Genomic DNA, 115,343 nt, shown 5'->3' with positions numbered 1-115,343 from the left:
CTCCCGGCGCGGCCTGTACGGCGGCTGCGTCGGCTACCTCGACTTCGCGGGCGACTCCGACACCGCCATCGCCATCCGCACGGCGCTGCTGCGCGACGGCACCGCATACGTCCAGGCGGGCGCCGGCGTCGTCGCCGACTCGGACCCCGTCGCCGAGGACACCGAGTGCCGCAACAAGGCGGCGGCGGTGCTGCGCGCCGTACACACCGCCAACCGGCTCGCGCAATAGGGCCAACCGGCCTCGGCGGTGGGGCGATTCTCACGCCCGCCAATCCGAGCCCCGGGTGACGGTTCGCCCGGGGTTCGGGTGATAGTGGAGTACGTGACAGCCGTTCCTCACCCCCGTACCCCAGCCGCAGCACCCGCCCGGGCCGGCCGGCGCAGCCTCGCCGTCGCCCTGCTGTGCGGTGCGCTCGGCGCCGCCGTCACCCTGCTCGCCACCCGGCAGGAGTGGGCGGAGGGCACCGCGACGGTGGCCGGCGGCGCGTTCCCCCTGACCGCCAACGGCAGCGACGTCACGGGCGTCCCCGCGGCGCTCGCCATAGTGGGCCTCGCCGCGCTCGTCGCCGTGTTCGCCGTGCGCCGCGCCGGGCGCCTCGCCGTCTCCGCCCTGCTCGCCCTGAGCGGCGCGGGGACCGTGGCCGCCGCCCTGGCCGGCGCCTCCGACGGCTCGGCCCTGGACGACCAGGCCGCCAAGGCCGCCGGCGACACCTCGGCCACCGTGGACGTCCTCTCCCACACCGCCTGGCCGTACGTCGCGGCCGTGGGTGGTGCCCTGCTGCTGCTCGCCGGGCTCCTCGCGCTGCGCTACGGCCGTCAGTGGCCCGCGATGTCCGGCCGCTACGAGCGCGACGGCACCCCGCGCCCGCGCCGCAGGCCGCAGACCGTGGACCCGGACCGCCCCGAGGACCTGTGGAAGGCCATCGACCGCGGCGAGGACCCCACCAGCGCCTGACAGCGCCCGGCCCCCGCGGGAGCACCCCCGATCACGGCGCGTGCGACCGTGCGGGACAATGGGGACGAGCGTCCTGCTCAGACATGGCACACAGCAACGAGGAGCAAGCAATGGCGGGCAGCAGCCACGGTCACACCCCGGCCGCCTGGACCGGTGTCATCATCTCCTTCATCGGTTTCTGCATCGCGGGCCTGTTCATGGTGGCGGCCCAGCCGGCGGGCTTCTGGGCCGGCCTCGGCGTCGTCGCCCTCGGTGGTGTGGTGGGCTACATCATGCGGATGATGGGCCTCGGCCAGCCGAAGCACAGCCACCCCGTGCACCAGGTCGCCGGCGAGCAGGCTCCGGCCGGCGCCAAGGGCTGACCCGCACGGCGGTCACGGACCCACCCGGGGGGCGGAGCGGCACGAGGGTGCCGGAACCGCCCCTCACGTGCGGGTGGGGACCGGCGGGGGCAGAATGCGGTGCGTGGACGCCGAGACCGCACAGCCGACCCCGACCAGCGCCGCGCCCCGGGGCCGGGCCGCCCGCCTCGCCGTCCCGGCCGGGCTGCTCGCGGCCGTCGCGGGCGCCTTCGCGTACGTCGGGCGCGTGGACCCGAACGAACCCGGGCACTACCCCGTCTGCCCGCTGCTGCGCTTCACCGGGGTCCTCTGCCCCGGCTGCGGCGGCCTGCGCAGCGCCCACGCCTTCGTCCACGGCGACCTGGCGGCCGCGCTGCACGCCAACGCGCTCGCGGTCCTCGGCTATCTGGGTCTCGCCGTCCTGTGGACCGTCTGGGTGATCCGCGCGGCGCGCGGCCGCCCGCTGCGGGTGGAGCTGGGGCCGGTCCACCTGTGGACCTTCGGCACGTTGCTGCTGGTCTTCACCATTGTCCGGAACCTGCCGTTCGGTGGCTGGCTCCGACCTTGATCATCCGATGAATGTCCAGGTAATGGGACCGGGGGCGGCCGGATGCGGGCCCGGCGCCCCGCTGCGGATACCATCACAGTGACCACTGGTTTCGCCGTCTGAAAGGGGGCCGCTCGCGTGAGTGTGCTCGACGAGATCATCGACGGAGTCCGTGCCGACCTCGCGGAGCGGCAGGCGCGCGTCAGCCTCGACGAGCTCAAGGAGCGCGCGGCCAAGGCACGCCCCGCCAAGGACGGCGTGTCCGCCCTGCGCGGCGACGGCGTCAAGGTCATCTGCGAGGTCAAGCGCTCCAGCCCGTCCAAGGGCGCGCTGGCGGCCATCGCCGACCCCGCCGGACTCGCCGCCGACTACGAGGCGGGCGGCGCCGCCGTCATCTCCGTCCTCACCGAGGAGCGCCGCTTCGGCGGCTCCCTGGCCGACCTCGACTCGGTCCGCGCCCGGGTGGACATCCCCGTGCTGCGCAAGGACTTCGTCGTCACCTCGTACCAGCTGTGGGAGGCCCGCGCGCACGGCGCCGACCTCGTGCTGCTGATCGTCGCGGCGCTCGACCAGCCGGCTCTGGAGTCCCTGATCGAGCGCGCCGAGTCCATCGGCCTCACCCCGCTCGTCGAGGTGCACGACGAGGACGAGGTCGAGCGCGCCGTCGACGCGGGCGCCAGGGTCATCGGCGTCAACGCGCGCAACCTGAAGACCCTGGAGGTCGACCGCGGCACCTTCGAGCGGGTCGCCCCGGAGATCCCCGCGCACATCGTCAAGGTCGCCGAGTCCGGCGTCCGCGGCCCGCACGACCTCATCGCCTACGCCAACGAGGGCGCCGACGCCGTCCTGGTCGGCGAGTCCCTGGTCACCGGCCGCGACCCGAAGACCGCCGTCTCCGACCTGGTGGCCGCCGGCGAACACCCGGCACTGCGCCACGGCCGCGGCTGACCCACGGTAGGCTGACCGGCGATGACTCTCCCGCTCACCCTGGCCACCAGGGATCCGTACGCGCGCCTGGCGCGAGGCTGCCGTCCCCGCGGCTGCCGCGCCCCCGCGCGCCGGATCCACGGCCGCCGGGTGCGCTACGTCATCGGAGACGAGCCGGGCCAGGTCAACGGCATGCGATGGCAGCAGCGCCCCGTCAGGGGCGCGGGGCTGTAGTGAATCTGCGACTCCGTCGCGTGGGCGCGAGCGACCACCGACGGCCCGCGGCGGTCTGACAACCCCGCCCCCACGGCGAAAGTGCCCACACCAGACACTCACCGTGAGGCTTCCGCATGCCCAGCAACTTCTTCATTCCCGACCCCGAGGGTCAAGTCCCCTCCGCCGAGGGCTACTTCGGCGCGTTCGGCGGCAAGTTCATCCCCGAGGCCCTCGTCGCGGCGGTCGACGAGGTCGCCGTCGAGTACGACAAGGCCAAGTCCGACCCGGAGTTCGCCCGCGAACTGGACGACCTCCTCGTCCACTACACCGGCCGCCCCAGCTCCCTCACCGAGGTGCCCCGCTTCGCCGAGCACGCCGGCGGAGCCCGGGTCTTCCTCAAGCGCGAGGACCTGAACCACACCGGCTCGCACAAGATCAACAACGTGCTCGGCCAGGCGCTGCTCACCAAGCGCATGGGCAAGACCCGGGTGATCGCCGAGACCGGCGCCGGACAGCACGGCGTCGCCACGGCCACGGCCTGCGCCCTCTTCGGTCTCGACTGCACCATCTACATGGGCGAGATCGACACCGAGCGCCAGGCGCTGAACGTGGCCCGGATGCGCATGCTCGGCGCCGAGGTCATCGCCGTGAAGTCCGGCAGCCGCACCCTCAAGGACGCCATCAACGAGGCGTTCCGCGACTGGGTCGCCAACGTCGACCGCACCCACTACCTGTTCGGCACCGTCGCCGGACCGCACCCCTTCCCGGCGATGGTGCGCGACTTCCACCGCGTCATCGGCGTCGAGGCCCGCCGCCAGCTCCTGGAGCAGGCCGGACGCCTCCCCGACGCCGCGATCGCCTGCGTCGGCGGCGGCTCCAACGCCATCGGCCTCTTCCACGCCTTCATCCCCGACGCGGACGTCCGCCTCATCGGCTGCGAGCCCGCCGGGCACGGCGTGGAGACCGGCGAGCACGCGGCCACCCTGACCGCGGGCGAGCCCGGCATCCTGCACGGCTCCCGCTCCTACGTCCTCCAGGACGACGAGGGCCAGATCACCGAGCCGTACTCGATCTCGGCCGGTCTGGACTACCCGGGCATCGGCCCCGAGCACTCGTACCTCAAGGACTCCGGCCGCGGCGAGTACCGCGCGGTGACCGACGACGCCGCCATGCAGGCCCTGCGCCTGCTGTCGCGCACCGAGGGCATCATCCCGGCCATCGAGAGCGCGCACGCGCTGGCCGGCGCCCTGGAGGTCGGCGGGGAACTGGGCAGGGACGGGCTGATCGTCGTCAACCTGTCCGGCCGCGGCGACAAGGACATGGACACCGCCGCCCGCTACTTCGGGCTGTACGACACGGACGCCGAGGTCGCCGCCGACGAGGCCGGCGCCGGTGCGGAGATCGAGGGGGACGCCAAGTGAGCGGGAACGTGCAGCTGCTGAACGACACCCTCGCCGCGGCGAGGTCCGAGGGCCGCTCCGCCCTCATCGCCTACCTCCCGGCCGGCTTCCCGAGCGTCGACGGCGGCATCGAGGCGGTCAAGGCCGCCCTCGACGGCGGCGCCGACGTCGTCGAGGTGGGCCTGCCGCACAGCGACCCGGTCCTGGACGGCCCGGTCATCCAGACCGCCGACGACATCGCCCTCAAGGGCGGTGTCCGCATCGCCGACGTGATGCGCACGGTCCGCGAGGCCCACGCCGCCACCGGCAAGCCGATCCTCGTCATGACGTACTGGAACCCCATCGACCGCTACGGCGTCGAGCGGTTCACCGCCGAGCTGGCCGACGCGGGCGGCGCCGGGTGCATCCTGCCCGACCTGCCGGTCCAGGAGTCGGCGCCGTGGCGGGAGCACGCGGACAAGCACGGCCTCGCCACCGTCTTCGTGGTCGCGCCCAGCAGCAAGGACGCGCGCCTCGCCGAGATCACCGCGGCCGGCAGTGGCTTCGTCTACGCCGCCTCCCTCATGGGCGTCACCGGCACCCGCGAGTCGGTCGGCGCGCAGGCCGAGGACCTGGTGCGGCGCACCCGCGCCACCACGGACCTCCCGGTCTGCGTCGGCCTCGGCGTCTCCAACGCCGCGCAGGCCGCCGAGGTGGCCGGCTTCGCCGACGGTGTGATCGTCGGCTCGGCCTTCGTCAAGCGCATGCTGGACGCCCCCGACGAGACGGCCGGCCTGGAGGGCGTCCGCGCCCTCGCCGCCGACCTCGCGAAGGGCGTACGCGGAAAGGCGTGACGACGGGCACGTGACCAGGGTCCCTCGTACGGGTGGACCTCGGACCGGGGAGGCGCGCTGCGCCTCCCCGGTTCGTTCTGCGGGGTGTGAGCGAGAAGAACCGACAGGGAAAGCGCACCGCCCGGGAGAAGCTGGCGGCCGAGCGCGAGAAGCACAGGTCCAGGGACAGGCGCCGGCGCGCGCTGATCGTCGGCGCGAGCGTGGTCTGCGTCCTGGGGCTCGCGGCGGTGATCGGCGTGGTCGCCGCGAACGCGGGCAAGGACGACGGCAGCGAGTCGGCCGGGCCGGTCGTGGCGCCCTCGGGAGCGCAGGGCAAGGACGGCCTCGCGATCCCCGTCGGCGAGGACGGCGCCAAGTCGACGCTCACCATCTGGGAGGACTTCCGCTGCCCGGCCTGCAAGGCCTTCGAGCTGGCGTACCGCGACACGATCCACGAGCTGACCGAGGCCGGACAGCTCAAGGTCGAGTACCACCTGGCGACCATCATCGACGGCAACATGGGCGGCACCGGCTCCCGCAAGGCCGCCAACGCCGCGGCCTGCGCCCAGGACGCCGGGAAGTTCACCCCGTACCACGACGTGCTGTTCACCAACCAGCCGCCGGAGACCGACGACGCCTTCGCCGACGAGGACCGGCTGATCGACCTGGCCGGCAAGGTCGACGGCCTCGACACCACCCTGTTCCAGGAGTGCGTGAAGAACGGGCGGCACAACAGCTGGGTGGAGAAGTCCAACAAGGCCTTCCAGAACGGCGGCTTCAGCGGCACCCCGACGGTGCTCCTGGACGGGAAGAACATCTACCAGGACCAGTCGATGACCCCGGCGAAGCTCAAGCAGCTGGTGGAGGACGCCGACCAGTAGGACGGGCCGCGGCGGGGCGGGCGAGGGCGCCGGGATCCGCGCGCTCGTTACGGACCCGTAGCCGGGCTGCCCGCCGCGCCTCCCGTCCGACACGGTAGCGTCGACCCTGCCATGGAACTTGCCTTCATTCCCAGCCCGTCGCGCGGGGTGCTGCACCTCGGTCCCATCCCGCTGCGCGGCTACGCGTTCTGCATCATCATCGGCGTCTTCGTGGCCGTCTGGCTCGGCAACCGCCGCTGGATCGCCCGGGGCGGGCGGCCGGGCACGGTGGCCGACATCGCGGTCTGGGCGGTGCCCTTCGGCCTGATCGGCGGCCGGCTCTACCACGTGATCACGGACTACCAGCTGTACTTCAGCGAGGGCCGTGACTGGGTCGACGCCTTCAAGATCTGGGAGGGCGGGCTCGGCATCTGGGGCGCGATCGCGTTCGGCGCGCTGGGCGCCTGGATCGGCGCCCGTCGCCGGGGCATCCCGCTGCCCGCGTACGCCGACGCCGTCGCCCCGGGCATCGCTCTCGCGCAGGCCATCGGCCGCTGGGGCAACTGGTTCAACCAGGAGCTGTACGGCAAGGCCACCGACCTGCCGTGGGCCGTGGAGATCACCTCGACGACCGACGGACGGGTGCCGGGCACCTACCACCCGACGTTCCTGTACGAGTCGCTGTGGTGCATCGGCGTCGCCCTGCTCGTCATCTGGGCGGACCGCCGCTTCAAGCTGGGCCACGGCCGGGCGTTCGCCCTGTACGTCGCCGCCTACTGCGCGGGCCGGTTCTGGATCGAGTACATGCGCGTCGACGACGCCCACCACATCCTCGGCCTGCGGCTCAACAACTGGACGGCGCTGCTCGTCTTCCTGCTCGCCGTGGTCTACATGGTGCTCTCGGCGCGGTCGCGGCCGGGCCGCGAGGCCGTCGTCGAGCCGGGCACCGAGCCCTCCGACGGCGCCGGCGCCCCGGAGGAGTCCGACGGTTCCGCCGCCGACGGGGAGAAGGCCGACGCGGACGCCGCCGACGAGGACGCCCCGCCCGCCGCCACCGCGGACGACACCGAGCGGCCGGACGAGACGGCCGACGGCGCGGACCGGGCGCGGGACGTGAAGGACGGCGCCGACTCCGCCAAGAAGGGCTGACGGCCCGCCGTACGACACCCCGAGGGCGCCCGGTGCACACCGGGCGCCCTCGGCGCGTCTCAGGACAGGACGGGACGCCGGGCCAGCGACAGGGTGCGCCGGGCCGTCGCCACCACCGCCGCGTCGACGAACCGGCCGTCCGGCAGCGCCTGCGCCCCCGGCTGGACACTGGCCGCCTTCACGATGGTCTCCGCCTCCTCCAGCTCCCGCTCGGTCGGCAGATACGCCCGCTCGATGATCGGCAGCTGGCGCGGGTGGATCGCCGCCCGGCCGAGGAAGCCCAGGGCGCGGCCGTGCGCGCAGGACGCCGCCAGGCCCTCCAGGTCCCGGGTGTCCGGGTGCACCGTCTGCGACGGCGGCGCCAGGCCCGCCGCCCGCGCCGCCACGACCACCCGCGAGCGCGACCAGTCGAGGCCGGCGTCGCCGTGCACGCCCAGGTCGGCGCGCAGGTCCGCCTCGCCGAGCGCGATGCCGCGCAGCGCCGGGTGGGCGGCGGCGATCGGATAGGCCCGTTCCACTCCCAGCGCCGTCTCCAGCAGGGCGTACAGCGGCGGACCGCCGGTGGCCGCCGCGACGGCGGTGACCTGCTCGGGGGAGGTCACCTTGGGCAGCCGCAGGCCGGACAGCCCCGGCAGCGCGGCCAGCGCCCCGAGGTCCGCGGCGGCCAGCGGGCCGTCCAGGGCGTTGACGCGGACGTGCACCGGCACCGGCTGCGGGTCGGCGAGCAGCTCGGCGGTGGCCTCCCGGGCGTAGTCCTTGCGGTCCGGGGCGACCGCGTCCTCCAGGTCGACCACCACGACGTCGGCTCCGGCGGCCAGCGCCTTGGCGACCACCCGGGGCCGGTCCCCGGGCGCGTACAGCCAGGTCAGCGGGGGTGCGGTCATACGACGCCCTCCTCACGCAGCTCTTTCACGTCCGCCGGGGTGAGCCCCAGCTCGGTCAGCACCTCCTCCGTGTCCGCGCCGTGCGGACGGCCCGCCCAGCGGATGGCGCCCGGCGTCGCGGAGAGCCGGAAGAGGACGTTCTGCATGCGCAGCGGGCCCAGCTCGGGATCGTCGACGGTGGTGACGGTGTCGAGCGCCCGGTACTGGGGGTCGGTCATCACGTCCCGCACGTCCTGGATCGGCGCGACGGCCGCCTCGGCCTTCTCGAAGGCGGCGAGGACGTCGGCGCGGGTGTGCCGGGCGATCCAGTCGCCGACCGCCGCGTCCAGGACGTCGGCGTGGCGGGCCCGGTCGGCGCCGGACGCGAACCAGGGCTCGTCGACCAGCTCCGGGCGGCCCACCAGGCGCATCACCCGCTCGGCGACCGACTGCGCGGAGGTGGACACGGCGACCCAGGTGCCGTCGGCGGTGCGGTAGGTGTTGCGCGGGGCGTTGTTCTGCGAGCGGTTGCCGGTGCGCGGCTGGACGTGCCCGAGTTGGTCGTACCAGGTGGGCTGCGGGCCCAGCACGGTCAGGATCGGCTCGATGATCGCCATGTCGACGACCTGGCCCTCGCCGGTGCGCTCCCGGGCGGCCAGCGCGGTCATCACGGCGTACGCGGTGGCCAGCGCGGCGATCGAGTCGGCCAGCCCGAACGGCGGCAGCGTCGGGGGCGCGTCCGGCTCCCCGGTCATCGCGGCGAAGCCGCTCATGGCCTCGGCGAGGGTGCCGAAGCCGGGGCGGCGCGCGTACGGGCCGAACTGGCCGAAGCCGGTGACCCGGGTGAGGACCAGGCGGGGGTTGACGGCGGACAGCTCGTCCCAGCCCAGGTCCCACTTCTCCAGGGTGCCGGGGCGGAAGTTCTCGACGACGACGTCCGCGGTGGAGGCGAGGCGCAGCAGCGTGGTGCGGCCGGCGGGCTTCGAGAGGTCCAGGGTGATCGTGCGTTTGTTGCGGCCCAGGATCTTCCACCACAGGCCGATGCCGTCCTTGGAGGGGCCGTGGCCCCGGGACGGGTCGGGCCGGGTGGGGTGCTCGACCTTCACGACCTCGGCGCCGAAGTCGCCGAGCATGGTGGCGGCGAGCGGGCCGGCGAAGAGGGTGGCGAGGTCGAGGACCCGCAGGCCGGTGAGCGGGGCGGCGGAGGAGGGGGCTGCGGTCACGTCGGGCTGGGACATGGGCGGGTGGCCTCCCGGTGGGTGAGGTGGGCGAGGGTGTCGAAGCCGGTGCCGTCGAAGTCGCCGACCGAGGTGGCCAGGCGGTTCTTCAGCGGGCCCGTCCAGTGCTCGGGCAGCGCGGCGGGGGAGCCGGCGAGGAGTCCGGCGACGCTGCCGGCGGTGGCGCCGTTGGAGTCGGTGTCCCAGCCCCCGGAGACCACGCGGGAGACCGAGCCGGTGAAGTCGCCGTCGGCGTGGGTGAGGGCGGCGGCGATCAGGGCGGTGTTGGGCACGGCGTGGACCCAGTGGTGGGCGGGGGAGTGGCGGGCGTGCAGCGCGTCGACGACGGTGTCGAAGTCGGTGTGCGTCGCGGCCAGCCGCACGGCGTGGCGGACGGCCGCGGCCAGGCGGGAGCCGGGCGGTACGACCGCCAGGCCGGTCCGCAGGCAGGCGTGGACGTCGTGGGCGCCCCCCGCGGCGGCGGCGATGACGGCCGCGGCGAACATGGCCGCGTGGACGCCGCTGCCGGTGTGGGTGAGGGTGGCGTCGCGGTGTGCCTGCGCGGCGGCCGCGGCCGGGTCGCCGGGGTTGGTCCAGCCGTGGACGTCGGCGCGGATCAGGGCGCCGATCCACTCGCGGAAGGGGTTGCGGTGGCGGGCGGTGAGGGGTGGTTCCAGACCGGAGAGCAGGTTGCGGCAGGCGACGCGCTCGGCGGTGAAGGTGCGGCCGACGGGGAGTTCGTCGAGCCACACGCGGGCCACGTCGGCGGTGGTGAAGCTCCTGCCGTGGCGCTGGAGGAGCAGCAGGTTGAGCAGGGGGTAGTTGAGGTCGTCGTCCTCGGGCATCCCGTCGATGTTCTCGGCGAGGGAGGTGGTGGCGGAGCGGCGGTTCCAGGGGTGGGCGGCCAGCAGCTCGCCGGGGACGCCGCGGGCGGTGAAGTAGCGGACCGGCGGCCAGTTGCCGGTGGCGCGGGCGAGGGCGCGGACGCCGGCCAGCGGGAGCTTCTCGACCGGCTTGCCGAGCAGGCAGCCGGCGGCCCGGCCCAGCCAGGCGGCCTCCAGGCGGGCGGGGGACACGGACGCGGACGCCGCGGTGGCGGGCGCCGGCCAGTCGGGGCACAGGGCCCTGATCCGGTCCAGGTCCGTCGGTTCCGCGGCGGCGGTCGGGTCCGCCAGCGCGGCCAGGTCGTCCAGCAGCTCCGTCGCCAGCAGCCGCAGGTGGCGGGGGGCGGGCCGAGGGGATGCGCCGGCCCGGTCCGGGGCCGGGTGGCCGCCCGCCGCCTCCCAGCGGGCCGCGACCGCCGAGGCGTCCCGGCCGTCCAGGGCGGCCTGGCGCAGCTCGTGGCCGACCAGGTCCTCGGGCTGCACCCAGGTGAGCCGGAGCATCACGGGCCCCCGATCGCGCCGAAGGTCCGCTCGTGCTCGCGGCGCCGGGCGAGGTCCCGTCCGAAGACCTCCCGGGCGACGGCGGTGAGGGTCGCGGCCGGCTCCCACAGGTCCAGCCGGCTGGCCTCGGCGACCCGCTTCGCCCACTCCTCGGGGACCGGCGAGCCGAGCGCCCCCGCCAGGGCGCCCGCCATCGTGGCGATGGAGTCGCAGTCGCGGCCGTAGTTGACCGAGCCGAGCACCGCGTGCCGGAAGTCGCCGCCGGAGACGAGGAGCATGCCGAGCGCGACGGGCAGTTCCTCGATCGCGTGCAGCCGGGAGGGGCGGCGGGCGCCCAGCGACGGCGCCCGGTAGTCGGGGCCCACGGTGTCGTACGGGGCGACCGCCTCCCGGAGCGGGGTCAGCGCCGACTCGAAGTCCGAGTGGCGCGCGGCCACTTCGCAGACCGCCTCGATCGCGGCCCGCGTGCCGTCCTTGGCCAGCGACAGGCAGGCGGTCACCACCGAGTCCGGCGTCGCCCCCGGCACGCACGCCGCGGCCACCGCCGCCGCGAAGACACCGGCCGCCTCCCTGCCGTACGACGACTGGTGCGCGCCCGCGACGTCCAGGGCCTCGGCGTAGGCGCCCGCCGGATGGGCGGCGTTGACCAGGCCGACCGGGGCCATGTACATCGCGGCGCCGCAGTTGACGATGTTGCCGGTGCCCGCCTCGCGCGGGTCCACGTGGCCGTAGTGGATGCGCGCCACCAGCCACTTCTCCGCGAGGAAGATCCGCTGCAGCGGCAGCGCCTCGGCCTCCAGCTCGGGGATCCAGCGGGGGTGCGTCATCAGGTCCGGGACCAAGTGCTCGGCGACCGCGTAGGCGTCCAGGTGGTCGCGGACCGCGGCGTACACCCGCACCAGCGCGTGGGTCATCAGGGTGTCGTCGGTGACGTGCCCGTCGCCCTTGTGGTATGGGGCGAGGGGGCGGGCGGTGCGCCAGTCGTCGCCGTTCCAGGGGCCGACGACGCCGTGGATCCGGCCGCCGTGCCGTTCGAGGATCTGCTCGGGGGAGTAGCCCTCGACCGGGCCGCCGAGCGCGTCGCCCACGGCCGCGCCGACGAGGGCGCCGGTGACGCGTTCCTCCAGGGTTGCCGGGCCGGGGTGCGGGATGCGGGCTGTCATGACGTGCGTCCTCCTTCTGGACGGGACGGCTGTGGGGTGTGCGGGCGGACCCCGTCGGGATGGGACGGCTGTGTGGTGTGCGGGCGGACCACGTCCGGACGGGGCGGCTGTGGGGTGTGCGGGACGACCCCGTCCGGACCGGGCGGCCGCGCGGCGTGCGGGGCCTCGTCCGGAGCGGGCGCCGGCGTGGCGTACGGGATCCCTTCCCATTCCGGGCCGGAGGGCCGTGTGGCGTGCAGGAGACCGGCGAGTTCGACCAGGTCGGTGCCGGTCAGCCGGGGCAGGACGCAGCCGGGGAGGGTGCGGCAGGTGTCCCGCCAGGACGCCGGCACCGAGGCGCCGCCGCCCAGCGCGCCGGTGAGGGCGCCCGCCAGCGCGGGGGCGGAGTCCGCGACCCTGGACAGGCAGGCCGCCGCCGGCACCGCGGCCGCGAGGGCGCCCCGGGCCGCGGTCGCCAGGGCGAGGGCCACAGGGACGGTCTCCGCGGCGGCGATGCCGTAGCTGTAGACGTGGTCGACGATGCGGTGCTCCAGGAGCGGGACGAGGGCGAAGGCGCTCTCGGCGTCCGCCGCCAGGGCCAGCGCCTCCCGGGCGTTGCGGCCGATCTCCGTCCCCGTGGGCAGCTCGGCCAGCGCGGCCGCCACGCACTCGTCCACGCCGGCGCCGTCGAGGGCGCGGGCCAGCGCCGCCGCCATCGCCCGCGCGCCGTGCACGCCGTCGCCGTCCTGGGTGTAGCGGGCGTCGAACTCGGCGAGGTCGGCGGCGAGGCGCGGGGCGCCCGGGTGGGCGACGGCGAGGACGCAGGCCCGGACGCAGGCGGCGTCGTCGAAGTGGTGCGGGTTGTCGTGGCCGGCGGCGGGCGGGCGCAGTCCGGCGGCCAGATTGCCGAGCCCCGCCCGCACCGAGATCCGGGCGCGCAGCGGCAGTACGGCGGACTCGGCCTCCGGGGCGCGTTCCGTCGCCGCGGCGACCTCGCTGGCGACCGCGTTCCAGGTCAGGTCGATCGCCGCGCGGATCCGGCGGTCCCGGCTCAGGTCGCCGAGCACGCTGTCGTCGCCGGCCCGCAGCAGCGCCTCCGCCGCGAACGCCGCCCACTCGGCGTCGTCCGAGGGGCCGAGGAGCAGGGGCTCGGGGGGCTGGTTCAGGGCGATGGGGACCGGGAGGGTGGTGGTCGCGTTCTGCTCGGCGAAGGTGTCCAGCTCGCGGGTGAGCCGGCGGGTCCACTCCGGCATCCGCGCGGCCCGGTGCCGGGCGGCGGGCCAGCCGGCCGCGTCCCCGGCGGCGAGCCCGAGGAGCAGCCCCTCGACCCGGTCACCGGGCGGCACCATCGGGCGGGTGCCGACCTCGGGCGCGGGACGCCGCCCCGTTCCGGCGGGTGCGGGCTCGCCGGGCGCGGCGACGTACGCGGTGGTGGCCGTCGTCTCCACGACGGGGCGGCCCCCCGTCACGGCCGCACCTCCGCCACCGCGGGGTGCTCGCCCGGCACGATCACGCCTACGCTCCGGCCGGGGGCGGCCCGGTCCCCGGGGAGTACCGGGCCGGGACCGCGGGCGCCCGCCGCCCCGGCCGGCCGGGCATCCGCGTCGGGCGCTCCGGCCGCGTCCCGTGCGGTGTGGGGTGCTCCGGCCGCGTCCCATGCGGTGTCGGGTGCTCCGGCCACGACCCGTACCGCGTCGGGCGTCCCCGCCGCGCCCCGTGCCGCGTCGGTCAGCAGGTCCGCCACCTCCAGGACGTGGTGCCCGGCGATGGCCGGCAGGCAGGTGCCGCGGGCGGGGCCGATGGCGGCGGCCCAGGCGGCCGGGATCGCGGCGACGCCGTGGGTGGCGCCGGCCAGCGCGCCGGCCACCGCGGCCGTGGTGTCGGCGTCGCGCCCCATGTTGACGGCCGTCAGCACGGCGTCCGTGAAGTCGCCGTCGGCCGCCGCGTACGCGCCGAAGGCGAGGGCGACGGCCTCGGGGGCCAGGTCGGTCCACGGGTAGCCGCCGATGACCACCGCGGAGCGGACCGCGCGTTCGCCCCGGTGGGCCGCGGTCATCGCCCGGCGCAGGCAGCGGGCGGTCCAGGAGTCGTCCGGCACCACGGCCAGCGCGGAGGCCACGACCGCGACCGGCGCCGCCCCCGCCATCGCCGCCGCGACCCCGGCCGCGACCGCCTGGCCGCCGTAGATGCCCTCGCCGTCGTGGCTCACCGAGCCGTCGACCGCCGCCAGCCGGGCCGCCTCGGCGGGGCGGCCGGCGGCGAACACGCCGTGCGGGGCGGCGCGCATGGCGAGGCCGTCGCTCCAGGCGTGCCGGTGCTGGGCGGAGATCGGGGCCGCCAGTCCCCGGCGCAGGTTCTCCAGGGTGCCGCGTTCGCTGAAGCCCGCGCCCCGGAAGGGGCCCTCCTCGCGGTCCGCGATCCACTCGTGCCAGGCGGCCTCCACGTGGACCGGGGTGAGCGCGGCGCCGTACCGGGCCAGCAGCAGGCCCGAGAAGATCGCGTACTCGGTGTCGTCGGTGCCGGCCGGCCGGTCGGCCACGTATCCCGTGATGCGGCCCCACCGGGCGCGGATCTCCGAGGGCTTCATGTTCTCGGCCGGCGCCCCGAGGGCGTCCCCGACGGCCAGTCCGAGCAGCGCGCCCCGGGCCCGTTCGCGGAGCCCGGCGGCGTCGCCGGGCGGGGGGACCGGGGGATTGCAGGCGGCGGATGCCATGCGGCGTCTCCTCTCCCTTTGCGCATCTGTCCCCGGTGCGGCCCGCGCCGCAGCCTCCGCGGGCTCAGCGTCACCCGGTCGACATCTGTGCGGTCAAGATCACGAATGAGCGCCGAACGGTAAAACCGCAGGTAAGCCCAGCCTTTCCTTGCTGGCGGCCAGGAAATGACGGGCGTAGATTGGGTGTTGTCAAAAGGTAGAACGAGTCCAAAGTAACGATTCCGGGGGATCCCCATGGCCATCATCGAGACCGAGGCGCCGCTCCACGAGGCGCACCGCGACAACCACACCCACCGCGACGTCAACGGCGGCTGGCTCCGCCCCGCCGTCTTCGGCGCCATGGACGGCCTGGTCTCCAACCTCGCCCTCATGACCGGCGTCGCCGGCGGCGCGGCGAGCCAGCAGACCATCGTCCTGAGCGGCATGGCGGGCCTCGCCGCCGGCGCCTTCTCCATGGCCGCGGGCGAGTACACCTCCGTCGCCTCCCAGCGCGAGCTGGTGGAGGCCGAGCTGGACGTGGAGCGCCGGGAGCTGAGAAAGCACCCGAAGGACGAGGAGGCCGAGCTGGCCGCGCTCTACGAGGCCCGCGGCGTCGAACCGCGGCTCGCGCGGGAGGTCGCCCGGCAGCTGTCCCGCGACCCCGAGCAGGCCCTGGAGATACACGCCCGCGAGGAACTGGGCATCGACCCCGGCGACCTGCCCTCGCCCACCGTCGCCGCCGTGTCGTCCTTCGGCTCCTTCGCGCTCGGCGCCCTGCTGCCCGTGCTCCCGTTCCTGCTCGGCGCCGCGGCGCTGTGGCCCGCGGTGCTGCTGGCGCTCGCCGGACTGTTCCTGTGCGGGGCGGTGGTGGCCAAGGTGACGGCACGCAGCTGGTGGTACAGCGGCCTGCGGCAGCTCGCGCTCGGCGGTGCGGCGGCCGGTGTGACGTACGCCCTGGGCACCCTGTTCGGGACGGCCGTAGGATAGCCCGGCTCGAACTTATGCGATGGGCCGCATAAGTAGCCGTTACTCGCTGGTTTCGAGGACGTAATCTCCGGGCATGAGCCGTAAGCGCTGTGGGCAATGAGGCCGGCCGCGCACCGTGGAGTGAGCGACGGCGCTCTCCCCACGCCTTCGGGCCGACGGACACCGATCTGTGCGCTTCGGTCTCGCGCAGCTTCCACCGCCGGGTGCGGGACGACGGCCGCACCCCCCGGTGTCCGCATGTTGGAATGGATTGTCCCGTTTACCGAGAACCACTCCATCATGTAACCTGCACCAAATTTTGCACCGAACCGCAGAGGGCCAGCGTCGTCCCTCGGCACTTTGCACATGCCAGATGACGACGACGGGAGAGCCGATGCGTACGCCGCGCCAGCCGTCCCAGCATTCCGCGAGTGGCCAGAACTGGTCCTTCATGGATGCTCGCCCTGCTGCGCAGGGTATGTACGACCCCCGCAACGAGCACGACGCCTGCGGCGTCGGTTTCGTCGCCACTCTCACCGGCGAGGCATCGCACAACCTGGTCGACCAGGCACTCACCGTGCTGCGGAACCTGGAGCACCGCGGCGCCACCGGCTCCGAGCCCGACTCGGGCGACGGCGCGGGCATCCTCTCCCAGGTGCCCGACGCGTTCTTCCGCGAAGTGGCCGGATTCGAACTGCCCGAGGCCGGATCGTACGCCGTCGGCATCGCCTTCCTGCCGGAGGACGGCACCCAGGACGCCGTCTCGCGGATCGAGACGATCGCGGGCGAGGAGGGCCTCACCGTCCTCGGCTGGCGCGAGGTCCCGGTCGCCCCGCAGATGCTCGGCGCCACCGCCCGCTCGACCATGCCGGTCTTCCGCCAGATCTTCGTGACCGACGGCGTCTCGCAGGGCATCGCCCTCGACCGCCACGCCTTCGCGCTGCGCAAGCGCGCCGAGCGCGAGGCCGGCGTCTACTTCCCGTCGCTGTCGGCGCGGACCATCGTCTACAAGGGCATGCTGACCACCGGCCAGCTGGAGCCGTTCTTCCCGGACCTGTCCGACCGCCGCTTCGCCTCCGCGATCGCGCTCGTGCACTCCCGCTTCTCCACCAACACCTTCCCGAGCTGGCCGCTCGCCCACCCGTACCGCTTCGTCGCGCACAACGGCGAGATCAACACGGTCAAGGGCAACCGCAACTGGATGCGCGCCCGCGAGTCCCAGCTCGCCTCGGACCTGTTCGGCTCGTCCCCGGACCTGGAGCGGATCTTCCCGGTCTGCACGCCGGACGCCTCCGACTCCGCCTCCTTCGACGAGGTGCTGGAGCTGCTGCACCTCGGCGGACGCTCGCTGCCGCACTCCGTGCTGATGATGATCCCGGAGGCGTGGGAGAACCACGACTCCATGGACCCGGACCGGCGCGCCTTCTACCAGTTCCACTCCACGATGATGGAGCCCTGGGACGGCCCCGCCTGCGTCACCTTCACCGACGGAACCCAGGTCGGCGCCGTGCTCGACCGCAACGGCCTGCGCCCCGGCCGCTACTGGGTCACCGACGACGGCCTCGTCGTCCTCGGCTCCGAGGTCGGCGTCCTCGACATCGACCCGGCCAAGGTCGTCCGCAAGGGCCGCCTCCAGCCCGGCCGCATGTTCCTCGTGGACACCGCCGAGCACCGCATCATCGAGGACGACGAGATCAAGGCCCAGCTCGCGGCGGAGAAGCCGTACGCCGAGTGGATCGAGGCCGGCGAGATCGAGCTGTCCGACCTGCCCGAGCGCGAGCACATCGTGCACACCCACGCCTCGGTCACCCGCCGCCAGCAGACCTTCGGGTACACCGAGGAGGAGCTGCGCGTCCTCGTCGCGCCGATGGCCAGGACCGGCGCCGAGCCCATCGGCTCCATGGGCACCGACTCGCCCATCGCCGCGCTGTCCGAGCGCCCCCGGCTGCTCTTCGACTACTTCACCCAGCTCTTCGCGCAGGTCACCAACCCGCCGCTGGACGCCATCCGCGAGGAACTGGTCACCTCGCTGCGCTCCTCGCTCGGCCCCCAGGGCAACCTCCTGGACCCGACGGCGGCCTCCTGCCGCAGCGTCCTGCTGCCCTTCCCGGTGATCGACAACGACGAGCTGGCCAAGCTCATCCACATCAACGCCGACGGCGACATGCCGGGCTTCAAGGCCGCCACCCTCTCCGGTCTCTACCGGGTGCACGGCGGCGGCGACGCGCTGGCCGCCCGCATAGAGGAGATCTGCGCCGAGACCGACGCCGCGATCGAGAACGGCGCCCGCCTGATCGTCCTCTCCGACCGCCACTCGGACGCCGAGCACGCGCCGATCCCGTCGCTGCTGCTCACCGCGGCCGTCCACCACCACCTCATCCGCACCAAGCAGCGCACCGAGGTGGGCCTGCTGGTCGAGGCCGGCGACGTCCGCGAGGTCCACCACGTCGCCCTGCTCATCGGCTTCGGCGCCGCCGCCGTCAACCCGTACCTGGCGATGGAGTCCGTCGAGGACCTGGTCCGCGCCGGCACCTTCCTCCAGGCCGACGGCGGCGAGCCCGAGCCCGCCATCCGGAACCTGATCCACGCCCTCGGCAAGGGCGTCCTCAAGGTCATGTCCAAGATGGGCATCTCCACCGTCGCCTCCTACCGCGGCGCCCAGGTCTTCGAGGCCGTCGGGCTCGACGAGGAGTTCGTCGCCAAGTACTTCAACGGCACCGCCACCAAGATCGGCGGCGTCGGCATCGACGTCGTCGCCAAGGAGGTCGCCGCCCGCCACGCCAAGGCCTACCCGGCCAGCGGCATCGCGCCGGCCCACCGCGCCCTGGAGATCGGCGGCGAGTACCAGTGGCGCCGCGAGGGCGAGCCGCACCTGTTCGACCCGGAGACGGTCTTCCGCCTCCAGCACGCCACCCGCTCCGGCAAGTACGACATCTTCAAGCAGTACACCGGGCGCGTGAACGAGCAGTCCGAGCGCCTGATGACGCTGCGCGGCCTGTTCGGCTTCACCAGCGACCGCGAGCCGATCCCCGTGGACGAGGTCGAGCCCGTCTCCGAGATCGTCAAGCGCTTCTCCACCGGCGCCATGTCGTACGGCTCCATCTCCCAGGAGGCGCACGAGACCCTCGCCATCGCCATGAACCAGCTGGGCGGCAAGTCCAACACCGGTGAGGGCGGCGAGGACCCGGAGCGCCTGTACGACCCCGCGCGCCGCTCCTCCATCAAGCAGGTCGCCTCCGGCCGCTTCGGCGTCACCTCCGAGTACCTGGTCAACGCGGACGACATCCAGATCAAGATGGCCCAGGGCGCCAAGCCCGGCGAGGGCGGCCAGCTGCCCGGCCACAAGGTGTACCCCTGGGTCGCCAAGACCCGGCACAGCACCCCCGGCGTCGGCCTGATCTCGCCGCCCCCGCACCACGACATCTACTCCATCGAGGACCTGGCCCAGCTGATCCACGACCTCAAGAACGCGAATCCGCAGGCGCGGATCCACGTCAAGCTGGTCTCCGAGGTCGGTGTCGGCACGGTCGCGGCCGGCGTGTCCAAGGCGCACGCGGACGTCGTCCTCATCTCCGGCCACGACGGCGGCACGGGCGCCTCGCCGCTCACCTCGCTCAAGCACGCGGGCGGCCCCTGGGAGCTGGGCCTCGCCGAGACCCAGCAGACGCTGCTGCTCAACGGCCTGCGCGACCGCATCGTCGTGCAGACCGACGGCCAGCTCAAGACCGGCCGGGACGTCGTCATCGCGGCGCTGCTCGGCGCCGAGGAGTTCGGTTTCGCTACCGCGCCGCTCGTCGTCTCCGGCTGCGTCATGATGCGGGTCTGCCACCTGGACACCTGCCCGGTCGGCATCGCCACCCAGAACCCGGTGCTGCGCGACCGGTTCTCCGGCAAGGCCGAGTACGTGGTGAACTTCTTCCAGTTCATCGCCGAGGAGGTCCGCGAGATCCTCGCCGAGCTGGGCTTCCGCTCCATCCAGGAGGCCGTCGGACACGCCGAGAACCTCGACGTCACCCGCGCCGTCGACCACTGGAAGGCGCAGGGCCTCGACCTGGAGCCGCTCTTCCACGTGCCCGAACTGGCCGAGGGCGCCGTGCGCCACCAGGCCGTCGTCCAGGACCACGGCCTGGAGAAGGCGCTCGACAACCAGCTGATCAAGCTGGCCTCCGACGCGCTGTCCGCCTCGGACGCCACCCAGGCCGCCCCGGTGCGCGCCCAGGTCGCGATCCGCAACATCAACCGCACCGTCGGCACCATGCTCGGCCACGAGGTGACCAAGAAGTTCGGCGGCGGCGGCCTGCCCGACGACACCGTCGACATCACCTTCACCGGCTCCGCCGGCCAGTCCTTCGGCGCCTTCGTCCCGCGCGGCATCACGCTGCGCCTGGAGGGCGACGCCAACGACTACGTCGGCAAGGGCCTCTCCGGCGGCCGGGTGATCGTCCGTCCCGACCGGGGCGCCGACCATCTCGCCGAGTACTCCACCATCGCCGGCAACACCATCGGCTACGGCGCCACCGGCGGCGAGATGTTCCTGCGCGGCAAGGTCGGCGAGCGCTTCTGCGTCCGCAACTCCGGCGCGCTGGTCGTCTCCGAGGGCGTCGGCGACCACGGCTGCGAGTACATGACCGGCGGTCACGCGGTCGTCCTCGGCGAGACCGGGCGCAACTTCGCGGCCGGCATGTCCGGCGGCATCGCCTACGTCGTCGACCTCGACCCGGACAACGTCAACGCCGGCAACGTCGGCGCCGTACAGGCTCTCGACGACGCCGACCGGGACTGGCTGCACGACGTGGTGCGCCGGCACGCCGAGGAGACCGGGTCCACGGTCGCCGAGAAGCTGCTGGCCGACTGGTCCGCCGCCGCGGAGCGGTTCAGCAAGATCATCCCCAGCACGTACCAGGCAGTGCTCGCCGCCAAGGACGCCGCCGAGCGAGCCGGTCTCTCCGAGACCGAGATCACCGAGAAGATGATGGAGGCGGCGACCAATGGCTGACCCCAAGGGCTTTCTCAACCACGGCCGCGAAGTCGCCAAGTCCCGGCCGGTGGAGGAGCGCGTCAAGGACTGGAACGAGGTCTACGTCCCCGGCTCCCTGCTGCCGATCATCAGCAAGCAGGCCAGCCGCTGCATGGACTGCGGCATCCCGTTCTGCCACAACGGCTGCCCGCTCGGGAACCTGATCCCCGAGTGGAACGACTACGCCTACCGCGAGGACTGGTCGGCGGCGCAGGAGCGCCTGCACGCCACCAACAACTTCCCGGAGTTCACCGGCCGCCTGTGCCCGGCGCCGTGCGAGTCGGCGTGCGTGCTCGGCATCAACCAGCCGGCGGTCACCATCAAGAACGTCGAGGTCTCCATCATCGACAAGGCGTGGGAGACCGGGGACGTCGCCCCGCAGATCCCCGAGCGCCTGTCCGGCAAGACCGTCGCCGTCATCGGCTCGGGCCCGGCCGGCCTGGCCGCTGCCCAGCAGCTCACCCGGGCCGGCCACACGGTCGCCGTCTACGAGCGCGCGGACCGCGTCGGCGGCCTCCTCCGGTACGGCATCCCCGAGTTCAAGATGGAGAAGCGGCACATCAACCGCCGCATAGAGCAGATGCGCGCGGAGGGCACCCGCTTCCGCACCGGCGTCGAGATCGGCCGCGACCTGAAGGCCGGCGACCTGAAGAAGCGGTACGACGCCGTCGTCATCGCGGCCGGCTCCACCACCGCCCGCGACCTGCCGGTCCCCGGCCGCGAGCTGAACGGCATCCACCAGGCCATGGAGTACCTGCCGCTGGCCAACAAGGTCCAGGAGGGCGACTACGTCGCCCCGCCGATCTCGGCCGAGGGCAAGCACGTCGTGGTCATCGGCGGCGGCGACACCGGCGCCGACTGCGTGGGCACCGCCCACCGCCAGGGCGCGGCCTCCGTCACCCAGCTGGAGATCATGCCCCGGCCGGGCGAGGAGCGGGACGCGGTGCGCCAGCCGTGGCCGACCTTCCCGATGCTGTACAAGGTCACCAGCGCCCACGAGGAGGGCGGCGAGCGGGTCTACGCCGTCTCCACCACCCACTTCGAGGGCGACGAGGACGGCAACGTCCAGTGGCTGCACATGAGCGAGGTCGAGTTCGTCGACGGCAAGCTCACCCCGAAGCCGGGCACCGAGCGCAAGATCCCGGCCCAGCTGGTGACCCTCGCCATGGGCTTCACCGGCACCGACCGGGAGAACGGTCTGGTCGACCAGTTCGGCCTCGACCTGGACGAGCGCGGTAACATCGCCCGGGACGCGGACTTCCAGACCAACGTGCCGGGTGTGTTCGTCGCCGGTGACGCCGGCCGCGGGCAGTCCCTCATCGTCTGGGCGATCGCCGAGGGCCGCTCCGCCGCCCGCGGTGCCGACCGCTTCCTGACCGGGGCCAGCGACCTGCCGGCCCCGATCCGCCCGACGGACCGCGCCCTCGTGGTCTGACGGACGGAACAGCCGTCCTGACGGACGGAACAACCGAAGAACGTCCCGCACAAAGGCGTGCGGAACACTGATGGCGCCTGCCCCGTCCCCGACCGGATGGGCAGGCGCCGTCGCATGTGTCAGGGCGCCCGGTAGGCGTCCCCGTACACCTCCCACTCCAGCGGCGTCTCCAGCTTCAGGTTCCCGGCCGCCAGGAACCGGCGCTGGGCCGTGTCGACGCGGGAGGTGTCGATGCCCGGGCGCTTGGCCTCCATGGCCTGGCGGCGGACGTCGAGGAAGGCCGCCAGATAGGCCTTCTCGGAGCCGTCCCTGGCGGGTGTCCGCGCCTGCGCCATGGCCCGCTCGCGCAGCCCGTAGAAGCCCTCGGCGTCCGTGTCCGGGCCGTGGAAGACCATCGCGTCGTAGTACACGAACTGGCCCAGCGTGCCGAGGCCGTCCAGCTTGGCGAGGCGGACCGCCGGGTCGAAGTAGACCCGGTCCCGCTCCTCCTCCTGTGCCTCGCGGAACGCGGGGACCTCCGCCTCCGCCCGCCAGGCCGCCGTGAACCCCGGGTCCAGGCCCTCGTGGGAGTCGGTGCCGTCGACCTCGCGCAACGCCGGCAGGTAGGCGGCGAGGCCGTTGTCCGGGTCGGCCTCGGTGTAGCGCTCGACCAGGGTGAGCAGGTCGTGGGTGCCGGTGCAGAAACCGATGATGCCCGCGGTGTACCCGTCCCCGTCCCCGAGGTCCTCGATCGTGCCGTACGCGGTGCGCCACTCGGTGGTCGAGTTCTCGGCGCTGGACACCAGCCGCTGGGCCAGCTCCTTCTTGGCCGGCGCGGCGAGCCCCGGCGGCAGCCCGGCGATCAGCGCGTCGTCCGCCGCCCGCTCCCGCTCGGCCCGGCCCTTGGCGTCCTCGCGCGAGGTGGGGGCGGGCGCCGCGGCCGCGGGTTCCGCGCCGCCGCCGGATTCCCCGGGGTCCGCCGGCACCACGAAGTACACCCCCGCGGCGATCAGGGGAACGGCCCCCAGAAGCAGCACACCGGCACGTCTCATCGCGGGAAACCTCCGCCTGTAGGTACGGCGCTCCGCGCGCCGGGATCATGGCCGTCACCGCCGGTGGGGACGGCGGCGAACAAAATAGCGAACGCCGGTGGACGGCCCGGTCGGCGGGGTGCGCGGTGCCGTAGTCTCGGCAGCCGGAAGCCGTGTGCCGGGGACGACGGGGGAGTACGGATGGCCGCGATCAGCCTGACCAAGGTGCGCGAGTCGGCGCCCGCGCTGGTGGACCCGTACCTGAGCGCCGGGGTGTCGCTCGCCAAGCACGGGCTGGAGGGGACGCGGGCCGCGGTCTACCTCGTCGTCGACTACTCCGGTTCCATGAAGCCGTACTACAAGGACGGCAGCGTGCAGGCCCTCGCCGACCGGGTGCTCGGACTCTCCGCGCACCTCGACGACGACGGCACCGTGCCGGTGGTGTTCTTCTCCACGGACGTCGACGCGGTCACCGAGATCGCGCTCGCCGACCACGAAGGGCGGATCGAGCGGATCGTGGCCGGACTCGGGCACATGGGGAAGACCAGCTACCACCTGGCCATGGACGCCGTCATCGACCACTACCTCGACAGCGGCGCCCGCCACCCCGCCCTGGTCGTCTTCCAGACCGACGGCGGACCGGTCAACCGGCTCGCGGCGGAGCGCTACCTGTGCAAGGCGGCCCCGCTGCCGCTGTTCTGGCAGTTCGTCGGCTTCGGCGACCCGGGCAGCCGGCAGTTCGAGTACCTGCGGCGGCTCGACGAACTGGGCGTGCCGCACAAGCGGGTCGTCGACAACGCCGGCTTCTTCCACGCCGGCCCCGACCCGCGGCGGACCACCGACGCCGAGCTGTACGACCGGCTGGTGGGCGAGTTCCCCGCGTGGCTGGCGGCCGCACGCGCGCAGGGCATCGTACGGCCGTAGCGGACGGGGCGAGGCGGGGTCAGTGGCGCAGCGAGAAGCCCAGCACCACCTCCGCCGACACCTCGACCGCGCCCGGCGCCAGGGCGCCCGCCCCGCCGCCGCCGGCCTTGGCGGCGCGGAAGTGCGCGAAGGGCTCCGCCTCCACGTCCTGGATGTGCAGCACCGGGCCCAGCCGCACGTCCGCCGCCTCCGCGTACACCTGCGCCTTGCGCCGGGCGACGGCCACCGCGCGGCGCCGCGCCTCGTCCCGCAGCGCCTGCTCGTCGAGCACGTCGAACTCGACGCCGTCGATCCGGTGGGCGCCCGCGTCGACGATGTCCGTGATCAGCCGCTCCAGGTCGTCCAGCGCCCGCGTCTCGACCGAGTACGAGGCCTGGCACCGGTAGCCGAGGAGCCTGCGCTCACTTCCGTGGCCGTCGTACTCCGAGCTGAGCCCCAGCCGGGAGCCGGAGACCGCCGCGTCCGGCACACCGTGCCGCCGCAGGACCTCCCGCAGCCGCGCGACGGCCGCTCCCGCCTGCTGGAACGCCCGCTCCGGCGAGGACTCCAGCACGTCCACGGCCGGCTGCACCCGCGCCAGTCCCGGCTCGGCCCGCACCGTGCCGGTGCCGGACACACTGACGCCCCAGGGCTCTTCGATGGCCTTTGTCATACCGGCATTGAAGCAGGGACGGCCCTGTCAGGTGTCGCACTCCAGCACCGTCCGGCACAGCCCGCACCGCGCCCGCACCCGTCCGCGCACCGGCACCCTGATCCGCTGGTGGCAGGTCGGGCAGGGGAACGACACCCGCAGCGGTCCGCGCTCCTGCGGCGCGAAGCGGTAGGGCACGTCCGCCGCCTGCCCCGCGGCGGGCGCGTCCTGCGCGTGCCGGCGCTCGCGCGCGTACCGGCGGCGGCCCGCCCAGCCGGCCGCGGTCAGCGGCGGCTGCTGCTCGTCCTGGCGGGCCCGCCGCATCCCCTTGCCGTACGCCGTGTAGGCCTGCGGACTGGTGAACCACACCGACGGGTCCTCGCCGAACGCCAGCGCCCGCTTGGCCAGCACGTACCCGAACTCCTCCGGGGTCAGATACCCCAGCTTCTGCGAGGACGCCGCGTCCTGACGGTAGGCGTCCAGGAGCAGCCAGCCGGCGCCCAGGTAGGTCGTCGCGGTGTCGGTGAGGATCTCGTTGTCCCGGGTGCCGGGGAAGGACAGGTCGAGGCGGTGCAGGTAGACGTGCATCACCTCGTGCGCGAGGGCCGCGCCGATGTCCCGGCGATGAGTGCGGAACCGGTCGTTCAGCTCGATGAAGTACTCGGGGCCCGCCGTGAGTTCCACGTTCGCCGCGTGCGTCATCTCGCGAAACGAGACGATCATGCGGGCGTCGGGCAGCCGGTAGTGCCGCACCAGCTCGTGGGCCACCCGCTGCGTGCCCAGGTACAGGTCGTCCGTGTCGCAGAAGGCCACGTCCGCCGGGGCCACGCTCGCGGAGAAGGTCCGCACGGTGTCGTACGACAGCCGCCGGTACAGCGCGGTGACCGCCTCCCGCACCGTCTCCAGGTGCGGGAAGCCGTGCTCGACCGGTCCGCCGTTCGCCACGCCCGACCCCCAAGACGCGTGGACGCCGTGTCCACTCCGAGAGGACTCCCACCACGACTGTACGGCGTTCAGCGCCTGAGACGGTCTGCGCCCGCGGCGGCCGCGCCCTTAGGGTTGGCGCCCATGACCACCAGCAGCACCGGTACCGATGGAGTCGACCCCGCCGTCCGCGAGGAGCTGACCCGGCTGCGGGACAGCATCGACAACATCGACGCGGCCGTCGTCCACATGCTCGCCGAGCGCTTCAAGTGCACCCAGCAGGTCGGCCACCTCAAGGCCCGCCACCAGCTGCCCCCCGGAGATCCGGCCCGGGAGGCGAAGCAGATCGCCCGGCTGCGCGCCCTCGCCGAGAGCGCCAAGCTGGACCCGGCGTTCGCCGAGAAGTTCCTGAACTTCATCATCGCCGAGGTGATCCACCACCACGAGCGCATCGCGGAGAGCTCGGCCTCCGGCTGACCCGGCGACCGCGCCCCCGCCCGCCGGGGGCGCGCGCCGGACATTCTCCGCGTAGCGAACCGCCCCTGTGCCCTGCCGACGGCATCAGGCAGCATGTCGTGCATGTCCGTACTGACGCGCGACGAAGCGCAGACCCGTTCCCGGCTCCTCGACGTCCACCACTACGCGATCGACCTCGATCTGACGGGTGGGGACGAGACCTTCGAGTCCCGTACCGCCATCCGCTTCACGGTCCGCGGCGACACGGACAGTACGGACACCTTCGTCGAGGTCAAGCCCGCCGAGCTGCGCGGCGTCACCCTGGACGGACAGCCGCTGGACCCCGCGGCCCTCGACGACAACCGGCTGACGCTGAAGGGCCTGGCCCCCGGCGAGCACGAGCTGCGCGTCGAGGCGGCCATGCGCTACTCCAGCACCGGCGAGGGCATGCACCGCTTCACCGACCCCGCCGACGGTGAGACCTACCTCTACACCCAGCTGTTCCTCGACGACGTGCAGCGCGTCTTCGCCGCCTTCGACCAGCCCGACCTCAAGGCCGTCTTCGACCTCGCCGTCACCGCCCCCGAGGGCTGGACCGTGCTGGCCAACGGCGTCACCGAGCACACCGGCGACGGGCGCTGGACGGCGGCCACCACCCCGCTGATCTCCACCTACCTGGTCGCCGTCGCCGCCGGCCCCTGGCACTCCGTGCGCACCGAGCACCGCGGCCTGCCCTTCGGCATCCACTGCCGCCGCTCGCTCGCCCGCCACCTCGACGCGGACGCCGGAGAACTCCTCGACGTCACCCGCGCCTGCTTCGACCGGTACCACGAGAAGTTCACCGAGCCCTACCCCTTCGACTCCTACGACCAGGCCTTCGTCCCCGAGTTCAACGCCGGCGCCATGGAGAACCCCGGGCTGGTCACCTTCCGCGACGAGTTCGTCTTCCGGTCCGCCGTCACCGACACCCAGCGGCAGACCCGGGCCATGGTCATCGCCCACGAGATGGCCCACATGTGGTTCGGTGACCTCGTCACCCTCCGGTGGTGGGACGACATCTGGCTCAACGAGTCCTTCGCCGAGTACATGGGCTACCAGACCACCGCCGAGGCCACCCGCTTCACCGACACCTGGACCGACTTCGGCGTCACCCGCAAGGCCTGGGGCTACGACGCCGACCAGCGCCCCTCCACCCACCCCGTCGCCCCGGAGAACGTCGGGGACACCGCCTCCGCCCTGCTCAACTTCGACGGCATCTCCTACGCCAAGGGCGCCTCCGCCCTGCGCCAGCTCGTCTCCTGGCTCGGCGAGAAGGACTTCCTGGCGGGCATCAACATCCACTTCGAACGGCACAGGTTCGGCAACGCCTCCCTCGGCGACTTCATCGACTCCCTCGCCGCCGCCACCGACCGCGACGTCCACGCCTGGGCGGACGCCTGGCTGCGCACCACCGGCGTCGACACCCTCACCCCGCGCGTCACCGGGGACAACGGCGGCCGCCTGCTCGACGTCGACCGGGCCGGCCGCCGCCCGCACCGCGTCGCCGTCGGCCTCTACGACCGCGACCTCACCGACGAGGGCCGCCTCACGCTGCGCGAACGCCTCGACGTCGACCTGCCCCAGGCCGGGCCCCGGCCCATCGGCAAGCTCCCGGCCCTGGTCGTCCTCAACGACGGCGACCTCACCTACGCCAAGGTCCGCTTCGACGCCGAGTCCTTCCGGACCCTGCGCGAGGGCCTGTCCGGGCTGCCCGACCCGCTCACCCGGGCCGTCGTCTGGAACGCCCTGCGGGACGCCGTGCGCGACGGCGAGCTGCCCGCCGGCACCTACCTGGACATCGCCCGCGCCCACCTGCCGCACGAGACCGACCTCGCCCTCGTCGACGGCGTCCTCGCCTTCGCCGCCGGCCAGGTCGCCGACCGGTATGTCGACCCCGGGCGACGGCCCGCCGCGCTGTCCACCCTCACCGAGCTGTGCCGCGACCTCATCCGCCGCACCGAGGACGGCGACCACCCCGGGCTGCGCCTCATCGCCGTGCGCCACCGCATCGCCACCGCCGCCCACCCCGACACCATCGCGGCCTGGCTCGCCGACGGCACCGTGCCCGGCGGCCCGGAGCTGGACCCCGAGCTGCGCTGGCGCATCCTCACCCGCCTCGCCGTCCTCGGCGCCACCGACGAGGCGGCCATCGCCGCCGAATTCGCCCGCGACCCCAGCGCCACCGGCCAGGAGGGCGCCGCCCGCTGCCGCGCCGCGCTGCCCGACGCCGAGGCCAAGAGCCGGGCCTGGGAGGCCATGTTCGCCACCGACGACCTCTCCAACTACCTGTTCACCGCCACCGCCCAGGGCTTCTGGCAGCCCGAACAGGCCGACCTGGTGCGGGACTACGTACCCCGCTACTACGCCGAGGCCGTCGCGGTCGCCGCCCGCCGCGGCCCCGCCATCGCCGACGCGGCCGGCCGGTGGGCCTTCCCCGGCCACGCCGTCGACGAGACCAACCTCCGCCTCGGGCGCGAGTGCCTCGCCGACGCCGGGCCGATCCCCGCCCTGCGCCGCAAGCTCGCCGACCAGCTGGACGACCTGGCGCGGGCGCTGCGGGTGCGGGAGGCGGACCCGCGCTGATCCCCTGCGCGGCCGGTCCCACCCGGAGGGGGACCGGCCGCGGGCGTACACCCTTTCGGGTGTGATCGTTGGGCTGTCCGGGCGTACTCACGCGTTCGCGTCCAAGCTGGAGCTCCCAGCCCCCGCGCCCCCGTGGACAGCTCCCTGGAAGGACCCGCCCCGCGATGAACGCCACCGCGCCCGACGACGCCCCCCGCGACCTCGTGGGCATCGGCATCGGCCCCTTCAACCTCTCCCTCGCGGCCCTCGCCGACCCCTTGGCCGGCCTCGACGCCGTCTTCTACGACCAGCGCCCCGCCTTCCACTGGCACCCCGGCCTGCTCATCGAGGGCGCGCGCGTGCAGGTGCCCTTCCTCGCCGACCTGGTCACCCTCGCCGACCCATCGAGCCCCTACAGCTTCCTCAGCCACCTCAGGGCCAGAGACCGCCTCTTCCCCTTCTACTTCGCCGAGCAGTTCCACATCCGGCGCGCCGAGTACGACGCCTACTGCCGCTGGGTCGCCGAGAGCCTGCCCTCGCTGCGCTTCCACCACCAGGTCGACGCCGTCCGCTGGAACCCCGAACGCGGCCTGTTCGAGGTCGACTACACCCAGCTCGGCGCGGAGGGCGAGGCCGAGGCCCTCGGCCGCACCCACGCCCGCAACGTCGTCCTCGGCGTCGGCACCGAACCCGACGTCCCGGACCCGCTGCGCCCCCTCGTGGACGCTCCCGGCGCGCCCGTCCTGCACGCCGCCGACTACCTCGACCACCGCGAGGCGCTGCTCGCCGCCGGGCACGTCACCGTGATCGGCACCGGCCAGTCCGGCGCCGAGATCTTCCTGGACCTGCTCCGCCACCGGCCCGCCGGCCGCGAACGGCTGCACTGGCTGGGCCGCAGCGAGGCGTTCGCCCCCATGGAGTACTCCAAGCTGGGCCTGGAGCACTTCACCCCCGACTACACCCGGTACTTCCACGGCCTGGCCGAACCCGTCCGCGACCGCCTCGTCGCCGCCCAGTGGCAGCTGCACAAGGGCATCGACGCCGCCACGGCCGCCGACATCCACGACGAGCTGTACCGCCGCACCCTCGGCGGCGGCTGGCCCGACACCGTCCTCACCCCCGGCGTGCACGTCCGCACCGCCGGCCGCGTCGCCACCACCCGGGTCGAACTCCACCTGGAGCACGCCGAGCAGAAGACCCGCTCCCGCCTCACCACCGACGCGGTCGTCCTCGCCACCGGCTACCGCGAGCGCCCCCTCGGCCGCGTCCTGGCCGGCCTCGACCCCTACATGCGGCGCGACAGCCGCGAGCGCCCCCGCGTCGACGACCGCTTCCGCCTCCTGCTCGACCCCTGCGTGAGCGGCTCCGTCTACGTCCAGAACGCCGAGACGCACACCCACGGCGTGGGCGCCCCCGACCTCGGCCTCGCCGCCTGGCGCAGCGCGACCATCCTCAACGACCTCACCGGGCAGGAGCCCTACCCCCTGCCCGGCCGCACCGCCTTCACCACCTTCGGGCTGGAGCAGGGCCGGCCGCAGATCCCGTCCGCGCGCCGGCCCGTCGCGCTCACCCCCCTGGTGGACGGAGTCTGAGGCCCGCCCGGCACCCCGGGATCAGAACACCGGCACGCCGTCCCGCGTCAGCGACCAGTCCACGGACGCGAAGTCCTTCGGGTCCAGCACGCCCTTCGCCGTCACCCACTCGGCGATGCGCGTGCGGATCTCCGTCGACTCCGCCCACAGCTCCGGGGCCGACGCCACGTGCGGGAAGGCGCCGCCCCCGTTGGCCCGGTAGTTGTTCACCGCCAGCACGAACCGCTGTTCGTCGGCGAGCGGAGCGCCCGCGTGGGCGAGGTTCCGGATCCGCGACCCGGGCGCCTGCGCGATGTCGATCTCGTACGTCAGCCCCGACACGTAGTCGTAGTTGTAGTCCGGGCGGCCGCCGGCGTTGGTCAGCTTGTCCACGTCCACCGCCGCCCCGGCGGCCGTGCGGACGTAGTACTCCGCCGAGTACTCCAGGTACGCCCGCACCTGCGCGCCGGTCAGCACCTTCGCGACCAGCGTGTTGTCGTACACGTACAGGCCCGACAGGTCCCGGATGGTCACGTCGCCGGCCGGGATCTGCGAGGTCCGGGAGAAGGGCGAGGCCTGTGCCAGCACCGGCAGCTCCGCGTACTCCGTGCCCTTCAGGGCCTCCCGGACCACGTCCTCCTGCACCTTGGTGATCAGGTCGATGATCGGGGCGTCCTTGTACCGCGCCTCCACCGTCGTCAGCACCTCGGTGGCGGTGCCGACGACCTGGTTGACGTACGCCACGACCTTCTCGTGCTCGTCCGTCAGCAGCCGGGTGATCCTCGGGTCGTCGGCGACCGTGTTCGTGTTGCGCAGCGACGCCTGCACCGACTCGACGCGCCACCGGCCCCGCTCGAAGGCCAGCTCGAAGTCGAACAGGGTGAGCCGCTCGGCGTAGCACAGCGGCTCCGACAGGACGACGGTCCTCCCGGTCTCCTCGTTGACGACCCTCAGCTCCGCGATCTCCTCGTGCGCGTGCCCGACGAGGATCGCGTCGATGCCCGGCACCCGCTTCGCCACGTCGGCCGCCGCGTTCTCGACGTACGGCAGCTGGTCGCCGTAGGAGGAGGTGCCCGAGGAGCCGGAGTGCGCCGAGACGACGACCACGTCGGCGCCCATCGAGCGCAGCTTCGGCACCCACTTCGCCGCCTGCTCCTCCAGCCCCGGGAAGGCGAGCTTCCCCTGCACGTACGCCTTGTCCCAGATGGCGATGCCGGGGTTGGTCAGGCCCAGCACGGCCACCTTGACCGGCGGGGCGCCCTTCACCCGGAAGGTCTTCATGAAGTACGGCGGGAAGGCGGGCCGCAGCGTCTTCGCGTCGACCGCGTTCGCCCCGAGCAGCGGGAAGTCGCACTGCTCCTCGAACCTGCGCAGCGTCTCGATGCCGTAGTTGAACTCGTGGTTGCCGAGCGCCACCGCGTCGTACCCGATCGCGTTCATCGCCCGGGCCATCGGATGCACCGGGCCGCCCTTGGCGGTGATCGGGTCCACCTTCGCGTAGTAGTACGTCAGCGGCGTGCCCTGGATGGTGTCGCCCGCGTCGATCAGCAGCGTGTTGCGGCGGCCCTTCTCCTCGCGGACCCGGTTCACGAGCGCGGAGATCCGGGCGAGGCCCTGGGCGTTGCCCGCCGCGTCCGTGTACTCGGCGTCCTTGAAGTAGTCCCAGTTGAAGACGTGGCCGTGCAGGTCGGTGGTGCCCAGCACGGTCAGCGCGTACCGCTTGGGCCGGCGGCCGCCCCGGTGCCCGGCGGGCGCCGCCTCGGCCGCCGGGACAGCCGCCGCGCCGGCCAGCGCGACCCCCGCCCCCGTCACGGCGGACCTGCTCAGGAACTTCCGGCGGTTCAGCGGCATGGCGGGATCTCCTTGACGGCACGGCATCAACAACGCGCGTAGATTCCTGCGTGATCGCCTCGCCTGTCAACAGGGGGTCGCTCAATTGCCCGAAAGGCGCGATAAGAACCGCCCGGAATGCTCATCGGAGCGCCCCGGCGCACAATTCAACACTTGTCAATAGCCCTTTACTCAAAGGTTGTTGAGTGGTCATACGTGGCCAATTCACTACCCGTCGGTAAGTCATAGGCTCGACCCATGCGCCGAGCAAAGATCGTCTGCACCCTTGGGCCCGCCACCGACTCGTACGACCAGATCAAGGACCTGGTCGACGCCGGAATGGACATCGCCCGCTTCAATTTCAGCCACGGCACCCACGCCGAGCACGAAGAGCGTTACCGCCGTGTCCGGAAGGCGTCCGACGAGACGGGCCGCAGCGTCGGCGCCCTCGCCGACCTTCAGGGTCCGAAGATCCGCCTCGGCCACTTCGGTGAGGGTCCCGTACTCCTTGAACGCGGCGACAGCTTCACCATCACCACCGAGGAGGGCGTCGCCGGCGACCGGCACGCCTGCGGGACCACCTACGCCGGTCTCGCGGCCGATGTCACCCCGGGTGAGCGCGTCCTCGTCGACGACGGCAAGGTCTGCCTGGAGGTCACCGGCGTCGACGGACCCCGCGTCCGCACCACGGTGATCGAGGGCGGCATGGTCTCCGACCACAAGGGCCTCAACCTGCCCGGCGTCGCGGTGTCCGTCCCCGCCCTGTCGAAGAAGGACGAGGACGACCTGCGCTGGGCCCTGCGCAGCGGCTTCGACGTCATCGCGCTGTCCTTCGTGCGCAGCGGGCGGGACATCCTTGACGTGCACCGCATCATGGACGAGGAGGGCCGCCGCCTCCCCGTCATCGCCAAGGTCGAGAAGCCGCAGGCCGTGGAGGACATCGAGGGCATCGTCGCGGCCTTCGACGGCATCATGGTCGCCCGCGGCGACCTGGGCGTCGAGATGCCCCTGGAGCAGGTGCCGATCGTGCAGAAGCGCGCGGTCAAGCTGGCGAAGCGCAACGCCAAGCCCGTCATCGTCGCCACCCAGATGCTCGACTCGATGATCGACAACGCCCGGCCCACCCGCGCCGAGGCCTCCGACGTCGCCAACGCGGTCATCGACGGCACGGACGCGGTGATGCTGTCCGGCGAGACGAGCGTCGGCAAGCACCCGACCGACACGGTGCGCACCATGGCCCGGATCATCGAGGCGGCCGAGGAGGACATCCTGGCCAAGGGCCTGCCCCCGCTGACCGAGCACAGCAAGCCCCGCACCCAGGGCGGCGCGGTCGCGCGGGCCGCGGCGGAGATGGGCGACTTCCTCGGCGCGAAGTTCCTGGTGGCCTTCACCCAGTCCGGCGACACCGTCCGCCGCCTCTCCCGCTACCGCTCGCCCATCCCGCTGCTCGCCTTCACGCCGGAGCCGGCCACCCGCTCGCAGCTGAGCCTGACCTGGGGAGTGGAGACCTTCCTGGGCCCGCACGTGGACTCCACGGACGCGATGGTCGACCAGGTGGACGAGCTGCTGCTCAAGTACGGCCGCTGCGAGAAGGGTGACGTCGTGGTCATCACGGCCGGCTCGCCGCCCGGGGTCTCGGGTACGACCAACCTGGTGCGGGTGCACCGCATCGGGGAGGACGACCGCTGAACGGGTGCTCCGGCGGATGCGGGCCGGACATGAGGGATGCCTTCGAAATGAAGGTAAAGTGCCCCGGGTGGGACTCGAACCCACACTGAATGCCTTTTGAGGGCATCGTCTCTGCCGATTGGACTACCGGAGCCTCTTCGAACCGAAGGTGAGTGTAGCCCCTCGGTGACTCAAAGATACAGGAGCTAGGTAGGCTCTTGTCAGCGGTACCCCTGCCCCGAACTAGGAGCTCACGTGACCTCCCCCGAGTCGCCCCAGCCCGTAGACGTGCCCGACGACGACAAGTCGCACGTGCCTCCGCTGACGACCCGTGTCGTCATCGCCGAGGACGAGGCGCTCATCCGGCTGGATCTCAAAGAGATGCTGGAGGAGGAGGGTTACTCCGTCGTCGGCGAGGCCGGGGACGGGGAGCAGGCCGTGGAGCTGGCCCGCGAGCACCGGCCGGACCTGGTGATCCTCGACGTGAAGATGCCCAAGCTGGACGGCATCTCCGCGGCCGAGAAGATCGCCGAGGAGAGCATCGCGCCGGTGCTGATGCTCACCGCGTTCTCCCAGCGCGACCTGGTGGAGCGGGCCCGGGACGCGGGTGCCATGGCGTACCTGGTGAAGCCGTTCAGCAAGAGCGACGTCGTCCCGGCGATCGAGATGGCCGTCTCGCGGTTCACGGAGCTGCGGGAGCTGGAGAAGGAGGTCGCCGACCTCAGCCAGCGCCTGGAGACCCGGAAGCTGGTGGACCGGGCCAAGTCGGTGCTCCAGACGGAGTACGGACTGACCGAGCCGGCCGCCTTCCGCTGGATCCAGAAGACCTCCATGGACCGCCGGATGTCGATGCAGCAGGTGGCCGAGGCCGTCATCCAGGACGCCGAGGAGAAGAAGGCGGCCAAGGGCTGACACCCCGCACGCACGAGAGGCCCGCACCCCGAGGGGGCGCGGGCCTCTCGCTTGCGCGGAGGGTGTCAGTCCTCGCCGAGGTAGGCCTTGCGGACCGACTCGTCGTGCAGCAGTTCCCGCCCGCTGCCGGACAGGACGATGCTGCCGACCTCCATCACATGGCCGTGGTCGGCCAGCGACAGCGCCGCCTGGGCGTTCTGCTCGACGAGCAGGATGGTGGTGCCCTGGGACTTCAGCTCGGCGATCGTCTGCATGATCTTCTGCATCATGATCGGGGAGAGGCCCATGGAGGGCTCGTCGAGCATGAGCAGCTTGGGCTGGGACATCAGGGCGCGGCCCATGGCGAGCATCTGCTGCTCACCGCCGGACAGGGTGCCCGCCGCCTGCTTCCGGCGCTCGCCGAGGATCGGGAACAGGTCGTAGGCGCGCTGGATGTCCTTCTCGATGCCCGCGCGGTCGCTGCGCAGGAAGGCGCCGAGACGCAGATTGTCCTCGATCGTCATACGGGGGAAGATGTGCCGCCCCTCGGGCGAGTGGGCGAGCCCCATGGAGACGATCTGGTGCGCCGGCACCTTCTTGAGCGACTTGCCACCGAACTTGATCTGACCGCCGACGGGCTTGAGCAGGCCCGACAGCGTGCGCAGGGTGGTGGTCTTGCCGGCGCCGTTGGTGCCGATGAGGGTGACCACCTCACCGGCGTCGACCTTGAAGGAGATGCCCTTCACGGCCTCGATCTTGCCGTAGGCGACGCGGAGGTCCTCGACCTCGAGCAGTGCGGTCATCGGTCGTTCTCCTTGCCGGCCGAGGTGTCCGAGGAGGCGTCGGCCTGGGCCGCCTCGGCGGCCTCCACCTCGGCGGCCTCCGCGGCACCGGGGTCGTTCTCCAGGGGTTCGCCGAGGTAGGCGGCGATGACGCGCTCGTCGCCCTGCACGGTCGCGCTGTCGCCCTCCACGAGCTTCTGGCCCTGCACGAGGACGGCGACGCGGTCGCAGAGGTTGAAGATGAACCGCATGTCGTGCTCGATGACGAGGACCGCGATGCCCTTGTCGCGGATGGCGAAGACCAGTTCCTCGGTGGCCCGCGTCTCCTGCGGGTTCATGCCGGCCGTCGGTTCGTCCAGGAGCAGCAGCCCCGGCTCGCTGGCGAGGGCGCGGGCGATCTCCAGCTTGCGCTGCTCGCCGTAGGGCAGGTTGCGCGCGAGGTGGTCGGCCTTGCTCGCCAGGCCCACGAACTCCAGCAGCTCCTCGGCGCGTTCGCGGGAGGCCTTCTCCGCCCGGTGGAAGCCCGGTCCGCGCAGGACGGCCGACCAGAAGCCCTCCTTGGTCCGCGTGTGGCGGCCGACGAGGACGTTCTCCAGCACCGTCATGTTGGAGAACAGGCGGATGTTCTGGAAGGTGCGGGCGATGCCGGCGGCGGTGACCTTGAAGGACTTGGCCGGCAGCACCCGGTCCTTGTAGCGGACCTCGCCCTCGGTCGGGATGTAGAGGCCGGTCAGGCAGTTGAAGAAGGTGGTCTTGCCGGCGCCGTTGGGGCCGATCAGACCGACGATCTCCCCGCTGTTGACGGTGAGGTCGACGTTGTTCACCGCGGTCAGTCCGCCGAAGCGCATGGTGACGCCGCGCGCGTCGAGGACGGTGGTGCCGGGGGCGGGGGCGCCCGGGGCGGTGTCCCTGGTGGTGGTGTCGGTGGTCATGGTGGTCAGGCCCCTGTCTTGCTCAGGGTGGTGGGCGCTTCGGCCTCTTCGTGGAATTCCAGCTTGTTCCGCCTGTTGGCGATGAGACCTTCCGGACGGAAGCGCATGAGCAGGACGAGCGCGAGTCCGAAGGCGAAGAGCTGGTAGTCGCCGAGGAACTGGAGCTTGTTGGGGATCAGGAAGAGCAGCGAGGCGCCGATCAGCGGACCCGCGATGGTGCCCATGCCGCCGAGGACGACCGCGGCGAGCAGGAACGCCGAGTTGGGCGGGGTGGTGCCGGCGAAGAGGTACTGCTCGGGCGTCACGGTGTAGGTGACGTGCGCCTGCACGGTGCCCGCGAGCCCGGCGAGGGTGGCGCCGACCGCGAAGGCGATCAGCTTCACCCGGAAGCCGTTGATGCCCATGGCGAGCGCCGCGGTCTCGTCCTCTCGGATGGCGACCCAGGCGCGGCCGATTCGGGAGTCGCCGCTGCGCCGGAAGACGAGCACGACCACGGCCGTGATGATGAGCATCAGGAAGAAGTAGTTGGCGAACCGGCCGATGGTGAATCCGCCGATGTCGTGCTGGACGCCGAGGTCGAAGCCGAGGACGTTGAGATCGGGGATGGACGAGATGCCGTTGGAGCCGTTGGTGACGTCCGGTCCCGAGGTGCCGTCCAGGTTGTTGGCGGTGATCCGGAAGATCTCTCCGAAGCCCAGCGTCACGATGGCGAGGTAGTCGCCGCGCAGCCGCAGGGTCGGGGCGCCGATGAGGACACCGAAGACCAGCGAGGCCGCGGCGCCCACGAGGACCGCGGCCCAGAAGGGCAGGTGCAGGTCGAACGGGGAGCTGGGCGAGCCCGAGACCATCGAGGCGGCGTACGCGCCGACACCGAGGAAGGCGACGTACCCGAGGTCGAGCAGGCCGGCGAGACCGACGACGATGTTCAGGCCGAGGGCGACCGTGGCGAAGATGAGGATGTAGACGCCGAGGGTGGCGTACTGGTCGTCGGTCTGGGTGAAGGGGAAGCACGCCGCCGCGATGAACGCGCCGCAGACGGTGATGTTCGTGTGCCGGGAGGTGATCTGCGTGGCCTGGGCGATCAGACCGGCCTTGTTGAGGGCGGCGAAACCGAGGCCCGCGGTGATCAGGAAGCCCACGAACAGCTCGTCGTACTCGGTGCCGATGCCGTAGGTGAAGACCAGCAGGGCGACGGCGAGGACGGCGACGATGATCAGGATCTCGACGTACGAGGGCAGCGGCCGCAGCGTGCGCGGGGTGCCGGAGGCGAAGGCCGCCTTGACGGTCTGCCAGTTGTTGCCGCTGGTGTGCTTGAACTGCTCCCAGCCGGTGTCGTCCGGGTCGAACGGGTCGGGCTCGGGCCGTTCGAAGGGCAGGGCCAGCGCGCCGAGGAAGGCGACGAGGGTGGCCGCGGCCGCGACGTAGGCGCCGGGCTCCAGGTTGACGAGTCCGCCGAGCTGGGCGCTGATCGCGATGACCGTGTACCAGGTGGTGGCGAAGGCGGAGAGCGCGGCGAACTTCAGGGCCGCGTCGGCGCCCGCGGGCACCAGCCAGCCCAGGCCCCGGACGCCGTAGGAGGCGAGGCCGAGCAGGGTGGTGAGGGCGCCGGCGATCAGCACCAGCACCTGGAGGCCGCCCGGGTAGCCGTAGACCGTGAGGTCGCCGGGGAACTCGGCGGTCCAGGTCCAGGCGAGGAACGTGGAGACGACGGTGAGCAGGCCGCCGCCGGTGGCGAGGGCGCGGCCGAGGTGGGCGGGGATCCCGATGAGGCCGGTGGAGCCGTCCCCGGCGACGCCGCCGGAGGTCTTCGGAGCTGTGGTCTGTGTGGTCATCGGTGTCACGCCCTGTCCGCAACGCGTTCGCCGAGCAGGCCCTGCGGCCTGAACAGCAGCACGAGGATGAGGAGGATGAAGGCCCATACGTCGGCCCAGGACTGGCTGCCGAACTTGTCCAGGCCGGGGATGTCGGCGATGTAGGCGGTGGCCAGGGTCTCGGCGATGCCGAGGACGACACCGCCGATCATGGCGCCGTAGATGTTGCCGATACCGCCGAGGACGGCCGCGGTGAACGCCTTGAGGCCGAGGATGAAGCCCATCTTGAAGTCGATCTGGCCGTACTTGAGGCCGTTGGCCACGGCGCCGACGGCGGCGAAGACGGCGCCGAGCGCGAACGCGACCACGATGATGCGGTCCGTGTTGACGCCCATCAGCTTGGCCGTGTCCGGGTCCTGGGCGGTGGCCTGCATGCCGCGCCCGGTGCGGGTGCGCATCACGAAGTAGGCCAGGATCGCCATGCTGACGGGGGCGGCGATGAGCAGGAAGACGTCGCCGGTCTGGAGGGTGACGCTGCCGATGTGGAAGGGGCCGCCGTCGATCTGCGGGAAGGTGCGCGCCGACTTGGCGTGCGGGTACCAGGCCCACACCGCCTGCTGGAGGGCGAGCGAGAGGCCGATCGCGGTGATCAGCGGCGCGAGGCGGGGGGCGCCGCGCAACGGCCGGTAGGCGAACCGTTCCGCCCCGACCGCGACGGCGACGGAGACCACCATGGCGCCCATGAGCATCAGGGGCAGCGCGATCAGCATGGAGGTGCCGTCGGGCAAAATGTATATGTAGACCGTGAGCGCGCCGAAGGCGCCGGTCATGAAGATCTCGCCGTGGGCGAAGTTGATGAGCTGGACGATGCCGTAGACCATTGTGTAGCCGATGGCGATCAACCCGTACATGGATCCCAGTAGCAGGCCGTTGACCAGCTGCTGCGGCAGTTCGTTCACCGCATGTCCTCCGAGACTTTCGGAACTATCGACGGATGTGGCCGGATGCGAGTCCGCGCGGGGCGCCTGGAACGGCGCCCCGCGCGGCTCGTGATCACGTGATCAGTGGTGGGTGCGGTTGATCAGCCGGTGTAGGTGCCGGACTTCACCGACTTCCAGGCACCGTTCTCGACGGCGTACACGGTGAGCTGCTTGTTCGTCGCGTCACCGAACTCGTCGAAGGAGACCTTGCCGGTCACACCGTCGAAGGAGACGTTCTGCATGGCCTCGGTGACCTTGGCGCGGGCGTCGTCGGGGAGCTTCCCGTCGTTGTCCTCGACGACCTTCTTGACGGCCTCGATGATCGCCCAGCCGGAGTCGTAGGAGTAGCCGCCGTACGCCTCGTAGGCCTCCTTGTAGCCCGCGGCCTTGTAGTTGGCCACGAACTCCTTGGCGGAGGGCAGCTCCTCGACCGGCGCGCCGACCGAGGTCGCGAGGTCGCCGTTGCCGGTGGCGCCGGCGAGCTTGATGAAGTCGGCGCTGTAGATGCCGTCACCGCCGACCACGGGGATCTTCGCGCCGGCCGCCTTGATCTGCTTGCTGAGCGGGCCGGCCTGCGGGTACTCGCCGCCGTAGTAGACGACGTCGGCGCCGGAGTTCTTCACCTTGGTGGCGACGGCGTTGAAGTCCTTGGTGTCCGGGTTGATGTGCTCGGTGCCGACGACCTGGCCGCCGAGCTTCTTGAACTCCTCGGTGAAGGTGGCGGCCAGACCGGCGCCGTAGGTCTTCTTGTCGTCGATGACGAAGACCTTCTTCTTCTTGGAGTCGTTGAAGACGTACTGCGCGGCGAACGGGCCCTGGATGGCGTCCGTGGTCGCGGTGCGGAAGTACGACTTGTACGGCCGGACCTGCTTGGTCTGCCAGTCCACGCCCTGGGTCAGGGCGGGGTTGGTGTTGGCGGGGGAGACCTCGACCAGCTTGGCCGTGTCGAAGACCTTCTGCATGGACTCGCCGACCGACGAGTTCAGCGGGCCCACGACGCCGAGGACGTCCTCGTTGGCGACGAGCTTGGTGGCGTTCTGCTGGCCGACGGAGGGCTGGCCCTGGTCGTCGAGCGCCTGAATCTCGAACTTGACGCCGTCGACGTAGTTGTCCTTGTTGGCGGTCTTGGCGGCGAGGTCGACCGAGTTCTTGATGCCGAGGCCCAGCGCGGACAGGTCGCCGGTCAGCGGGGCGTCGACGCCGATGACGACGGTGGTGCCGCCGCCGTTTCCGGAGTCCGAGCCGCCGTCGTCGTCGCGCGAGCCGCAGGCGGTGAGGGTGAGCGCTCCCGCCGCCAGAGCGGCGGTGATGGCGATGAGCGAACGTTGACGCACGATCAGTCCTTTCCCTGGCGCAGCCGCTTCCCCGTGGAGACGGCCGAGTCGAGCGCTGGGCCGAAGTGACATTCCGACGGCGCGGTGACTGGCCGTGACTCTAAGCGTGTGTGGGGAACGTGGAGGAGGGTCTGACTCATGCTGTGACGCTCTTGTTATGACACCGGGTAATGCAGAGCGGTACTGGCTGGGAAGAAGGGCGGAATTCAGGCCGATTCGCCCTGTCCGCATCGTGAGAACCCGCAGGACGGGCCGTCTGTGTTCAGGCGTCTGGGACGTTTTGGTGATTACCTCGAATCGTTGCCGCAGGCGACCTGAAGTGCCTGGGAGAGCTGCCGCGCATAGCGCGACCCCAGGATGAAACTGTGGGTCTGTATTGCGCGCGTATTACGCAGCGTTACATCCAGGAAAGGGAATCCGGGGTTCCGGGGCGCTTTATCGCATTCCGTCACCCGCAGAGTGACAATGATCTTGCTGTCGGAATGCGGCTTTGTCTGGAAAGGTGCCGCGGGCGACGAGGCCACCGACAGGCCGGCCGAGGGCTGGGCGATCCGGGTCACCGTCACCGGCGGTCCCGACCGGACGCTCAGCCGCACGGCGAAGCTGAATCCGCCGCCCCGTGCCCCGCCCGGTCCGGGCGCGGCGTCCAGGTAGGCGAGCGTGACCGCCTGGGAGGGGTACGGCGGCGGCGCCTCGGCCGGCTCCCGCGCCCGGTCGGCGCGCAGGGAGCCGCTCGCGGCCAGGAGGAGGAGCGCCGCGCCGGCCGCGCGGACGGTCCGGCGGTGACGTGTGCGGGACGGTGCGGTCCGGCCGCCCGGGCCGGCTCGCCCGGTCACGTTCCGGAGGTAGGTGTCCTCGCCCGGTTCGACGGGTCCGATGCCGCCCGTCACCGCCACCCGCCCTCGTCCGGGGCGCCGTCGGCGTACTCCTTCTCGCACGCCTCGCGCACCTGGCGGTCCATCAACTCCCGGGCGTGGCGGTCGCCCTGGACCCGGACGGCGTCCCGGGCCGCCGCGACGACCTCGCGCAGGATGTCGTACTGGCGGTTGGACAGCCCCATCGACTGGTAGTCGCCGTAGGGTTCCGCCCCGTCCAGCAGCGCACGCGCCCAGTGGCCGACCCCGCTGACGCAGGCTTCCCCGGGAGAGGGCGGCTCCGGCGACGCGCCGCCGGAGCCGGAACCCGCCTCCGGGCCGGACGAGTCGGCGCAGGACAGGGCGGTCGCCGCCGTGACGGCCAGGAGGGCGCTCAGGAGCAGCCGCCGACCCGCCGCCCCCGGCCAGGGGGCCCGTCCCCGTCCCATGCCCCGACGCTAGGACGGCGCACGGCCGGGAGCAACGCCTCGGCCGCAGGACGGTGGAGCGCCCCCGCGGTCAGTCCTTCGGGGCCGCGGCGTCCGGGTTCACGTCCCGCAGCAGGCAGGTCAGGCGCGCGGTGCACACCCGCCGGTCGTGCTCGTCGCTGATCACGATCTCGTACGTCGCGGTGGTCCGGCCCCGGTGCACCGGCGTGGCCACCCCGGTGACCAGGCCGGAGCGGGCCCCGCGGTGGTGCGTGCAGTTCAGGTCGACGCCCACGGCGATCTTGGAGCTGCCGCCGTGCAGCATCGAACCGACCGACCCGAGCGTCTCGGCCAGCACCGCCGAGGCGCCGCCGTGCAGCAGTCCGTAGGGCTGGGTGTTGCCCTCCACCGGCATGGTGCCGACGACCCGCTCGGGCGACGCCTCGACGATCTGGACGCCCATCCGCGTGCCGAGGTGCCCGGCGGAGAACAGCGCGGGCAGGTCGACGCCGAGCGCGGCGTACTCGTCGATGACTTCCTGCGGGAAATGCACCTGCTGCTGCTCGCCCATGGGCCGGCTCCTTCTCGTCGCTCCGGATGGCGGGCCGGCCGCCCCGGGGCCGCCGACTCGACTGAGCAAACGCTCAGTCGGTCGCCGATTGTTCCAGACGCACGACCACGGACTTGCTGGCCGGGGTGTTGCTGGTGTCCGCGGTGGCGTCCAGCGGCACCAGCACGTTGGTCTCCGGGTAGTACGCGGCCGCGCAGCCCCGGGCCGTCGGATAGTGCACGACGCGGAAACCGGGCGCCCGCCGCTCCACCCCGTCCCGCCACTCGCTCACCAGGTCGACGTACGCACCGTCCTCGACGCCCAGGCTCCGGGCGTCCTCCGCGTTGACCAGGATCACCCTGCGGCCGTTCCTGATGCCCCGGTAGCGGTCGTCCAGGCCGTAGATCGTGGTGTTGTACTGGTCGTGCGAACGCAGCGTCTGCAGCAGCAGCCGCCCCTCGGGCAGCTCCGGGAACTCGACCGGCGCGGCGGTGAAGTTGGCCCTGCCGGTGGCCGTCGGGAAGCGGCGCTCGTCGCGCGGGGCGTGCGGGAGCGCGAAGCCCCCTGGGTGCGCCACGCGCGCGTTGAAGTCCTCGAAGCCCGGGACGACCCGTCCGATGCGGTCCCGGATCGTCGCGTAGTCCTTCTCGAACTCCTCCCACGGCGTACGGCTCCGCTCGCCCAGCACGCGGCGCGCCAGCCGGCACACGATCGCCGGCTCCGACAGCAGCTGCCCGCTCGCGGGCTCCAGCCGGCCCCGGGAGGCGTGCACCATGCCCATGGAGTCCTCGACGGTGACGAACTGCTCGCCGCCGCCCTGGAGGTCGCGCTCGGTGCGGCCCAGCGTCGGCAGGATCAGCGCCCGTGCGCCGGTGACCGCGTGCGAGCGGTTCAGCTTCGTCGACACGTGCACCGTCAGGCGCGCCCGGCGCATGGCCGCCTCGGTGACCTCCGTGTCGGGCGAGGCCGAGACGAAGTTGCCGCCCATGGCGAAGAAGACCTTCGCCTCCCCGTCGCGCAGCGCGCGGATGGCCCGCACGACGTCGTAGCCGTGCTCGCGCGGCGGGGCGAAGCCGAACTCCTTCTCCAGGGCGTCCAGGAACGCGGGGGCGGGGCGCTCGAAGATGCCCATCGTGCGGTCGCCCTGCACGTTGGAGTGGCCGCGCACCGGGCAGACGCCGGCGCCCGGGCGGCCTATGTTGCCGCGCAGCAGGAGGAAGTTCACCACCTCGCGGATCGTGGGCACCGAGTGCTTGTGCTGGGTCAGGCCCATCGCCCAGCACACGATGGTGCGCTCGGAGGCGAGCACCATGCGCAGCGCCTCCTCGATCTCCGCGCGGGTGAGCCCGGTGGCCGCCAGCGTCTCGTCCCAGTCGGCCGCCCGCGCGGTCTCGGCGAACCCCTCGAAGCCGTGCGTGTGTTCCGCGACGAAGGCCTCGTCGACCGCGCCCTCGGTCTCCAGGACCAGCTTGTTCAGCAGCCGGAACAGGGCCTGGTCGCCGCCCAGGCGGATCTGGAGGAACAGATCGGTCAGCGCGGCGCCCGTCGTGAGCCCCTTGGGGGTCTGCGGGTTCTTGAAGCGCTCCAGGCCCGCCTCGGGAAGCGGGTTGACGCTGATGATCCGCGCGCCGTTCGCCTTGGCCCGCTCCAGCGCGGAGAGCATGCGCGGGTGGTTGGTGCCCGGGTTCTGCCCCGCCACGATGATCAGGTCGGACTTGTACAGGTCCTCCAGGAGGACGCTGCCCTTGCCGATGCCTATGGTCTCCGACAGGGCCGAGCCGGACGACTCGTGGCACATGTTGGAGCAGTCGGGCAGGTTGTTGGTGCCCAGCTCGCGCGCGAAGAGCTGGTAGAGGAACGCCGCCTCGTTGCTGGTGCGTCCCGAGGTGTAGAAGACCGCCTCGTCGGGGGAGTCCAGGGCGGCGATCTCCTCGGCGACGATGCCGAAGGCGCGCTCCCAGGTCACCGGTTCGTAGTGCTCGCCGCCCTCCGGGAGGTACACCGGGTGCGTGAGCCGTCCCTGCTGGCCCAGCCAGTAGCCGCTGCGGGTGGCGAGGTCGGCCACCGGGTGCGCGGCGAAGAACTCCGGCGTGACCCTGCGCAGGGTGGCCTCCTCGGCCACTGCCTTCGCGCCGTTCTCGCAGAACTCCGCCTTGTGCCGGTGGTCCGGCTCGGGCCAGGCGCAGCCCGGGCAGTCGAAGCCGTCCTTCTGGTTGACACTCAGCAGCGTCAGCGCGGTCCGCTTCACGCCCATCTGCCGCTGTGCGATCCGCAGCGTGTGCCCGATGGCCGGGATGCCGGCCGCCGCGTGCTGGGGCGGCGTCACCTCCGGCGCGTCCTGGACGGGGTCACCCTTGGGCGGCTTGGTGGCCATCGCGCGCTCCTTCGCTTACGCGTGTGAGGTACGTCTCCGATCCTCGCACGCCCCGCCGACAGCCACGGACGCCGGTCGCGATCGGCGTCCCGAGGGGGCGCGGGGAACGGCGCGGCCGGCCACGGCGGACCCGCGGCCGCGTTGCCGCGGGCCCTGCCCGGCACCGACTGTCAGTGGCGCATGGCAGGATCGGAACCGTGGCGAAGACAGCATCGAAGAAGACCGACAGCACCTCCGGCTCCCGCCCGCGGCTGATGCTCATGGACGGGCACTCGCTGGCCTACCGCGCGTTCTTCGCGCTGCCCGCGGAGAACTTCACGACCGCGACGGGCCAGCCGACCAACGCGATCTACGGGTTCGCGTCGATGCTGGCCAACACGCTGCGTGACGAGGCGCCCACGCACTTCGCGGTGGCGTTCGACGTCTCCCGCAAGACCTGGCGCTCCGCGGAGTTCACCGAGTACAAGGCGAACCGCTCCAAGACCCCGGACGAGTTCAAGGGCCAGGTCGAGCTGATCGGCGAGCTGCTCGACGCCATGCACGTGACGCGCTTCGCCGTCGACGGCTTCGAGGCGGACGACGTCATCGCCACCCTCGCCACGCAGGCCGAGGCCGAGGGCTTCGACGTGCTGATCGTGACCGGCGACCGGGACTCCTTCCAGCTGGTCAGCGAGCACACCACGGTCCTCTATCCGACCAAGGGCGTCTCCGAGCTGACCCGCTTCACGCCGGAGAAGGTCTTCGAGAAGTACGGCCTGACCCCCGCCCAGTACCCCGACTTCGCGGCCCTGCGCGGCGACCCGTCCGACAACCTGCCGGGCATCCCGGGCGTCGGCGAGAAGACGGCCGCGAAGTGGATCAACCAGTTCGGATCCTTCGCCGACCTCGTCGAGCGCGTCGACGAGGTCAAGGGCAAGGCCGGGCAGAACCTGCGCGACCACCTGGAGTCCGTCAAGCTCAACCGCCGGCTCACCGAGCTGGAGCGGCGCGTCGAGCTGCCGAAGGCGGTCACCGACCTGGAGCGGCCGGCGTACGACCGCAAGGGCGTCGCGATGATCCTGGACACCCTGGAGATCCGCAATCCGTCCCTGCGCGAGCGGCTCTTCGCCGTGGACCCGGGCGCCGAGGAGGCCGAGGCCACGCCGGTCGTGGCGGACGGGGTCGAGCTGGACGGCGTGGTGCTCGGCACCGGCGAGGTGGCCGGCTGGCTCGCCGAGCACGGCGCGCGGCCCCTCGGCGTCGCCACCGTCGACACCTGGGCCCTGGGCACCGGCTCGGTCGCCGAGGTCGCGCTGGCCGCGTCCGACGGGACCGCCGCCTGGTTCGACCCGACGGCACTGGACGAGGCCGACGAGGCGGCGTTCGCCACCTGGCTGTCCGACGCGGACCGCCCCAAGGTGTTCCACAACGCCAAGGGCGCGATGCGGGTCTTCGCCGAGCACGGCTGGAGCGTCGCCGGCGTCGGCATGGACACCGCCCTCGCCGCCTACCTGGTCAAGCCGGGCCGCCGCTCCTTCGACCTGGACGCGCTGTCCCTGGAGTACCTGCACCGCGAGCTGGCCCCGGCCGCCGCGGCCGACGGCCAGCTGGCCTTCGGCGCGGACGACGGCGCGGAGGCCGAGGCGCTGATGGTGCAGGCCCGCGCGATCCTCGACCTCGGCGAGGCCTTCGAGGGCCGCCTGGCGGACGTCGGCGCCGCGGACCTGCTGCGCGACATGGAGCTGCCGACCTCCGCGCTGCTGGCCCGCATGGAGCGGCACGGCATCGCCGCCGACCGGGCCCACCTGGAGGCCATGGAGCAGATGTTCGCGGGCGCCGTCCAGCAGGCCGTGAAGGAGGCGCACGCGGCGGCCGGACGCGAGTTCAACCTGGGCTCGCCCAAGCAGCTCCAGGAGGTGCTCTTCGGCGAGCTGAACCTGCCGAAGACCAAGAAGACCAAGACCGGCTACACCACCGACGCGGACGCCCTGGCCTGGCTCGCGGCCCAGACCGACAACGAACTGCCGGTGATCATGCTCCGGCACCGCGAGCAGGCCAAGCTGCGGGTCACGGTCGAGGGCCTGATCAAGACGATCGCCGCGGACGGCCGCATCCACACCACGTTCAACCAGACGGTCGCCGCGACCGGCCGCCTCTCCTCCACGGACCCGAACCTCCAGAACATCCCGGTCCGCACCGACGAGGGCCGGGCCATCCGCCGCGGGTTCGTGGTCGGCGAGGGCTTCGAGTCCCTGATGACGGCCGACTACAGCCAGATCGAGCTGCGGGTGATGGCCCACCTGTCCGAGGACGCGGGCCTGACCGAGGCGTTCACGTCCGGCGAGGACCTGCACACCACCGCCGCCGCACAGGTCTTCTCCGTCGAGCAGTCGGCCGTGGACGCGGAGATGCGGCGCAAGATCAAGGCCATGTCCTACGGCCTGGCGTACGGCCTCTCGGCCTTCGGCCTCTCCCAGCAGCTGAACATCGAGGCGGCCGAGGCGCGCGGCCTGATGGACGCTTACTTCGAGCGCTTCGGCGGCGTACGGGACTACCTGCGCCGGGTGGTCGACGAGGCACGGGCCACGGGCTACACGGCGACCCTCTTCGGCCGCCGCCGCTACCTGCCCGACCTCAACAGCGACAACCGCCAGCGCCGCGAGGCCGCCGAACGCATGGCCCTGAACGCGCCGATCCAGGGCACCGCGGCCGACATCGTCAAGATCGCCATGCTCAACGTGGACAAGGCACTGCGCGAGGCCGGCCTGTCCTCCCGCATGCTGCTCCAGGTCCACGACGAAATCGTCCTGGAGATCGCCCCGGGCGAGCGCGAGGCCGCCGAGGAGCTGGTCCGCCGCGAGATGGCGAACGCGGTCAGCCTCAGCGTGCCCCTCGGCGTCTCGGTGGGCTCGGGAGCGGACTGGGAGTCGGCAGCGCACTAGCCTCCGGCGGTCCGGCGGTCCGGCGGTCCGGCGGGGATGCCGGGTCCCGGCGGTTCGCGGCCCCGCCCCCGCGGCGGGGCCGCGCCGGGCGGCCACCGGTGGGCTCGTCACTCAGGTGGCCCCCGCGGATGCGCCGCCCGCGCTGGTCTCCCGTGAGGATGCGGGCATGGGTATACGCATGCTCCACCACCGGACGACACCGGCACGGGCAAGCACAGAAGGACCCGCCCGCGTGCCACTGCCACCGGTCCCGGCCCTCGCGCCAGACGCGAGTACCGGCCGCATCCCCGCCACCCTCACCACGGCCCTGCGCCGCACGGCGACCGGCCTCGGCCGCAGACTCGCCCGCGGCGACCGGGCGACCGCCACCCCCACCCCGCGCGAGGCACCGGCCTGGCGCCTGTGGGCGGACCTGGCCCGCGGCTACCTGTCCCTGGCCCTCACCCTGGTGCCGCGGCCACGCCCCGCACGCACCCTCACCGTCTTCGTCGCCGCCGACACGGTCAGCGGGCCACCCGGCGGTCCGGCTCCGCACCGGCCCGGGCGGCGGGAGCGGGGACCGGACGCCGCGTCCTGACCACCGCGGCGTACACCAGCAGCGCCGGCGCCAGCCCGGCGCCCGCGCCGAAACACACCGTCGGGATCAGCTCCCACGGCTTGGCCAGGTGGCCCCAGTAGTCCCACCACCGCACCGCCCGGCGCACCGCCCCGGCCAGCGCGCAGCCGCCGAGGAACACCGCGGCCCACCACCGGTCCCGCGCCGAGAGGACCGGCACGGCGGGCGCCCCGCCGCGGGGCGCCCGACGCAGCGCCCGCGCGACGAACACGGCGATCACGACCGCGGCCACGGCGGAGCCGCCGTACTGGAGGTACCAGTACAGCGGCGACCCCGCGATCTCCCGGCCCAGCACCGGGAACAGCCGCATGCCCCACCGGTCGAGGTGCGTGAACGCGTCCCACACCACGTGCGTCAGCGCCCCCAGCACCGCCGACACGTACCACCACGCCGTGGCCGCGGGTGCCACGCGCGCGCGTGGCGCACCGCAGCGCAGCAGGAGCGCCACGCGTCCCTGCCGGGCCCGGGGCAGCAGGGCCACCAGAGGCTCGCGAACCAGCAGCCACATCCCCACCAGCGCCCAGGCGACGGCCACATCCACCGTGAAGACGCCGGTGAACGAGTGGGTGACGTCCCCGAACTCCATCGCCGCGGGCAGGAAACTCGCCGCGTAATAGGTCATGTCGGGCGCGAACGACCCCGCCACCAGCACGGCGGGCACCAGCCGCCCGCGGCCCGTCCCGTCGCCCCGTACTCCGGGCAGCACGGCGGCCGCATGACTGAGGGTGAACGGCAACTGAACTCCTCTTATGGCCAACCGGTGAATATCGGGCGCGAACGGGTGCCCGTGCAAAGCAAGTTGCCGTAGGGTCGCCTGCGGCACCGTGCTGGTCGAACAGACGGACACCACGCCCGGAAAGTTGCGGTGCAACCGTCGGCGCGGACCGATCGTCACAACAGGGCGGAGACAGCGGGCGGATACGGCAGCCGGGCACGGCGGCCGGATGCGCCGGCCGGACACGGACGGAGACGGACGCGCGGGCGTCCACGGGAGGGGTTCACTCTATGGCGGCGCATTTCGACAGGAGGCTCCGCAAAGCGGCGGTCACCACCACTGTGGCCGCGGTCGTGGTCGCGGCCCTGTCCGCGTCCCAGGCCCCGGACGTGACGGCCGACTCCAACGGCAGACAGACCACCGCCGACAACGCGCCGACGGCCGACACGCCGTCCCAGGAGAGCGCGACCGGCAACTCGCCGTACTACACGGACCTGCCGCCGCTGAACAGCCCGAGCCCCGCGCCCACCATCGGCACCCCCTCCTCCCGGGAGGCCGCCGAGGCCGGCATCCCCGCGACCGTCCTGGACGCCTACAAGAAGGCCGAGGCGGCGGTGCGCCAGGCCAAGCCCGGCTGCAACCTGCCCTGGCAACTCCTCGCCGCGATCGGCAAGGTGGAGTCCGGCCAGGCCCGCGGCGGCCGCGTCGACGCCTCCGGCACCACCATCGGCAAGATCATCGGCCCGCAGCTCGACGGCAACGGCTTCGCCCTCATCAAGGACACCGACGACGGCGTCTACGACGGCAACAGCAGCTACGACAACGCGGTCGGCCCGATGCAGTTCATCCCCTCCACCTGGGCGTGGGCGGGCCGCGACGGCAACGGCGACGGCAAGGACGACCCCAACAACGTCTACGACGCCGCGCTCGCCGCAGGCCACTACCTCTGCCGGTTCACCTGGGACCTCTCCGACCGGGCGGACCTGGAGAGCGCGATCCTCAGCTACAACAACTCGCAGGACTACCTGAACACGGTCCTGTCCTGGCTGGAGCACTACCGCAGGGGCAGCCACGAGATCCCCGACGGCACCGGCACGCTCCCCGTGGGCCGCAGCGACGACACGTTCCGCCCCGGCGCCGGGCCCTCGCCCAGCACGCCGGGTGCGACGCCCCGGCCCGGTGCCTCCGGCTCCTCGACGCCGAGCCCCGGCAAGCCGGACCGGCCGGCGAAGCCCGGGCCCTCGGACCCCGGCACCGGCTCGCCGACGCCCAAGCCGCCGACCGACCCGGAACCGCCCGCCGGCACCCGGCCGCCCACGCCCACCGACACGGTGCACCACCTGGAGAACGCGGGCGCCACCGGCCTCACCGCGGTCGCGGGCGACACCTTCGCCCAGAAGCTCACCGCGCGCGCCGAGACCAAGGCCGGCAGCGGCGTCGGCAAGGTCCGCGTCCGCTTCACCGTGCTGGGCGACACGGACGCCGCCTTCACCGGCGGGGACAAGGTCGCCGCGGTCACCACCGACGCCTCCGGCACGGCGGTCGCGCCCGCACTGGTGGCCGGGGAGAAGACCGGTGTGTTCACGGTCCGGGCGACCGTGATCGGCCGTTCCGTGGCGTTCGACTACAAGGCCACCGTCACGGAGCGCGTCGCCGACGCCCTCGCCCGCACCGGCGCCACCGAGCTGACCTGCGTGCCCGGGGGCGAGTTCGCGGAGCGGGTCGAGGTGAAGGCCACGCGCAAGGGCGCCGCAGCCGGCAAGGTCGCCGTCACCGCCGTGCTCGTCAAGTCGGTGCTCGACCCGACCCAGGCCGACAAGGGCCCCTTCTTCAAGGACGCCGACGGCAAGGCCGTGCGCACCCTCACCGGCCTCAAGACCGACGCCAAGGGCATGCTCGAACTGCCGAAGCTCTACGCCGACGACGCCGCGGGCACGTTCCTGCTCCGCGTCACCACGGCGGGCGGCGCCGTCCTCAACGTCCCGTTGAAGGTCGCAGCGGCACCCGACCCGACCCCGGACCCGTCGACCGACCCGTCGGCCGAGCCCTCCACGAGCCCGTCCACGGAGCCCGAGGCCTGAGCACCGGTCCCGACCGAGGACCGAGGGCGCCCACCGTGCACGCGGCGGGCGCCCTCGCCGTTCCGTCACGCTCCCCGCGTCACTTCCCGAGCCGCGCCTTCGTGTACCGGGTCGGTTCCGCCGTGGCGGGATCCTCGGGCCACGGGTGCTTCGGGTACCGGCCGCGCAGCTCCGCCCGCACCCCCTTGTAGCCGTCCCGCCAGAACGAGGCCAGGTCGGCCGTCACCGCGGCGGGGCGGCCGGCGGGGGAGAGGAGGTGGACGAGCAGGGGCACACCGGCGATCCGGGGCGAGCGCTGGAGTCCGAACATCTCCTGCAACTTCACCGCGAGCACCGGCTGTTCCGGGTCCGCGTAGTCGATCCGGATCCTGGACCCGCTGGGGACGGCGATCCGCTCCGGGGCCAGCTCGTCGAGCCGCGCCGCCTCGCCCGACGCCCACGGCAGCAGCCGCGCCAGCGCCTCCGCCGCGTCGATCCGGGCCAGGTCGGCCCGCCGCGCGGCACGCCCCAGCTCGGGCTCCAACCACTCGTCCACGCGCGCGTGGAGGGCGTCGTCGGACACGTCGGGCCACGGCTCGCCGAGATGCCGCCGCAGGAACGCGAGCCGAGCGCGCAGCGCCTCCGCGTCGGCCGTACGGCGCAGCAGCCCGAGCCCCTCCTGACGCAGCCCTTCGAGCAGGGCCTCCCGTACGAGTCCGGGGTCGGCGCCGGTCAGCGGCCGGACCGCCAATTCCACGGCACCGAGCGCCTCGACACGCCGGGCCACCACGTCCCCGCCGCTCCAGCGGACCTCGTCCCGTTCGGTGAGCAGCGCCCCCGCCGCCAGCCGCGCCGTCCCCTCGTCGACTGCGGCGCCGAGCTGCACGCGCGCGTGCCCGCGCCCCACCGGCCGGTCGGCCACCGCGACGGCGATCCACGGCGCACCCCGCAGCGCCGACCCCGCCGGCAGCTCGGCGCGGGTGCCCGAGACCATCAGATAGGAACCGCCGTCCTTCCTCGCCACCCGCTCGGGAAACGCCAGGGCGGCCACCAGGCCGGCGAGGGCGTCCTCGGCGAGCGGTGCCCCGCGCCCGCCCTCCTCCGGCTGGACGGCGCCGCGCAGCCGCCGCACCTCCGCCCGCCACCGCGCCGCGTAGCCGTCACCCCCGCGCCGGGCGGCCCGCAGGACGGAGACCAGCTCGTCCCCGTACTCCCGGGGCGCCTCCTCGCTGAGCAGCCCGACCACTTCGGCGGCCACCTCCGAGGCGCCGCCCGCTCCCGCGCTTCCCGCCGTGTCGAGCAGCGCGCGCCCCAGCCGGGGGTGCACACCGAGCCGGGACAACCGGGTCCCCCGCGGCGTGGCACGGCCGGCCGCGTCGACCGCGCCGACCGCGGTGAGGACCGACCGCGCCGCCGCCATCGCCCCGGCCGGCGGCGGGTCGAGCAGCGCCAGTGAGGAGGCGTCCGGGTCTCCCCAGCAGGCCGCCTGCAGGGCGAACGCCGTCAGGTCGGCCACCTTGATCTCCGGCGCCGGGAACCGCGGCAGCCGGACGTCCTCCGCCTCCGTCCAGCACCGGTACACCACGCCGGGGGCCTCCCGCCCGGCACGCCCCGCCCGCTGCCGCGCCGCCGCCCGCGAGGCCCGCACCGTCGTCAGGGCGCTCAGCCCGCGCGCGTGATCGACCCGCGGCTCCCGCGCCAGCCCGGCGTCCACGACCACCCGCACCCCGGGGACCGTCAGGGACGACTCCGCCACCGACGTCGCCAGCACCACGCGGCGCCGCGCCCCGGGCACCAGCACGGCGTCCTGCACGGCCCCGGACGCCCGCCCGTGCACCTGGAGCACGTCGACGTCCCCGAGGCCCCCCAGCCGCCCGGCGACGCGGGCGATCTCCCCGACGCCGGGCAGGAAGCACAGCACGTCCCCGTCCCACTCGGCGAGCGCCCGCCGGACCACCGACGCCACATGCGTGAGCAGCGCGAGGTCCACCCGCATGCCGTGCGGGGGCCGCACCGGGCGCGCCGGCGGCGACCAGACCACCTCCACGGGATGCGACACGCCCCGCGCCTCCACGACCGGCGCGCCGCCCAGCAGCCGGGCCCAGCCTTCGGCGTCGGTCGTCGCGGAGGCGGCCACGAGCCGCAAGTCCGGCCGCAGCGCCTGCCGGACGTCCCACAGGAACGCCGCCGTCGTGTCGGCGTCCAGATGCCGCTCGTGGCACTCGTCGAGCACCACCGCGTCGACGCCCGTCAGCTCCTGGTCCCGCTGGAGCCGCTGGAGGAGCACACCGGTCGTGACGACCTCCACGCGCGTGTGCCGCCCGACGACCCGTTCGCCGCGCACCGTGTACCCGACCCGCGCACCGGGCCTCTCGCTCAGCAGCCACGCCATCCGCCGGGCCGCCGCCCGCGCCGCGATCCGGCGGGGCTCGGCCACGACCACGCGCCGCGCGGGGCCCTCGTCCAGCAGCCCGGCCAGCGCGAGCGGCACCAGCGTCGTCTTGCCCGTGCCCGGCGGCGCGACCAGCACCGCCGTGCCGTGCCCCTCCAGGGCGTCGTGCAGCGCGGGCAGGGCACCGCGCACGGGCAGCGCGTCCAGGGCGTCGTAACGGATCACGCCCCCAGTGTCGTACGCCCCCAGAAGCGCCCTCCACGCGCGCGGGGACGAGCGGCGGGGCACCGGCTCAGTCGCGCTCGCACACGAAGATCGCCGTGCCCGGGATCAGATGCCCGCGCAGCGGGGACCAGCCGCCCCACTCGGAGGTGTTCCAGTCCGGCCACTCCGGCTCGACCAGGTCCACCAGCCGGAACCCGGACGTCACCACGTCCCGCACCCGGTCGCCGAGGGTCCTGTGGTGCTCGACGTACACCGCGCGGCCCTCGTCGTCCTGCTCGACGTACGGCGTGCGGTCGAAGTACGACGCCGAGACCGAGAGCCCCTCGGGGCCCGGCTCGTCCGGGAACGCCCAGCGCAGCGGATGCGTGACCGAGAAGACGAACCGGCCCCCCGGGCGCAGCACCCGGCGCACCTCCCGCAGCACCAGCCGCGGATCGGCGACGAAGGGCAGCGCGCCGTACGCCGAACACGCCAGGTCGAACGAGCCGTCCGCGAAGGGCAGCGCGGCCGCGTCCGCACACACGAGGGGGAAGCCGCCGCCGATCCGCAGGGAGTGCTGGAGCTGGCGGTGGGAGAGGTCGAGGGCCACCGGACGGGCACCCTGGGCGGTCAGCCAGCGCGAGCACTGCGCCGCGCCGGCGCCGATCTCCAGGACGTCCCTGCCCTTCAGGTCCTCCGGCGGACCGAGCAGCTCGGCCTCCGTCTCGTCGAGGCCCTCGGGACACCACACGAAGCGGTCGTCGCCCAGGAAGGTGCCGTGCTCGATCTGGTACTCGTCCGCGTTGCGGTCCCACCAGCCGCGGTTGGCGCGGGAACTCTCCGTGACGCCGGCGGCACGCCGGGTGGCCTCGGGTTCTGGGTCCACGGCCTCGGACGCTACGGGCTCTTGGATGACCGGCTCCCTCGTACTAGTCTGCGGGCTCTTCCGAGCCGCCCGCTCCGGGTCACGCGAGGGACGTTCAGGGGTCCATGTGGCCTCGGTGGACAGCTTTTGTGCCGGGTATGCGACGATCCGCCCCGGGTGTGCGGCTTCGCGCATTGACCCTGCCCGGCTGCCCCCGTATGCTACAAGTTGCGCTGCGGGCCTGCGCACCTCAGACGTAGCAGGTCGCGCTCGCATCTGTTGTATGTCCCCTCGGTTCTCGAGGCGTCACCAGTGTTTTTTCGGTGGCGCTTACTTGGCTGTCCGGCTTCTACAGTGCGAAACGGGCTCCCGGCGTAAGCAGTACCTACGACTTCAATGTCCGTACCGGAGCCCTTTCCCACATGACGAGCAGCACCGAGACCACCGCCACCACCCCGCAGGTAGCGGTCAACGACATCGGTAACGAGGAAGCCTTCCTCGCCGCGATCGACGAGACGATCAAGTACTTCAACGACGGCGACATCGTCGACGGCGTCATCGTGAAGGTCGACCGGGACGAGGTCCTGCTCGACATCGGTTACAAGACCGAAGGTGTCATCCCGAGCCGCGAGCTCTCGATCAAGCACGACGTCGACCCCAACGAGGTCGTCGCCGTCGGTGACGAGATCGAGGCCCTTGTTCTCCAGAAGGAGGACAAGGAAGGCCGCCTGATCCTCTCGAAGAAGCGCGCCCAGTACGAGCGTGCCTGGGGCACCATCGAGAAGATCAAGGAAGAGGACGGCATCGTCACCGGTACCGTCATCGAGGTCGTCAAGGGTGGTCTCATCCTCGACATCGGCCTCCGCGGCTTCCTTCCGGCCTCCCTGGTCGAGATGCGCCGCGTCCGCGACCTCCAGCCCTACGTGGGCAAGGAGCTCGAGGCGAAGATCATCGAGCTGGACAAGAACCGCAACAACGTGGTCCTGTCCCGCCGTGCCTGGCTGGAGCAGACCCAGTCCGAGGTCCGCCAGACGTTCCTCACGACCCTCCAGAAGGGTCAGGTCCGTTCCGGCGTCGTCTCCTCGATCGTCAACTTCGGTGCCTTCGTGGACCTGGGTGGCGTCGACGGTCTGGTCCACGTCTCCGAGCTGTCCTGGAAGCACATCGACCACCCCTCCGAGGTCGTCGAGGTCGGCCAGGAGGTCACCGTCGAGGTCCTGGACGTCGACATGGACCGCGAGCGTGTCTCCCTGTCGCTGAAGGCGACCCAGGAAGACCCGTGGCAGCAGTTCGCCCGCACCCACCAGATCGGCCAGGTCGTGCCCGGCAAGGTCACGAAGCTGGTTCCGTTCGGTGCGTTCGTCCGCGTCGACGAGGGCATCGAGGGTCTGGTCCACATCTCCGAGCTGGCCGAGCGCCACGTGGAGATCCCGGAGCAGGTCGTCCAGGTCAACGACGAGATCTTCGTCAAGGTCATCGACATCGACCTCGAGCGCCGCCGCATCAGCCTCTCGCTGAAGCAGGCCAACGAGGCCTTCGGTGCCGACCCGTCGACGGTCGAGTTCGACCCGACCCTGTACGGCATGGCCGCGTCCTACGACGACCAGGGCAACTACATCTACCCCGAGGGCTTCGACCCCGAGACCAACGACTGGCTCGAGGGCTACGAGACCCAGCGCGAGGCGTGGGAGACGCAGTACGCCGAGGCGCAGCAGCGCTTCGAGCAGCACCAGGCCCAGGTCATCAAGTCCCGCGAGGCGGACGAGAAGGCCGCGGCCGAGGGTACCGACACCGCGGGTGCGGCTCCGGCCGCCTCCGGTGGCGGCGGCGGCTCGTACTCCTCCGAGGGCGGCGACAACTCCGGCGCCCTGGCGTCGGACGAGGCGCTGGCCGCGCTGCGCGAGAAGCTGGCCGGCGGCCAGAGCTGAACGCGCACCGCTGAGATCCTCGGCGGCTGACCGTTAGCGGTTGATCAAGGGGCCGCACCCTTCGGGGTGCGGCCCCTTGGCGTTGCGTCAAGATCACGCTCCTTGCCGCCACCGGGAATGCCCCTCCCCGCCGGGACGTTGTGACCGGTGAACACGACGAGGGGAGCGGACACTGTGCTTGATCCGCAGGATTTGTACGCATGGGAGCCGAAGGGCCTGGCCGTCGTCGACATGGCGCTCGCGCAGGAGTCGGCCGGACTGGTCATGCTCTACCACTTCGACGGATACATCGACGCCGGTGAGACGGGCGACCAGATCGTCGAGCGGGTGCTCGACACGCTGCCCCACCAGGTCGTCGCCCGCTTCGACCACGACCGGCTCGTCGACTACCGGGCGCGCCGCCCGCTGCTGACCTTCAAGCGGGACGGCTGGACCGACTACGAGGACCCCACCATCGAGGTGCGGCTCGTCCAGGACGCCACCGGAGCGCCGTTCCTGCTGCTGTCCGGGCCCGAGCCGGACGTCGAATGGGAGCGCTTCGCCGCCGCCGTCGCGCAGATCGTGGAGCGCCTCGGCGTCCGCCTGGCGGTGAGCTTCCACGGCATCCCCATGGGCGTCCCGCACACCCGGCCCGTCGGCGTCACCCCGCACGGCACCCGCACCGACCTGGTGCCGGGCCATCGCAGCCCCTTCGAGGAGGCACAGGTCCCCGGCAGCGCCGAGGCGCTCGTCGAGTACCGGCTCGCGCAGGCCGGCCACGACGTGCTGGGCGTCGCCGCCCACGTCCCGCACTACATTGCCCGCTCCGCCTACCCGGACGCGGCCCTGACCGTGCTGGAGGCGATCACGGCGGCGACCGGCCTGGTCCTGCCCGGCATCGCGCACTCCCTGCGCACGGACGCCCACCGCACCCAGACGGAGATCGACCGCCAGATCCAGGAGGGCGACGAGGAGCTGACCGCCCTCGTCCAGGGGCTGGAGCACCAGTACGACGCCGCGGCGGGCGCCGAGACGCGCGGCAACATGCTCGCCGAGCCCGTCGAGATCCCCTCGGCGGACGAGATCGGCCGCGAGTTCGAACAGTTCCTGGCGGACCGGGAGGGCGACAACTGACGGCGCCCGCCTCCCGGCGACCGGACCGCCGGCGGCAGGCCCTAAGCTTCCGCTCATGCTGAAGGTGGGTCTGACCGGCGGGATCGGTGCCGGCAAGAGCGAGGTGTCCAGGCTGCTCGTCGAGCACGGCGCCGTACTGATCGACGCGGACCTGATCGCGCGCGAGGTCGTCGCCCCCGGGACGCCGGGCCTCGCGGCGGTCGTGGCGGCCTTCGGCGAAGGCGTGCTCGCCGCCGACGGCGGCCTGGACCGCCCGAAGCTCGGCTCGATCGTCTTCGCCGACCCGGAGCGGCTGGCCGAGCTGAACGCGATCGTGCACCCCCTGGTGGGCGAACGCTCCCGGGCCTTGGAGGAGGCGGCCGACGCGGACGCCGTCGTCGTCCACGACGTCCCGCTGCTCACCGAGAACGGCCTGGCCCCGCTGTACGACCTCGTGGTCGTCGTGGACGCCGACCCGGCCACCCAGATCGACCGGCTGGTGCGGCTGCGCGGCATGACCGAGCAGGACGCGCGGGCGCGCATGGCCGCGCAGGCGACACGGGAGCAGCGCCGGGAGATCGCGGACGTGATCGTCGACAACGACGTACCGCTGGACGAGCTGCGGCGGCGGGTCGCCGAGGTGTGGTCCGAGCTGACCCGCCGGGCCCGCGCCCCGCGCCGGACGGCACAGGAATAGGGCACCGCGCGCGGGCGTTGATCCCTTCCAGTGAGGGAAGGACTCTGCCGTGCCCGAGACCAGCGGTTCGACCGGACGTACCCCTGAGACGGACGTCATCGACTTCCGTGCCGCCGAGCAGTTGCTCGCCGCACGGGACCCGCGGGGCGCGGTGAAGCTGCTCGACGCGGTCATCGGCGCCCACCCCGAGAACACCGCGGCGCGGCTGCTGCGCGCGCGTGCCTTCTTCGCCGCCGCGCAACTGCGGCCGGCCGAGCTGGAGTTCACCATCGTCCTGGAGCGCGAGCCGGACAACGCCTTCGCGCACTTCGCGCTGGCCCGCACCTACGAGCGCCGGGGCTGTCCCGACCAGGCGCGACGGCACTTCCGGCTGGCGGCGGCCCTCGACCCGAACCCCGAGTACCTCCAGCAGGCCCGGTTCGACTCCTGAGGCCCGCGGGTCAATCCCGCGGCGGCGGATACGGCGGGACGTCCCGGCCCGGCTGGTAGTGCGGGCCCTGGCGCAGATGCCGCAGGACCACCGTCAGGTCCACGGTCGCCACCAGCCAGAGCACCCCGCAGGCGACGGCCCACCCCGTGCGGCCGGTGAGCGCGAACGCGGCCGTTCCGAAGACCGCCCAGACCAGCCCCCACAGGCTCAGCCAGAACCGCGCTCGCAGCGCACTGCGCGCGGTGGCCGGCTCACTGCCCGTACGCATCGGATCATCGCTCCTCCTTGCAACGTACTCCGCCCCGCCACGAGGGGGAAACGGCCCGCCTCGCGCGGGCCACGGCATGCCGAGGGCCCGGCGTTCACCGGGCCGTGCGAGGCGGAGACCCTCTGCGTTCACTCGGTCGGGTGAACCGGCGCCGGAGGGGAACGGGTGTGCGGGGACGGCCCGTTGGACTGGCATGGAACTGAGAATGCGAGAGGGACACCGCGGGACGGGGCCCGGCGCCATCACCCCGGACGGATGCGCCGTCGAGCTGTACGCGCGGCTGCCCCCGGGCCCCGAGCCGGAGATCGTCGCCGCCGCCGTTCCCGCGGGTGCGCGCATCCTGGAGCTGGGCAGCGGGGTGGGCCGCATGACCCATCCGCTGCTGGAACGGGGCTTCTCCGTGACCGCCGTCGACGAGTCCGCCGAGATGCTGGAGCACGTGCGCGGAGCACGGACCATATGCGGCCCGATCGAGCGCCTCGGCCTGGCCGAGCGCTTCGACGTGGTGCTGTTGGCGTCGTTCCTGGTCCACGCGGGGGACGTCGAGGTGCGGCGGGGCCTGCTGCGCACCTGCGCGCGGCACGTGGCGGACGACGGCTGCGTCCTGATCCAGCGGGAGGGCGCCGACTACCACACGAACCTGCCGCGGGAGCGGGTCGACCCCAGCGGCTTCACCGTGCGGATCGTCTCGGCGGACCCGGTGGGGGACGGCGTCAATTCGGTGCGCGCGGAGTACGAGTTTCCGGACGCCGTCTGGACGCAGACCTTCCTCGCCCGGCCGCTGACCGAGGAGCAGTTCGAGGGGGCGCTGGCGGAGGCGGGGCTCGGGGTGGACCGGTATCTGACGGACGACGGGACCTGGGCGAGGGCGGTGCCGATGCCACCGCCGTGACACCACCGAGGCGATCGCGGCCGAAGTGGCGTCACAAGAGCGGTGATGCGCCGATGAGTTCCGGCCCGGCGAGGGGTCCAACACCCGACAGCCCACGGACCGCACAGCTCAGGAGACCACCATGGCCGAGACCACCGCTTCCACCGCAACCACCGGACGCACCGCCCGGATCGCCCTGCGCGGGGTGCAGGTCCTCCTCGCGCTGTTCTTCGCCGTGGCGAGCGCCTCCCCGAAGCTCGTCGGCCACTCCTCGGCGGCGGACAGCTTCGCCACCATGGGCTGGGGCGATGCCGGTATGTACGCGATCGGCGTGCTGGAGCTGGCCGGGGCGGTCGCCCTGCTCGTCCCCGTGCTCCAGTCGGTGGCCGCGGCGGGCCTGAGCGCCCTGATGGTCGGCGCCTTCGTCGTCCAGATGACCTACTTCGACGGTGAGAACGCGGTGACCCCGCTGATCCTGCTGGTGCCGCTCCTGGTCATCGCCCGGGCCCGCCGCGGGCACAACGCCGAACTGCTCCGCCTGCTCCGGGTCCGGCGCGCCTGAGGCGGCGGTCCCGGGGACCGGATCAGGGCCTGGTCTCGGCGTCCCGGCGGGCGCGGGCCAGGCTCTCCAGTCCGCGCAGCCGCTCCATGTCACGCCGGTCGCGCTTGGTCGGCCGGCCGGCCCCCCGGTCGCGGACACCGGCCGGGGCGACGGCCTCGCGGGGCGGAGGCGGCGGGGAGTTGTCGACGTAGCACTGGACGGCGATCGGGGCTCCCACCCGCTTGCGGATCAGGCGCTTCACGACGACGACCCGTTCGCGGCCCTCGTGCCGCAGGCGCACCTCGTCGCCCACGCGCAGGGAGTGCGCGGGCTTCACGCGGTCGCCGTTCACCCGGACGTGGCCGCCCTTGCAGGCGGTCGCGCCCTGGGAGCGGGTCTTGATCAGGCGTACGGCCCAGATCCAGCTGTCCACCCGGACGCTCTCGCCGCTCTGCGGTCCGGCCGCCTCGGCGGCGGCGATCGCGGCGGCGGTCCCCGGGTCCTGCCGCGGGACCCCGGAGGCGCCTTGCGGGACCCCGGAGGCGTCCTGCGGGGCGGCCGCCCCGTCCGCGGGGACCTTGCCCTCGTCATGCTCGGAAGCCATGCTCCGACCTTAGCCGCCCGGCCCGCCGGGCGGGACCGCGATTCTCCGGGGGCGCCGACCATCGCGCAACGGCCGGGCGAGGGGAGCGCCGGGGCCGCTCGCGGACCGGAGGTCCTACGGTGGACGCATGGACACCGGCGGCCTCCCCGTACTCGACCAGCGGATCGCGGGCTGCCGTGCCTGCCCCCGGCTGGTCGACTGGCGGGAGGAGGTGGCGCGCACGAAGCGGGCGGCCTTCACCGACTGGACGTACTGGGGCCGGCCGGTCCCGGGCTTCGGACCGGACGACGCGAGCCTGCTGATCGTCGGACTCGCTCCCGCCGCGCACGGCGGCAACCGCACCGGCCGCATGTTCACCGGCGACCGCTCGGGAGACGTGCTCTACCAGGCCCTGTACGACGTGGGGCTCGCCTCGCAGCCCACCGCGGTCTCCGCCGACGACGGACTGGAACTCCACGGCGTGCGCGTCACCTCGCCGGTGCACTGCGCCCCGCCCGCCAACAAGCCGACCCCGGCCGAACGCGACACCTGCCGTCCCTGGCTCGTGCGCGAGCTGGAACTGCTGCGGCCGACGCTGCGGGCCGTGGTCGTGCTCGGCGCCTTCGGATGGCAGGCGGCGCTGCCCGCCTTCGCCGGCGCGGGCTGGACCGTACCCCGGCCCCGCCCGGCCTTCGCGCACGGTCGGCAGGTCACGCTGGACGCGGCGGAGGGCCCCGCTCTGCGGCTCTTCGGCTGCTTCCACGTCAGCCAGCGCAACACCTTCACGGGCCGCCTCACCCCCGAGATGCTCCGCGAAGTGCTGCGCACGGCGGCGGACGCCGCCGGGCTGCCGACCCGGTAAAGCGGATGAGCGCCCGGGGCCCGCGGCGCTACGGTCCTGCGATGGGCCTGTATCCGGAGATCGAACCGTACGAACACGGCATGCTCGACGTCGGCGACGGCAACAGCGTCTACTGGGAGACCTGCGGCAACCCGAGCGGCAAGCCCGCGCTGGTGCTGCACGGCGGGCCCGGCAGCGGCGCACGCCCCGGGCACCGGCGGTATTTCGACCCCGACGCCTACCGCGTCGTCCTCCTCGACCAGCGCGGCGCCGGCCGGTCGCTGCCCCACGCGAGCGCCCACGACACCGACATGGGAGTCAACACCACCGCCCACCTCATGGCCGACTTGGAACGGCTCCGCGCGCACCTCGGCATCGAGCGCTGGCTGGTGTGGGGCGTGTCCTGGGGCTCGGTGCTGGGCCTGCGGTACGCGCAGACCCACCCCGGCGTGGTCTCCGAACTGGTGCTGACCGGCGTCGCGACCGGCTCCAACGCCGAGGTGGCGCTCCTGACCCGAGGGTTGGGCAAGATCTTCCCCGAGGCCTTCGAGCGGTTCCTCGCCGTCCTGCCGCCGGACGAGCGCGAGGGAAATCCGGCCGCCGCCTACAGCCGGCTGCTGGAGTCGCCGGACCCCGCGGTCCGGGAGCGGGCCGCCCGCGCCTGGACCGACTGGGAGACGGCGGCCATTCCGGCGCCGCCGCGCTCGGTCGCCCGGTACGAGGACCCGCGCTTCCGTCTGGGCTTCGCCCGCACCGTCACCCACTACTGGGGCAACGACCACTTCCTCGGCCGGGGCAACGAGAAGGGCGTGGTGCTCGCGGACGCGCACCTGCTGAAGGGCATCCCCGGCACCCTGGTCCAGGGCAGCCTCGACTTCGGCAACCTCCTCGGCACCGTGTGGCGACTCCACCACGCCTGGCCGGACAGCGAACTGGTGATCGTGGACGAGGCCGGGCATGACGCCGGAGCCGTCGGGGACGAGGCACTGGTGGCGGCCACCGACGCGTACGCCCGCAGGGAGCCCTGACACCCGGGGGCCGAGGCCCGAGGCCCGACGCCCGGGGCGTACGGGTGGCGCCCGAGGCCGGGCCTAAGGCCGCCAGTCGTACCGCACGTCCGGCTCCCGCTCCTCGTTGCGGGCGCCGTCCGTCCACTCCACGGCCGTGAAACCGTGCCGCTCGTAGAAGCGCCGCGCGGGCCCGTTGACCTGGAACGTCCACAACGAGAGCCCGTCCGGCCTGCGCTCCTTGGCCAGGGCGACGAACCGGTCGCCGAGTCCGCGCCCGCGCCGTTCGGGGGCGAGGTACAGCTGGGACAACTCCTCGCCGTCCAGCACCATCACCCCGGCGACCGCGCCACCCGGCTCCTCGGCCACCCACGCCTCGTGCCGTTCGACCACCACGTGCCGGAAGAACGCCCGGACCTCGTCGTCGCCGCGGGGCCGGACCACGGTGGGCAGCGCGGCGGCGAAGGAGCGCAGCCAGACCTCGGCCGCGGCGCTCGCGTCGGCCGGCGACGCGCGCCGCAGCACGGCGGTCCCGCCCGCCGTCCCCGGACTCACGGACCAACCTCCCCGGGCACCACGGCCGTCGCGGTGATCTCCACCAGCTGGCCCGTGTATCCGAGGCAGCTCACCCCGAGGAGCGTCGAGGAGTGGGGGCCGGTGCCGAGCCCCGACGCCTCGACGACGTCCCACACGGCGGACAGCTCGGCGGGCCGGGTGCCCACGACGTACACCTCGGTGGACAGCACGTGCTCCAGATCGCTGCCGACGGCACGCAACTGCTCGGTGAGGTTGGCCACGACCTGCTCGGCCTGGCGGACGGCGTCACCCTCTCCGACCAGCTTCCCCTCCGCGTCCAGCGGGACGGCCCCGGCGAGGAAGGCGAGCCTGGTGCCCGCCTCGACGACCGAGGCGTGGGAGTAGGTGGGCGGCGGGAAGAGGCCGGGCACGGTGACACGCTGGATCACGTGGGCTCCTGGAGGCTGGGCGGCGGACCTCCCGATCGTCCGTCCAACGCCCGTCGCGCGCACCCGAATTTCCCTCGCGCCCCGCGGGCCTGCCGCCTAGGCTTCGGCTGCCCGAAACGTCCCCCGCCCGACCGCAGGAGCCAGCACCGGTGCCCTCCCTTCTCCCGGACGACGTCTTCCTCGACAGCGCCGCCGACCGCCTCGCCGGCCTGCCCTCCGTCCGCGCGGTCGCCCTCGGCGGCTCCCGGGCCCAGGGCACGCACCGCCCCGACAGCGACTGGGACATGGCGGTCTACTACCGCGGCGGCTTCGACCCCGACGACCTCCGCGCCCTCGGCTGGCCCGGTGAGGTCTCGGAGACAGGCGCCTGGGGCGGCGGTGTCTTCAACGGCGGCGCCTGGCTGACGGTCGACGGGCGCCGCGTGGACGTCCACTACCGCGACCTCGGCGTGGTCGAGCACCAGCTGGCGGAGGCGGAGGCGGGCCGCTTCCGCGTCGAGCCGCTGATGTTCCACCTGGCGGGCATCCCGACGTACCTGGTGGTCGCGGAACTGGCGGTCAACCGCGTGCTGCGCGGCGAGCTGCCCCGACCCGCCTACCCGGCCGCACTGCGCGCCACCGCCCCCGCGCACTGGCACGGCGCGGCCACGGCCACCCTCGCCTACGCCGCCGCCGGCCACGTGCCCCAGGGAGCCCTCACCCAGGTCGCCGGCGCCGTCGCCCTGGCCACGACCCAGACGGCCCACGCGGTACTCGCGGCGCGGGGGGAGTGGGTGACCAACGAGAAGGGGCTGGTCCGGAGGGCCGGGCTGGACGGGATCGATCAGCTCCTGACCGGCCTGGCGCCGGAGCCCGCACGGCTGGCGCGGGCCGTCGCCGAGTGCGAGGCGCTGCTCGCCCGCGCCGTGGAGGCGGCGCGACGCCCATGACGGCCGGAAGGCGGCGGGTGTGACGGTGATCGTCACACCCGCGCAACGCACGCGTTCCCGCTTCCGGGGCGGGCTCCCTTATCGTTGAGGGAACGTCCCACAGCCCGGCCACCGTCGCCCGAAGGCTCACCCCCGCCCTCGCCCCGACGACCGGAGGCCCCGCCCCTTGTTCCGCACCGCCTTCCGCGTGCTCCCGCCCTGGCTCTCCCACGCCCTGAACGCGCAGCGGGGCCCCGTGCCCTGGAACGCGGTCACGCGCGGGGCGCTGGCGGGCGGGCCGCTGCTGGTCGTCGCCCTGGCGGCCGGGCGGGCCTCGCTGGGGGTCGTCGCCGCGATCGCCGCCATGCTGGCCGGGATCAACGACCGGCCCGGCGGCCGCCGGACGTCCGTGCGGCGGATCGGCGTACCCGCGCTCGCCGGCGCGGCCGGGCTGCTTGTCGGGACGTACGCCGGACAGCACCTGGACGCGCTCGCGCTGACCCTGCTGCTGACCGTGCTCGGCCTGCTCGCGGGAGGCGTCAGCGCCGTCGGACCCGTCGCCTCCGCGGCCGGGACGCAGCTGCTGGTCGGCAGTGCGGTGGGCGCCGGGATGCCGCTGCCCGACCCGGGATGGCAGAGCGTACTGGCCTTCCTCGCCGGTGCCGGATGGCTGCTCCTGCTGCGGCTCGCCCTGCCCACTCCCGGATCGCTGACCGGTGGCTTCCGCTTCGACGGGGAGCGCGCGGCCGTCGCCGGCGTGTACGACGCGGTCGCCGCGCTGCTGGACGCGGTCGGCACCGAGGACGCCGTGGCCCGCCGGGCCGCGCTCACCGCCGCGCTCGACCACGCGCAGGACGCCCTCGCCGGGCCCCGGCTGCGGCGCCGCGCCTCCACCGCCGCCGAACGCCGGCTGCACGCCCAGTACGCGGCGGCCCTGCCCCTCGGCGAGGCGGCGACCGCCCTCGCGTGGGACGGGCGTCCCGTGCCCGCCCGCGCCGCCGAGGGACCCCGGCGGCTCGCGGACGCCGTGCGCGGCAACACCGCGGCCGGACCGCTGCCCGCGCCCCACCGCACCGACCCCGCCCTGCGCGCCCTGGACGACGCCCTCCTGCACGCCGCCGTCGCCTTCGACCTGGGCAGGGACCAGGACCTGCACACCCGCAGGCGGTCACCCGCCTCCGTGACCCGCGACGTCCTCGGGGCGGGCGGCCGGGAGTACGGGCTGCGGGCCGGCCTGTGCTTCGGCGCCAGTGCCGCCGTCGCGCAGGCGCTGCACCACGGCCACTGGTACGGCTCCCACCAGCACTGGTACTGGCTGCCCGCCACCGCCGTCTTCCTCGTCAAGCCCGACCTGGGGCCACTGGTGTCCCGGGTGCTGTGCCGCGCCGCCGGGACGGTGCTCGGGGCACTGCTGTTCGCCGGGCTCGCCGCCGTGCTGCCCCGGCCCGCGGGGCTCGTCGCCCTCGTCGCCCTCTGCGGCGCCCTGGTGCCGGTGGCCGCCCGGCACTTCGCCGCCCAGACCACCGTGGTCACCGTCCTCGTCCTCGCCCTGGTCATGGTGGGCGGCGAACCGCAGGCCTCGGCCGGCCGCATCGGGGAGACGCTGCTGGCCTGCGCGATCGTGCTCGTCGTCGGCCACCTGCCGCTGCCGGGACAGCGGGGCGGCGGCGTCCGGGCCCGGATCGGCGCCGCCGACGCCGCCGCGCAGGCCTACCTCGCCCACGTGCTGAGCGGATCCGGCGACCGCGCCACCCGATGGACGCTGCGCCGCGAGGCCTACCGCACGCTCGCCGAGGCACGCGCCGCCATCGACCGCGCCGCCGCGGAACTGCCCGCCCTCGCCCGCCACTCCGAGGGCACGGACGAGGTGGCCGCGGTCCTCGAACGGCTCGTCGACACCACCACCGCCTGCGCCGTGCACCTCGACGACACCGGCCGGCTCACCCCCCGCCACACCGCCGGGCTCGCCGAACTCGGCGACGAACTCGCCGCGCGGCGCGGCCGCGTGGCCGGCGAGTGCCCCGGACTGCCGCTCGCGGGGTGAGCGCCCCCGGCGGGGTGGGTAGGACCGCTGCCGGGGCGGCGCCCGCCCCCTAGGTTGGCGTCATGACGCCTTCTTCGCACGGGAAGCCCGCGGATCTCGTCATCACCGGCTGCACCGTCCTCGTCCACGACGACCGGGAGCGCATCGGGTTCGAGGAGGACGCCGCGATCGTCGTACGGGACGGGGCCGTCGACGCCGTGACGACCGCGGCCGCCGCGGCCGGCCTGACCGCCGCCGACCGCATCGACGCCCGCGGCCAGGTCGCCCTCCCCGGGCTCATCAACTGCCACACGCACGCGCCGATGGTCGCCCTGCGGGGCCTCGCCGAGGACCTGCCCACCGAGGAGTGGTTCAACGACGTGGTCTGGCCCGTCGAGTCCAACCTGACCGAACGGGACGTGACGCTGGGCGCCCGGCTGGCCTGCGCCGAGATGATCCGCGCGGGCGTGACGGCCTTCGCGGACAGCTACTTCGCCATGGACGCCGTCGCCGCCGTCGTCGACGCGTGCGGGATGCGCGCGCAGCTCGGACAGGCGTACTTCTCCTCACAGGGCCCCGAGGCCCGGGAGGCGTCACTGGAGTTCGCGCTGCGGCACCGGGACACGGCAGGCGGGCGGATCACCACCGCCCTCGCCCCGCACGCCCCCTACACGGTGACCGACGCCGATCTCGCCGCCACCACCGAACTCGCCCGCGACCACGGACTGCCGGTGCACCTGCACGCCGCCGAGAACCGCGACCAGACCGACACCAGCCTCGCCCGGCACGGGGCCACCCCGATTCAGGTGCTGGAGCGCACCGGCATCCTCGGCACCGACGTGCTCATCGCGCACGGCACCGGCATCACCGAGGCCGACCTGCCGCTGCTCTCGCGCGCCGAGGGCCGTACGGCCGTGGCGACCGCACCCCGCGGCTACCTCAAGTTCGCCTGGCCCGACACCACGCCGGTACGCGCCCTGCGCGGCATCGGCGTCCCCGTGGGCCTCGCCACCGACGGCGCCGCCTCCAACAACTCCCTGGACGTGTGGGAGTCGATGGCGCTCACGTCCCTGATCCAGAAGTCCGCCGAGGGCGATCCCCGCTGGCTGACCTCCCGTCAGGCCCTGCACCACGCCACCGTGCAGAGCGCCCGGGCGGTCGGGCTCGGCGGCAGCGTCGGCCGCATCGCGCCGGGGCTGCGGGCCGACCTGATCCTGGTCGACCTCACCGGACCGCACACCCGGCCCGTGCACGACCTCGCCGCCACCCTGGTGCACAGCGCCCGCTCCGCCGACGTGCGCACGACGATCGTCGACGGCCGCGTCCTCATGCGCGACCGCGTGCTGCTCACCGTCGACGTACCCGCTGTGGCACGGGAGTTGGAGGAGCGGCTGCCCGCCCTGACCGACCGCGGACACGGGCGGCGCCTCCAGGAATACGACACCTGAACCGCATCCGCGCGGCGGCCCCGAGAAGAAAGTTCCGTGAGCCGCGATGAGTTCTTCTCCCCGCGGCGGTCACCACCCTTCGACGGTCCGTCGCACTGGAGGAGCTGGAGCCATGTCGCTGCCCGAGATCGCGACCCGCGCCGACTGGCGCGCGGCGCGCGCGGCCTTACTGGCCAAGGAGAAGGCGGCCACCCGCGCGCGTGACGCCCTCAACGCCGAACGCCGCGGGCTGCCCATGGTGGAGATCGACAAGGAATACGTGTTCGAGGGCGGCTGCGGCAAGGCCACGCTGCTCGACCTGTTCGAGGGCCGCGACCAGCTCGTCGTCTACCACTTCATGTTCGCCCCCGAGTGGGACGCCGGCTGCCGCAGCTGCTCGGCGTTCCTGGACCAGCTCGGCCACCTCGCGCACCTGCGGGCCCGCGGTACGTCCTTCGCCGCCGTCTCCCGGGCGCCGTACCCGAAGATCCTTCCGTTCAAGGCGCGGATGGGCTGGACGCTGCCCTGGTACTCGTCCTTCGTCAGCGACTTCAACGCCGACTTCGAGGTGACCCGCGCGCACGAGGGCGAGCTGGTCGAGCGGCCGGGTCTCAGCTGCTTCCTGCGCGAGGGCGAGCGGGTCTTCCACACCTACTCGACGTACGAGCGCGGTCTGGACGGGCTCGGTTCCACGACCAGCCTGCTCGACCTGACGGCGCTCGGCCGGCAGGAGCCCTGGGAGAAACCGGAGGGGCGCGCGACGGCTCTCGGTGCCCCCGCGGGCAGCGAGGCGGTCCGCTATCACGACGAGTACGAGGACTGACACGCTCCGTGGCGGAAAGCGGCCGAACGGCCGCGCCGCCGTTCACCCTTTGCGGTGAACGGGTGTCGACTATGTCTCAGTACCATCACCGCGCGAGCCTCGGGCTCCATAGTTGGCGTTTAACTCTCTACGAGTACAGCGCTGCATGGAGGTGCGGAGTGAACGGGCGAACAGTGCTCGAACGCTTTCCCGCAGGTGGACCGCGAGGATCCTGGCCGGCGGAGGAGTTCGCACAGGCACGGCGGCTGGAGGGCCAGCCCGCCGAAGTGGTCATGGACCTCGCCACGGACATGTTCCTGGTCGTCGTGCGCGGCGCCGGGGCCACGAGCGACGCGGCGGCCTGACGTCCGTCAGCCGGCCTCGGGGGCCGGGACGGGCGCCTTCGTGAACTGCTCCGCCTGGAGCGAGTACAGCTCCGCGTAGAGCCCGCCGGAGCCCAGCAGTTCGTCGGGCGTCCCGGACTCCACCAGCCGGCCCTGGTCGAGCACGTGCACCAGGTCCGCGTGGCGCACGGACGCCAGCCGGTGGGTGATGAGGACGACGGTCTGCCCGCTCCCGGCCAGGGCGCGGATCTTCTCGAAGACCTCCAGCTCGGCGCGGGCGTCCAGGGCGGCCGTGGGCTCGTCGACGATGAGGATGCGGCCCTGCCGGTACGCCGCCCTGGCGATCCCGACCCGCTGCCACTGGCCGCCGGACAGCTCGTGCCCGCCGCTGAAGTTGCGGGCCAGCAGGGTGTCCAGGCCGCGCGGCAGGTCGGCGACCACGTCCTCGGCGCCGGCCTCCGCCACCGCGCCGGCCACCCGGTCGTCGCCGAGCGGCACCGATGAGCGGCCCACGGCGACGTTCACCCGCGCGGTGAACGGCCAGCGCTTGAAGTCCTGGGCCACCATCGCGACGCGTTCGGCGAGCGCGTGCCGGTCGGCGGTCGCCGCGTCGACCCCGTCCCAGGTGATGCGGCCCCGGTCCGGCGTGTAGAGGCCCGCGAGCAGCTTGACCAGCGTGGTCTTGCCCGAGCCGTTCTCGCCGACGAGGGCCACGATCTTTCCCAGCGGCAGGGAGAGCGACACGTCGTCGAGCGCGGGCCGGACCGCGTCGCCCGGATATCCGAAGGTGACGTGCTCGAAGCGGATCTCCTTGGGGTCGTCGGGGAGCGCGGCGCCGCCCAGCGGGATGGCCCGCCCGGCCGCCTCCACGTGCAGCCGGTCCAGGTCGCCGACGAACAGCGCCTCCTCGTGGAGCGCGTTGACCTCGACGACCAGCGTGCCGAGGCTCTGCGAACCGGTGCGGACGGCGATCACGGCGGTGCCCGCCACCGACAGGGCCATCGCGCCGCCGACCAGCAGCCCGCCGAGCGTCGCGTACGTCGCGGCCGTCGCCACCCCCGTCCAGGCCGAGGCGATCAGACCCGTGCGGGCGGCCAGCCGGGCCAGCCTGGCCTGCTCCGCCTCCGCGGTCTCCGCCATCGCACGGAAGTGCCGCAGCAGGAACGGGCCCACCGAGTGCACCCGGATCTCGGGGGCCGCGGCCGGCTCGATCAGCAGACTGCCGAGCAGCCGTCCGGCCCGCTCGTGCTGCACCCACGCGTGGAAGGACTCGTACCGGCGCCGGGCGAGTGTCAGGGCGCTCCAGGCGCTCGGCAGGGTCATCGTCACCAGCAGCGGCAGCAGCGCCGGGTGCAGGACGGTCAGCACGCCGGCCGCGGCGATCAGCGAGATCATCGCGTTCACCACGCGCGTGCCGTACGAGATCATGCGCCGCGCCGAGGCGGCGCCGTACTGGGCGGTGTCCAGGAGCTTGTGGAAGGCGTGGTCCTCGATCGCGGACAGCTCCACGGCGGCGGCCCGCTCCAGGTACCGCTCGGTGGCCACCCGCTCGACCTTCGGCTCCAGCCGCCCCGTCGCATACGTCGACGCCGCCCGCAGCAGCGCCGCGACCAGCATCGCCGCGGCCACCGCGACCAGGGCGGGGACGACGCCGCGCAGCCGCTCCTCGATCGGGCCGGCGGCCATCAGCCCGGCCAGCACGCTGTTGACCGCGAGCAGACTGACCGCCTGTGCCAGGCCCCGGCCCACCTCCGCCGCGAGCACCGTCCGCGCCGCCTGCGGGTCGGCCTGCCGGGCGAGCCGGAGGCTGGACGCCAGGAGGGACGGGAGCCGCGTCAGCATCGCGCGGAAGCCCAGTTCAAGGAACGCGTCGGCGTGCTGGTTCCAGCCCATGTCGTAGCGCAGGGGGCCGCCGAAGAGCAGGCGCTCCGACTCCGACACCCCGGCAGGTTCCGCGCCGCCCTTCCTGCGCACCGTCTGCCTCCCCCGATCGTGGACGGACGGCCACTATCGCGGGGGTGGGGCACCCCGGGGCAGGGCGCGGGCGGGGGAGTCCGGAGCGCGCGGGCGCACGCCCGACCCGGGGGAGCCGGTCGGGGGCGCGCGGAGCGCGGCGGGTGGATCCTCGGCGGCGCGCGCGGGCGTGCGGGGCGGGCACCCGTCGACACGGGCGGGCGCGTGGGTGGGGCGAGGGGACGGGGGTGCGGGTGCTACGCGGTCACCGATCGCGACCAGGTGGGTGTCGTGTTCGTCAGCCTGCACAGCGCCAGGTAGAGGGGGATCGGCGGGGTGTACGGGACCGTGTCGTCCGGGCGGTAGATGAGGCCCGGCAGGACCGGGGCGTCGGGGACCACCGCTCCCGTGGCGTACCACGCCGGCGCGGGCCACTCCAGGGCGTAGTCGGAGTCGGACGGCACGATCCACCACCAGCGCACCTCGTCGGCGTAGACGCAGCCGACGCGCGGGAGCCGGGGGAGCACCTGCTGGCCGAGTTCCGCGGGGACGGCCACCGCGTCGCAGCCCAGGGGGATCGTCATGCCGTCCGGTACGGCGAGTCGCCGGGGTGTCCCCGGGGAGCGCCGTTCGCGCTGCAGGCGGACCATCGTGTCCAGGCCGAGCGGTCGGATTCCGGACGCAGCCCTCACAGCCATTCGGTCCCCGTTCCGCGCCATTCGGTGCCGGTTCCGCGGGGGGATTCCCGGCGGTGTCCCTCGGCCTCGTCCTCGCCGCCGCCGTCGGCGGGGCCGGGCTTCGGGCGGGCGCCCCAGCCCAGGTCGTTGCGGGGCTCCGACGGGTCGTGCGGTCCGTCGGCCTTGCGCGGCAGCTCCGCCCAGACGAGCAGTCCGGGGCCGTGCTCGTGGGCGCCCCACGCGTCGCACAGGGCGTCGACGAGGAGCAGTCCCCTGCCGTGCTCGTCCTCGGGCTGCTGATCGTCCGAGGGGTGGGGCTGGCCGGGGGCGCAGCCCTCGTCGCGCACGGCTATGCGGACCAGTTCGGCACCGTCGTGCAGCTCGCAGACTATGTGGCTGCTCGCCGTGTGCACGATCGCGTTGGTGACCAGCTCGGAGACGACCAGGGCCGCGGTGTCGCAGGTGTCCTCGCACACCGACCAGCCGTTCAGCCGCGCCCGGGTCAGGCGTCTCGCCTGCGCGGGGGAACTCGGATGGGCGGCCAGTTCGAAACGGAACCGGCGCTCTGCGGCTGCGGTCCCCGAAGGGCCGGCTCCCATAGCGGCACCGAGGCCCAGGGAGCCCGCGGTGGCGTCTGTTCCTAAGGGCGCGGACGGAATCACGCTTGCCACTATCGCCCCGCCGTGAACACTTGGCAAGTGTCACTCTGAAAAATGCAGAGTGCTGTGTGACGTTCTGGGCGGGCGTGGCACACTGCTCGCAACAGCACGACGAGCGGCGCCACTTCAGACCGGCGAAGACCTGGACAGGTTTTCGAACAGGTCTTCGGATGGCGCCGCCGGGCTGTCCGCACCGGGTCACAGGCACCAGGGCACAGCGACGCGGGGACCCTGACGCGGGGACCCTTCGGGACTCTTCAGGAGGTGGGCGGTGAGTGAGCCGCGGTCCGCGCCGACGGTCGGCCAGGTCGTACTCGGCCGGCGCCTGCTGGACCTGCGGGAACGCGCGGGCCTCAAGCGTGAGGAAGCCGCCCGCATCCTGCGCGTCGCCCCCGCCACCGTCCGCCGGATGGAGATGGCCGAGGTCGCCCTCAAGATCCCGTACCTCCAGCTCCTGCTGAAGGCCTACGGCGTCGGCGACGAGGAGGCGGAGGCCTTCGTAGGGCTGGCCGAGGACGCCAACAAGCCCGGCTGGTGGCAGCGCTTCCACGACATCCTGCCCGGCTGGTTCTCGCTCTACGTCAGCCTGGAGGGCGCCGCCGCCCTGATCCGCTCCTACGAGCCGCACTTCGTCCCCGGCGTGCTCCAGACCGAGGACTACGCGCGCGGCGTGCTGCTGTCGGGCGCCATCGGGCAGACCAGGCCCGACGACATCGAGCGCCACGTCGACCTGCGCATGCGACGCCAGGAACTGCTCACCCGCAAGGACGCGCCCCGGCTCTGGGTCGTGATGGACGAGACCGCGCTGCGCCGCCCCGTCGGCGGTCCGGAGGTGATGCGTGCCCAGATCGACAGGCTGCTCGAGGCCACGAAGCTGCCCAACGTGACGCTGCAGGTCGCCCCGTTCTCCAACGGGCCGCACCCCGGCACCTACGGGCCCTTCGTGCTGTTCCGATTCGCCATGCCGGAACTGCCGGACATGGTCTACAGCGAGTACCTGACCGGCGCCGTCTATCTGGACGCGCGCGCCGAGGTGGCGACCCACCTCGAGGTCATGGACCGCATGGCGGCGCAGGCCGCCACGGCACATCGCACGAAGGAGATCCTCCGGGATCTCCGCAAGGAGCTGTGAATGAACCGCATCAAGCCCCAGCGCTCGCCACGGACCCGCGGCGAGCGGATCTACAACGGCATGCCCGCCGGCGAACTGGGCAGCGAGGGCTGGCACAAGCCCTGGAGCGGCGGCAACGGAGGTAACTGCCTGGAGGCCATGAAGCTCGCCGACGGGCGGATCGCGGTGCGGCAGTCCACCGACCCGGACGGGCCGGCGCTGATCTACACCTCCGCGGAGATGACGGCCTTCATCGAAGGGGCGAAGGCGGGGGAGGCGGACTTCCTGCTCTCCTGAGACGCGCCACGTGTCTCGTTCTTGTTGCTCTTAAGTTGCGTGGAACCGACCCGATCACCCATCGAGAGGGAGAACCGACGTCTCCGAGCGTCCGACCGGCCCGTCCCCGACGGGCCGGTCAGACCCTCATCGGCCGGTCGTAGGGCCCCACCGGGGCCGGAAGCCGGGTGTGGCCGCCCGACAGGTGGCGGTCGACGGCCGCCGCCACCGCCCGCCCCTCGGCTATCGCCCACACGACCAGCGACTGCCCGCGCGCCGCGTCCCCCGCGGCGAAGACTCCCGGCGCGCCGGTCGCGAACTCCCGGTCCCGGGCGATCGTGCCGCGGGGCTCCAGCTCCAGCCCCAGGCCCGCCACCAACCCGTCGTCGCGGCCGGGCCCCGAGAAACCGAGGGCCAGCAGCACCAGGTCCGCCGGGAGCGAGCGCTCCGTGCCCGGCAGCGGACGGCGCCCCGCGTCCACCCCGACCAGGTGCAGCGACCGCACGTGTCCGTCGTCGTCGCCGGTGAAGCGGAGCGTGGACGCCGCGAACAGCCGCGCGTCCGCGTCCGCCGCCGGCGCGGACCCCAGGTCGCGTGCCTCCTCGTGCGCGGCCGACAGCCGGTAGAGCCGCGGATACACCGGCCAGGGCTCCACGTCCTCGTCCCGGTCGGCACCCGGCTGCGCGTAGATGTCCAGCTGGGTCACGGACGCGGCCCGCTCCCGCACCGCCGTGCCCAGGCAGTCGGCGCCGGTGTCGCCGCCGCCGACGATGACGACGTGCTTCCCCTCGGCGGAGAGCGGGGAGTGCTCCAGGTCGCCCTCGCACACCCGGTTGGCCAGCGGAAGATACTCCATCGCCTGGTGGATCCCCGCGAGCTTTCGCCCCGGCACGTCCAGCTCGCGCCAGGCGGTGGCCCCGGTGGCGATCACCACGGCGTCGTAACGGCCGCGCAGCTCGGCGGCGCCCACGTCCCGGCCGGCCACGGTCGACGTCCGGAACTTCGTGCCCTCCGCCCGCATCTGCCCGATGCGCCGCTCCAAGTGCCGCTTCTCCATCTTGAAGGCGGGGATGCCGTACCGCAGCAGCCCGCCGATCCGGTCGTCCCGCTCGAACACCACCACCGTGTGCCCGGCCCGGCTCAGCTGCTGGGCCGCCGCGAGCCCGGCGGGTCCCGAGCCGATCACCGCCACCGTCTTCCCCGACAGCCGGTCCGGCGGCCGCGGCGGGGTGAAGCCCTCCTCCCAGGCCCGGTCGGCGATCGCGCACTCGACGTTCTTGATGGTGACGGCCGGCTGGTTGATCGCGAGGACGCAGCCCGCCTCGCACGGCGCGGGACACAACCGCCCCGTGAACTCGGGGAAGTTGTTCGTCGCGTGCAGCCGCTCGCTCGCCGCCCGCCAGTCCGAACGGGCCACCAGGTCGTTCCAGTCCGGGATCAGGTTGCCCAGCGGGCAGGCCTCGTGGCAGAAGGGGATCCCGCAGTCCATGCACCGGTCGGCCTGCGCGCCGACGATCGGCAAGAGCCCGCCGGGGACGTACACCTCGTCCCAGTCCCGGATCCGCTCCTCGGCCGGTCTGCGCGGCCACTCCTCGCGGGGCGTCGTCAGGAAACCCTTCGGATCGGCCATGGCCGTCTCCCTTGCGTGCGGGGTGGCTGGCCGGGCGCCGCGATCGGCGCTCTTCCGCCCCACGATACGTCCGGCCCGCCCCGGCCGCAGAGCGCCGCACGCCCCCCGTCCCCGCCGCTCGCCGGGCCGCGGCGGCGCCCGTCTCCTCAGCTCAGGGCGAGCACGTAGAGCACCACCGTCGCGGCCGAGGCGACCGTGCGCACGTGGTTCCACGCCGTCCACTCGCGCACGTACGAGGTCCACCGGTCGGCCGCCTGTGCGGATCCCGGCTCCACTTCGAGGAGGGCGGTGTTGCGCGGCACGTTGGCGGCCGCGGTCACCCCGAACGAGCCGATCAGGAAGAGCGCGCTGCCCAGCAGCAGCTCCACCGCGGCCCCCTCCGGCCACAGGACGAAGGTCACCACGGCGATCACCACCGCCAGAACCGCCGTCCCGAGGAACACCAGCATGAAGGCCGGCCGCACCGCGGCCCGGTTGACCGAGTTCATGGCGGCGACCCCCTGAGCGGGCGGCAGGGCGGCCAGCCCCTGCATGACGAAGGTCGAGAAGGCGCAGAACACACCGGCCGTCAGCCCCGCCCCGAGCACACCCAGCACCGTCAGCACGAAGTACGGTCCGTCGATCATGTCGCGTCAACTCCCACCCGTAGAGCGCTCGCCCGACCGGCGCCGTCCGCCGTCGGTCGTCCCAAGTCAACATCGGCACGGGCCCGGTGACCATGGTCGATGCACACGCGTCCCCGCACCGGCCCGCTTCCGGGGGCCCGCCCCCGCGCCGGTCCTCGCTCCGACGGCCACGCGGTCGCCCGGTGAGTGACGCATCATGGGCGGGTGCGACTGGAAGCGATCACCTGGGACCGGCTCGGCGAACAGCTCGCCGAGCGCCTGCTCGCCGTCGAACCCGCGGACGGCGGCGCCTGGACGCGGGTCGCCCTCGACGGCGCCCCGGCCGCCGGCCCGGGAGCCCTCGCCGAGCGCATCTCCGAGGCCCTGCGCGTCCGCGGTCGCCCCTCCCTCGTCGTCGGCACGGAGGGCTTCCTGCGCCCGGCCTCGCTGCGCCTGGAGTACGGGCACCGGGACGCCGAGTCCTACTACAGCGGCTGGTACGACATCGGTGCCCTGTGGCGCGAGGTCTTCGACCCCCTCGGGCCCGAGGGGAACGGGCGGGTTCTGCCCGACCTGTGGGACCCCGTCACCGACCGCGCCACCCGCAGCCCCTATGCCCGGCTCCCGCCCGGCGGTGTGCTGCTGCTGCACGGTCCGTTCCTGCTGCGTCACTGGTTCCCCCTGGATCTGAGCGTCCATCTGGTCCTCACGCCCGGAGCGCTGCGGCGCCGGACCGCGGAGGCCGAGCGGTGGACCCTGCCCGCCTTCGAGCGCTACGACGACGAGACCGACCCCGCCGGCACCGCCGACGTCCTGGTGCGGGCCGACGATCCCCGGCATCCCGCGTGGAGCGGCTGACCCGTCCGCCCTCAGAGCCAGCCGTTGCGCCGGAAGCCCCGGTGCAGCGCCAGGCAGGCGACCGCTATCACCCCGATGACCAGGCCGTAGCCGTACCGCCAGCGCAGCTCGGGCATGTGGTCGAAGTTCATGCCGTACACGCCGCAGACCATGGTGGGGACGGCGACGATCGCGGCCCAGGCGGTGATCTTCCGCATGTCCTCGTTCTGCGCGACCGTCACGCGGGCGAGGTGGGCCTGGAGGATGGAGTTGAGCAGTTCGTCGAAGGCGGCGATCTGCTCGGTGGCCCTCAGCAGATGGTCGGAGACGTCCCGGAAGTAGGCCTGTATCTCCTGGTCGACCACGCGGAACGGCCGGGTGGCCAGCTCCTCCAGCGGCCGGCCGAGCGGCACCACGGCCCGCCTCAGCTCGAGCAGTTCACGCTTGAGCTGGTAGATCCGCCCCGGGTCGACCCGGGCGCCGTGCTCCGCGAAGACCTCCGTCTCCACGTGGTCCACGTCCGCCTGGACGGACTCGATGACGTGCAGGAAGTCGTCGACCACGTGGTCCGCGATCGCGTGCAGCACCGCCGAGGAACCCTTGGCGAGCTGACCCGGATCGGACTCCAGCTCCTCGCGCAGCGGGCCCAGGGAGCCGTGCCGCCCGTGGCGCACGGTGATCGCGAAGTCCTCGCCGACGAACACCATGATCTCGCCGGTGCTCACCACCTCGCTCGTCGCCGTCAGCTCCTCGTGCTCCACGTAGCAGACGGTCTTGAACACCGCGAAGAGCGTGTCGCCGTACCGCTCCACCTTCGGCCGCTGGTGGGCCTCGATCGCGTCCTCGACCGCCAGCGGGTGCAGGTCGAACAGCTCCGCGACGCCGGCGAACTCCTGGTCCGTCGGCTCGTGCAGGCCGAGCCAGACGAAGCCCGCGCCGCGCCTGCGCATCCTGGTCACCACCTCGACCGGGTCGCCGCCCTCGGGGGTGCGGATCCCGTCCCGGTAGGTCACGCAGTTCACCACCGAGGAACCCAGCGGAGAGCGGGCCGGGTGGCTCAGGTCCACCCGCCGTCGCCGGCGGCCCAGCCGTGCCACCTTCCGCAGGCCGCCGACCTTTCCCAGGCCGGTGACCTTCCGCAGATTCCCTGCCATGGTCATCCGAGTCTCCTCGCGTGGGTCCCCTCGCGCCGTGCTTCCCGCGCCTTGGCAGGCCAGTCTGCCAGTCCCGCGCGAACGCCGGACCGGCCTGTGGAAGGGGCACATTCCGCTTTGTTCCCGCCTGTGGACGAACCGTCCGGCCCCCGAGGCCGGTGCCGTCCCGGCCTCCCGCCGGGGGCCTCGCGCCGGAGCGTCGCCCCCGTCCGGCAAGCCGGACAACTGGGATGATCGAGGCATGACGCGAACCGACGGATACCTCCTCGACAACCGGCAGGCCGAGGCTGCGGAGCGCTTCGACGCCTTCGCCACGCTCTTCGACCCCACCACGTTCCGGCACCTCGAAACGCTGGGTGTCGGACCCGGCTGGCGCTGCTGGGAGGTCGGGGCGGGAGGCACCTCGGTGGTGTCGTGGCTGGCCAAGAAGGTCGGGCCGACCGGCAGGGTCCTCGCGACGGACATCGACACCTCGCGGGTCGCCGCGGCCGGGCGCCCGCCGGTCGAGGTCCGCGTGCACGACGTGGGCGCGGAGGAACCCCCGGGCGACGGGTTCGACCTGGTGCACGCGAGGCTCGTGCTCGTCCATGTCCCGGACCGCGAGCGGGCGTTGCGGTCGATGGTCGCCGCCCTGCGCCCCGGCGGCCGTCTCCTCGTCGAGGACGCCGACCCCGCCCTGCAGCCTCTGCTCTGCCCCGACGAGAACGGCCCGGAGCAGCAGCTGGCGAACCGGCTGCGGCACGGCTTCCGCCAGCTGCTGTCCCGCCGGGGCGCCGACCTCTCGTACGGCCGCCGGCTGCCGCGCCTGCTCCGGGAGGCCGGCCTGCGCCGCGTGGAGGCCGACGCCTACTTCCCGGTCACCTCGCCCGCCTGCGCCGCCCTGGAGTCGGCGACGGTCCGTCAGATCCGCGACGAGCTGGTCAGCGGCGGGGTGGCCACCCACGAGGACATCGACCGGCACCTCGCCAACGTCGCGTCCGGCAGCATGGACCTGGCGACGGCGCCGATGATCTCGGCGTGGGGGCGCAAGGCTTAGGGAGCACCGGCTGCCGGCCTCACGGGGCGTTCGGGGCGCCCGGCACCAGAACCCGCGGGACGAGAGCCCCGGCGCGTTGTCCCACGGTCACCGGCCGGCCGCCCGCGGAGGTCTTCCGCCCACCTCCTCCACCGCGGCCGCTCCCGCCCCGCACCCCGCGGCCGCCGCCCCCTCGGGCGTCGCGCCCGCGAGCAGCGCGGCGAGGAAAGCGCCGGTGAAGGCGTCTCCCGCGCCCGTGCTGTCCCGCGGCGAGGCCGGGACGGCGGGGATCGCGGCGCGCACCGCCCCGGCACGAGCCACCAGCGCGCCCTCCACCCCCTGCTTGACGACCACGGACGGAAACTGCCGGCTCAGCTTCGCCGCCGCGTCCGCGGTATCCGGCAATCCGGTGAGCAGGCACGCCTCGTCACGGCTGGGCAGCAGGACCTCCACCCCCTCGACGAGGCGCAGGAATCGGTCGACGCCCAGTCCGGCGAGGAACCCCGCCGAGGCCGGGTCCAGGCTGACCGGCACCCCGCGCGCGCGTGCCGCGGCCAGCGCGACCGACGCCAGGGCACGGCTCGGTTCCGCGAACAACAGGTAGCCCGACAGGTGCAGGTGCGCGACACCGTCGAGCAGGGCGTCCGACCAGTCGTCCGGCCCGATCCGCAGCGACGCCCCGCTGTCGGTGAGGAACGTCCGCTCGGCCGAATCGCCCGTGTCGACCAGGCAGACCACCGTGCCCGTCGGCGCCGACGCGTCGACCACCAGCAGGGGACGTACCCCGGACTCAGCCAGCTCCCGCGCGTGCCAGTCGGCCGCGTCGGCGCCGACCCGGCCCAGCAGGCGGACGTCCGCGTGCCCCGCCCAGGACGCCCAGCAGGCCACGTTGGCACCCGCCCCACCGGGGAGCCGCCGGATCGAGGCGACGGTGTCCGTCCCGGCGGCCAGCGGTCCCCGGTGCCGGGCCACCACGTCCGTGACGACGTCGCCGACGACCAGCAGTGCCGTGGCCGGCCGTACGGTCATGCCCGGGACCACGCCGTCGCGATGCGCGCCGCCAGCCGCACGTTCCCCCGCACCGCCGCGAGGTTGGCGCTCAGCGAGGCACCGTCGGTGTGGCGCACCAGGTGGTCGAGGAGGAACGGCGTGACCGCCTGCCCCGTCACGCCTTCCGCCTCGCACGCGCGCAGCGCGCCGGCCAGCACACGCGCGTGCAGGTCGGGATCGAGCTGCTCCTCCTCGGGGACGGGGTTGGCGACGACCAACGCGGACCCCGGTCCGTCCAGCGCGTCCTGCGCCCGCATCACCGCGGCCACCTGCTCCGGGCTGTCCAGCGTCCAGTCCACCGGGTGCCCGGAGTCGGACAGGTAGAAGCCGGGGAAGCGGTCCGTGCCGTAGCCGGCCACCGGAACACCGAGCGTCTCCAGCCGTTGCAGGGTCGCCGGCACGTCCAGGATGGACTTCACCCCGGCGCAGACCACGGTGATCCGGGTGCGCGCCAGCAGCCCCAGGTCCGCCGACTCGTCCTGCGTCACCGTCCACTCGCGGTGCACCCCACCGAGCCCGCCGGTCGCGAACACCCGTACGCCCGCCAGGGACGCCAGCAGAGCGGTCGCCGACACGGTGGTCGCACCGCTCGCCCCGGCCGCCACCGCCAAGGGCAGGTCCCGGTGGCCCAGCTTGCGGATTCCGTCCTCGTTGGCGACCCGCTCCAGCTGCTCCTTGTCGAGGCCCACGTGGGGCCGTCCGTCCAGGACGGCGATCGTCGCCGGCACCGCGCCCTCCCGGCGCACCGCCTCCTCCAGCTCGCGGGCCACCAGCAGATTGCGCGGGCGCGGCAACCCGTGCGCGATGATCGTGGACTCCAGGGCCACCACCGGCTCCCGTGCCTCTGTCGCCGCCCGCACCTCTTCAGACACCACCAGCATCACGCGCCTGCCTCCTGTCCGACGGTCTCCCTCAGCTCCGGTCTCCCTCATCCCTGGCGGGCGGCGCACCGGGCCAAACCCCCGAGCGGGCCCCGCCGGCCTCTTGCGGGCCCCGGGGGAGGGCACCAGCCTGGGAACCATGACGGAGAACACGACACGCCTGGACCACGTGGTGCTCTGGGTACGCGACCCGGTCGCCGCGGCCGGCTTCTACGAGAAGAACCTGGGCCTCGAGCCCCTGCGGCTGACCGAGTACGCCGCGGGGACCGTGAGCTTCCCCTCCGTGCGGCTCAACGAGGAGACCATCCTCGACCTCGCGCCCCACTCCCTCGCCGCCCGCATGCGCGTCGTCCCCGGCGCCGACGAGAGCGCGGGGCATCCCGTCAACCACGTCTGCCTGTCCCTGCCCGCGCACGACTTCGACGCGCTGCGCGCCCGTCTGGAGGAGCAGTCCGTCCCGGTCTCGGAGCTCTCCCACGACTCCTACGGCGCCCGCGGCATGGCCCGGCGCAGCTTCTACTTCGGCGACCCGGACGGCAACATCATCGAGGCCCGCCACTACGACTAGCTCCACCCGCCGCGGCCGCGAGCGGGGCGGAGCGGGCGCTCAGAACAGCGGCTCGGGCAGCACACCCTCCAGTGCGAGCAACCGCCGCTTGGTCTCCACTCCGCCCCCGAACCCGCCGATGCCGCCGTCGCTCTCCACCACCCGGTGGCACGGCACGACGACCGGCAAAGGATTGGCGCCCATGGCCATGCCCACGGCCTGGGCCGCGCCTGGCCGGCCGACCCGGCCGGCCAGATCGCCGTACCCGACGACCGAGCCGTAGGGGACGCCGGCGGCGAGCGCGCGCAGCACCTGCCGGTTGAAGCCGGAGATCAGCGACCAGTCCAGCGGCAGCTCGAAGTCCTGTCTGTCCCCGGCGAAGTACGCCTCCACCTGGCGTATCGCCTCGGCGAGCAACGGGGACCCGGGTGCCTCGACGGGCTCAGCGCCCAGCCGGGCCGCGAGCCGGTCGAGCGCCTGGTCGCGGGTGGCCTCGGTGGCGTGGAACACGACGTTGACCAGACCGTCATCGGTGGTGGCCAGCAGCAGCGGTCCTATGCCGGTGCCGACGACCGTCCACACCACCCGCCGCTCGTACTGCCCATGGCTGCCCATGCGCCCACGGTACGGCCGGCCACTGACAACGCCCGGGACGGCGGCCGGTGCGGCCGTCCGTCCCGGGCGGGGGGAGGGTCAGCGCGCGGACGAGTCCGGGTCCTCGCCCACGGCGTCCCGCACCACGTCGGGCTTGTTGGTGATGATGCCGTCGACACCGTGGCCCGCCACCAGCCGGGCGGCGGCCGCGGTGTCCACCGTCCAGGCGAAGACCTCCATCGGCCTGCCGTGCGGCCCGGTGAAGGCGTGCACCGAGGACACGTAGCTCATGGTCAGGGAGGTGTGCGAGGGGTTGATCTGGTCGGCGAACTCGGCGTACTCGGGCAGGTCCGACACGGCCGGAGTGCCGAGGAATCCCGTCTTGACGGCCGGTTTGAGCTCGTGGACCGTCCGGATGCTGTCCGCGCTGAAGCTCTGCACCACCAGCCGGCCGGCCACATGGCGGCGGTCGAGCCAGCCCTCGTTGGCGAGCACCTTGAGCGTCTGCTGCTCGATGCCCGGGTACGACTCGGGGCTCTTCAGCTCCAGCAGCAGTTTCTGGTGGTTGCGCTCCACCCGGTCCACGTACTGCTCCAGCGTCGGCACGCGCGCGCCCGCGTACGCGGACCCGAACCAGCTGCCCGCGTCCAGCCGGGCGATCTCCGCGGCGGTGAAGTCCTTCACCTTCCAGGGGGACCGGTCGGGGAAGACCTCCTCCGCGTCGGTCGTACGCCGCAGGTTGTCGTCGTGCAGGACGACGAGCTCGCCGTCCCTGGTGCGCTGGACGTCGTTCTCCACCCAGCGGATCCCCAGCTCGGCCGCCTTGTCGACGGCGGCCAGCGTGTTCTCCGGCGCGTAGGCGGAGGCGCCCCGGTGCGCGACGACCGTGGGCCCGTCGTCGCCGGCCGCGGTGGCGCGTGCGTGCGAGAGGGGAGCCGTCAGGGCGACTCCCAGAAGCGCGGTGGTCGTGACGGCAACTGTGCGCACCTGCATGCGTACTCCTCGCGTCGAGCGATCACGGACAGCTCCACTGTGACACCGGAGAGTCAACGGAAGAGGGGTACGGAATGGCCACTGGCTGAATGGAGATGCTCAACTACGCTCACCAGGGCGGCACAAGTGGGGCGAGCCCGTGATTCTTTGCCGGAGAATCGTTCGACCATTCCGGTGGGCGGCATACTCTCGGCCTCGGCCCCGGCCGTTCGCACAGGCCCGCGACAGGGCCGCATCAGGAGAATCCGGGACGCACCGGGGAGCAAGAAGGCGGAAGGGCAGCCGCACATGCAAGGCACGGTCGACGGATTCAACTACGGACTCGTCACACCGCTGGTGGCCTATCTCATGGCATGTCTCGGCGGTGCCCTCGGGCTGCGCTGCACCACCAGAGCCCTGCTGGTCACGCGCTCCTGGCGCCCCGGCTGGCTCGCGCTGGGCTCGGCGGCGATCGGCTCAGGCATCTGGACCATGCACTTCATCGCGATGATGGGGTTCACGATCGAGCACACGCCGATCCGCTACGACTGGCTGATGACCTTCGCCAGCCTGGCCGTCGCCATCGTCATGGTGGGGATCGGGATCTTCATCGTCGGCTACCGGGGCGCCCGCGGGACGGCCCTGTTCACCGGCGGCACCATCACCGGCCTGGGCATCGCCTCCATGCACTACCTGGGCATGGCCGGAATGCACCTGGACGGGCAGCTGACCTACAACACCTTCACCGTGTCCGTGTCCGTCGGCATAGCCATGGCCGCGGCCACCGCCGCGCTGTGGGCGGCCGGACAGGTCCGGGGCTTCCTGTGGAGCGTGGGCGCCGCGCTGATCATGGGACTGGCGGTCACCGGCATGCACTACACCGGCATGGCGGCCCTCGAGGTCCACGTCAGCGGCACGACCGAGCCCACCGTCGGGGCCTCACCCGCCGAACTCCTCGCCCCGATGCTGATCGGCCCCCTCGCCTTCCTCCTTCTCGCCGGGGTGGTCGTCCTGCGCGATCCGCTGATGGTCATGGGCCGGCCCACCGCGCCCCCCGTCGAGCGGAAGCCCGGCATCCCGGCCCACACCGAGGCCCCGCACAGGCCGCACGGCCCGGTGCACCACCCCGCCCGCCATCTCCGCCGCCCTCTCGTCCACCGGCGCTCCCGCACCCCGCAGAACCGCTGACCGGAGCCGGTTGTCAGTGGGGGGTCGTACGGTGGAACCCATGCGGCCCGTTTCCCAGATCGAACGCACGGTGGCGCCCTTCGAGGTCGTCAGCCCCTACCAGCCGAACGGCGACCAGCCGGCGGCCATCGCCGAGCTGGCCCGGCGTGTCGAAGCAGGCGAGAAGGACGTCGTCCTGCTCGGCGCGACCGGCACCGGCAAGTCCGCCACCACCGCGTGGATGATCGAGAAGCTCCAGCGGCCCACCCTGGTCATGGCGCCGAACAAGACCCTGGCCGCCCAGCTGGCGAACGAGTTCCGCGAACTGCTGCCCAACAACGCGGTCGAGTACTTCGTCTCGTACTACGACTACTACCAGCCCGAGGCCTACGTCCCGCAGTCGGACACCTACATCGAGAAGGACTCCTCGATCAACGAGGAGGTGGAGCGCCTGCGCCACTCCGCGACGAACTCCCTACTCACCCGCCGAGACGTCGTCGTGGTCGCCTCCGTCTCCTGCATCTACGGCCTGGGCACCCCCCAGGAGTACGTGGACCGCATGGTCCCCCTGCGGGTCGGTGAGGAACACGACCGGGACGAGCTGCTGCGCCGCTTCGTCGACATCCAGTACACGCGCAACGACATGGCCTTCACCCGCGGCACCTTCCGCGTGCGCGGCGACACCATCGAGATCTTCCCGGTCTACGAGGAGCTCGCCGTCCGCATCGAGATGTTCGGTGACGAGATCGAGGCCCTGTCCACCCTCCACCCGGTCACCGGCGAGATCATCAGCGACGACCAGCACCTGTACGTCTTCCCGGCCTCCCACTACGTCGCGGGCCCCGAGCGCATGGAGCGGGCGGTCAACGACATCGAGAAGGAGCTCGCCGAGAGCCTGACCGAGCTGGAGAAGCAGGGCAAGCTCCTTGAGGCCCAGCGGCTGCGCATGCGCACGACGTACGACCTGGAGATGCTCCGCCAGATCGGCAGCTGCTCCGGCGTGGAGAACTACTCGATGCACTTCGACGGCCGCCTCCCCGGCTCCCCGCCGAACACGCTTCTCGACTACTTCCCGGACGACTTCCTGCTCGTCATCGACGAGTCGCACGTCACCGTGCCGCAGATCGGCGCCATGTACGAGGGCGACGCCTCCCGCAAGCGCACCCTGGTCGACCACGGCTTCCGGCTGCCGTCCGCCCTCGACAACCGGCCGCTCAAGTGGGAGGAGTTCCAGGGGCGCATCGGGCAGACCGTCTACCTGTCGGCCACGCCGGGCACCTACGAGCTCTCCCGGTCGGACGGCGCCGTGGAGCAGATCATCCGCCCCACCGGCCTCGTCGACCCGGAAGTCGTCGTCAAGTCCACCGAGGGCCAGATCGACGACCTGGTGCACGAGATCCGGAAGCGGACCGAGAAGGACGAGCGCGTCCTGGTCACCACCCTCACCAAGAAGATGGCGGAGGACCTGACCGACTACTTCCTGGAACTGGGCATCCAGGTCCGCTACCTGCACAGCGACGTCGACACCCTGCGCCGCGTCGAACTCCTGCGTGAACTGCGGGCCGGTGAGTACGACGTCCTGGTGGGCATCAACCTGCTGCGCGAGGGCCTCGACCTGCCCGAGGTGTCCCTGGTGGCGATCCTGGACGCCGACAAGGAGGGCTTCCTGCGCTCCGGCACCTCGCTGATCCAGACCATCGGCCGCGCGGCGCGCAACGTCTCCGGCCAGGTCCACATGTACGCCGACAAGATCACGCCGGCGATGGAGAAGGCGATCGACGAGACCAACCGCCGCCGCGAGAAGCAGGTCGCGTTCAACCGGGCGAACGGCATCGACCCGCAGCCGCTCCGCAAGAAGATCAACGACATCGTCGCGCAGATCGCCCGCGAGGACGTCGACACCGAGCAGCTGCTCGGCTCGGGCTACCGCCAGGGGAAGGAGGGCAAGGGCGCCAAGACCCCCGTCCCCTCCCTCGGTGGCCAAGCGGCCGCAGGGGCGAAGCCGGCCAAGGGCAAGGGCCGGAGCAAGGAGACGGTGCCCACCGACCGTCCCGCCGCGGAGCTGTCCGAGCAGATCGAGGACCTCACCAACCGCATGCGGGCGGCCGCCGCCGACCTCCAGTTCGAGATCGCGGCCCGGCTGCGCGACGAGGTGTCCGAGATGAAGAAGGAACTGCGTCAGATGAAGGAGGCGGGCCTGGCCTGAGGGGCGCGCCCCGGGCACGCGCTGTGTTGCAAGACCGACACAAAGTGCGGACCGGGGTGGGGCGGTGTCGGTGCCCCTGCGTAGGGTTCGGGTCAACCGCGGGCTCCGCGGCAACAGGGGACAGCTCGAGAGGGGATCAGCGCGTGACCGTCAACATGACCAAGGGTCAGGCCATCAGTCTGCAGAAGAACGACGGCGGCAGCCTGACGTCGGTGCGCATGGGTCTCGGCTGGCAGGCGGCTCCCCGGCGCGGCCTGTTCGGCTCCCGCACCCGGGAGATCGACCTGGACGCCTCCGCGGTCCTCTTCGCGGACAAGCAGCCGGTCGACGTCGTCTTCTTCCGCCACCTGGTGAGCGACGACGGCTCGGTGCGCCACACCGGCGACAACCTGGTCGGCGGCGTCGGCCAGGGCGGCGACGACGAGGCCATCCTCGTGGACCTCCAGCGCATCCCCGTCCACATCGACCAGATCGTCTTCACCGTCAACTCGTTCACCGGCCAGACCTTCCAGGAAGTGCAGAACGCCTTCTGCCGCCTGGTCGACGAGACCAACGGCCAGGAGCTCGCCCGGTACACGCTGGCCGGCGGCGGCGCCTACACCGCCCAGATCATGGCCAAGGTGCACCGGGCCGGGCAGGGCTGGGCGATGACCGCCATCGGGTCCCCGGCCAACGGCCGCACCTTCCAGGACCTGATGCCGGCGATCCTGCCGGTCCTCTGACGGCCCTACGAAGCCGCAACGCCGGTCCCGGGGAGGGACCGGCAGGACACCGGCCCCGGGACGGGACGGACGAGCGCCGCACGGCACTCCACGAGTGACGCACGAGTGACACAGGGGGACAGGCGATGACGGCCGAGCTGACGCGGGGACAGAACCACCCGCTTCCAGGAGCCCGCCTGGAGATCCGGGTCTCGGCCGGTACGCCGGTCGTGGCCGGAGCCACGCTCGGCGACGAGCAGGGCGCAGTCCACGGCGTCGAGTGGGTGGCCCACCCGGGCACACCCACACTGCCGGGACTGGAGGTCTCCCGGCAGGCGGCCGCCGACCACCGTCTCGCTGTGGACCTGGACGCCCTGCCGGACACCGTGCACCGGGTGAGCGTGCTGCTCGCCCTGCCCACCGGCGGGCAGGGACCGCTCCGCTTCGGTGCCGTCGCCGCCCCCTTCGTGGCGGTCACCGACCTCGACGGCGACGAGGTCGCCAGCTACACGGTGACCGGTCTGGAAGCCGAGTCCGCCGTCGTCGCGCTGGAGCTCTACCGGCGCCGGGGCGTCTGGAAGGTGCGCGCCGTCGGCCAGGGCTACGCGGGCGGACTGGCCGAACTCCTCACCGACCAGAAACTCCCCGAGGCACACCGGCTCGCCGCGACCGTCCACGAGGCCGTGGCCCGCGGACTGGCCCGTTCGGTCCCCGCACCGCCGGCCCGCGCCGCGGACACCGACCGCCCCCGGCAGGCGGCCACCCCGGCGCAGGGCCCCGACCACGGCGGCGCCACCCAGGGCACCCCCGGTGCCGTGCCGCCGGTGTCCCCGTACGACGCCCAGGGCCCGGCCGGCCCGACCACCCCGGGCGTGCCGGGACAGCACGGAGCGCCGCAGCCCTATCGCGACGGCCCCGGCGACCCGGCGGCGACCGGACGGCCGTCCACGCCCACCGGCGGCGCCCCGATCGACTACAGCCACCCGCGCCGCCAGAACGCGGCCCCGCCGCCGCCCCCGCCGACCGCGCCCCCGGCGGAGCCCGGCCGGACCGCGCGGCCCGTCGCCGGCGACGCCACCGGTTGGTCCATGGAGGAACGGCTCTACAACCAGGTGTGGGGCATGTTCGAGGACCTGGCCCGCACCACGGCGGCGTACCGCAGCGCCGTCGACTTCGCCGACTCGCGCATGGAGAAGGAACTCGACCAGGCCCTGTCCGACCCGCGCAGCCGGATCGGCGGGCAGGGGGACGCGGCCCGCGAGGCGGCGCGTGCCCGGCACGGCGAGCTGGTGTCCCGGGCCAGGGAGGTCCTGGACCGGGACGTCGCCCAGCTGCTCGCCGAGGCCGAGGTCGTCGAGCCCGCCCTGCCCGCCGCCTTCGCGCGCTGGGACAACCCGGTCTGGCACGCCTACCGGGTGCCGATGGAGATACCGATGGCCCTGCGGCTGGGCGATCTCCATCTGCCGGACGCCGACCGCGTGCGCATCCCGTTGCTCATGCGGCTGCCGCTGGAGCGGGGTCTGTGGATCGACAGCGGGCGGTCCGCCTCGGCCGAAGGGTCACTCACGGACTCCCACGAGACCCGGCGGCTCGGCCTGGAGACGGCGGTCGCGCACGCGGCCCGGCTCCTCGCCGTCTATCCGGCTGGGGAGTTCACGGTCCACGTCATCGATCCGGCCGGGTCCGGCGCGCAGGCACTGTCACCCCTGGTGCGGAGCGGAGTGCTCGCCGCTCCACCCGCCGTCGGCGCGGCCGGGGCCGCGGAGGTGCTGGCCCGCCTCACCCAGCGCGTCGACCTGGTACAGATGGCGCTGCGCGGCGGCGCCCCCGACGCGCTGCCGCCCGGCGTCGACACCTCCCAGCAGCTGCTGATCGTCAACGACTTCCCGCACGGCTTCGACGACCGGGCGGTGAACCAGCTGCGCTACCTGGCCGACGAGGGGCCGGCCGTCGGCGTCCACCTGATGATGGTCGCCGACCGGGAGGACTCCGCGGGGTACGGGCCGCTGCTGGATCCGCTGTGGCGCTCGCTGCTGCGGCTGACTCCAGTGCCCGACGACCACCTCGCCGACCCATGGGTCGGTCACGCGTGGACGTACGAGCCCGCGCTCGTGCCGCCGGGCAGCCAGGTGCTCCACCAGGTCCTCACCCAGGTCGCGGCCGCCCGCCGTTCGTGGGGCAGGTAACCCCCTCCGAGCTGGCCTTTTGAGCGTTATTTGCAAATCTCTTTACCTTCCCTTGGGGAATGGGGTACTGTCGTCCGTACGGAGGGGAGTACTCCCTGTCTGTGCGGCGTACCCGTCAATACGGATCAGGCCAGATCCCGGGGCGTCGGCCCGTGGGTTCCGCGGACGCATCGCGCGTTCCGGACACCCGGGGTGGAAGAGACCTCCGGCAGCGACGACGCTGACATTTGCCGTGTGACGCACTGCCGGAGGCGTAGTGGAAGTTTCTGTGACCCTGTGGGTCCTGACCATCGTGGGCCTCGCCGCCCTCATCGCGGTCGATTTCTTCATCGGCCGCAAGCCGCACGACGTATCGATCAAGGAAGCAGGGATCTGGACGGTCGTCTGGATCGCCCTCGCCGGCCTCTTCGGAGTCGGCCTGCTCGTCTTCGGCGGCGGCCAGCCCGCCGGCGAGTTCTTCGCGGGCTTCATCACCGAGAAGTCCCTCAGCGTGGACAACCTCTTCGTCTTCGTCCTGATCATGGCGAAGTTCGCGGTGCCCTCGCAGTACCAGCAGCGCGTGCTCCTCATCGGTGTGCTCATCGCCCTGGTCCTCAGGGCGATCTTCATCGCCGCCGGCGCCGCGATCCTCGCCAGCTTCGCGTGGGTCTTCTACATCTTCGGCGCCTTCCTCATCTGGACCGCCTGGAAGCTCATCCAGGAGGCCCGGGCCGACGAGGAGGACGAGGAGTTCGAGGAGAACAAGCTCCTGAAGGCCGCCGAGCGCCGCTTCGGCGTCGCCGACCGATACCACGGCACCAAGCTGTGGATCGAGGAGAACGGCAAGCGGATCATGACCCCGATGCTGGTCGTGATGCTCGCGATCGGCACCACCGACGTGCTCTTCGCGCTCGACTCCATCCCGGCGATCTTCGGCCTGACCCAGGACCCGTACATCGTGTTCACGGCCAACGCGTTCGCCCTGATGGGTCTGCGGCAGCTGTACTTCCTCATCGGCGGTCTGCTGAAGAAGCTGGTCCACCTCTCGTACGGCCTGTCGATCATCCTGGGCTTCATCGGCGTGAAGTTGGTGCTGCACGCCCTGCACGAGTCCGGGGTGCACGTGCCCGAGATCAGCATTCCGGTCTCGCTCGGCGTGATCTGCTCCGTCCTGATCGTCACCACGATCACCAGCCTGCGGGCCTCCAAGAAGCAGGCCGCGGCCGAGGCGGCCGCCGGCAAGGACGACGCCGAGAAGGACAGCGTCGAGGCCTGACCGGACACGGTCCGATCCCCAGTCGGCCGTAGCCGGTCGGGGCACCACCACCGGAAGCGGCGGGCGGCGACCAGCCGCCCGCCGCTTCCCGTTCGCCGGTCCGCGCCACAGGGAGTGCGGGCGCTCTCGCGCTCTGCGACGATCGGCCCATGATCACTCGTCCCAGGGAGCTCATCACGCAGTGGACGGCCCTCAGCCCCATGGCCGCGGTGGTGCTGCTGGTGCTCACCTGGGGACGCGATCTGCCCGGTGTCCTCGTGGCGGTGATGACGGTCGTCCTCGCGGCGGCCGTCCTGGCGGCCGTGCACCACGCGGAGGTCGTCGCCCACCGGGTCGGCGAGCCCTTCGGCTCCCTGGTCCTCGCCGTCGCGGTCACGGTCATCGAGGTCGCGCTCATCGTGACGCTGATGGCCGACGGAGGTGACAAGAGCGCCACCCTGGCCAGGGACACGGTCTTCGCGGCCGTGATGATCACCTGCAACGGCGTGGTGGGCCTCAGCCTCCTGGTCGGCTCGCTGCGGCACGGCATCGCCGTGTTCAACCCGGAGGGCACCGGCGCCGCCCTCGCGACGGTGGCGACCCTGGCCACGCTCAGCCTGGTGCTGCCGACGTTCACCACCAGCGCGCCCGGCCCGGAGTTCTCCACCGTGCAGCTCACCTTCGCCGCGCTCTCCTCGCTGATCCTCTACGGCCTGTTCATCGCGACCCTGACCGTGCGGCACCGCGACTACTTCCTGCCGATCACCCGGCACGGCGAGGTGATCACGGTCGAGGAGCACGCCGACGCCCCGTCCGCCCGCACCGCCCTCATCAGCCTGGTGATGCTGGCCCTGGCGCTGATCGGCGTCGTCGGCCTGGCCAAGGGGGTCTCGCCGACCATCGAGGACGGAGTGGAGGCCGCGGGGCTGCACCACGCCGTGGTCGGCGTCATCATCGCCCTGCTGGTGCTGCTCCCCGAGACCATCGCCGCGGTGCGTTCCGCTCGCCGCGACCGGGTGCAGACCAGCCTGAACCTGGCCCTCGGCTCGGCGATGGCGAGCATCGGGCTGACCATCCCCGCGGTCGCCCTGGCCTCCGTGTGGCTCAGCGGCCCCCTGGTCCTCGGCCTGAGCTCCATCCACATGGTGCTGCTCGCCCTCACCGTGGTCGTCGCCTCGCTGACGGTCGTGCCGGGACGGGCCACGCCCCTGCAAGGAGGGGTCCACCTGGTGCTGTTCGCGGCGTACCTGGAGCTTGCCATCAATCCCTAGGGTCTGTCGTTTGGATCAGGCCGGCTGAGAGGGAGGGTCCTTGCCGGCCCACCCGAGCGGGGCGTGGTGCGTGCGGCTGCAAGGCGGAGGAGGGCGACAACGCGGAGCGTTGGCAACCGACGACAACGCCGCAGATGCGCGTGCCACGCCCCGCGACGCCGGCATGATCCAAGCGACAGACCCTAGGCGCCGGGTACGGCCGGCCGGAGCCCCGAGGCACCGTGATAGACCGGGGGCCGAGCGGCGGTCGCGCAAGGGCCGCCGCACCCCTCACGGACCGGAGGAACCGTGCCCCGCACCCTGGCCAACGCCCCGATCATGATCCTCAACGGCCCCAACCTGAACCTGCTGGGCCAGCGGCAGCCGGAGATCTACGGCTCCGACACCCTCGCCGACGTCGAGGCCCTGTGCGCGAAGACGGCGGCGGCGCTCGGCGGGACGGTGGACTTCCGGCAGTCCAACCACGAGGGCGAGCTGGTCGACTGGATCCACGAGGCCCGGCTGAACCACTGCGGGGTCGTGATCAACCCCGCCGCCTACTCGCATACGTCCGTGGCGGTCCTGGACGCGCTCAACACCTGCGACGGGCTGCCCGTGGTGGAGGTCCACATCTCCAACATCCACCAGCGGGAGCCGTTCCGGCACCACTCCTACGTCTCGCAGCGCGCCGACGGGGTCATCGCGGGGTGCGGTGTGCAGGGGTACGCGTTCGCCGTGGAGCGGATCGCCGCGCTGGCCGGCACCGGCCGCACACAGGCCTGAGCCGGAGGCGGCCGCGGGTGGGGCCGGGCGCACGCGGCCCGGCGCCCACCGGACGCGCGCACCGCGTCCCGGCCCTCACCAGCCCCGTGCGCGCCACTCCGGAAGGTGCGGCCGCTCCGCGCCGAGCGTGGTGTCGTTGCCGTGCCCGGGATACACCCACGTCTCGTCCGCCAGCGCGTCGAAGACCTTGGTCTCCACGTCGTGGAGCAGGCTCGCGAACGCCTCCGGATCCTTGTGGGTGTTGCCCACACCGCCCGGGAAGAGGCAGTCCCCCGTGAACACATGCGGATGCCCGTGCGGGTCGTCGTACACGAGGACGATGGAACCCGGTGTGTGGCCGACCAGGTGGCGCGCGGTCAGTTCCACCTGCCCCACCCTGATCGTGTCGCCGTCGTCGACCGCGACGTCGGTCGGCACCGGGATGCCCTCGGCGTCGTACCGCCCCGCGTAGGTGCGGGCGCCGGTGGCGGCGACGACCTCGGCGAGCGCCTGCCAGTGGTCGCCGTGGCGGTGGGTGGTGACGACGGACGCGATGCCGTCGTCACCGATCGTCCCCAGCAGCGTGTGCGCGTCGTTGGCGGCGTCGATCAGCAGTTGCTCGTCGGTGGCCCGGCAGCGCAGCAGATACGCGTTGTTGTTCATCGGGCCGACCGCGACCTTGGTGATCATCAGGTCCTTGAGCTCGTGCACGTCGGCGGGTCCGCCGACCGTCACCTCTCCGCAGTACGTCATGACGGCCAGCCTAGCCGCGCCGGGCACGCTCCGGGGCGGCCCGGTACGGGGTCACAGCGGGGGAAGCACCGGCAGCGCGCCCCCGGTCACCGCGAGCGCGGCACCCTCGCGGCGCCCGGCCAGCCAGCCCAGCAGATCGGCCGGGGTGCCGGTCACGGTCACCTCCGGCGCGTCCGCCTCCCGGCCCGTCCGCCACGCGTGCGTGCCGTCCGTGAGCCGGGTGGGCGGCACGTCCGGGTGACCGGTGAACCGGTCGGCGAGGAAGCCGGTCTCGCGCGCGGTGAACTCCGCCGGGAGGTCCTCCAGCTCGTAGCCGATGCCCAGGTCCACGTGGTGCAGCTCCACCTCGATCCAGCGCCGGAAGGGCACCCGGGACGCGGAGTCGGTGACGCCGTTGCGCAGTTCCACGGTGCGCGACCAGTCGGCGGGCGCCGCGCCGGTCGCCTGGAACCGGGCCGCGCTCTCGCGCACGTCCGCGAGCTGGTCGTCGAGGGGGCGCGGGGCATCCCGCTCGATGTCGGCGTCCCGGGCCTCGCCGGAGACGTACATGGGGCGCCCCGCGAGGACGTTCACGAGCGCGTCGGCGTTTCGGGCGAGGTGGGCGAGGACGTGGCCGCGGGTCCAGCCGGGAAGCCGTGACGACTCCGTCACGGACGCGTTGTCCAGTTTCCCGACCGCGGTGAGCAGCCGGTCGGTCGCGTCACGTACAGACGCCAGGTCATGAGCGTGATCAATCATGCTGCTGACCCTAGACCGGGCCACACCTTCGGGTGAAGGATGCGGACGACGCCCGCAATTCGAATGCACGTGCTATAAGGTCGGAGGCGGCGTCGGGCATGCTGGGAAGTCGGGGTTTGTTGACAACCGGTGAATCCGACCGGCGTTGTCAGTGGCTCCCCCTAGTCTGAGAAAAGACGGGGGCCCCGCCCCTGTCACTTCTCTCAAGAAAGGTGCGGACCGGCGTGGCCGACCGTCTCATCGTCCGTGGCGCGCGCGAGCACAACCTGAAGAACGTCTCGCTCGACCTGCCTCGTGACTCGCTCATCGTCTTCACGGGCCTCTCCGGTTCGGGCAAGTCCTCCCTGGCCTTCGACACCATCTTCGCCGAGGGCCAGCGGCGCTACGTGGAGTCGCTCTCCTCCTACGCCCGGCAGTTCCTCGGCCAGATGGACAAGCCCGACGTCGACTTCATCGAGGGCCTGTCGCCGGCGGTCTCCATCGACCAGAAGTCGACCTCGCGCAACCCGCGCTCCACCGTCGGCACCATCACCGAGGTCTACGACTACCTGCGCCTGCTCTTCGCCCGCATCGGCAAGCCGCACTGCCCGGAGTGCGGCCGGCCGATCTCGCGCCAGTCGCCGCAGGCCATCGTCGACAAGGTCCTGGAGCTGCCGGAGGGCAGCCGCTTCCAGGTGCTGTCGCCGCTGGTGCGCGAGCGCAAGGGCGAGTTCGTCGACCTCTTCGCGGAGCTGCAGACCAAGGGCTACTCCCGCGCGCGGGTGGACGGGGAGACCATCCAGCTCGCCACCCCGCCGACGCTGAAGAAGCAGGAGAAGCACACCATCGAGGTGGTCGTCGACCGCCTCACGGTCAAGGACTCCGCCAAGCGCCGCCTCACCGACTCCGTCGAGACCGCGCTCGGCCTGTCCGGCGGCATGGTCGTGCTCGACTTCGTCGACCTCCCCGAGGACGACCCCGAGCGCGAGCGCATGTACTCGGAGCACCTCTACTGCCCGTACGACGACCTGTCCTTCGAGGAGCTGGAGCCCCGCTCCTTCTCCTTCAACTCGCCCTTCGGCGCCTGCCCCGACTGCTCCGGCATCGGCACGCGCATGGAGGTCGACCCGGAGCTGATCGTCCCCGACGAGGACAAGTCCCTCGACGAGGGCGCCATCCACCCCTGGTCGCACGGGCACACCAAGGACTACTTCGGCCGCCTGATCGGCGCTCTCGCGGACGCCCTCGGCTTCCGCACGGACATCCCCTTCGCGGGACTGCCGCTGCGCGCCCGCAAGGCCCTGCTGTACGGCCACAAGACCCAGGTCGAGGTCCGCTACCGCAACCGGTACGGCCGCGAGCGCCGGTACACCACGGCCTTCGAAGGCGCGATCCCCTTCGTCAAGCGCCGGCACAGCGAGGCCGAGAGCGACGCCAGCCGCGAGCGCTTCGAGGGCTACATGCGCGAGGTGCCCTGCCCCACCTGTGAGGGCACGCGCCTCAAGCCGTTGGTCCTCGCGGTCACCGTCATGGGCAAGTCGATCGCCGAGGTCTCGGCGATGTCCATCAGCGACTGCGCCGACTTCCTGGGCGAGCTGCGGCTCAGCGCCCGCGACAAGAAGATCGCCGAGCGCGTCCTCAAGGAGGTCAACGAGCGGCTACGCTTCCTGGTCGACGTCGGCCTGGACTACCTCTCGCTGAACCGCGCGGCCGGCACCCTCTCCGGCGGCGAGGCCCAGCGCATCCGCCTCGCCACCCAGATCGGCTCCGGACTCGTCGGCGTGCTCTACGTCCTCGACGAGCCGTCCATCGGCCTGCACCAGCGCGACAACCACCGGCTGATCGAGACCCTCGTCCGCCTCCGCGACATGGGCAACACCCTCATCGTCGTCGAGCACGACGAGGACACCATCAAGGTCGCCGACTGGATCGTCGACATCGGCCCCGGCGCCGGCGAGCACGGCGGCAAGGTCGTGCACAGCGGCAACCTCAAGGAGCTGCTCGGCAACGCCGAGTCGCAGACCGGCCTGTACCTGTCCGGCAAGAAGGCCATCCCGCTGCCCGACATCCGGCGCCCGCAGGACCCCTCCCGCCGGCTCACCGTGCACGGCGCCCGGGAGAACAACCTCCAGGACATCGACGTGTCCTTCCCGCTGGGCGTGTTCACGGCCGTCACCGGTGTCTCCGGCTCCGGCAAGTCCACCCTGGTCAACGACATCCTGTACACGCACCTGGCCCGCGAGCTGAACGGCGCCCGGAGCGTGCCCGGCCGCCACACGCGCGTGGACGGCGACGACCTCGTCGACAAGGTCGTCCACGTCGACCAGTCGCCCATCGGCCGCACCCCGCGGTCGAACCCGGCGACGTACACCGGCGTCTTCGACCACGTCCGCAAGCTGTTCGCCGAGACGACGGAGGCCAAGGTCCGCGGCTACATGCCCGGCCGCTTCTCCTTCAACGTCAAGGGCGGCCGCTGCGAGAACTGCGCGGGCGACGGCACGATCAAGATCGAGATGAACTTCCTCCCGGACGTCTACGTCCCGTGCGAGGTCTGCCACGGCGCCCGGTACAACCGGGAGACCCTGGAGGTCCACTACAAGGGCAAGTCCATCGCCGACGTCCTGAACATGCCGATCGAGGAGGCGACCGACTTCTTCGAGGCGGTCCCCGCGATCTCGCGGCACCTGAAGACGCTGAAGGACGTCGGTCTCGGCTACGTCCGGCTCGGCCAGTCCGCGACGACCCTGTCCGGCGGTGAGGCTCAGCGCGTCAAGCTCGCCAGCGAGCTGCAGCGCCGCTCCACCGGCCGCACGGTCTACGTCCTGGACGAGCCGACCACCGGTCTGCACTTCGAGGACATCAGCAAGCTGCTGACGGTCCTGTCCGGCCTGGTCGACAAGGGCAACACGGTCATCGTCATCGAGCACAACCTCGACGTGATCAAGACGGCCGACTGGGTCGTCGACATGGGCCCCGAGGGCGGCGCCGGCGGCGGACTGGTGGTCGCCGAGGGCACGCCCGAGGAGGTCGCCGGAGTGCCGACCAGCCACACCGGCAAGTTCCTGCGGGACGTCCTCGGCGCCGACCGGATCAGCGACGCGTCCTCGGTGCGCAGCCCGCGCAGGACGGCCAGGGCGGTGGCGTCCAAGACCACCGCCAAGAAGACGGCGACGAAGTCCGTCGCCGGTACGGCCGCGAAGAAGGCGGCGCCCAAGGAAGCCGCCGCGAAGAAGACGGCCGCGAAGGGCGCCGCGACCAGGACGGCGGCGAAGACGGCCAAGAAGGCCGCGAAGCCCGCCGCCAAGAAGACGACGCGGAGCAGCAAGGCCTGAGCCGAGTCCCGGCGGCACCGGCCGGACGCGGACGCGCCGGGGACCACGACACTCCGTGGGCCCCGGCGCGTCACGCGTCCCGCACCGGTCCCGCCCGGCGCGATGCCGTCAGACGGCCACCTCGTGGGCGTACGGCGGCTCGGCGCCCGCGCGGGAACAGGTGACGGCGGCCGCGCGGGCGGCGAAGCGCAGCAGCGCCGTCCACCCGTCGGACCCGAGGTCGTCCAGTCCGCCCGGCCCGAGGGCATCGCGAGCGGCGAGCCCGTGCAGCAGAGCCGCGTTCACCGTGTCGCCCGCGCCGATCGTGTCCACCACATCGACCCGCTCGCCCGGCACCGCGTACTCGCCCCCGTCGCGGGTGAACGCGGTCAGCCCGTCACCGCCCCGGGTGACCACGACCGCCGCCGGGCCCGCCGCCAGCCACTCCCGCGGCGTGCCGCCGAGCCACGCGGCGTCCTCCTCCGACAGCTTCAGCAGCGACACGGAGGGCAGCCAGCTGCCGAACCGGGCCCGGTAGGCGTCCGCGTCCGGAATGAGGCCGGCCCTGATGTTCGGGTCCAGGGCCGTGAAGACGCCCCGCGAGGCGGTCTCGCGCAGCAGCCCCTCGTAGGCGCTCGCGCCCGGCTCCAGCACCAGCGAGCAGGTCCCGAAGGACACCGCCCGGGTACCCGCCGGCAGCGCGGCGGGCAGGGTGAACAGCCGGTCCGCCGTTCCGTCGACGTAGAAGGAGTAGGCGGCCGACCCGGCCGCGTCCACGGTGGCCACCGCGAGCGTCGTCGGCTCGGTCCCGCGCTGCACGGGCGCCACGTCCACCCCCGTCTCCCGCAGCCGGTCGAGGAGCGCCTCGCCGAAGGCGTCCCGCGAGACGCGGGAACAGAAGGCGGCGGGGGTGCCGAGGCGGCCCAGCGCGACGGCGGTGTTGTACGGGCCGCCGCCGAGGGCGGGGCGCAGCCCGGCCAGGGCGCCCCTGCCCTGCGGTACCAGGTCGATCAGTGCCTCACCGGCGACGACGATCACGGGCGGGTCCTTTCGTGAGCGGTGGCTTGGACGTGCTCGGACTCTTCACGGCCCCCGGCCGGCTCGCGTTCCCCGGTCTCCTCCGCGCAGCCGCACGACGTGCGGTGGACGAAGGCGCAGGGCAGACGCACCGTGCGGGCGGGCCGGTCCGGCGCGGCGAGGCGTTCCAGCAGCAGCCGGACGGCCTGCGCGCCGAGGTCCCTGCTGGGCTGGGCGATCGCGGTGAGGCGGGGCGTGAAGAGATCGGCCCACGCGAAGTCGTCGAAGCAGCACAGGGCGACGTCGCCGGGTACCGAGAGGCCGCGGTCCCGCAGTGCGCGCAGGGCGCCGATGGTCATCGCGTTGTTGGCCGTGATCAGCGCCGTGGGCGGCACCGCCAGGGACAGCAGGGCCGCGCTGGCCCGCGCACCGCCGTCCGCCTCGGAGTCGCCGTGGACCAGCAGCCGTTCGTCGAAGGGCAGCCCGGCGGCCGCGAGGCCGTGCCGGTACCCGGTGATCCGCTCGCGCGTCGTGCTGAGTCCCGGCCGCCCGGCGACCAGGCCGACGCGTCGGTGGCCGAGTCCGGTGAGATGGCCGACCAGCCGCGCCGTCGGCTCGGCGCTCTCCGCGCAGACCTGGTCGAAGCGAGGCGCGCCGTCCGCCTCCGGCACCTCGACCACCCGGTCCAGGAAGACCGCCGGCACCCGATGGCGCACGAGATAGGCGACCAGCCCCTTCGGCTCGGCGGAGGGCGCGACGATCATGCCGTCCACGCGTCGCTCGTGCAGCATCCGGACGACCTCGCGCTCGTGCGCCGGATCGTCGTGCGGGTCGGCGATGAGCAGGCCGTAGCCGTGCTCCAGGGCACTGGCCTCGACGCCTTGGAGGATCTCCGTGAAGTAGGGGTTGCTGATCGCGGACACCGCGAGTCCGATCGAACGGGTGCGGGAGGTCACCAGGGAGCGGGCGAGCGTGTTCGGGGTGTAGCCCAGTTCCTCGACGGCGTCGAGCACCGCCCGTCGGGTGTTTGGCAGGACCGGGCGGGTGTCGTTGAGCACGTGCGACACGGTCGCCACGGAGACGCCCGCGCTCCGTGCGACGTCCGCCATGGTCGGCATCAGTAGCCCCCTCCTCCCGGCCCCACCCGGTCGCCGCGGCACCGGCCCGGTGCGCGGGGATGTGCGTCGGCCGGGACCGTACCCCATCCGCCAGGGGCGCGTAAACGCTTGCGCAAGCGTTTACGCGCACGTCTTGGGGCTCCCTGCACGCCCCCACCCGCCCCCCGACCGCCCTCACCCACCCCGCGGCGCGGCTCCGCCCGCCGGATATCGTCGCCCTGCACGCCCCCTGAACAGTGGAGACACCATGCCTGGCCGCCCCGTCCCGAGCCGCCGCACCGTCCTGCGTACGGCGGCCCTCACGCCCGTCGCCGCACTGGGCGCGGCCGCCTGCTCACCGGGCGACGACGGTGCCGCGCCCGCCAGGCCCACCGCGCCCGTCGAGCTGGGGGCGGAGGGCGAGGTCGCCAAGGGCGCCACCAAGCTCTACCCGGACGGGAACGTGGTGGTCAGCCGGGCCGAGGACGGCACCCTGAAGGCGTTCAGCACGGTCTGCACGCACGCGGGGTGCCCCATCAAGAAGCTGGAGGGGACGAAGCTGGTCTGCCCCTGCCACGGCAGCGAGTTCGACGCCCGCACCGGCGAGGTGCTGCACGCCCCGGCGACCGCGCCGCTCATCGAGCTCCCAGTGCGGGTCGAGCAGGGCCGCATCGTCGCGAGCCCCGGCACCTGACGGCCGCCGCCGGCCTTCGCCGCCCGCCCCGGTCGGCTACTCCCAGTCCCACCCGATGCCCAGCATCCCGGTCCGCGCCCGCGGCTCCACCAGGTGCACCGAGTGGTGCGGGCCGCTGAGGGGCAGCTCCTGCCGGCCGCCGCGAGGCGCCGCGGGGGAGTGCTGGGTGAAGCGGTGGCAGCGCACCGGCAGGGCCGCGGCGTCGAAGCGCACCTGGAGCGCGTACTGCCCGCCCGCCGAACCGAACCCGCGCACGTACTCCCGCGACACCCCCGCCGTACCGTCCTCCACGCCGTAGCGGAAGAGGTGGGTGTCGCCGGCGCGCAGCCGCGTGTCGAACAGCACCTCGGTCACGAGCAGACCGGTGTCGTGGTGGACGCGGACGCGTCCCGTGCGGCAGTTCTCCAGCGCGTGCACGGTCATCCGCGCGGGAGAGCACCCCGGATCGCCGTAGTGGACGGCGACGAAGCGGTCCACGCCGTCGCGGTGGGCGCGGACGATGTGGTGCGACTCCCGCCCCGCCAGCTCGCGGCGTGCTCCCACGCGGATCACCTCGTGGTGTCCGAGGATGTGCACCCCGCCGTCCGGCGCGGGCTGCCCCAGGTCGGCCAGCAGCCGGTCCAGGACGTCCGAAGCCGCCAGGTGTGCGCGGTAGGAGCGGGCCGCGGGCCGCCTTTCGGGGGAGTCCTCGTCGGCCTCGGCGAGCAGGCGGATCAGCGATTCCTCGGGCAGTTGGAGTATCTCCTCCAGAGCCCGCACGGCCCGCAGCGACTCGGGGCGCTGCGGGCGCCGGGCGCCCTGCTGCCAGTAGCTGAGGCTGGTGACGCCCACCTTCACCCCGTGGCGCGACAGGTGGTGCTGCACGCGCTGCAGCGGCAGCCCGCGGGCGGCGATGGCCGCGCGCAGGGCGACGTGGAAGGGGCCACCGCGCAGGGCCGAGTCGAGTTCCGCGGTGGCGAAGTCCGCGGACGGTGTGGCGTGCGGCATGCAGGGGCCTTTCTGTGAAGTTCACGACGGCTGGTCAGACCGTTCGGCGAGGATCGGCCGGGGCCGCCATCCCCCGGTCGCGGCGCAGCGGTCTTCACATCCGCAGGCCGTGCTTCAGGGCCCCGAGTCCCCCCGCATTGAAGCGTGTTGACCTAGTCCCGACAACACCTGGCGCCCGACCGCCACCCGGTCCTGGCCGAGAACGCACGGGCCCACCGCCCCGGGGGCACGCGGTGTGACCGGCCGGTCCCGGACCGTCCGCGCCGGGCCGTTCCGGCGGCCGTCCACAGGGGCCCGCCCCGTCGTCCACAGCCCGGCCGGAGTGTCGGCCCTCGCCAGTAGGGTGTGAGTCATGGCCGACCCCTCCAGCTACCGCCCCAGGCCGGGTGAGATCCCGGACTCCCCGGGGGTGTACAGGTTCCGTGACGAGCACCGCCGGGTGATCTACGTCGGAAAGGCGAAGAGCCTGCGCCAGCGCCTGGCGAACTACTTCCAGGACCTGGCGAACCTGCACCCGCGCACCCGCACCATGGTCACCACGGCCGCGTCCGTGGAGTGGACCGTGGTGTCCACGGAGGTGGAGGCGCTCCAGCTGGAGTACTCCTGGATCAAGGAGTACGACCCCCGGTTCAACGTCAAGTACCGCGACGACAAGAGCTATCCGTATCTCGCGGTCACGATGAACGAGGAGTTCCCGCGCGTCCAGGTGATGCGCGGACACAAGAAGAAGGGCGTGCGCTACTTCGGGCCGTACGGGCACGCCTGGGCGATCCGCGACACCGTCGACCTGCTGCTGCGCGTCTTCCCGGTGCGCACCTGCTCCGCCGGGGTCTTCAAGAACGCCGCCCGTACGGGCCGCCCCTGCCTGCTCGGCTACATCGGCAAGTGCTCGGCCCCCTGTGTGGAGCGGATCTCCGCCGAGGACCACCGGGAGCTGGCCGAGGAGTTCTGCGACTTCATGGCCGGCCGCACCGGCACCTACCTCCGCCGCCTGGAGCGGAAGATGGGCGAAGCCGCCGAGGACATGGAGTACGAGCGCGCGGCGCGCCTGCGCGACGACATCGGGGCGCTCCGGAAGGCCATGGAGAAGAGCGCGGTCGTGCTCGCCGACGCCACGGACGCCGACCTGATCGCGGTCGCGGAGGACGAGCTGGAGGCCGCCGTCCAGATCTTCCACGTGCGCGGCGGACGCGTGCGGGGCCAGCGCGGCTGGGTCACGGACAAGGTGGAGGAGATCTCCACCGGCGCCCTGGTCGAGCACGCCCTCCAGCAGCTCTACGGGGAGGAGACCGGGGACGCGGTGCCCAAGGAGGTCCTGGTCCCCGCGCTGCCCGATCCGGTGGAGCCCGTCCAGGAGTGGCTGACCGACCGCCGCGGCTCCGGCGTGTCGCTGCGCATCCCGCAGCGCGGCGACAAGAAGGCGCTGATGGAGACGGTCCAGCGCAACGCCCAGCAGGCGCTCGTCCTGCACAAGACCAAGCGCGCCTCCGACCTGACGACGCGCTCGCGCGCACTGGAGGAGATCGCCGACGCGCTCGACCTGGACAGCGCCCCGCTGCGGATCGAGTGCTACGACATCTCCCACCTCCAGGGCGACGACGTGGTGGCCTCCATGGTCGTCTTCGAGGACGGACTGGCCCGGAAGAGCGAATACCGGCGGTTCCAGATCAAGGGCTTCAGGGGACAGGACGACGTCCGTTCCATGCACGAGGTCATCACCCGCCGCTTCCGCCGCTACCTCGCCGAGAAGGAGCGGACCGGCGAGTGGGCGGACGGGGAGAACTCCGGCGAGGGCACTCCGCGGGCGGACGGCCGCCCCGGCACGGACCCCGGCGCCACGCCCGGGAGCCTCGCCGCGCCCCGCGCCGAAGCCGAGTCCGGCCACCAGCCCGTGCCCGGCCACACGGCCACCTCCGGCCACGATGCCGCTTGCGGGCACGAAGCCGCTTCCGGCCAGGAAGCCGCGCCCGGCCGTCAAACCGTTCCCGGCCACGAGGCCGCCGACGACCTCGCCCTCACCGACGGACCCGCCCTCAAGGACGAGGACGGCCGGCCCAAGCGGTTCGCCTACCCGCCCCAGCTCGTCGTCGTCGACGGCGGACAGCCGCAGGTCGCGGCCGCCCAGCGGGCCCTGGACGAGCTCGGCATCGACGACATCGCCGTCTGCGGCCTCGCCAAGCGGCTGGAGGAGGTCTGGCTGCCCCGCGAGGACGACCCGGTCGTCCTGCCGCGCACCAGCGAGGGCCTGTACCTGCTCCAGCGGGTCCGCGACGAGGCGCACCGCTTCGCGATCACCTATCAGCGCACCAAGCGGGCCAAGCGCTTCCGCTCCAGCCCGCTGGACGACGTGCCGGGGCTGGGGGAGACCCGCAAGCAGGCGCTGATCAAGCACTTCGGTTCCGTGAAGAAGCTGCGGTCGGCGACGATCGACCAGATCTGCGAGGTGCCCGGCATAGGCCGCAAGACGGCCGAGACGGTCGCCGTGGCCCTCGCCCGGTCCGCCCCGGCCACCCCTGCCGTGAACACGGCCACCGGAGAGATCATGGATGACGAGGACGGGGCGCCCGAGACGACGGAGGACGCCCCGGGGGAGCCCGTGTCCGCGGGCACCCCGGACGAACGACGGGGGCAGGAGAGATGACCGAGCACGAGGCACAGCCCACACCGGGACGAGAACAGACCCATCGCACGACCGGCGAGGACGCCGGCCCGCAGACGGCCGGCCCCGAGGCCGGCCAGGACGACGGAGCACAGGTGAGTACGGGCAAGGAAGCAGCCGGGGCGCACGAGGCGGCCATCCCCGAGCTGGTGATCATCTCCGGCATGTCCGGAGCGGGCCGCTCGACGGCCGCGAAGTGTCTGGAGGACCTCGGCTGGTTCGTCGTCGACAACCTGCCGCCCGCCCTGATCCCCACCATGGTGGAGCTCGGCGCCCGCTCCCAGGGCAACGTGGCCCGGATCGCGGTCGTCGTCGACGTCCGCGGCCGGCGCTTCTTCGACAACCTGCGCGAGTCGCTGGCGGACCTCGACACCCGCGGCGTCACCCGGCGGATCGTCTTCCTGGAGTCCTCCGACGAGGCGCTGGTGCGCCGCTTCGAGTCGGTGCGCCGCCCGCACCCCCTCCAGGGCGACGGCCGCATCGTCGACGGCATCGCCGCCGAGCGGGAACTGCTGCGCGAGCTGCGCGGCGACGCCGACCTGGTGATCGACACCTCCAGCCTCAACGTCCACGAGCTGCGCGCCAAGATGGACGCCCAGTTCGCGGGCGAGGAGGAGCCCGAGCTGCGGGCCACGGTGATGTCCTTCGGCTTCAAGTACGGCCTTCCGGTCGACGCCGACCTGGTCGTGGACATGCGGTTCCTGCCCAACCCGCACTGGGTCCCGGAGCTGCGCCCCTTCACCGGCCTGAACGAGGAGGTGTCCTCGTACGTCCTCAACCAGCCGGGCGCCAAGGAGTTCCTCGACCGCTACGCCGAGCTGCTCCAGCTGATCGCCGCGGGCTACCGTCGGGAGGGCAAGCGCTACGTGACCGTGGCCGTCGGCTGTACGGGCGGCAAGCACCGGTCCGTGGCCATGTCGGAGAAGCTCGCCGCCCGGCTCGCCGCCGAGGGCGTGGAGACGGTGGTCGTCCACCGGGACATGGGACGGGAATGACTGGACGCACTCCGCGGCTGAGCAGGCTGCGCCGGGTGGTGCCCGAGGGACGCGGCGGCAGACCCGCCGAGACCCGTGCCGCCCGGCCCGAACAGGCGCGCGGCGGCAGGCCGCGCCGCCGGGGCGCCCAGCCCAAGGTCGTCGCCCTCGGCGGCGGCATGGGCCTGTCCGCCTCGCTCGCCGCACTGCGCCGGATCACCGGCGACCTCACCGCCGTCGTCACCGTGGCCGACGACGGCGGTTCCAGCGGCCGCCTGCGCGACGAGCTGGGCGTCCTCCCGCCCGGCGACCTGCGCAAGGCGCTGGCCGCGCTGTGCGGCGACGACGACTGGGGCCAGACCTGGGCCCGCGTCATCCAGCACCGCTTCCAGTCCCAGGGCGACCTGCACGAGCACGCGGTCGGCAACCTGCTGATCGTCGCTCTGTGGGAGCAGCTCGGCGACCACGTCCAGGCGCTGGACCTGGTCGGCAAGCTGCTCGGCGCGCAGGGGCGGGTGCTGCCCATGTCCGCCGTCCCGCTGGAGCTGCAGGCCCTGGTCCGCGGGCACGACCCGCGCCGCCCGGACGAGGTGGACACCGTGCGGGGACAGGCGACCGTGGCGCTCACGCCCGGCGAGGTGCAGTCCGTGCACCTGGTGCCGGGCGCCCCGCCGGCGGTGCCCGAGGCGGTCGACGCCGTCCTGGACGCCGACTGGGTGGTGCTCGGCCCGGGCTCCTGGTTCTCCTCGGTCATCCCGCACCTGCTGGTGCCGGATCTGCTGGACGCGCTGGCCGAGACGAGGGCGCGCCGGGTGCTCTCCCTCAACCTCGCCCCGCAGCCCGGAGAAACCGAGGGCTTCTCTCCGCAGCGTCATTTGGAGGTTTTGGGACGACACGCCCCTAAACTCGCCCTGGACGTGGTGCTGGCCGACGAGGCCGCCGTGCCCGACCGTGACTCGCTCACCGACGCCGCGAAACGGTTCGGCGCCGCGGTCGAACTGGCTCCGGTCGCCCGGACCGACGGGACCCCGAGGCACGACCCGGAGCTGCTGGCCGCCGCGTACGACCGTATTTTTCGGATGCATGGAAGGATCGGCCCATGGCGATGACGGCAGCGGTGAAGGACGAGATCTCCCGGCTCCCCGTCACCCGGACCTGCTGCAGAAAGGCGGAGGTATCCGCCATCCTGCGGTTCGCCGGCGGCCTTCACCTGGTGAGCGGGCGCATCGTGATCGAGGCGGAGCTGGACACCGCGCGGGCGGCCCGCAGGCTCAAGCAGGACATCCTGGAGATCTTCGGGCACGGCTCGGAGCTGATCGTGATGGCGCCGGGCGGGCTGCGGCGCGGCTCGCGTTACGTCGTTCGGGTGGTAGCCGGCGGTGATCAGCTGGCCCGGCAGACGGGCCTGGTGGACGGGCGCGGACGGCCCATCCGCGGCCTGCCGCCGCAGGTGGTCTCGGGGGCCACCTGCGACGCCGAGGCCGCCTGGCGCGGGGCCTTCCTGGCGCACGGCTCGCTCACCGAGCCCGGCCGCTCCTCGTCCCTGGAGGTGACCTGCCCGGGTCCCGAGGCGGCCCTCGCCCTGGTCGGCGCGGCCCGCCGCCTGTCGATCCCGGCCAAGGCCCGCGAGGTGCGCGGCGTGGACCGGGTCGTCGTCCGCGACGGCGACGCGATCGGCGCCCTGCTCACCCGGCTCGGCGCCCACGACTCGGTGCTGGCCTGGGAGGAGCGCAGGCTGCGCCGCGAGGTCCGCGCCACCGCCAACCGCCTCGCCAACTTCGACGACGCCAACCTGCGCCGCTCCGCGCGCGCGGCGGTCGCCGCCGGAGCCCGGGTCCAGCGAGCCCTGGAGATCCTCGCCGACGACGTGCCCGAGCACCTCGCGGCGGCGGGCCGGCTGCGCATGGAGCACAAGCAGGCCTCGCTGGAGGAGCTGGGCGCCCTCGCGGACCCGCCGCTGACCAAGGACGCCGTCGCGGGCCGTATCCGCCGCCTGCTGGCCATGGCCGACAAGCGGGCCTCGGACCTCGGCATCCCCGGCACGGACGCCAACCTGGGCGACGAGAGCGACGAAAGCGACGAACTCGCGCACGATCTCGTCGGCTGACGGGCCCGCGGCACGTTCCTCCCCGCCGCCGTACGTCAACAAGCCGGTGCCGGAGCCCACTTGGGTGACCGGCACCGGCCTCCGCGTGTCTCTTCCGCGCTCTTGACTCGATCATCGTGTGTCATGAGCCTGGCATCTGCTCGCCACTGTGGCGGCACCAGGCCTGTCGGACAGGCCCCACCTAGGGGGGTTCATGAGACGAACAGCGAGATCGATCCTCGCCGTCGGCGCGCTCCTGATCGGCGGAGCGGGCTTCGCACCCGTCGCCCAGGCACAACCCGCGGGCCCGGTGACCCCGGACGCGGACGAGGTCAAGGTCTTCCGCGCCGACGTCACCCAGGAGCAGGTGCCCCTGCTGCTGGCCGCCGGACAGGACGGCCACGAACTCACCGAGCGGGTCCCCGACCGGGGCACCGCCACCGTGGAGGTCTACCTCACCGAACAACAGGCCGGCAAGCTGGAGAAACAGGGCGTCGACCTCACCGAGCACTCCCTCTCCGCCGGGGCCGAGCGGCGCGTCGAAGCCGCCGCCGACGGCGTCTTCCGCCCGTACAGCGGCAGCGGCGGCCTCCGCGAGGAGATCCTGCGGACCGCCCGGGAGAACCCGCGCCTCACCAAGGTCGTCTCCATCGGGCGGACGGTGCAGGGCAAGGACATCCTCGCGCTCAAGCTCACCCGGAACGCGAAGGAGTCGAAGGACGGCTCCAAGCCCTCCGTCCTCTACATGTCCAACCAGCACGCGCGCGAGTGGATCACGCCGGAGATGACCCGGCGGCTGATGCACCACTACCTGGACAAGTACGACCAGGACCGGCGCATCAAGAAGCTGGTCGACACCACCGAGCTGTGGTTCCTGCTCTCGGCCAACCCCGACGGCTACGACTACACCTTCGAGGACACCGCCAACCGCCTGTGGCGCAAGAACCTGCGCGACAACAACGGCGACGGCGCCCTCGGCACCGGCGACGGCGTCGACCTCAACCGCAACTTCGCCTACAAGTGGGGCTACGACGACGAGGGCTCGTCCCCGAACCCCACCAGCCAGACCTACCGGGGCTCCGGCCCGAACTCCGAGCCCGAGACCAAGGCCCTGGACCGCTTCCAGAAGCGGATCGGCTTCACGTACGGCATCAACTACCACTCCGCCGCCGAGCTGCTCCTCTACGGCGTCGGCTGGCAGGTGGCCACCGACACCCCCGACGACGTCCTCTACAAGGCGCTGGCCGGCACGCCGGAGAACTCGGCGATCCCCGGCTACCACCCGCAGGTCTCCTCCGAGCTGTACACCACCAACGGCGAGGCGGACGGCCACGCCGCCAACGTCAACGGCACGGCCATGTTCACCCCGGAGATGTCGACCTGCCAGACGGTGTCCGAGCAGGACCCCGACGACGAGTGGAACGCCGGGGACTGCCAGTCCGGCTTCAACTTCCCCGACGACGAGGAGCTGATCCAGAAGGAGTTCGCGAAGAACATCCCCTTCGCCCTCTCCGTCGCCGAGACCGCCGCCCACCCGGACCGGCCGTCCTCCTCCGTCGGCCTGGACGCCCCCGACTTCACGCCGGACACCTTCACCACGTCCTACGCGCGCGGCGCCGCCCAGGAGGTCTCCGTCGTCGCCCGCAAGTCCGTGCGCGACAAGGAACTGAAATACCGGGTCAACGGCGGACGCACCCAGGACGTGCGGCTGAAGCCCTGGCGCGGCGGCGAGAGGTACGGCGGCGAGGACAATCTCTACTTCGACGAGTACCGGGCCCGGGTCGGCCGCGCCGCGCCCGGTGACCGGGTCGAGGTGTGGTTCACCGGCGAGGCCAAGGGCGGCAGGGGCACCGCGAGCGAGCACTTCACCTACACGGTCGCGGAGCGGCCCGCCGCCGACGTCCTGGTCGTCGCCGAGGAGGGCGCGAAGGCGGCACAGGCCCGGACCTACGTCGACGCCCTGAAGGCGAACGGCAAGCGGGCCGTCGTCTGGGACGTCGCCACGCAGGGCGCTCCTGACGCGCTCGGCGTCCTCCGCCACTTCGACACCGTCGTCCACTACACCGGCGCCGCCGTGCCCGGCAACGCCACCCAGCTCCAGCTGCGCGCCTTCCTCAACGAGGGCGGCCGGCTGATCGAGGCGGGCGAGCAGGCGGGCGGCGACGTCGACCTCGGCGGCGGCACCCTGTCCGACGATTTCAGCCAGTACTACCTGGGCGCCTACACCCGCACCTCGACCACCGGCGCCACCGGGTTCACCGGCACCGGCCGGCTCGACGGCGCCGCCGGGCCACTCGGCGCCGCGCCCGGCAACCCGCTGGACGCGGCCGGCACCTACAGCGTCACCTCGGACGAGCTGCCCGCCGCCACCTACCCGCAGTTCGCGAGCGAGGGCGCCGGCGAGTTCGCCGGGACGGTCAACCCGTACGGGCCCTACGCGGGCGCGTGGATGGCCGCCGCCGTCCACACCGACGACGCCTACAAGCGCCTCACCCGCACCGTCGACCTCACCGGTGTCACCGCCGCCGAGCGCCCCACGCTCCGCACCCAGCTGCTGTGGGACACCGAGCGCGGCTACGACCACGCCCTGGTCGAGGCGCACACCACCGGCGCCGACGACTGGACCACGCTCCCCGAGGCGGGCGGCGCCACCGGAACCGCCGTGCCCGCGGAGTGCGGGGCCGGGTTCTACGTGAACGAGCACCCCTGGCTGGAGCACTACCTGACCCTGTCCGACGACGGCTGCACCGCGACCGGCACCACCGGCCGGTGGAACAGCCTCACCGGCGCCTCCGGGGGCTGGCGGCAGGTCGAGTTCGACCTGAGCGCCTACGTCGGGAAGTCCGTCGAGCTGTCGATCGCCTACGTCACCGACCCCGGCACCGGCGGCCGCGGCGTCCTCGCCGACGAGGCCTCGCTGGTCGTCGGTTCCACGGCGACCGGCACCGAGGGCTTCGAGACCTCGCTGGGCGCCTGGGAGGTCTCCGGACCGCCTGCCGGAAGCCCCGCCGTTCTCAAGGACTGGGCCCGCACCGGGACCCTGTTCCGGACGTACGGCGCGGTCACCACGGACGACACCGTGCTGCTGGGCTTCGGCCTGGAGCACCTGACCGCGCCCGCCGCCCGGGCGGCACTGGTCCGGCAGGCGCTGCGTGCCCTGGACGAGTGAATCCCGGCCCGGCGGGGACCCGGCCGGGTGACGAAATCGGGTGATCGGTCCCCGTACCGTGCGACGGTCCGTACCCCTACTGGCGGGTACGGACCGGCGTGCCGGGTATGGGGCGTCTCGATGTCACCCCGCAAGCCTCGGAGAGGTAGGGTCGGGGGTGGTCGGGGACATCCCAAATACAGCTCGCCGGCACATCGGGCCGGCGTACCAACGAGGAGATCGGTTCGTGACGATCCGCGTAGGCATCAACGGCTTTGGCCGCATCGGTCGTAACTACTTCCGCGCGCTGCTGGAGCAGGGTGCAGACATCGAGATCGTGGCTGTCAACGACCTGGGTGACACCGCGACCACCGCCCACCTGCTGAAGTACGACACCATCCTCGGCCGCCTCAAGCAGGAGGTCACGCACACCGAGGACACCATCACCGTCGACGGCAAGACCATCAAGGTCCTCTCCGAGCGGAACCCGGCCGACATCCCCTGGGGTGAGCTGGGCGTCGACATCGTGATCGAGTCGACCGGCATCTTCACCAAGAAGGCCGACGCCGAGAAGCACATCGCCGGCGGCGCCAAGAAGGTCCTCATCTCGGCTCCGGCCAAGGACGAGGACATCACCATCGTGATGGGCGTCAACCAGGACAAGTACGACCCGGCGAACCACCACGTCATCTCCAACGCCTCCTGCACCACCAACTGTGTGGCGCCGATGGCCAAGGTGCTCGACGAGAACTTCGGCATCGTCAAGGGCCTGATGACGACGGTTCACGCGTACACGAACGACCAGCGCATCCTGGACTTCCCGCACAAGGACCTGCGCCGCGCCCGCGCCGCCGCGGAGAACATCATCCCGACCACCACGGGTGCCGCCAAGGCCACCGCGCTGGTCCTCCCGCAGCTCAAGGGCAAGCTGGACGGCATCGCGATGCGCGTCCCGGTTCCCACCGGCTCGGCCACCGACCTCGTCGTGGAGCTCCAGCGCGAGGTCACCAAGGACGAGGTCAACGCCGCGTTCAAGAAGGCCGCCGACGACGGCGACCTCAAGGGCGTCCTCTTCTACACCGAGGACGCGATCGTCTCCTCGGACATCGTCGGCGACCCGGCCTCCTGCACCTTCGACTCCTCCCTGACCATGGTCCAGGAGGGCAAGTCGGTGAAGATCCTCGGCTGGTACGACAACGAGTGGGGCTACTCGAACCGCCTCGTCGACCTGACGGTCTTCGTCGGCAACCAGCTCTGATCGACTCAGACTCGACAGGCACCTCGCATGCGGTAGCAGGGCTCGGGCAGCGCAAGGTCGCGCCGTCCGGGCCCTGCGTCGCGTCCGCGGTGACCGGCCCTCGTAGGATCACGAGCGATCCGAGAACCCAGGAGCCCTCTTGAAGACGATCGACGAACTGCTCTCCGAAGGCGTCGCGGGCAAGCGCGTATTCGTCCGCGCCGACCTCAACGTGCCGCTGGACGGCACCACCATCACCGACGACGGCCGCATCCGCGCCGTGGTGCCCACCGTCAAGGCCCTCGCGGACGCGGGCGCGCGCGTGATCGTCGCCTCGCACCTGGGCCGCCCCAAGGGCGCCCCGGACCCCGTCTACTCGCTGGCCCCGGCCGCCACCCGTCTCGGTGAACTGCTCGGCGCCGACGTCGCCTTCGCCGAGGACACCGTCGGCCCGTCCGCCGAGGCCGCCGTGTCCGGCCTCGCCGACGGCGGCGTCGCCGTGCTGGAGAACCTGCGCTTCAACGCCGGCGAGACCAGCAAGGACGACGCCGAGCGCGCCGCCTTCGCGGACCGGCTGGCCGGCCTCGCGGACCTCTACGTCGGCGACGGCTTCGGCGCCGTCCACCGCAAGCACGCCTCGGTCTTCGACCTCCCCAAGCGGCTGCCGCACTACGCCGGCTACCTGATCGCCACCGAGGTCGGCGTCCTGAAGAAGCTCACCGACGACGTCGAGCGCCCGTACGTGGTCGCCCTCGGCGGCGCCAAGGTCTCGGACAAGCTCGCGGTCATCGACGAGCTGCTCGGCAAGGCCGACCGGATCCTCATCGGCGGCGGCATGGCGTACACCTTCCTCAAGGCCAAGGGCCACGAGGTCGGCGCCTCCCTCCTCCAGGAGGACCAGATCCCGGCCGTCCAGGAGTACATCGAGCGCGCGCAGAAGAGCGGGGTCGAGCTGGTCCTGCCCGTCGACGTCGTGGTCGCGCCCGGGTTCCCCGACCTCAAGGCCAAGGCCCCGACCCACCCCGACACCGTCGCCGCGGACGCCGTCCCGGCGGACCGGATGGGCCTGGACATCGGCCCCGAGTCCCGCAAGCTGTACGCGTCCAAGCTCGCCGACGCCGCCACCGTCTTCTGGAACGGTCCCATGGGCGTCTTCGAGCACCCCGACTACGCCGAGGGCACCAAGGCGGTCGCCCAGGCACTCCTCGACGCACCGGGCTTCACCGTGGTCGGCGGCGGCGACTCCGCCGCGGCCGTGCGGACGCTCGGTTTCGACGAGAATGCATTCGGCCACATCTCGACCGGCGGCGGCGCCTCCCTCGAATACCTCGAGGGCAAGACGCTCCCCGGCCTCGCCGCACTGGAGGACTGACCCGCAATGGCATCCAATCCGTCCGGACGCACGCCGCTGATGGCGGGCAACTGGAAGATGAACCTCAACCACCTCGAGGCCATCGCCCACGTCCAGAAGCTCGCCTTCGCCCTCGCGGACAAGGACTACGACGCCGTCGAGGTCGCCGTCCTCGTGCCCTTCACCGACCTGCGCTCCGTGCAGACCCTCGTCGAGCACGACAAGCTCAAGGTCAAGTACGGCGCCCAGGACGTCTCCGCCCACGACGGCGGCGCCTACACCGGCGAGATCTCCGGCCCCATGCTGGCCAAGCTGCGCTGCACCTACGTGGCCATCGGCCACTCCGAGCGCCGGCAGTACCACGCGGAGACCGACGAGCTGGTCAACGCCAAGGTCAAGGCGGCCTACAAGCACGGCCTCACCCCGATCATGTGCGTCGGCGAGGAGCTGGAGGTCCGCGAGGCGGGCAACCACGTCGCCCACACCCTGGCCCAGGTCGAGGGCGGTCTGAAGGACCTCCCCGCCGAGCAGGCCGAGTCGATCGTGATCGCCTACGAGCCCGTGTGGGCCATCGGCACCGGCAAGGTCTGCGGCGCCGACGACGCCCAGGAGGTCTGCGCGGCGATCCGCGGCAAGCTCGCCGAGCTGTACTCCCAGGAGCTGGCCGACAAGGTCCGCATCCAGTACGGCGGCTCGGTCAAGTCCGGCAACGTCGCCGAGATCATGGCCCAGGCCGACATCGACGGCGCCCTGGTCGGCGGTGCCTCGCTGGACTCGGACGAGTTCGTCAAGATCGTCCGCTTCCGCGACCAGTAGGTCGACCAGTGAGTATGCGGTAGCGGCGATACGTCGTACCCTTGCGGGGGCATGGTGGCCTGCTGTCACCCTGCCCCCGCCGTTCATCCGAAGCCGAGGAAGTTGGTCCAGCCGTGGTTATGGGGTTCTCGATCGCCCTGATCGTCTTCAGCCTGCTGCTGATGCTGCTGGTGCTGATGCACAAGGGGAAGGGCGGCGGCCTCTCCGACATGTTCGGTGGCGGCATGCAGTCCTCCGTCGGCGGCTCCTCGGTCGCCGAGCGCAACCTCGACCGGATCACCGTGGTGGTCGGTCTGTGCTGGTTCGCGTGCATCATGGTGCTCGCCCTGCTCATGAAGGCGAACAACTGACACCTCCACGCACTTGTGCACGTAAAGCCCCATGTCCGGTACGCGCTTCACCGCGCCGCCTATCATGGGGCTTGCGTCTGTGCGCGGGGGCTTGTAACTCCAATCACTGGACGCGCGTTGGGCCTTACGTAGACTGAGGCGCTCGCAGCGAAGCGAACGCCGACTCGCTTTGCGGCACCATCACGCAGGGAGTTACGACCGTGGCAAGTGGCAACGCGATCCGGGGAAGCCGGGTCGGGGCGGGGCCGATGGGCGAGGCCGAGCGCGGCGAGTCCGCGCCGCGTCTGCGCATCTCCTTCTGGTGCTCCAACGGACACGAGACACAGCCGAGCTTCGCGAGCGACGCCCAGGTCCCCGAGACCTGGGACTGCCCGCGCTGCGGCTTCCCCGCCGGACAGGACCGGGACAACCCGCCGGACCCGCCGCGCACCGAGCCCTACAAGACGCACCTGGCGTACGTGCGCGAACGCCGTAGCGACGCGGACGGCGAGGCGATCCTCGCCGAGGCGCTCGCCAAGCTGCGGGGCGAGATCTAGAGCCGCCGTTCGGCCCTCGGTCACCTCTTCGTCGGTGCCCCCGCCCTCTGATCAATTAGGTTGGACCAGCCGGGACAGCTGGGACACCTGAGGAAGAGGGCAGAAGCCGACATGAACGCAGAAGGCCGTACCAGGCTCGACCGGACGCCCGCATGGACCGAGCTGGCGAAGCACCGGGAGCAACTCGGTGAGGTGCGGCTGTGCGAGCTGTTCGCCGCCGATCCGCGGCGCGGAACCGACTGGTCGCTGCGGGTGGGAGACCTGCACGTCGACTACTCGAAGCACCTCGCCACCGGCGAGACGCTCCGACTGCTGCGTCAACTGGCCGCCGCGACCGGCGTGTTCGGGCTGCGGGACGCCATGTTCCGCGGCGAGCGGATCAACATCACCGAGGACCGGGCGGTCCTGCACACCGCGCTGCGCGCCCCGCGGGACGCGGTGGTCGAGGTCGACGGCGAGAACGTCGTGCCCAAGGTCCACGCGGTCCTGGACAAGATGGCCGCCTTCGCGGAGAAGGTCCGCTCCGGCGAGTGGACCGGCCACAGCGGCCGGCGCATCCGCAACGTCGTCAACATCGGCATCGGCGGCTCCGACCTGGGTCCGGCGATGGCGTACGAGGCGCTGCGGGCCTTCACCGACCGCTCGCTGACCCTGCGGTTCGTGTCCAACGTGGACGGCGCCGACCTGCACGAGGCGGTGCGGGACCTGGACCCGGCCGAGACGCTGTTCATCGTGGCGTCCAAGACGTTCACCACGATCGAGACGATCACGAACGCGACCTCGGCGCGCTCCTGGCTGCTCGACGCCTTCGACGGCGACGAGAAGGCGGTGGCGAAGCACTTCGTGGCGCTGTCGACGAACGCGGAGAAGGTGTCCGGGTTCGGCATCGACACGGCCAACATGTTCGCGTTCTGGGACTGGGTCGGCGGCCGCTACTCCTACGACTCGGCGATCGGCCTGTCCCTGATGATCGCCATCGGCCCGGACCGCTTCCGGGAGATGCTCGACGGCTTCCGCATCGTCGACGAGCACTTCCGCACGGCGCCCGCCGAGTCCAACGTGCCTTTGCTGATGGGCCTGTTGGGTGTCTGGTACGGCAACTTCCACGGCGCGCAGTCGCACGCGGTGCTGCCGTACTCGCACTACCTGTCGAAGTTCACCGCCTACC

101 protein-coding genes and 1 tRNA gene (1 of these 102 running past the window's edge) are annotated in these 115,343 nt (G+C 72.7%); 60 read left to right on the top strand and 42 right to left on the bottom strand.

Translation table 11 applies throughout. The features are described from left to right. The 10 genes from IE108_RS26700 to lgt all read left to right on the top strand — a co-directional run. Nucleotides 1–229: the 3' end of an anthranilate synthase component I gene (locus IE108_RS26700; protein ID WP_064731703.1), read on the top strand. 1,262 nt of this gene lie to the left of the window's left edge; 229 of the gene's 1,491 nt are visible here — the last part of the coding sequence; its start codon lies off the left edge, out of view; the stop codon is at nt 227–229. A gap of 84 nt (nt 230–313) precedes the next feature. After that, on the top strand, nt 314–955 hold the full coding sequence (locus IE108_RS26695) for a TIGR02234 family membrane protein (protein ID WP_064727393.1): 642 nt from the start codon (nt 314–316) through the stop codon (nt 953–955). 110 nt (nt 956–1,065) lie between these two features. Then, nucleotides 1,066–1,317 carry an HGxxPAAW family protein gene (locus tag IE108_RS26690; RefSeq protein WP_064727392.1) on the top strand — a complete coding sequence of 84 codons (252 nt, stop codon included), beginning with the start codon at nt 1,066–1,068 and terminating at the stop codon, nt 1,315–1,317. 94 nt (nt 1,318–1,411) lie between these two features. Further along, nucleotides 1,412–1,864, top strand: coding sequence for a DUF2752 domain-containing protein (locus IE108_RS26685; RefSeq protein WP_064727391.1), 453 nt, complete (start codon nt 1,412–1,414; stop codon nt 1,862–1,864). A 117-nt stretch (nt 1,865–1,981) separates the two neighbouring features. Then, complete coding sequence (trpC, locus tag IE108_RS26680; RefSeq protein WP_064727390.1) at nt 1,982–2,791, top strand: indole-3-glycerol phosphate synthase TrpC; 810 nt, start codon at nt 1,982–1,984, stop codon at nt 2,789–2,791. 21 nt (nt 2,792–2,812) lie between these two features. Next, nucleotides 2,813–3,004: a tryptophan biosynthesis modulator TrpM gene (trpM, locus tag IE108_RS26675; protein WP_079163482.1), complete on the top strand. Its 192-nt coding sequence runs from the start codon at nt 2,813–2,815 to the stop codon at nt 3,002–3,004. Between the two features lie 116 nt (nt 3,005–3,120). After that, complete coding sequence (trpB, locus tag IE108_RS26670; RefSeq protein ID WP_064727389.1) at nt 3,121–4,407, top strand: tryptophan synthase subunit beta; 1,287 nt, start codon at nt 3,121–3,123, stop codon at nt 4,405–4,407. After that, on the top strand, nt 4,404–5,219 hold the full coding sequence (gene trpA / locus IE108_RS26665; RefSeq protein WP_064727388.1) for a tryptophan synthase subunit alpha: 816 nt from the start codon (nt 4,404–4,406) through the stop codon (nt 5,217–5,219). The genes trpB and trpA overlap by 4 nt, the downstream gene beginning before the upstream one ends. Before the next feature lie 86 nt (nt 5,220–5,305). After that, nucleotides 5,306–6,079: a DsbA family protein gene (locus tag IE108_RS26660; protein WP_064727387.1), complete on the top strand. Its 774-nt coding sequence runs from the start codon at nt 5,306–5,308 to the stop codon at nt 6,077–6,079. A 111-nt stretch (nt 6,080–6,190) separates the two neighbouring features. Beyond that, nucleotides 6,191–7,207 (top strand): prolipoprotein diacylglyceryl transferase, encoded by a 1,017-nt coding sequence (lgt, locus tag IE108_RS26655; RefSeq protein ID WP_064727386.1) that lies wholly within the window; start codon nt 6,191–6,193, stop codon nt 7,205–7,207. Nucleotides 7,208–7,266: 59 nt separating this feature from the next. Here the strand turns inward: lgt and IE108_RS26650 are convergent, their stop codons facing one another. From IE108_RS26650 to IE108_RS26625, 6 genes are all read right to left on the bottom strand, one after another. Then, nucleotides 7,267–8,091, bottom strand: coding sequence for an HpcH/HpaI aldolase/citrate lyase family protein (locus IE108_RS26650; RefSeq protein WP_064727385.1), 825 nt, complete (start codon nt 8,089–8,091; stop codon nt 7,267–7,269). Further along, nucleotides 8,088–9,308, bottom strand: a complete 1,221-nt coding sequence (locus IE108_RS26645) for a CaiB/BaiF CoA transferase family protein (protein WP_064727384.1) — start codon at nt 9,306–9,308, stop codon at nt 8,088–8,090. The genes IE108_RS26650 and IE108_RS26645 overlap by 4 nt, the downstream gene beginning before the upstream one ends. Further along, nucleotides 9,290–10,672: an ADP-ribosylglycohydrolase family protein gene (locus IE108_RS26640; RefSeq protein WP_064727383.1), complete on the bottom strand. Its 1,383-nt coding sequence runs from the start codon at nt 10,670–10,672 to the stop codon at nt 9,290–9,292. The genes IE108_RS26645 and IE108_RS26640 overlap by 19 nt, the downstream gene beginning before the upstream one ends. Beyond that, nucleotides 10,672–11,835, bottom strand: coding sequence for an ADP-ribosylglycohydrolase family protein (locus IE108_RS26635; RefSeq protein WP_064727382.1), 1,164 nt, complete (start codon nt 11,833–11,835; stop codon nt 10,672–10,674). The genes IE108_RS26640 and IE108_RS26635 overlap by 1 nt, the downstream gene beginning before the upstream one ends. Continuing rightward, entirely contained in the window at nt 11,832–13,163 is a 1,332-nt protein-coding gene (locus tag IE108_RS26630; RefSeq protein ID WP_229852409.1) for an ADP-ribosylglycohydrolase family protein, read from the bottom strand. The genes IE108_RS26635 and IE108_RS26630 overlap by 4 nt, the downstream gene beginning before the upstream one ends. Before the next feature lie 116 nt (nt 13,164–13,279). Continuing rightward, a complete protein-coding gene (locus IE108_RS26625; protein WP_079163480.1) occupies nt 13,280–14,527 on the bottom strand; it encodes an ADP-ribosylglycohydrolase family protein in 1,248 nt (415 codons plus the stop codon). Nucleotides 14,528–14,761: 234 nt separating this feature from the next. Between IE108_RS26625 and IE108_RS26620 the strand changes: the two genes are divergently transcribed. The 3 genes from IE108_RS26620 to IE108_RS26610 all read left to right on the top strand — a co-directional run bounded on the left by IE108_RS26620 (nt 14,762) and on the right by IE108_RS26610 (nt 21,924). After that, the gene (locus tag IE108_RS26620; RefSeq protein WP_064727381.1) at nt 14,762–15,493 is read left to right on the top strand and encodes a VIT1/CCC1 transporter family protein; all 732 of its coding nucleotides are present in this window, start codon (nt 14,762–14,764) and stop codon (nt 15,491–15,493) included. 430 nt (nt 15,494–15,923) lie between these two features. After that, a complete protein-coding gene (gene gltB, locus IE108_RS26615; RefSeq protein WP_079163479.1) occupies nt 15,924–20,468 on the top strand; it encodes a glutamate synthase large subunit in 4,545 nt (1,514 codons plus the stop codon). Beyond that, on the top strand, nt 20,461–21,924 hold the full coding sequence (locus IE108_RS26610; protein ID WP_064727379.1) for a glutamate synthase subunit beta: 1,464 nt from the start codon (nt 20,461–20,463) through the stop codon (nt 21,922–21,924). The genes gltB and IE108_RS26610 overlap by 8 nt, the downstream gene beginning before the upstream one ends. Before the next feature lie 119 nt (nt 21,925–22,043). On the opposite strand, the gene IE108_RS26605 is transcribed toward IE108_RS26610, so the two are convergent. Further along, the gene (locus IE108_RS26605) at nt 22,044–22,955 is read right to left on the bottom strand and encodes a chitosanase (RefSeq protein WP_064727378.1); all 912 of its coding nucleotides are present in this window, start codon (nt 22,953–22,955) and stop codon (nt 22,044–22,046) included. 180 nt (nt 22,956–23,135) lie between these two features. Here IE108_RS26605 and IE108_RS26600 point away from each other — a divergent pair, with 180 nt between their 5' ends. Beyond that, entirely contained in the window at nt 23,136–23,858 is a 723-nt protein-coding gene (locus IE108_RS26600) for a vWA domain-containing protein (protein WP_064727377.1), read from the top strand. Between the two features lie 19 nt (nt 23,859–23,877). On the opposite strand, the gene IE108_RS26595 is transcribed toward IE108_RS26600, so the two are convergent. Both IE108_RS26595 and IE108_RS26590 read right to left on the bottom strand, forming a co-directional pair. Beyond that, a complete protein-coding gene (locus IE108_RS26595) occupies nt 23,878–24,510 on the bottom strand; it encodes an SIMPL domain-containing protein (protein WP_064727376.1) in 633 nt (210 codons plus the stop codon). Nucleotides 24,511–24,537: 27 nt separating this feature from the next. Continuing rightward, a complete protein-coding gene (locus IE108_RS26590; RefSeq protein WP_064727375.1) occupies nt 24,538–25,434 on the bottom strand; it encodes a hypothetical protein in 897 nt (298 codons plus the stop codon). A 123-nt stretch (nt 25,435–25,557) separates the two neighbouring features. Between IE108_RS26590 and IE108_RS26585 the strand changes: the two genes are divergently transcribed. From IE108_RS26585 to IE108_RS26575, 3 genes are all read left to right on the top strand, one after another. Then, nucleotides 25,558–25,890: a chorismate mutase gene (locus IE108_RS26585; protein ID WP_064727374.1), complete on the top strand. Its 333-nt coding sequence runs from the start codon at nt 25,558–25,560 to the stop codon at nt 25,888–25,890. A 102-nt stretch (nt 25,891–25,992) separates the two neighbouring features. Then, nucleotides 25,993–28,491, top strand: a complete 2,499-nt coding sequence (pepN, locus tag IE108_RS26580; RefSeq protein ID WP_064727373.1) for an aminopeptidase N — start codon at nt 25,993–25,995, stop codon at nt 28,489–28,491. A 164-nt stretch (nt 28,492–28,655) separates the two neighbouring features. After that, nucleotides 28,656–30,062 (top strand): lysine N(6)-hydroxylase/L-ornithine N(5)-oxygenase family protein, encoded by a 1,407-nt coding sequence (locus IE108_RS26575; protein ID WP_064727372.1) that lies wholly within the window; start codon nt 28,656–28,658, stop codon nt 30,060–30,062. A gap of 21 nt (nt 30,063–30,083) precedes the next feature. Here IE108_RS26575 and IE108_RS26570 read toward each other — a convergent pair whose 3' ends face one another. Continuing rightward, entirely contained in the window at nt 30,084–31,892 is a 1,809-nt protein-coding gene (locus IE108_RS26570; protein ID WP_064727371.1) for a bifunctional metallophosphatase/5'-nucleotidase, read from the bottom strand. Nucleotides 31,893–32,129: 237 nt separating this feature from the next. On the opposite strand from IE108_RS26570, the gene pyk reads away from it, so the two are divergent. Next, a complete protein-coding gene (gene pyk / locus IE108_RS26565) occupies nt 32,130–33,560 on the top strand; it encodes a pyruvate kinase (protein WP_064727370.1) in 1,431 nt (476 codons plus the stop codon). Between the two features lie 59 nt (nt 33,561–33,619). Here pyk and IE108_RS26560 read toward each other — a convergent pair. Continuing rightward, nucleotides 33,620–33,693: transfer RNA gene (locus IE108_RS26560), tRNA-Leu, on the bottom strand. A gap of 101 nt (nt 33,694–33,794) precedes the next feature. On the opposite strand from IE108_RS26560, the gene IE108_RS26555 reads away from it, so the two are divergent. Beyond that, nucleotides 33,795–34,451 (top strand): ANTAR domain-containing response regulator, encoded by a 657-nt coding sequence (locus tag IE108_RS26555; protein WP_064727369.1) that lies wholly within the window; start codon nt 33,795–33,797, stop codon nt 34,449–34,451. A gap of 65 nt (nt 34,452–34,516) precedes the next feature. Here the strand turns inward: IE108_RS26555 and IE108_RS26550 are convergent, their stop codons facing one another. The 9 genes from IE108_RS26550 to IE108_RS26510 form a co-directional block, all read right to left on the bottom strand. After that, on the bottom strand, nt 34,517–35,233 hold the full coding sequence (locus IE108_RS26550; RefSeq protein ID WP_064727368.1) for an ABC transporter ATP-binding protein: 717 nt from the start codon (nt 35,231–35,233) through the stop codon (nt 34,517–34,519). Continuing rightward, nucleotides 35,230–36,144 (bottom strand): ABC transporter ATP-binding protein, encoded by a 915-nt coding sequence (locus IE108_RS26545; protein ID WP_064727367.1) that lies wholly within the window; start codon nt 36,142–36,144, stop codon nt 35,230–35,232. Before IE108_RS26545 ends, IE108_RS26550 begins: the two co-directional genes overlap by 4 nt. Before the next feature lie 5 nt (nt 36,145–36,149). Further along, nucleotides 36,150–37,976, bottom strand: coding sequence for a branched-chain amino acid ABC transporter permease (locus IE108_RS26540; RefSeq protein WP_064727366.1), 1,827 nt, complete (start codon nt 37,974–37,976; stop codon nt 36,150–36,152). Between the two features lie 5 nt (nt 37,977–37,981). After that, nucleotides 37,982–38,914, bottom strand: a complete 933-nt coding sequence (locus IE108_RS26535; protein ID WP_064727365.1) for a branched-chain amino acid ABC transporter permease — start codon at nt 38,912–38,914, stop codon at nt 37,982–37,984. A gap of 122 nt (nt 38,915–39,036) precedes the next feature. Further along, nucleotides 39,037–40,269 carry a branched-chain amino acid ABC transporter substrate-binding protein gene (locus IE108_RS26530; RefSeq protein ID WP_064727364.1) on the bottom strand — a complete coding sequence of 411 codons (1,233 nt, stop codon included), beginning with the start codon at nt 40,267–40,269 and terminating at the stop codon, nt 39,037–39,039. A gap of 287 nt (nt 40,270–40,556) precedes the next feature. After that, entirely contained in the window at nt 40,557–41,165 is a 609-nt protein-coding gene (locus IE108_RS26525; protein WP_229852399.1) for a Tat pathway signal sequence domain protein, read from the bottom strand. Beyond that, complete coding sequence (locus tag IE108_RS26520; protein WP_064727363.1) at nt 41,156–41,572, bottom strand: hypothetical protein; 417 nt, start codon at nt 41,570–41,572, stop codon at nt 41,156–41,158. The genes IE108_RS26525 and IE108_RS26520 overlap by 10 nt, the downstream gene beginning before the upstream one ends. Nucleotides 41,573–41,642: 70 nt before the next feature. After that, the gene (locus IE108_RS26515; RefSeq protein ID WP_064727362.1) at nt 41,643–42,122 is read right to left on the bottom strand and encodes a PaaI family thioesterase; all 480 of its coding nucleotides are present in this window, start codon (nt 42,120–42,122) and stop codon (nt 41,643–41,645) included. Nucleotides 42,123–42,195: 73 nt separating this feature from the next. Beyond that, on the bottom strand, nt 42,196–44,475 hold the full coding sequence (locus tag IE108_RS26510; RefSeq protein WP_064727361.1) for an FdhF/YdeP family oxidoreductase: 2,280 nt from the start codon (nt 44,473–44,475) through the stop codon (nt 42,196–42,198). Between the two features lie 197 nt (nt 44,476–44,672). Here IE108_RS26510 and polA point away from each other — a divergent pair, with 197 nt between their 5' ends. Then, entirely contained in the window at nt 44,673–47,396 is a 2,724-nt protein-coding gene (gene polA, locus IE108_RS26505) for a DNA polymerase I (RefSeq protein ID WP_064727360.1), read from the top strand. Between the two features lie 232 nt (nt 47,397–47,628). After that, nucleotides 47,629–47,973 (top strand): hypothetical protein, encoded by a 345-nt coding sequence (locus IE108_RS26500; RefSeq protein ID WP_229852397.1) that lies wholly within the window; start codon nt 47,629–47,631, stop codon nt 47,971–47,973. Here the strand turns inward: IE108_RS26500 and IE108_RS26495 are convergent. Beyond that, a complete protein-coding gene (locus IE108_RS26495) occupies nt 47,900–48,748 on the bottom strand; it encodes a DUF4184 family protein (RefSeq protein ID WP_064727358.1) in 849 nt (282 codons plus the stop codon). The genes IE108_RS26500 and IE108_RS26495 overlap by 74 nt on opposite strands. 269 nt (nt 48,749–49,017) lie before the next feature. On the opposite strand from IE108_RS26495, the gene IE108_RS26490 reads away from it, so the two are divergent. After that, nucleotides 49,018–50,808, top strand: a complete 1,791-nt coding sequence (locus tag IE108_RS26490; protein ID WP_064727357.1) for a lytic murein transglycosylase — start codon at nt 49,018–49,020, stop codon at nt 50,806–50,808. Nucleotides 50,809–50,887: 79 nt separating this feature from the next. Here the strand turns inward: IE108_RS26490 and hrpB are convergent, their stop codons facing one another. Both hrpB and IE108_RS26480 read right to left on the bottom strand, forming a co-directional pair. Next, nucleotides 50,888–53,404 carry an ATP-dependent helicase HrpB gene (hrpB, locus tag IE108_RS26485; RefSeq protein WP_064727356.1) on the bottom strand — a complete coding sequence of 839 codons (2,517 nt, stop codon included), beginning with the start codon at nt 53,402–53,404 and terminating at the stop codon, nt 50,888–50,890. Between the two features lie 67 nt (nt 53,405–53,471). After that, nucleotides 53,472–54,443, bottom strand: coding sequence for a class I SAM-dependent methyltransferase (locus IE108_RS26480; RefSeq protein ID WP_079163478.1), 972 nt, complete (start codon nt 54,441–54,443; stop codon nt 53,472–53,474). A gap of 227 nt (nt 54,444–54,670) precedes the next feature. Here IE108_RS26480 and rpsA point away from each other — a divergent pair, with 227 nt between their 5' ends. The 4 genes from rpsA to IE108_RS26460 all read left to right on the top strand — a co-directional run bounded on the left by rpsA (nt 54,671) and on the right by IE108_RS26460 (nt 58,395). Then, nucleotides 54,671–56,176, top strand: coding sequence for a 30S ribosomal protein S1 (gene rpsA / locus IE108_RS26475; RefSeq protein WP_064727355.1), 1,506 nt, complete (start codon nt 54,671–54,673; stop codon nt 56,174–56,176). Between the two features lie 174 nt (nt 56,177–56,350). After that, nucleotides 56,351–57,289: a PAC2 family protein gene (locus IE108_RS26470; RefSeq protein ID WP_064727354.1), complete on the top strand. Its 939-nt coding sequence runs from the start codon at nt 56,351–56,353 to the stop codon at nt 57,287–57,289. Between the two features lie 55 nt (nt 57,290–57,344). After that, the gene (gene coaE, locus IE108_RS26465; protein WP_064727353.1) at nt 57,345–57,965 is read left to right on the top strand and encodes a dephospho-CoA kinase; all 621 of its coding nucleotides are present in this window, start codon (nt 57,345–57,347) and stop codon (nt 57,963–57,965) included. 49 nt (nt 57,966–58,014) lie between these two features. After that, nucleotides 58,015–58,395, top strand: coding sequence for a tetratricopeptide repeat protein (locus tag IE108_RS26460; RefSeq protein ID WP_064727352.1), 381 nt, complete (start codon nt 58,015–58,017; stop codon nt 58,393–58,395). 10 nt (nt 58,396–58,405) lie between these two features. On the opposite strand, the gene IE108_RS26455 is transcribed toward IE108_RS26460, so the two are convergent. After that, nucleotides 58,406–58,663 carry a DUF6343 family protein gene (locus IE108_RS26455; RefSeq protein WP_064727351.1) on the bottom strand — a complete coding sequence of 86 codons (258 nt, stop codon included), beginning with the start codon at nt 58,661–58,663 and terminating at the stop codon, nt 58,406–58,408. Between the two features lie 205 nt (nt 58,664–58,868). Between IE108_RS26455 and IE108_RS26450 the strand changes: the two genes are divergently transcribed. Both IE108_RS26450 and IE108_RS26445 read left to right on the top strand, forming a co-directional pair. Further along, the gene (locus IE108_RS26450; protein WP_064727350.1) at nt 58,869–59,555 is read left to right on the top strand and encodes a class I SAM-dependent methyltransferase; all 687 of its coding nucleotides are present in this window, start codon (nt 58,869–58,871) and stop codon (nt 59,553–59,555) included. Between the two features lie 121 nt (nt 59,556–59,676). Next, the gene (locus IE108_RS26445) at nt 59,677–60,096 is read left to right on the top strand and encodes a DoxX family protein (RefSeq protein ID WP_064727349.1); all 420 of its coding nucleotides are present in this window, start codon (nt 59,677–59,679) and stop codon (nt 60,094–60,096) included. 22 nt (nt 60,097–60,118) lie between these two features. On the opposite strand, the gene IE108_RS26440 is transcribed toward IE108_RS26445, so the two are convergent. Beyond that, entirely contained in the window at nt 60,119–60,679 is a 561-nt protein-coding gene (locus tag IE108_RS26440) for an RNA-binding S4 domain-containing protein (protein ID WP_064727348.1), read from the bottom strand. Nucleotides 60,680–60,806: 127 nt separating this feature from the next. On the opposite strand from IE108_RS26440, the gene IE108_RS26435 reads away from it, so the two are divergent. Beyond that, nucleotides 60,807–61,520, top strand: a complete 714-nt coding sequence (locus IE108_RS26435; RefSeq protein ID WP_064727347.1) for a uracil-DNA glycosylase — start codon at nt 60,807–60,809, stop codon at nt 61,518–61,520. 41 nt (nt 61,521–61,561) lie between these two features. Beyond that, nucleotides 61,562–62,527 (top strand): prolyl aminopeptidase, encoded by a 966-nt coding sequence (gene pip / locus IE108_RS26430; protein ID WP_064727346.1) that lies wholly within the window; start codon nt 61,562–61,564, stop codon nt 62,525–62,527. 63 nt (nt 62,528–62,590) lie between these two features. On the opposite strand, the gene IE108_RS26425 is transcribed toward pip, so the two are convergent. Beyond that, nucleotides 62,591–63,061: a GNAT family N-acetyltransferase gene (locus IE108_RS26425; protein ID WP_064727345.1), complete on the bottom strand. Its 471-nt coding sequence runs from the start codon at nt 63,059–63,061 to the stop codon at nt 62,591–62,593. After that, nucleotides 63,058–63,471, bottom strand: a complete 414-nt coding sequence (locus IE108_RS26420; RefSeq protein ID WP_064727344.1) for a RidA family protein — start codon at nt 63,469–63,471, stop codon at nt 63,058–63,060. The genes IE108_RS26425 and IE108_RS26420 overlap by 4 nt, the downstream gene beginning before the upstream one ends. Before the next feature lie 149 nt (nt 63,472–63,620). Between IE108_RS26420 and IE108_RS26415 the strand changes: the two genes are divergently transcribed. The 5 genes from IE108_RS26415 to IE108_RS26395 all read left to right on the top strand — a co-directional run bounded on the left by IE108_RS26415 (nt 63,621) and on the right by IE108_RS26395 (nt 68,996). Beyond that, the gene (locus tag IE108_RS26415) at nt 63,621–64,400 is read left to right on the top strand and encodes a nucleotidyltransferase domain-containing protein (RefSeq protein WP_064727343.1); all 780 of its coding nucleotides are present in this window, start codon (nt 63,621–63,623) and stop codon (nt 64,398–64,400) included. Between the two features lie 166 nt (nt 64,401–64,566). Beyond that, nucleotides 64,567–66,423, top strand: a complete 1,857-nt coding sequence (locus tag IE108_RS26410; protein WP_079163477.1) for an FUSC family protein — start codon at nt 64,567–64,569, stop codon at nt 66,421–66,423. Nucleotides 66,424–66,485: 62 nt separating this feature from the next. Next, the gene (locus IE108_RS26405; protein WP_064727342.1) at nt 66,486–67,850 is read left to right on the top strand and encodes an amidohydrolase; all 1,365 of its coding nucleotides are present in this window, start codon (nt 66,486–66,488) and stop codon (nt 67,848–67,850) included. A 112-nt stretch (nt 67,851–67,962) separates the two neighbouring features. Beyond that, the gene (locus tag IE108_RS26400) at nt 67,963–68,652 is read left to right on the top strand and encodes a DUF899 domain-containing protein (RefSeq protein ID WP_064727341.1); all 690 of its coding nucleotides are present in this window, start codon (nt 67,963–67,965) and stop codon (nt 68,650–68,652) included. Between the two features lie 158 nt (nt 68,653–68,810). Further along, complete coding sequence (locus tag IE108_RS26395) at nt 68,811–68,996, top strand: DUF8839 family protein (RefSeq protein WP_064727340.1); 186 nt, start codon at nt 68,811–68,813, stop codon at nt 68,994–68,996. Between the two features lie 6 nt (nt 68,997–69,002). On the opposite strand, the gene IE108_RS26390 is transcribed toward IE108_RS26395, so the two are convergent. The 3 genes from IE108_RS26390 to IE108_RS26380 all read right to left on the bottom strand — a co-directional run bounded on the left by IE108_RS26390 (nt 69,003) and on the right by IE108_RS26380 (nt 72,276). Then, nucleotides 69,003–70,868 carry an ABC transporter ATP-binding protein gene (locus IE108_RS26390; RefSeq protein ID WP_107420399.1) on the bottom strand — a complete coding sequence of 622 codons (1,866 nt, stop codon included), beginning with the start codon at nt 70,866–70,868 and terminating at the stop codon, nt 69,003–69,005. Between the two features lie 317 nt (nt 70,869–71,185). After that, nucleotides 71,186–71,626 carry a hypothetical protein gene (locus IE108_RS26385; protein ID WP_064727338.1) on the bottom strand — a complete coding sequence of 147 codons (441 nt, stop codon included), beginning with the start codon at nt 71,624–71,626 and terminating at the stop codon, nt 71,186–71,188. Continuing rightward, nucleotides 71,617–72,276, bottom strand: coding sequence for an ATP-binding protein (locus IE108_RS26380; RefSeq protein WP_064727337.1), 660 nt, complete (start codon nt 72,274–72,276; stop codon nt 71,617–71,619). The genes IE108_RS26385 and IE108_RS26380 overlap by 10 nt, the downstream gene beginning before the upstream one ends. 259 nt (nt 72,277–72,535) lie before the next feature. On the opposite strand from IE108_RS26380, the gene IE108_RS26375 reads away from it, so the two are divergent. Both IE108_RS26375 and IE108_RS26370 read left to right on the top strand, forming a co-directional pair. Continuing rightward, nucleotides 72,536–73,396, top strand: a complete 861-nt coding sequence (locus tag IE108_RS26375) for a Sco1979 family transcriptional regulator (RefSeq protein WP_064727336.1) — start codon at nt 72,536–72,538, stop codon at nt 73,394–73,396. Then, nucleotides 73,397–73,672, top strand: a complete 276-nt coding sequence (locus tag IE108_RS26370) for a DUF397 domain-containing protein (RefSeq protein ID WP_161346335.1) — start codon at nt 73,397–73,399, stop codon at nt 73,670–73,672. Between the two features lie 118 nt (nt 73,673–73,790). Here IE108_RS26370 and IE108_RS26365 read toward each other — a convergent pair whose 3' ends face one another. Then, a complete protein-coding gene (locus IE108_RS26365; RefSeq protein WP_064727334.1) occupies nt 73,791–75,281 on the bottom strand; it encodes a glutamate synthase subunit beta in 1,491 nt (496 codons plus the stop codon). A 146-nt stretch (nt 75,282–75,427) separates the two neighbouring features. Then, the gene (locus tag IE108_RS26360; protein ID WP_064727333.1) at nt 75,428–75,907 is read right to left on the bottom strand and encodes an anthrone oxygenase family protein; all 480 of its coding nucleotides are present in this window, start codon (nt 75,905–75,907) and stop codon (nt 75,428–75,430) included. 204 nt (nt 75,908–76,111) lie between these two features. Between IE108_RS26360 and IE108_RS26355 the strand changes: the two genes are divergently transcribed. Next, the gene (locus IE108_RS26355; RefSeq protein WP_064727332.1) at nt 76,112–76,744 is read left to right on the top strand and encodes a nucleoside/nucleotide kinase family protein; all 633 of its coding nucleotides are present in this window, start codon (nt 76,112–76,114) and stop codon (nt 76,742–76,744) included. An 11-nt stretch (nt 76,745–76,755) separates the two neighbouring features. Here IE108_RS26355 and IE108_RS26350 read toward each other — a convergent pair whose 3' ends face one another. Beyond that, nucleotides 76,756–77,883 (bottom strand): magnesium and cobalt transport protein CorA, encoded by a 1,128-nt coding sequence (locus tag IE108_RS26350; protein WP_064727331.1) that lies wholly within the window; start codon nt 77,881–77,883, stop codon nt 76,756–76,758. A 235-nt stretch (nt 77,884–78,118) separates the two neighbouring features. On the opposite strand from IE108_RS26350, the gene IE108_RS26345 reads away from it, so the two are divergent. Next, entirely contained in the window at nt 78,119–78,913 is a 795-nt protein-coding gene (locus tag IE108_RS26345; protein WP_064727330.1) for a methyltransferase domain-containing protein, read from the top strand. A gap of 87 nt (nt 78,914–79,000) precedes the next feature. On the opposite strand, the gene IE108_RS26340 is transcribed toward IE108_RS26345, so the two are convergent. After that, nucleotides 79,001–79,921 (bottom strand): carbohydrate kinase family protein, encoded by a 921-nt coding sequence (locus IE108_RS26340; protein ID WP_064731699.1) that lies wholly within the window; start codon nt 79,919–79,921, stop codon nt 79,001–79,003. Next, entirely contained in the window at nt 79,918–80,826 is a 909-nt protein-coding gene (locus tag IE108_RS26335; protein WP_064727329.1) for a pseudouridine-5'-phosphate glycosidase, read from the bottom strand. Before IE108_RS26335 ends, IE108_RS26340 begins: the two co-directional genes overlap by 4 nt. A gap of 136 nt (nt 80,827–80,962) precedes the next feature. Between IE108_RS26335 and IE108_RS26330 the strand changes: the two genes are divergently transcribed. Then, on the top strand, nt 80,963–81,391 hold the full coding sequence (locus tag IE108_RS26330; RefSeq protein WP_064727328.1) for a VOC family protein: 429 nt from the start codon (nt 80,963–80,965) through the stop codon (nt 81,389–81,391). Between the two features lie 39 nt (nt 81,392–81,430). Here the strand turns inward: IE108_RS26330 and IE108_RS26325 are convergent, their stop codons facing one another. Next, nucleotides 81,431–81,985 (bottom strand): methylated-DNA--[protein]-cysteine S-methyltransferase, encoded by a 555-nt coding sequence (locus IE108_RS26325; RefSeq protein ID WP_064727327.1) that lies wholly within the window; start codon nt 81,983–81,985, stop codon nt 81,431–81,433. Nucleotides 81,986–82,063: 78 nt separating this feature from the next. Continuing rightward, the gene (locus tag IE108_RS26320; RefSeq protein WP_064727326.1) at nt 82,064–82,957 is read right to left on the bottom strand and encodes a glycerophosphodiester phosphodiesterase family protein; all 894 of its coding nucleotides are present in this window, start codon (nt 82,955–82,957) and stop codon (nt 82,064–82,066) included. Between the two features lie 288 nt (nt 82,958–83,245). Here IE108_RS26320 and IE108_RS26315 point away from each other — a divergent pair, with 288 nt between their 5' ends. From IE108_RS26315 to aroQ, 7 genes are all read left to right on the top strand, one after another. Beyond that, the gene (locus IE108_RS26315) at nt 83,246–84,124 is read left to right on the top strand and encodes an MHYT domain-containing protein (protein ID WP_064727325.1); all 879 of its coding nucleotides are present in this window, start codon (nt 83,246–83,248) and stop codon (nt 84,122–84,124) included. A gap of 40 nt (nt 84,125–84,164) precedes the next feature. Continuing rightward, complete coding sequence (gene uvrB, locus IE108_RS26310; protein WP_064727324.1) at nt 84,165–86,309, top strand: excinuclease ABC subunit UvrB; 2,145 nt, start codon at nt 84,165–84,167, stop codon at nt 86,307–86,309. A 143-nt stretch (nt 86,310–86,452) separates the two neighbouring features. After that, on the top strand, nt 86,453–87,031 hold the full coding sequence (locus tag IE108_RS26305; RefSeq protein ID WP_064727323.1) for a TerD family protein: 579 nt from the start codon (nt 86,453–86,455) through the stop codon (nt 87,029–87,031). Between the two features lie 125 nt (nt 87,032–87,156). After that, complete coding sequence (locus IE108_RS26300; protein ID WP_064727322.1) at nt 87,157–89,196, top strand: TerD family protein; 2,040 nt, start codon at nt 87,157–87,159, stop codon at nt 89,194–89,196. A 256-nt stretch (nt 89,197–89,452) separates the two neighbouring features. After that, nucleotides 89,453–90,451 carry a TerC/Alx family metal homeostasis membrane protein gene (locus IE108_RS26295; RefSeq protein WP_107420112.1) on the top strand — a complete coding sequence of 333 codons (999 nt, stop codon included), beginning with the start codon at nt 89,453–89,455 and terminating at the stop codon, nt 90,449–90,451. 149 nt (nt 90,452–90,600) lie between these two features. Beyond that, nucleotides 90,601–91,701, top strand: coding sequence for a calcium:cation antiporter (locus tag IE108_RS26290; protein WP_064727320.1), 1,101 nt, complete (start codon nt 90,601–90,603; stop codon nt 91,699–91,701). 288 nt (nt 91,702–91,989) lie between these two features. Next, the gene (gene aroQ, locus IE108_RS26285) at nt 91,990–92,463 is read left to right on the top strand and encodes a type II 3-dehydroquinate dehydratase (RefSeq protein ID WP_064727319.1); all 474 of its coding nucleotides are present in this window, start codon (nt 91,990–91,992) and stop codon (nt 92,461–92,463) included. Between the two features lie 75 nt (nt 92,464–92,538). Here the strand turns inward: aroQ and IE108_RS26280 are convergent, their stop codons facing one another. Beyond that, complete coding sequence (locus IE108_RS26280; protein ID WP_064727318.1) at nt 92,539–93,195, bottom strand: MBL fold metallo-hydrolase; 657 nt, start codon at nt 93,193–93,195, stop codon at nt 92,539–92,541. A 51-nt stretch (nt 93,196–93,246) separates the two neighbouring features. Next, a complete protein-coding gene (locus tag IE108_RS26275) occupies nt 93,247–93,933 on the bottom strand; it encodes a maleylpyruvate isomerase family mycothiol-dependent enzyme (protein WP_064727317.1) in 687 nt (228 codons plus the stop codon). Between the two features lie 224 nt (nt 93,934–94,157). Here IE108_RS26275 and uvrA point away from each other — a divergent pair, with 224 nt between their 5' ends. Next, on the top strand, nt 94,158–97,244 hold the full coding sequence (uvrA, locus tag IE108_RS26270; protein ID WP_064727316.1) for an excinuclease ABC subunit UvrA: 3,087 nt from the start codon (nt 94,158–94,160) through the stop codon (nt 97,242–97,244). Between the two features lie 108 nt (nt 97,245–97,352). Here the strand turns inward: uvrA and IE108_RS26265 are convergent, their stop codons facing one another. Next, nucleotides 97,353–98,261, bottom strand: coding sequence for a carbohydrate kinase family protein (locus tag IE108_RS26265; protein WP_064727315.1), 909 nt, complete (start codon nt 98,259–98,261; stop codon nt 97,353–97,355). Then, entirely contained in the window at nt 98,258–99,358 is a 1,101-nt protein-coding gene (locus IE108_RS26260; protein ID WP_064727314.1) for a LacI family DNA-binding transcriptional regulator, read from the bottom strand. Before IE108_RS26260 ends, IE108_RS26265 begins: the two co-directional genes overlap by 4 nt. Before the next feature lie 247 nt (nt 99,359–99,605). Here IE108_RS26260 and IE108_RS26255 point away from each other — a divergent pair, with 247 nt between their 5' ends. Continuing rightward, nucleotides 99,606–100,031: a Rieske (2Fe-2S) protein gene (locus IE108_RS26255; RefSeq protein WP_064727313.1), complete on the top strand. Its 426-nt coding sequence runs from the start codon at nt 99,606–99,608 to the stop codon at nt 100,029–100,031. Nucleotides 100,032–100,067: 36 nt separating this feature from the next. Here the strand turns inward: IE108_RS26255 and IE108_RS26250 are convergent, their stop codons facing one another. Next, entirely contained in the window at nt 100,068–101,018 is a 951-nt protein-coding gene (locus IE108_RS26250) for a hypothetical protein (protein WP_064727312.1), read from the bottom strand. A gap of 352 nt (nt 101,019–101,370) precedes the next feature. Here IE108_RS26250 and uvrC point away from each other — a divergent pair, with 352 nt between their 5' ends. The 11 genes from uvrC to pgi all read left to right on the top strand — a co-directional run. Further along, nucleotides 101,371–103,659, top strand: coding sequence for an excinuclease ABC subunit UvrC (gene uvrC, locus IE108_RS26245; protein ID WP_064727311.1), 2,289 nt, complete (start codon nt 101,371–101,373; stop codon nt 103,657–103,659). Further along, nucleotides 103,656–104,672, top strand: a complete 1,017-nt coding sequence (rapZ, locus tag IE108_RS26240; RefSeq protein WP_064727310.1) for an RNase adapter RapZ — start codon at nt 103,656–103,658, stop codon at nt 104,670–104,672. Before uvrC ends, rapZ begins: the two co-directional genes overlap by 4 nt. Next, a complete protein-coding gene (locus tag IE108_RS26235) occupies nt 104,669–105,760 on the top strand; it encodes a gluconeogenesis factor YvcK family protein (protein ID WP_064727309.1) in 1,092 nt (363 codons plus the stop codon). The genes rapZ and IE108_RS26235 overlap by 4 nt, the downstream gene beginning before the upstream one ends. Beyond that, a complete protein-coding gene (gene whiA / locus IE108_RS26230) occupies nt 105,751–106,758 on the top strand; it encodes a DNA-binding protein WhiA (RefSeq protein ID WP_064727308.1) in 1,008 nt (335 codons plus the stop codon). The genes IE108_RS26235 and whiA overlap by 10 nt, the downstream gene beginning before the upstream one ends. Before the next feature lie 193 nt (nt 106,759–106,951). Then, nucleotides 106,952–109,906 (top strand): M14 family metallopeptidase, encoded by a 2,955-nt coding sequence (locus IE108_RS26225; RefSeq protein ID WP_064727307.1) that lies wholly within the window; start codon nt 106,952–106,954, stop codon nt 109,904–109,906. 226 nt (nt 109,907–110,132) lie between these two features. Continuing rightward, on the top strand, nt 110,133–111,143 hold the full coding sequence (gap, locus tag IE108_RS26220) for a type I glyceraldehyde-3-phosphate dehydrogenase (RefSeq protein ID WP_064727306.1): 1,011 nt from the start codon (nt 110,133–110,135) through the stop codon (nt 111,141–111,143). 139 nt (nt 111,144–111,282) lie between these two features. Further along, nucleotides 111,283–112,494, top strand: coding sequence for a phosphoglycerate kinase (locus tag IE108_RS26215; RefSeq protein WP_064727305.1), 1,212 nt, complete (start codon nt 111,283–111,285; stop codon nt 112,492–112,494). Between the two features lie 39 nt (nt 112,495–112,533). Then, nucleotides 112,534–113,289: a triose-phosphate isomerase gene (gene tpiA / locus IE108_RS26210; protein ID WP_064731698.1), complete on the top strand. Its 756-nt coding sequence runs from the start codon at nt 112,534–112,536 to the stop codon at nt 113,287–113,289. Nucleotides 113,290–113,408: 119 nt separating this feature from the next. Then, nucleotides 113,409–113,639, top strand: a complete 231-nt coding sequence (secG, locus tag IE108_RS26205) for a preprotein translocase subunit SecG (protein ID WP_064727304.1) — start codon at nt 113,409–113,411, stop codon at nt 113,637–113,639. A 200-nt stretch (nt 113,640–113,839) separates the two neighbouring features. Then, complete coding sequence (locus IE108_RS26200) at nt 113,840–114,175, top strand: RNA polymerase-binding protein RbpA (protein ID WP_003976875.1); 336 nt, start codon at nt 113,840–113,842, stop codon at nt 114,173–114,175. A 111-nt stretch (nt 114,176–114,286) separates the two neighbouring features. After that, on the top strand, nt 114,287–115,343 hold a 1,057-nt coding region (gene pgi, locus IE108_RS26195), incomplete at its 3' end, for a glucose-6-phosphate isomerase (RefSeq protein ID WP_189397772.1).

The sequence above is a fragment of the Streptomyces parvulus genome, from assembly GCF_014648855.1.
In the GTDB taxonomy this organism is placed as follows: domain Bacteria; phylum Actinomycetota; class Actinomycetes; order Streptomycetales; family Streptomycetaceae; genus Streptomyces; species Streptomyces parvulus.
This window is presented reverse-complemented; position numbering and strand designations above follow the sequence as displayed.

What these genes read in the sequence shown, in the direction of transcription:
- IE108_RS26325 (WP_064727327.1), bottom strand. Translation starts at nt 81,985, where the DNA reads ATGGGCAGCCATGGGCAGTACGAGCGGCGGGTGGTGTGGACGGTCGTC.
- IE108_RS26690 (WP_064727392.1), top strand. Translation starts at nt 1,066, where the DNA reads ATGGCGGGCAGCAGCCACGGTCACACCCCGGCCGCCTGGACCGGTGTC.
- IE108_RS26320 (WP_064727326.1), bottom strand. Translation starts at nt 82,957, where the DNA reads ATGCAGGTGCGCACAGTTGCCGTCACGACCACCGCGCTTCTGGGAGTC.
- IE108_RS26275 (WP_064727317.1), bottom strand. Translation starts at nt 93,933, where the DNA reads ATGATTGATCACGCTCATGACCTGGCGTCTGTACGTGACGCGACCGAC.
- IE108_RS26280 (WP_064727318.1), bottom strand. Translation starts at nt 93,195, where the DNA reads ATGACGTACTGCGGAGAGGTGACGGTCGGCGGACCCGCCGACGTGCAC.
- IE108_RS26600 (WP_064727377.1), top strand. Translation starts at nt 23,136, where the DNA reads ATGGCCGCGATCAGCCTGACCAAGGTGCGCGAGTCGGCGCCCGCGCTG.
- IE108_RS26385 (WP_064727338.1), bottom strand. Translation starts at nt 71,626, where the DNA reads ATGGCTGTGAGGGCTGCGTCCGGAATCCGACCGCTCGGCCTGGACACG.
- IE108_RS26450 (WP_064727350.1), top strand. Translation starts at nt 58,869, where the DNA reads ATGCGAGAGGGACACCGCGGGACGGGGCCCGGCGCCATCACCCCGGAC.
- uvrC (WP_064727311.1), top strand. Translation starts at nt 101,371, where the DNA reads ATGGCCGACCCCTCCAGCTACCGCCCCAGGCCGGGTGAGATCCCGGAC.
- IE108_RS26545 (WP_064727367.1), bottom strand. Translation starts at nt 36,144, where the DNA reads ATGACCACCGACACCACCACCAGGGACACCGCCCCGGGCGCCCCCGCC.
- IE108_RS26365 (WP_064727334.1), bottom strand. Translation starts at nt 75,281, where the DNA reads ATGGCCGATCCGAAGGGTTTCCTGACGACGCCCCGCGAGGAGTGGCCG.
- trpM (WP_079163482.1), top strand. Translation starts at nt 2,813, where the DNA reads ATGACTCTCCCGCTCACCCTGGCCACCAGGGATCCGTACGCGCGCCTG.
- IE108_RS26630 (WP_229852409.1), bottom strand. Translation starts at nt 13,163, where the DNA reads ATGGTGCCGCCCGGTGACCGGGTCGAGGGGCTGCTCCTCGGGCTCGCC.
- IE108_RS26370 (WP_161346335.1), top strand. Translation starts at nt 73,397, where the DNA reads ATGAACCGCATCAAGCCCCAGCGCTCGCCACGGACCCGCGGCGAGCGG.
- IE108_RS26405 (WP_064727342.1), top strand. Translation starts at nt 66,486, where the DNA reads ATGACGCCTTCTTCGCACGGGAAGCCCGCGGATCTCGTCATCACCGGC.
- IE108_RS26540 (WP_064727366.1), bottom strand. Translation starts at nt 37,976, where the DNA reads ATGACCACACAGACCACAGCTCCGAAGACCTCCGGCGGCGTCGCCGGG.
- IE108_RS26490 (WP_064727357.1), top strand. Translation starts at nt 49,018, where the DNA reads ATGGCGGCGCATTTCGACAGGAGGCTCCGCAAAGCGGCGGTCACCACC.
- IE108_RS26520 (WP_064727363.1), bottom strand. Translation starts at nt 41,572, where the DNA reads ATGGGACGGGGACGGGCCCCCTGGCCGGGGGCGGCGGGTCGGCGGCTG.
- coaE (WP_064727353.1), top strand. Translation starts at nt 57,345, where the DNA reads ATGCTGAAGGTGGGTCTGACCGGCGGGATCGGTGCCGGCAAGAGCGAG.
- trpB (WP_064727389.1), top strand. Translation starts at nt 3,121, where the DNA reads ATGCCCAGCAACTTCTTCATTCCCGACCCCGAGGGTCAAGTCCCCTCC.
- secG (WP_064727304.1), top strand. Translation starts at nt 113,409, where the DNA reads ATGGGGTTCTCGATCGCCCTGATCGTCTTCAGCCTGCTGCTGATGCTG.
- whiA (WP_064727308.1), top strand. Translation starts at nt 105,751, where the DNA reads ATGGCGATGACGGCAGCGGTGAAGGACGAGATCTCCCGGCTCCCCGTC.
- IE108_RS26550 (WP_064727368.1), bottom strand. Translation starts at nt 35,233, where the DNA reads ATGACCGCACTGCTCGAGGTCGAGGACCTCCGCGTCGCCTACGGCAAG.
- IE108_RS26250 (WP_064727312.1), bottom strand. Translation starts at nt 101,018, where the DNA reads ATGCCGCACGCCACACCGTCCGCGGACTTCGCCACCGCGGAACTCGAC.
- pepN (WP_064727373.1), top strand. Translation starts at nt 25,993, where the DNA reads ATGTCCGTACTGACGCGCGACGAAGCGCAGACCCGTTCCCGGCTCCTC.
- IE108_RS26635 (WP_064727382.1), bottom strand. Translation starts at nt 11,835, where the DNA reads ATGACAGCCCGCATCCCGCACCCCGGCCCGGCAACCCTGGAGGAACGC.
- IE108_RS26620 (WP_064727381.1), top strand. Translation starts at nt 14,762, where the DNA reads ATGGCCATCATCGAGACCGAGGCGCCGCTCCACGAGGCGCACCGCGAC.
- IE108_RS26595 (WP_064727376.1), bottom strand. Translation starts at nt 24,510, where the DNA reads ATGACAAAGGCCATCGAAGAGCCCTGGGGCGTCAGTGTGTCCGGCACC.
- pip (WP_064727346.1), top strand. Translation starts at nt 61,562, where the DNA reads ATGGGCCTGTATCCGGAGATCGAACCGTACGAACACGGCATGCTCGAC.
- IE108_RS26575 (WP_064727372.1), top strand. Translation starts at nt 28,656, where the DNA reads ATGAACGCCACCGCGCCCGACGACGCCCCCCGCGACCTCGTGGGCATC.
- IE108_RS26510 (WP_064727361.1), bottom strand. Translation starts at nt 44,475, where the DNA reads ATGGCCACCAAGCCGCCCAAGGGTGACCCCGTCCAGGACGCGCCGGAG.
- IE108_RS26235 (WP_064727309.1), top strand. Translation starts at nt 104,669, where the DNA reads ATGACTGGACGCACTCCGCGGCTGAGCAGGCTGCGCCGGGTGGTGCCC.
- IE108_RS26290 (WP_064727320.1), top strand. Translation starts at nt 90,601, where the DNA reads ATGATCACTCGTCCCAGGGAGCTCATCACGCAGTGGACGGCCCTCAGC.
- IE108_RS26435 (WP_064727347.1), top strand. Translation starts at nt 60,807, where the DNA reads ATGGACACCGGCGGCCTCCCCGTACTCGACCAGCGGATCGCGGGCTGC.
- IE108_RS26610 (WP_064727379.1), top strand. Translation starts at nt 20,461, where the DNA reads ATGGCTGACCCCAAGGGCTTTCTCAACCACGGCCGCGAAGTCGCCAAG.
- IE108_RS26650 (WP_064727385.1), bottom strand. Translation starts at nt 8,091, where the DNA reads ATGACCGCACCCCCGCTGACCTGGCTGTACGCGCCCGGGGACCGGCCC.
- IE108_RS26570 (WP_064727371.1), bottom strand. Translation starts at nt 31,892, where the DNA reads ATGCCGCTGAACCGCCGGAAGTTCCTGAGCAGGTCCGCCGTGACGGGG.
- IE108_RS26315 (WP_064727325.1), top strand. Translation starts at nt 83,246, where the DNA reads ATGCAAGGCACGGTCGACGGATTCAACTACGGACTCGTCACACCGCTG.
- IE108_RS26445 (WP_064727349.1), top strand. Translation starts at nt 59,677, where the DNA reads ATGGCCGAGACCACCGCTTCCACCGCAACCACCGGACGCACCGCCCGG.
- IE108_RS26360 (WP_064727333.1), bottom strand. Translation starts at nt 75,907, where the DNA reads ATGATCGACGGACCGTACTTCGTGCTGACGGTGCTGGGTGTGCTCGGG.
- IE108_RS26345 (WP_064727330.1), top strand. Translation starts at nt 78,119, where the DNA reads ATGACGCGAACCGACGGATACCTCCTCGACAACCGGCAGGCCGAGGCT.
- IE108_RS26625 (WP_079163480.1), bottom strand. Translation starts at nt 14,527, where the DNA reads ATGGCATCCGCCGCCTGCAATCCCCCGGTCCCCCCGCCCGGCGACGCC.
- IE108_RS26480 (WP_079163478.1), bottom strand. Translation starts at nt 54,443, where the DNA reads ATGCGCGAAGCCGCACACCCGGGGCGGATCGTCGCATACCCGGCACAA.
- IE108_RS26300 (WP_064727322.1), top strand. Translation starts at nt 87,157, where the DNA reads ATGACGGCCGAGCTGACGCGGGGACAGAACCACCCGCTTCCAGGAGCC.
- IE108_RS26255 (WP_064727313.1), top strand. Translation starts at nt 99,606, where the DNA reads ATGCCTGGCCGCCCCGTCCCGAGCCGCCGCACCGTCCTGCGTACGGCG.
- tpiA (WP_064731698.1), top strand. Translation starts at nt 112,534, where the DNA reads ATGGCGGGCAACTGGAAGATGAACCTCAACCACCTCGAGGCCATCGCC.
- IE108_RS26440 (WP_064727348.1), bottom strand. Translation starts at nt 60,679, where the DNA reads ATGGCTTCCGAGCATGACGAGGGCAAGGTCCCCGCGGACGGGGCGGCC.
- gltB (WP_079163479.1), top strand. Translation starts at nt 15,924, where the DNA reads ATGGATGCTCGCCCTGCTGCGCAGGGTATGTACGACCCCCGCAACGAG.
- IE108_RS26330 (WP_064727328.1), top strand. Translation starts at nt 80,963, where the DNA reads ATGACGGAGAACACGACACGCCTGGACCACGTGGTGCTCTGGGTACGC.
- IE108_RS26455 (WP_064727351.1), bottom strand. Translation starts at nt 58,663, where the DNA reads ATGCGTACGGGCAGTGAGCCGGCCACCGCGCGCAGTGCGCTGCGAGCG.
- IE108_RS26400 (WP_064727341.1), top strand. Translation starts at nt 67,963, where the DNA reads ATGTCGCTGCCCGAGATCGCGACCCGCGCCGACTGGCGCGCGGCGCGC.
- IE108_RS26390 (WP_107420399.1), bottom strand. Translation starts at nt 70,868, where the DNA reads ATGGGCTGGAACCAGCACGCCGACGCGTTCCTTGAACTGGGCTTCCGC.
- IE108_RS26585 (WP_064727374.1), top strand. Translation starts at nt 25,558, where the DNA reads ATGACCACCAGCAGCACCGGTACCGATGGAGTCGACCCCGCCGTCCGC.
- lgt (WP_064727386.1), top strand. Translation starts at nt 6,191, where the DNA reads ATGGAACTTGCCTTCATTCCCAGCCCGTCGCGCGGGGTGCTGCACCTC.
- uvrB (WP_064727324.1), top strand. Translation starts at nt 84,165, where the DNA reads ATGCGGCCCGTTTCCCAGATCGAACGCACGGTGGCGCCCTTCGAGGTC.
- rpsA (WP_064727355.1), top strand. Translation starts at nt 54,671, where the DNA reads ATGACGAGCAGCACCGAGACCACCGCCACCACCCCGCAGGTAGCGGTC.
- IE108_RS26645 (WP_064727384.1), bottom strand. Translation starts at nt 9,308, where the DNA reads ATGTCCCAGCCCGACGTGACCGCAGCCCCCTCCTCCGCCGCCCCGCTC.
- pyk (WP_064727370.1), top strand. Translation starts at nt 32,130, where the DNA reads ATGCGCCGAGCAAAGATCGTCTGCACCCTTGGGCCCGCCACCGACTCG.
- IE108_RS26340 (WP_064731699.1), bottom strand. Translation starts at nt 79,921, where the DNA reads ATGACCGTACGGCCGGCCACGGCACTGCTGGTCGTCGGCGACGTCGTC.
- IE108_RS26225 (WP_064727307.1), top strand. Translation starts at nt 106,952, where the DNA reads ATGAGACGAACAGCGAGATCGATCCTCGCCGTCGGCGCGCTCCTGATC.
- IE108_RS26605 (WP_064727378.1), bottom strand. Translation starts at nt 22,955, where the DNA reads ATGAGACGTGCCGGTGTGCTGCTTCTGGGGGCCGTTCCCCTGATCGCC.
- rapZ (WP_064727310.1), top strand. Translation starts at nt 103,656, where the DNA reads ATGACCGAGCACGAGGCACAGCCCACACCGGGACGAGAACAGACCCAT.
- IE108_RS26350 (WP_064727331.1), bottom strand. Translation starts at nt 77,883, where the DNA reads ATGACCATGGCAGGGAATCTGCGGAAGGTCACCGGCCTGGGAAAGGTC.
- IE108_RS26640 (WP_064727383.1), bottom strand. Translation starts at nt 10,672, where the DNA reads ATGCTCCGGCTCACCTGGGTGCAGCCCGAGGACCTGGTCGGCCACGAG.
- IE108_RS26685 (WP_064727391.1), top strand. Translation starts at nt 1,412, where the DNA reads ATGCGGTGCGTGGACGCCGAGACCGCACAGCCGACCCCGACCAGCGCC.
- IE108_RS26515 (WP_064727362.1), bottom strand. Translation starts at nt 42,122, where the DNA reads ATGGGCGAGCAGCAGCAGGTGCATTTCCCGCAGGAAGTCATCGACGAG.
- IE108_RS26260 (WP_064727314.1), bottom strand. Translation starts at nt 99,358, where the DNA reads ATGCCGACCATGGCGGACGTCGCACGGAGCGCGGGCGTCTCCGTGGCG.